Source organism: Bacillus sp. V3-13, from assembly GCF_002860165.1.
Taxonomy (GTDB): Bacteria; Bacillota; Bacilli; order Bacillales; family Cytobacillaceae; genus Bacillus_BJ.
In genome coordinates this window covers 1-115,343 of the sequence record NZ_PGUZ01000012.1, presented here as the reverse complement: position 1 = coordinate 115,343, position 115,343 = coordinate 1, and the positions used below count along the sequence as shown (strand labels likewise).

The window sequence follows — 115,343 nt, the reverse complement described above, 5'->3', positions numbered from 1 at the left end:
TAAAGGCAAATAACAAATCCCGTTTCATCGATATCCCTCCTTGGATTTTCTTGCTAATGTTAACTTCTCCTTTCTTGGAAAAAACATGCAGGAAATTGAGGGAACAATTAAAAACCCTTCATCTCTTTTTAAATGAAGGGTTCACAATTTAAGTTTATTCTTCAATTTTTTCCATTTTCCAAAGATGCTTTAGTTTTCCGCTTTCCGTTTCGTCAAAAATGAATGAGCCATTTGAATAACGATCGGTAAAGCGAAGTTCTGCTGGAACGATTTGCTCCAGTTGGCCTTTTTCCGTCTGCAGGAAGATAGTATCTCCACTTTGCACGGCTGCGAATCCAACAATACGGTGAGGATTTGCTTTTAGCTCACGAAGCATGACAAGCCCCCGTTTTGCCCGGGAAGACTTTTCAAATTCGCTGAGCTTCATTCGTTTAATCGCACCGCGCTGTGTCGCAACAACGATTGACTGGGAGATAGACTGGTCGATTATTTCACCGCCGATGACAAAGTCCTGATCTTTCAGGTTAATGCCCTTCACCCCTGCAGCGCGCGCCCCGACAACACTGACCTCTTCTTCATGGAACCAGAGAGCATAACCAAAGCTCGTTGTTAAGAACAATTCCTTTGTACCATCTGTCAGATGAACATCAACGACTGCATCATCTTCTTTAAGATTGATAGCGACGAGTGCTTTTGAATAGCGCTGGGCCTTGTAATGCTTCAACTCCGTTTTCTTGACCATGCCGTTTTTCGTCACGAATAACAAAAACGCTTCCTGATTGAAATCTTTGACTGGAATCGCTTCGATGATTTCTTCATCGCGGTCGATCGGGACGATATTGGCAACATGCTGGCCAAGATCCTTCCAGCGGATATCAGGAATTTCATGGACAGGCAAATACAAATAGTTCCCTTTGCTTGTAAAAAGAAGAACAACATCCTGAGTATTCATCTCAAGCTGGGACAGGAGCCTGTCCGTTTCTTTCATGCCAAAATCCTGGCCATTCGAAGCCGAAAAAGAGCGCAGGCTTGTTCGTTTCAGATAGCCGTCTTTCGTCAAGGTGACGATCACGTCTTCGCTGGCAACCAGTACCTCAAGATTGATTTTAATTTCAGAAATCTCGGCTTCAATACTCGTTCTGCGCTCATCTTCAAAGCGTTTCTTGACGTCTTTTAAATCCTTCTTGATAACTGACGCAAGCTTTTTCTCACTGCCCAATATTGCGGACAGCTCCTCGATTTTCTTCGCCAATTCTTCTGCTTCCCGCTGGAGCGCCGTTATATCTGTGTTCGTTAAACGGTAAAGCTGCAGGGACACGATGGCTTCAGCCTGAGCTTCGCTAAATTGGAATGATGCAATTAAATTGTCTTTTGCATCGCGCTTGTCCTTTGAAGCGCGGATCGTCGCGATTACTTCATCGAGGATCGATAAAGCTTTCATCAGGCCATCCACGATGTGCTGACGGTCCTTCGCTCTTTGCAGGTCGTACTTGGCCCTTCTGGTTACGACTTCCTTTTGGTGGCCAATATATGCATCAAGCAGTTCGCGCAACCCCATTAATTTTGGGTGCCGATTGTGAATGGCAACCATATTGAAGTTGTACGGGATTTGAAGATCGCTGTTTTTGTATAAATAGTTGAGTACGCCTTCAGCGTCTGCTTCTTTCTTTAACTCAATGACAATCCGCAAGCCGGTCCGGTCGGTTTCATCCCTGACCTCGGCAATCCCTTCAAGCTTGCGGTCAAACCGAAATTCATCAATCTTTTTAACGAGGTTGGCTTTATTGACTTCAAACGGGATTTCGGTGATGACAATTTGCTGCTTGCCGCCGCGCAGTTCTTCAATCTCCGTTTTTCCGCGGATAATGATTTTGCCTTTGCCTGTTTCATATGCTTTCTTAATTCCATCTACACCTTGAATGATCCCGCCTGTTGGAAAATCGGGGCCTTTAACGGCCTTCATTAAGTCTTCCACTGAACAATCGGGATTGTCCATTCTCATGATCACGCCATCGATAACCTCACCAAGATGATGGGGCGGAATATCTGTCGCATAGCCGGCAGAAATCCCCGTTGATCCGTTTACAAGCAAATTAGGGAACATTGCTGGTAAAACGGTCGGTTCATTTGATGTGTCATCAAAGTTCGGAACAAAATCGACGGTTCTCTTGTCGATGTCCCGTAAAAGTTCGGCCGCAATCGCCGAAAGCCTTGCTTCGGTATAACGCATCGCCGCAGGAGGATCGCCGTCGATACTGCCGTTGTTTCCGTGCATTTCAACAAGATACTTGCGAACCTTCCACTCCTGGCTCATCCGCACCATTGCATCATATACCGACGTGTCTCCATGTGGGTGATAATTACCGATTACATTCCCGACCGTCTTTGCTGACTTGCGAAATCCTTTTTCATGGGTGTTGCCCTCTACATGCATTGCGTATAGAATTCTGCGCTGGACCGGTTTTAAACCATCGCGTGCATCAGGCAGGGCCCGCTCTTGAATAATGTACTTGCTGTATCGTCCAAAACGGTCGCCCAGCACATCTTCAAGCGGCAAATCGCGAAATTTTTCAACTGAACTCATAATTCAACAGCCTCCCCTGCAACCGAGATATTTTCGTTTTCAAGGATATTGCTGTCTTCTTCAAGTCCGAAAGCAACGTTCGTCTCAATCCATTTCCGGCGCGGTTCCACTTTGTCGCCCATCAACGTTGTCACCCGGCGCTCTGCCCGTGCGGCATCATCGATGCGGACGCGGATCAGTGTTCTCGTTTCCGGATCCATCGTTGTTTCCCAAAGCTGGTCGGCATTCATTTCGCCAAGGCCTTTATAGCGCTGGATCATATAGCCTTTTCCAACCTTTTTAATCGTCGCTTGAAGCTCTTCATCGCTCCATGCATATTCGACTACTTCTTTTTTGCCCGACCCTTTGCTTACTTTGTACAAAGGCGGAAGCGCAATGAACACTTTTCCCGCTTCAAAAAGCGGCTTCATATATCGGTAAAAGAACGTCAACAGCAGTACTTGAATATGGGCGCCGTCCGTGTCGGCATCCGTCATAATCACGATTTTTTCATAATTGATATCGTCGAGGTTAAAATCGCTGCCAACCCCGCCACCGACTGCATGAATAATCGTATTGATTTCTTCATTTTTAAAAATGTCCTCAAGCTTGGCTTTTTCTGTGTTGATGACCTTTCCGCGCAGCGGCAGAACAGCCTGGAAACGGCGGTCGCGCCCCTGCTTTGCGGAGCCGCCCGCAGAATCGCCCTCAACAAGATACAGTTCATTTCTCTGCGGATTTCTCGATTGGGCCGGTGTCAGCTTGCCGGAGAGGACCGCTTCAGAGCGTTTTCTCTTTTTCCCGCTGCGGGCATCCTCACGCGCTTTTCTGGCCGCTTCCCTTGCCTGGAAAGCCTTGATCGCCTTCCTGATCAACAGCGAGCTGATATCCGGATTTTCAGCAAGAAAATAAGCAAGATTTGAAGACACAACTGCATCTACTGCTGAACGGGCTTCACTCGTACCGAGCTTTCCCTTTGTTTGCCCCTCAAACTGCAAAAGCTCCTCAGGAATCCGCACTGACACGATTGCAGAAAATCCCTCACGAATGTCGGCGCCATCCAGGTTTTTATCTTTTTCTTTGAGAAGTCCAGCTTTCCTGGCGTATTCATTAAAAGCTCTTGTTAACGCCGTTTTCGAACCGGCTTCATGTGTACCGCCGTCCTTCGTCCTTACGTTATTAACAAAAGATAGAACGTTTTCTGAATATCCATCATTGAACTGAAAAGCAAAATCTACTTCAATCCCATTTTGTTCTCCTTCAAAGCTGACAACAGGATGAAGGACATCTTTTTCTTCATTTAAATATTCAACAAATGCTTCAATCCCGTTTTCAAAATGAAACTCTTCCTGAACATTGTTGCGCTCATCGATAATGTCAATTTTCATCCCCTTTAACAAAAAGGCGGACTCGCGGAGGCGTTCACAAAGCGTTTCAAAATTATAAGTAGTTGTCGAAAAAATCCTGGCATCGGGCTTAAAATGAATCGTCGTTCCGGTTTGATTCGTTTTTCCGGTCTTCTCAAGTGTCGTAACCGGTTTGCCGCCGTCTTCAAAGCGCTGTGTATAAATAAAGCCGTCGCGTTTGATTGTAACAACGAGCCATTCTGACAAAGCATTGACGACAGAGGCACCAACACCGTGCAAGCCGCCGCTTGTTTTGTATCCGCCCTGGCCAAATTTTCCGCCGGCGTGAAGCACCGTCAAAATGACTTCAGGTGTAGGCTTGCCAAGCTTGTGCATGCCCGTCGGCATTCCGCGCCCTTTATCGATTACACTAATGGAGTTATCTTTATGGATTTTAACGATGATATGGTTTCCATACCCGGCCAATGCTTCATCCACCGAGTTGTCAACAATCTCGTAAACAAGATGATGCAGACCCCGTGCATCGGTGCTGCCAATATACATGCCCGGGCGCTTTCTTACCGCCTCAAGACCTTCCAGCACCTGTATGGCATCATCATTGTAATCAAATGCTTCCTGATTTCTTGCCACGAACATACCCCTTTCATTGCTTGCAAACAACATTAACGTATTCTCTGGATATTGTCGAACGTTTCTTTTTAAGTATCGTCCATTTCAATCTGATTCTTTAGAAGTTTACCATTTTAGGAAATTGGAACAAACGTTCTTATCATATTTTACCATAAGTTCATCAAGCGTCTATGCTTAATTGTATCTATTTATTTCATTTTGGCAAATCTATTTCAAAAAATTCACGGTAAAACCCAAGAAAAACCGGCATATCTTCTGTTTTTTTGCTCGATCAACACGTGATTAAAAAAAAGAAACATGAATCATTATGATATCATGTTTCCTTAAAACACTATTTTGTCAACGCATGCTCAACCTTGATACAGCGGTCCATGATGACAGTATAGCCTTTTTCTTTTAAATATTGAAAGACTTCTTGATCCTTTACCCCGAGCTGGGCCCAAAACACATCGGCATCAATTTCTTCAAATTCTTTAGCAAGCCCGGCTAAATACTCGGGACGCCGAAAAATATCGACAATATCGATATGGCCTTCAACATCCTTTAACGATGGAACGGCCTTCACCCCGAGCGCTTCATCAATATTTGGATTAACAGGAATGATTTCGTAGCCGGCATTTTGCATCGCTTGCGACACCATATAAGAGGTCCTCGATGGATTATCGCTTAGGCCAACAACAGCAATTCGTTTTGCCTTCTTTAAAATCTTGCCGATTTCTTCACGGTCCGGATTTTCAATTGCCATACTTTCCACTCCTTTTCACTAAAATTTCATTATTCAGTGATCAAGCCCTTTTTAACCAAGAAATCTTTGGCGACCTGTTCAGGATCTTCCTTATCAATGTCGACTTTTGCGTTCATCTCTGACATTTCTGCTTCAGAAATTTTTCCGGCCAGGCCATTCACAACCTTTTCAAGTTCAGGAAATTGCTCCAATACTTCCTGTCTGACGATCGGTGCTGCATAATAAGGCGGGAAGAACCCCTTATCATCCTTTAAAGAAACAAGATCATAGCGGGCAATCCGGCCATCGGTTGTGAACGCTGGAATCACATCGACTTCCCCTTCCTTGACTGCTTCGTACATAATATTCGGATCAAAACTTTTCTGGTCTTTAAACTCGAAATTGTAGGCTGCGACCATCGCGTCATAGCCATCCTCACGCTCATAAAATTGGTGTGGTGCCCCAAAGGAAAGATCCTTGGAATATGGCACTAGATCAGAAAAATTCTCAGCTTCAATGTTTTTGTCCTTCGTATAGGCAAGTGTATAGGTGTTTTCGAAGCCAAGCGGCTCTAACCAAACCATATCATATTTTTCTTGATAACCTTTCTTTACCCGCTCAAATATTTTATCAGCGGATTCGCCTGGCTCGGCCTTTTCTTTTAAAACCGCTTCAAGGCCTGTCCCGGTATATTCCACATACATATCAATATCACCTTTTTCCATCGCTGGTGTCAGGATCGACACCTCCCCGAGTCCATCCTTTACCTCGACGTCATAATCGGTATGTGCTTTAATATATTCGGATAAAATATGCGGCAGGATGTATTGCTCTGTCCACATCTTTCCCGAAATCACAATCTTGTCTTCTCCATCACTGCTGTTGTTGCAAGCAGTTAACACCCCGATCACTAGCATAAGAGAGACGCACATCAATAACCTTCTTTTCATCATTTTCCCCCCTGAATATTTTTTAACCCCTTTGGTGTTGCAGCCACTTCAATTCTTTTTAAAATAAAATCAAATAAAATTGCCAATAGTGCGGCAGGGATTGCGCCTGCCAGTACAAGCTGGTTATTCCATGTCGATAAGCCCCTGTATATGAGTTCACCGAGGCCGCCCGCACCGACGAATGTAGCGAGCGTCGCGACTCCAACCGTTAAAACAGTGGCGGTACGGACGCCCGCCATAATGAACGGAAGTGAGAGAGGCAGCTCAATTTTCGTTAAAATTTGTTGCCTGGTCATGCCCATTCCTTTACCTGCTTCAATCACCGCACTGTCAACTCCGACAATACCCGTATATGTATTGCGCAGGATTGGAAGTAGGGAATAGACTGTTAAGGCAGTAATCGCTGTCACATTGCCAGTCCCGAAAATGGGAATCAGGAAGCCGAAGAAAGCAAGGCTTGGAATCGTCTGAAATACAGCTGTAATCCCGATCACAAACTCGGCAAGCTTTTTTTTCCTTGAAACAATGATGCCAAGTGGCAGGGAGATGACGAGCGCGATCAAGATCGCCGTAAATGATAAAAACAAATGCTCGGTCAAACCTTGCCAAATATCATCAGATCTTGATGTAATGGTTTGTATAAACGCTGAAAATCCGTTTTCTGCCATCAGCGGACCTCCTCCATTCTCATCCCGGCCAGCACGCGTAATAAATGATCTTTCGTGATGATTCCGACCATTTTTTGCTGTTCATCGACGACGCCAAGCGAATTAAGGTTTTTATCAATAAGCAAACGGACTATGTCTTTAAGATCATCCTGATCCTGCACGATCAGATAATCTTCTTCCTCGGTTAAAGCTGACATTGCTTCAAGGACTTCTTTAGGTTGAACGGTAATTCCTTGTTCGCCCTGGGCAGCTTTAACCATCACATCCTTCGCTTTTAAAACTGCTTTTTCGGTTAACCGGTCTTCGCCTAAAAAGCCGCGGACAAAGTCATTTGCCGGGTTGGAAAGGAGTTCGTCAGGAGCAGCTATCTGAATGATTTTCCCATCTTTCATGACAGCAATTCGGTCGGCAATTTTAAGGGCCTCATCAATATCATGGGTAACGAACACGATTGTCTTGTGAATTCGCTGCTGGAGGGACTTAAGCTCGTCCTGCAGCTGTTCACGGCTGATTGGGTCAAGGGCGCTGAATGGTTCATCCATTAATACGATCGGCGGTTCAGCGGCAAGGGCCCTGATCACACCGACACGTTGCTGTTGCCCGCCGCTTAACTCCAATGGATATTTGGATTTGTATTGTCCGGGTTCAAGGCCAACCATCTCCAATAGCTCATCAACGCGCTTTTCGTAGTCTGCTTTTTTCCAACCCTTTAGCCTTGGGATCAGCGAAATATTGTCGGCTATCGTCATATGGGGCATCAGGCCGATTTGCTGGATCACATAGCCGATTCTTCTTCTCAGCTCCACTCCATCCACTTCAGCAATGTCTTCACCATCGACATAAATAGATCCTGAAGTCGGAGCGATCAATTTATTGATCATTTTCATCGTTGTCGTTTTACCACAGCCGCTCGGCCCAATTAAGACAACGAGTTCCCCTTTTTCAATATGTAGGTCAATCTCTTTTACCGCTTCTAACCCATCTGGGTATACTTTGCTCACCCGATTAAACCGGATCATCTGTAGACCACCTGCTTTTATTATCTTAGGTTATCTATATTCTCTGCTATATTCCCCATAAGCTGTTCATCTCTTGCAATGTCACTTGTGAAACTGCATCTTTCTGCCTATACCCTGAAAATTTTTCTGGAAAACCTTTGTTGTGTAGTCCTCTACGATTGAAAATTTAAGCTGCCTGATCATCTATCCGTCCGATTTCTGCCTTTATCGATGTTTCCCCCCTGAATTGTACTGTTATTAGTTAATTTTGTCATTTCTTTTCGCAAAAGTCATTTCTAAAGCTTTGGGTATAAAAAAATGGCCTGATCCTCTCAAGCCATTTTTCACAGTTAATTCTTCGTCATGTTGTTCTCTTTTTTCCATTGTAAAGCTGTCCAGGCCGAGTCATTGGCAAAATATCTTGACCAGCTTGCAACTCCCGCCAATTCATATTTGGCGGCCATCTCCGTCCGTTTTCTTAACGAAAGTTCATCTTCAAGCCAAATTTTATACATTGCTTGTTCTGCTTCGTTATAGTATTCCGCGTAATTTTGCCCGCTCTCTGGATCATAGGACGGTTGAATATTTTTTGCATCAAGCCATTCCTTTACTTTATTCATAGATAATGCCGTTGACGTCACCTCGACGTTCCCGCCGGCAAGCGCTTGTTCTTTCCAAAGCCTTGCGTACAAAGGAACGCCAAGAATTAATTGTTCTTTTGGTACTTCGTCCAACAGTTTAATTAAATTTTCTTCCACCCACGGAAAGCTGGCGACACTGCCTGCCACCCCGGAGCTTGCCCAATGCTCGTCATATGCCATCACGATCATATAATCGACGGTATCCGCCAATTTGTCTCTTTCATAAAAAGCAGACCAAGTTCCACCGGAGATGAATGTAATATCCATCGAAACGACTAAGCCCGCTTGATGAAAATAAGCTGTTGCTTCGCGAACGAATTGGGTTACGAGCGGTCCATCTGCTTCATTTACATTTTCGATATCAAGGTTGATTCCGTCCAATTGATACACTTGGCTGTAGTCAAGCAGCTGGCGAATAATCGTTTGCCTCGTTTCAAAATCTTTAAAGGCTGAATGGGTCAGTTCCGGGTTAAAGGCGTTGGAAAAGAGCCCCCAAACATGATAACCCCTGTTTTTCGCCCAGTTTACATAGTCCATGGAAGCAAGATTTTTTACAGCTCCATCAGCTGATGCAAGCTCGAACCATGTTGGCGACACGACATTTACTCCGGGCATGGCCGGAATTTGATTCGTGTCTGGATTTTTTGTATAAACAGCCTCCCAAGTCAGTTGCACAGGCCCATCTATTTGCGGAAGCACAGGATGATTCGCATCACGTTTAATGGTAACCACCTCTTCGGAAGTCTCCTTGACTAAGTCCTTCTGGATATAGCCGGCAACCCCGGTTTCATTTCGGACGAACAAATAACCATCGTTTTCCTTTTCAATATACACCGGTTCTTGATCAACTGTTTCTGCAATATAGGGCGACCGCAGGCTTGCTTCACTGCGAAGCCGCAACTTTTCAGCATGTGTATCTTTTGCCGTAATGATTCCTCTTGCGAGATGCTGCCCGTCCTGCTGGATCCAAACGGCATTTGACTCCTGCAAAACTTTATAATGAATCGGAAAATAGGCAAGCATCGAATCAAGCGCCACATGCAACTCACCATTCCTGGCAGTTACGGCTGGAAACTGGAGCTCAACCGGCTGTCCATTTTCATAAACAGTGTGCGATTCATCCGGCATTTGCACAACTTTATCGTTTGTTGCGATAATGATAGAATTAGATTTTTGATCATAGGCGATATTCTCACCAATGTTTTTCATAAAGGAGACGGGAACATACACCACTTCACCCTCGATGATCGCATTTCCTGCCTGTGCTCCTTTAAAAAGAATCGGGGTGTCACCGATAAAATAATTCTCTTTTTCCTTTGAGGCAAAAGGATACAAGAGTAAGAGAACACTCGTCATGATCATCAAACACGCCAAAAGAAGTCCCCCGGCAATCCATTTTGTTGATAGTTGTTTTTGTTTCTCTCGTTGAAGATTTGCTATTTTCATCTCCCCCTCATTCTTATCGTACATAAGCTTGCTGGAAATGAAAAGGATTGTTTACCCATAATCATATCTATGAAACCAATCTTTTTTTATCCCATAACTGTAAACGAAAAAAACTGGTAAATAGTTTCATCATGAATAGAAAAAGAACCGGTTATCCCGATTCTTTGAAGAAAAATAGATTAATAGGTCGTAAAGCCCAATGCTTTTTGAATCACTTGAACCTCTCACGACTAAAGTCGCGAGATTCCTGCGTACAGAGCTCCAATGAACCCTAATTGAGTAGGCTATCCCTGTCGTCCCGACAGTTCATATATTAAGCATTTTGTTTTTTTAATGAACCAGTTTTACCAGCATATGGGCAAGCATATGCTTTTCTTCTTCGCTCGCGACTTGCCACAGTTCCTGCAATAACTTTTCTTCACGATTGCGCGGCTCTTCCTTTTGGGCAAGATAATCGCCAACCTTCTGGGCAGCGTTTGCAAGCTGCTCTTCATCAAGCCCCAGCTTCTTTCCTTTTGAAACTTTATCTCCCAAATAGCTTTTAAATTCATCAAAATTGGCCAGGATCTCTTCTTTTTTTTCATTGCCGAGGTCATTTAGCTTTGCTTCAACTCTTCCATCCATACCAGAATTAGATTGATTCATCTGATGTTCCATGTTTAAATCTCTCCTTTTCTATTAATGGGTAATCCGTTTTCATTTACCCCGTAACCGGAAATTCAAACAGTTTAGAAGCAGCTGGTACTTGGATGATTGTTTACTTATTCCAGGTTGTTGCCTCGTACTGGTTAATTTATTGTCAGCAAACCTATCTAAATCCCTGATTGATCTGCTATAATATGTTCGGGGAGCGATTTATTTTGTCACCGGTGAAGGAGTGAATTCATGGCGGTCGACGCATTAATCATTTTATTAGCTTATTTACTGGGGTCAATTCCGTCAGGCCTGATTATCGGAAAAGTTTTCTACGGAACCGATATCCGCCAGCATGGAAGCGGCAACCTTGGAGGAACCAATACATTCCGGACTCTCGGAGTAAAAGCAGGGCTGATTGTTACAATTGCCGATATTTTGAAAGGAACACTTGCGGCGTCACTGCCTGTTTTGTTTGGATCAGATCTTCATCCATTACTGACAGGTGTTGTTTCAGTTATTGGCCATATGTACCCGTTGTTTGCGGGGTTCCGGGGCGGCAAGGCAGTCGCAACATCGGGCGGAGTACTGCTATTTTATGCGCCACCGATGTTTGTCATCATACTGCTAATCTTTTTCATCAGTCTATACATAACGAAGTATGTCTCTCTATCGTCGATGACGGCAGCAATCGGCGCGGTTGTTTACGCAATCTTCTTTGGTGATCTTCCGCTCATCATTGTCGTCTCGATTCTTGGTATTTTTGTATTCTACCGGCACCGGGCCAATATTAAGAGGATTATCAATAAAACGGAACCTAAAGTAAAATGGCTGTAGAGGATGAATACTTTCCTCTGCAGCCATTTTTCTGCACTTGTTTTACCATGCATCCCATAAATCCCGATCTTCCTTGCGGCTTTCAGATCCAAAGTCCATAAAAAATTCGCTTCATTTAGAACATTTCTACTTGCAGATGTTGTATGTTCTAAAAAAAGAAATATTTTGTGCGTTATTGCTAACACATGGGGTATTTTGGTATGATAATGGTATGAAAGTCTTATTTACCGTCAAACTCTTTTTTTAGACCACAAAATTTGACATAATCATTCTTTATTAACCATAGAGTATATTGACTGTGCGATTTAGGTAAGCGGATTTTTAATAATGATGATAAGGATGGTTCGGAAATGGACTCATATGAGAACGTTTTAGAAAAACTGCCTTTTCCCTATTTTTGTATTGATCATAATTTAATGGTATTGAAGGCGTCGAAATATGCGGAAATCGCTTTTCACGCCCCATATACCTTTTCAGAGCTGGTGATGGAGGGCGATCAAGAAAAACTCCGCTCTTTCTTATTTGATTCGCCAAATACGACCTTTTTCACTATTCCTATGAACCATGCGGATGACGGTTATATGACCTATACCATTTACAAAGCTGTTTCCGAACCAGGAATCCATCTTTTTTGCTTTCCCAACGAAGCCAATGCGGCAGATATTCAAAATTTAATCACGATTGTTGAGAGTAAGCTTACCTTTTTTCAGAGGCAGCTTGCCGAGAAAAAACAAGCTTTCGAAAAAGCCGCAAAAGAAATGCACGAAGCAGCGGTCGCATCCAGCCATATTGCTACGGTAGAACAGCTTGCCGCCGGGATTGCCCATGAAATACGAAACCCGCTTACTACTGTGAAAGGATTTATTCAGCTTATCCAACCCTATTTAGTTAAAATTGGGAAAGAAGAATATGCGAATGTAGCCCTCGAAGAGATTAACAGGGCCAACGATATCATTTATGAATTTTTGAATGCTGCGAAACCGAAGGAAAATAAAACAGAGTATGTATATTTAAATACGGTCATCCGGGAAATTTTTATGCTTTTTGAAAGTGAGGCACACTTGCGGAGCATCCGTTTTGCAGTAGAATATGACGAGCGGGATGCACTTTTACATATCGATAATAAACAATTGAAACAAGTGTTGGTCAACATGGTAAAAAATGCATTGGAGGCCGTCGATGAATTGGGCGGCAAAAGACAGGGATCGATTCAACTAAAGACAGAAGTATGTTCAGGCTGTGCGTATATTTTTATTGAAGACAACGGCTGCGGAATCGCCGAAAAAACGGCCGAGAAGCTGTTCAATCCTTTCTATACGACGAAAGAAACGGGAACCGGGATCGGTTTGTCAGTGTGCAAAAAAATTGTTGAAAGCTATGGAGGCAAAATATACGTTGATAGTACGGTTGATAAAGGGACAACGTTTAAAATTGCTCTTCCGATTGCGAGTAAATTAGTGACAATTTAATATTTAAATCGCTGGCTGCTTCTTTGTTAAAGAAGCCGGGCCTGGTACAATCATGCCTGCAATCTCATCAAGATAAATTCATTTTTTTGTCAATAAATCAAGAAGTTTGCTGCTGATTATCGTTTAAACTAGTTATAAGAACAGTAGCTGTTTAGGAAGGTGTTCAGCAATGAATGAATTGCACTTGAAAACAGGCGAGCTTATTTTCGCAACCTCGGTGCAGGAACATGAGGACGAAGAGTTCCATGTGGATTTTTTTCATTTTCAGCCTGATTACGATTGCGAAGGCATCCCGTTAAAAACAATCCACAACTTTGATGAATTGATCGATTTTTTAGAGATGATGGATCAGCGCTAAAAAAGTGCTGTGATAATCATTAAAAAGCGGCTGCCCCAAATCGACCGGGGAGCCGCTTTTTTTGCAAACGGGAGAAACGAGGTAACGCTCGGGCGTTATAGCCATGGGAGTCTCAAATCTTCAACAATTGGAAACGCCCTTTCCCAAAGACATCCTCTACAAAATCAAGCTTGACGTTGTTAAAATAAACAGCATCCCGCTCGTGAATAACCACTTTTATTTCTTCAAATTCAATAACTTCATCAGCTTCTAAAGGCCGCTCCTCCAGAGACAGCTTCAATTGGGGACCTCCTCAGCCAATTCCCATCGAAAGCCGAACGAAAAGCTCTTCGTCCAGAAACTTTTTCTCTTTCTCGACTGCTTTATGGATTGCATCATGAGCTTTTTCTGTCATTTTCAACATCGAATCACCCCTTGTATTTTGAGTTGCTTTACCCTTCTTTATTCATTTAAAACTAATCCAGGTTAAAACCTGAGAAATTCAAGCCCTGCGTGATAGTATCTTTCCAATAAAGTTAAACAAAATGTTGCTGATAATGGTAAAATATTCTTTGTTGGGAAATGAGGCATGATAATGGAAAAGAGCAATCATATGATAGGATTCATTCTAATCAGTTTATTTGTTTTCATGATTCTTTTGTTTGAGCTTCAATTATTTACTTTATTAGCTTTGTTTAGTTTAGGATTGTTTATTGCAATTGCATTTATCAAAGAAGAGAACCGTCTGTTCATCTGGGTTACCCTCGCTTTTCTCGCCGGTCAACTGCTGCAGCTGTACGGAGACCGGTTTTTGGATGCAATCGTAACCAACAGCTATGTTAACGCAGTGATGAACAGATTCTTGATTCTGGTACCGATTTTGCTGATTTCGTACGTTGCTTACATGTTTAAAAGGAAAGCCAATCTATATTGGAACCGGCCGGATTGGAATGAAAAAATTTATTTCCCGTTTATTTGGAGCGGTTTCCACTCTTTGAAAGCAAGCGGATTTCTCGCTGCCGCGCTCAGCGTAAATATTGCTGTCTTCTTGTTCTTTATATTCTTCAATGGAGGAGAGCTTTTCCTCCTCGAGGCACCGCTTTTTATCGCAGCATTTTCACTCGTAAACGGCCTGCTCGAAGAAATTCTTTGGAGAGGAGTATTATTAACAAGATTTGCGGCAATGGTTGGCGAAAAGTGGGCGGTACTCTTCAATGGTGCCGCATTCGGCTTTTCCCATCTTGCGTATGGCTATTCGTTTATTTCATGCCTTGGATTTGCAATTGGCGGCCTTTTTCTCGCCGGCTTAACGATCCGGTCTGCGAGCCTGCTTCCAGCTGCATTATGGCATATCTGTCTCAATCTGCTCATGATTTTGAGCGGTGTGATTACGATATCTTAATCCTTTTTTGGCTCTGTTTCCAGCTTTGAAAACTGGGCATTCGCCCAGATCGTATCACGAATTTTTGACCTGGTCACTCTGTGTTGTAACGTTGATCACTCGCTTCAAAGCCATTAATATTTTATAATAAGAATTATACAGCGGATGGAAGGAGCCGAACTGATGAATATCTTTGTGAGCGATGATGCAGCCGAATGGTATAAACAAGAAATGCTCTTGAAAGACGGTGACTTTGTGCGATTTTTTGCCAGGTATGGCGGATGCAGCACTGTCCAGCAAGGTTTTTCGCTTGGAATTTCAAATGAAAAGCCGCTTAATATCGGGGCGAAAACGAATAAGGACGGCATCACTTATTATATAGAAGAAAAAGATCTATGGTATTTTGATGACCATGATCTCCGCGTTGAATACAATTCAGAAGCGGAAGAACCTGAATATCACTACTCTAATTAAGCAGACGCTGACCGCGTCTGCTTTCCTGTTTAACCTGCATTAGAGTTATATATTTCACCAAATATGTTCAAACAAGCCCTCGGCTTTTAAAATCTCCACTTGCCTTGAACCAAGCAAGTCAAAATGCGGAAAGTCTTTCCGATGGTGAATCCACTCTGGTTTAAGATTATATTTGGCACCCCATTTTGCCAATTTTCCAATGTTGCTGCAGCCTACTTTTGTAACAGTATTGCAGCCTGGAAAACGTTCATCCAGCCAATAATGCGTTAAAAAGGCAATTTCCCCGGCCGCAATTTTCTTTTTCCACTCCTGCAACTCCTGTCTGTTAATTCCGAATGCCAACAAATTTCACCTCAGGTCACTTTACAGATTGTTCCGTTTTTTTGCTTTTTCATAAGCCTCATGCCAGTCAGGGTAACTTCTTTTTATAGCAATCGGCCTGAATGTTTCTTTTTTGACGCAAACATGTTTGGATAAGCCCGTAACCGCAATGTTGCCGGATTCATCCTCGATTTCGTAGGCATAGGCGACCCTGAATCCGTCATATTCTTCAATCCATGTTTTGACAAGCGCTTTTTCACCGTATCGGACCGGCTTTTTATACGATGCTTGAATATCAATGACAGGTGAAATAATTCCGTCCTCTTCTAATTTTGCATAATTAAACCCTAAATCTTCAATTAACTTTGTACGCCCGAGCTCCATCCAAATAAGATAATTGGCATGGTAGACAACGCCCATTTGATCTGTTTCAGCGTAGCGGACTTCAATTTCCTTCAACGCAACATGCATGTTTTATTCCCCTTCACTTACTTTTTTCATCGCTTCTGTAAAATCGGCTTTATTTAGTTGAGCCGTTTTGTCTAAAAGCATATCTCCAGAATAGCCCGACATGAACCGGAGTGCCTGGAATTGGATGGCTTCGTCGACAAGATTGGTTGCGTAACGGCCATTTCCATTCGTATTGGCATGTTCAAGAGAAGCACGTAAAAGCTGTTTACCCTCTTCAGTTATTTGATATTGATACGACGCGGCATACGTTTCCATGATTTCGAGTAATTCTTCTGTGGAATAATCGGGAAAATTAAAGAATTTCTTAAACCTCGAACGGAGGCCCGGATTGCTATCAAGCAGCCTCTCCATTTCGTTTGGGTAGCCGGCTAAAATGACCACAAGATTTTCATTATGCTTCGTCATTTCATCAACCAGCGTATCAATCGCTTCTCTCCCAAAGTCTCCAGGGCCATTCCCGAGCAATGAATAAGCTTCATCAATAAACAGTACTCCGCCGAGAGCTTCCCTGATTTTCTTCTTTGTTTTGATAGCCGTCTGCCCGACATATCCTGCAACTAAATCTGCCCTGCTGGCCACGATTAAGTGTCCCCGTTTCAATATTCCGCATTCTTTGAGCAACCGCGCATATATTTTCGCAACAGTCGTTTTCCCGGTCCCCGGATTTCCGGTAAAAACGGCATGAAGCTGGATTGGTACAACCGGCATGCCATGGTCTCTGCGGAGTTGCTGCATTTTAACAAATGAAATTAATGATTTGACGTCATTTTTCACAGTCGTTAACCCGGTCAGCTTCTCTAATCGCTTGAGCGGCCTTTCTTCCGGCTCCCTGGCTTGTTCACTGAAGTCCTCTTTGTCTAAAAGAGTATAAATCAAAAAATCATTGCGTTTTTCAGATGAAGACCCTTTTTTAAAAATCGCATCAAGGACGAGGTTGCGAACCGTCCGGGCATTTCCAAACGTGTCGTCGACGCGTTCCCGTTCAATTCGTTCGCCAAGTGCTCTCTTCGCTTCTTCTGTTAAGATAAAATCATTTTCAAAAGCAAGCTTTTCGCCTATTTCAACCAGTTCAGCTTCGCTGTAATCCTCAAGGTGAAGATGATTGGAGCTTGGAAAACGGCTTCGCAAACCAGGATTGGCATCGAGGAAATGTCTCATTTCTTCAGGATAGCCGGCCAGTATAACCGCAAATTTGCCTTCATACTCGCTGCCGGTCATCAATGAGACAAGTGTGTCGATCGCTGTTTGTCCGTAATCGCTCCCCGACTGTGAGTCCCGCTTTAAGCTATAGGCTTCATCAATAAATAAAACGCCACCAACAGCCCTTTCAACGACCGCTCTGACGTTTTCTTCAGTTTGGCCCACATAGGCACCAATCAGCTGCGATCGGTCTGCTTCAATGACTTCCTCTCCCGGTAGAACTCCAAGCTCATGAAAAATTTTGGCGAATAACCTTGCCAAAGTTGTTTTCCCCGTTCCCGGATTTCCCGTTAAGACAATATTGAGGTTCAGCGCATCTTTCGTTTGAAAGCCAAGAGCTTTGCGCTCCTTTTGATACTTTAAAAACCGGTAGAGATTGCTCACTCTTTCCTTCACCGATTCTAATCCAATCATTTCGTTCAGTTCTTCCAGAGCGCTCGTTTTTTTGCTGTTAGTTGATTCTTCTGTAAAAAGTCCAAGCCATTCCAGTTTGATTTTCTCAATCTCGGCAAGACTCGTTTTCAGATCCTCGACATGGGTTGATGTATAAAAAACGCCACTTATCGAAGCTTCATACTCTTCCGCCGCCTTTAACAAGCGTGATGTGTTGTCAATCGCTTCATGCAAAAGCTTAATCAAGTTCGCGTATACCGCTTCAACATCCGTCTGGTTGAGAACAACTAAAGCTTTTTGCCATTTCTCCAGCTGCTGGAGCTGCTCCTCCGCTTCCTCTAAAAAGACTCGGCAAATAGCGATATATTGGTCGGCAATTTTCTTTTTTGCGGTCCGGTTATCGGTTTCTCTAATCGAAGGAAAGACAAGGCTGCTCAAAAGGTCCCGGTTCTTTTTCCATTCAAACCGGGCAAGATATGAGGTTGCCCGCTCATTGGCAGGATTAAGCTGAGCGGCTTTTTCCATCCATGCCAAAACAAGCGAATCCTGATGGTTCTTTCGACTTCTCGACAGTGCTGCCAATGTATATAAAACCGACAATTCGGCCTGGTCATTATCTTCTTCTAAACGCGACATTGTTTTTAACAATTCGCCCTCATTCGAAATATAACCCGTTTCGTTTAGCTCTTGCTCCCACTTAGTGATTTGTTCTTGTTGATTTAGCTGTTTGTGTTGTTTCACAATACCATCTCATTCTGTTTGATCATTTTCTCTATCTTACCATAACTTCATGATCAGCTAAAAAGAACCGCCTTAGTTAATGGCACTGTAAATGGGAAAAACCTGTCCCGCCTGGAACAGGTCTCTCCTTTTAATATTCCTTATCTTTTCTACTGGTTTTGCTGTGCCCGTGCCTCATCCCTTACTTCTTGCCGCAAAGCATCCAAGCTTTCACGGCGGCGTTCATTCTTCGCTTCAACCTGCGCGCGCTCTTCCGGTCCGGCAAAATCAAGCGTCGCCTCAGCCTCTTCCATATTTCCAATCGTATTGACGATCATTGATTGCAGCTTCTCGACATTATCGCTGCGATCATCCGGTTTAGGTTTAATATCGGCCATCGCGTTTTCCTCCTTGGGATTAAGATGCTACACGAATAGTTTGTATCGAATCTGAGGGAAAAATTAAGGGAAAAAGAGGGGAATAGTTTGCATTGTGCTGTTTTTTTTTTTTTTTTTTTGCGATCCAGGCATCCGCGGAAAGTGAGTTTTATCCGCGATAAGACTAATATCCACGATAAATGATGATAGGTGCTAAACACAGGGTGCTGGAGGGATATAAAAAACCTCCACCCTGATCGGGACGGAGGTTTAGGCGGTCAGTATTAAAACCCAAGCCATTTGCGGGACAATCCTGATGATGGGTTTTATTTATTCCCCTTTTGTTTGGATAACTTGAGGGTGCTGACCAGAGCGGTCCTGCATCTGTTTTCCTTTATTTCCCCCAAATCCCCGCGGTTGAGTACCTAAATGGTTTGGGACGAATTGTTGCCGGTTTTTTCCGTGTATGTTCTTGCTCATGTTATCCACCTCCTTCTCTCATTATTACCATGATGAGAAGGAACCATGACTGGAAAATAGAGATCGACTACTCTGCCTTTTCGAGTCTTTTTTGTTCAAGGCGGGCTTCTATTTTCTCGATCGCATCACGGTCATTTAGGAGCTGGCGCTTATTTTCCGAAACAAGCTCGGAAAAAGAACGTTTACGAGGCTTTCTCATCACTTTTCACTCTCCTTTAATATTATAGTAACAGTAATTATGCCCAAAAACGCTTTCAATTATTACAACTTTTTGAAAATTGAATATCATCTTACATCTTGTTTGCCATAATAAAAGACACCCTCTGCTGGGTGCCACGGAACCGGGTTATTGATGAATAAAATGCGTCATTTGCTCTTCTGTCATTGCCCCGATGTGTTTATTTCGGACAATTCCGGCCTCGTCAATGTAGAAGGTAGTCGGGATGGAGATAATTTGATAAATTTTGCTAGCCTCTTCTTGATCATCAAGCAGAATTGTAAAAGTAACTCCTTGTTCTTCAGTAAATCCCTTCACATCATTTGTCGGGTCGATGTTAACCGCGAGAACAGCAACTTCATCCTTCATTTGTTGATAAAACTTTTCCATTGCCGGCATTTCTGCTTTACAAGGGGGACACCAGGTAGCCCAAAAATTGAGCATTACTTTCTTTCCTTTAAAATCAGAGAGCTTTACTGTTTCTCCCGTCAGCGAAGTTAATTCAAAATCGGGAGCTTTTACGCCCATTTTCAGTCCTGGCAAATTGTCTGGCTGTTCTTTCTTCTCCATAGCCTGAACAATCGCCACGGTGAGTAAGGTAGTCAATATTACCACAGCGATTACTTTTTTGACCATGCTGTCCCTCTTTTCCCATTTTGTCATCCCGTATTCATAAGTATTTTACCCTAGAAAATGAGAAAAAATAAGGTAGCCAGCGGGCGAAAAACAGCCTGAAATGTGACAATTCCGTAAACAATCGTGTCCAGAGCAAGACAAATTTCATCCACTTAATCTTTTATTGATTATGACTCAAATAACCTGGGAAGTTGCTCCTCAAAGTTTCCTCTTATAATGCCTTTTTCAGTAATGATCGCCGTAATTAAATGGTATGGTGTTACGTCAAAAGCCGGATTATATACCTTGACCCCTTCAGGCGCTGTTTGTTTGCCGAACCCAGCGGTAATTTCCGCCGCATCCCTTTCTTCAATCGGAATGTCAGCTCCTGTTTTAGTTGCAAGATCGATCGTTGAGATTGGAGCGGCAACATAAAAGGGAATATTATGGGCTTTTGCCAGCAGCGCCACACCATATGTTCCAATTTTATTTGCGGTATCCCCGTTGGCGGCTACGCGGTCACATCCGACGATGACTGCCTGGATCCAGCCTTTTTGCATGACCATGGCAGCCATGTTATCGGCGATTAAAGTAACATCGATTCCTGCTTGCATTAGCTCCCATGCAGTTAATCTCGCACCTTGCAGGAGCGGACGTGTTTCATCCGCAAAAACCTTCATGTCCCAACCGCGTTCTTTTGCAAGATAAAGCGGCGCCAGCGCTGTCCCATATTTGGCTGTCGCAATTCCACCGGCATTGCAATGAGTCAGCACCCCCATTCCATCTTCGAAAAGGGATAAGGCATGTTCCCCGATGCTACGGCAAACCTCTTCATCCTCCTCCCGAATTTTGTGGGCTTCATCCTCAAGCGCCGCTTTGATCAGAGCAATTGGTTTGCTGCTTTCGCGCTTCGTCCGTTCATCCATCCGTCTTAACGCCCAAAATAAATTTACGGCAGTCGGCCTTGAGCCAGCCAGATAATCTGATTTTTCTTTAAAAAAGGTGTAAAAGGAAGCAAAATTGTCTTCGGGAGCATCTCTCAGCCCGAGAAGCAAACCGTATGCAGCTGCGATGCCAATTGCCGGGGCACCGCGAACCTTCAATTGCTTGATGGCATCCCAGGCGTCCTCAATGGAGGTTATTTCTAAAAATTCGATGATAGTGGGAAGCTTTGTTTGGTCCAATATGTATAATCTTCCGTTTTCATATGTGACGGATTGGATTTGTGTTTTGTTCATCAGTAACTCCTTTCGCCTTGCTCAATCTTCTTCTGAAGAATATTTTAACACGTAATTTTTTAAATCGAGTTTTTTAAGAAATTTTCCAGGTTAAAATAACTGCTAAAAAGAATGAAAACACCATGCAACATAATGTCGCATGGTGCTGTCAATTTTTACTTAATTTTTCAATTTATCGCGCAATACCATTTGCAGGATGCCGCCGTGACGATAGTAATCAATTTCAACTTCAGAGTCGAAACGAACAAGCACTTCAAATGTCAGCTTATTGCCGTCTTCATCTGTAGCTGTTACCTTCACAAAATCGCGAGGTCTTACATTTTCATCGATTTGCACGTCGATTATTTCTTTACCAGTTAAACCAAGAACTTCGGCGTTCTCTCCTTGCTTGAATTGAAGTGGAAGCACACCCATCAATACAAGGTTTGAGCGGTGGATACGCTCATAGCTTTCTGCAATAACTGTCTTGATGCCCAGCAAGTTCGTTCCTTTGGCAGCCCAGTCACGGGAAGAACCCATTCCATAGTCTTTGCCGGCAAGAACAACAAGACCTGTTCCATCTTCTTTATACTTCATACAGGCATCGTAAATGGATGTGACTTCGCCGGTTGGCCAATATGTTGTGAATCCGCCTTCTGTCCCAGGTGCTATCTGGTTGCGAATCCGGATATTTGCGAATGTTCCGCGCATCATGACTTCATGGTTACCACGGCGTGAACCATACGAGTTGAAATCGCGTGGTTCTACTCCCTTTTCACGAAGATATTTTCCAGCTGGAGTATCTTTGCCGATTGCACCGGCTGGCGAAATATGGTCAGTTGTCACTGAATCACCGAACTTGCCAACGACGCGCAGTCCTGTTAAAGGCTCCACTTGGCCGGCATCAGGAGTTAAGCCTTCAAAGAATGGCGGGTTTTGAATGTAAGTTGAATTTTCATCAAAGCTATATAATGGTTCGTTGCTCGTTTGAATTTCGTTCCAGCGGGCATTATCGTCAAAAACATGCTCGTATTCTTTGCGGAACAATTCAGGCGTAACAGTGCGCTTTACAACTTCGTTCACTTCAGCTGTCGTCGGCCAAATGTCTTTGAAGAATACATCGTTCCCTTTTTGATCCTTACCGAGCGGATCAGTTTGGAGATCAATATCAACGGTTCCGGCTAAAGCATACGCCACTACAAGCGGAGGAGATGCCAGGTAATTAGCTTTCACAAGCGGGTGGATCCGTCCTTCAAAGTTACGGTTGCCGGAAAGGACCGAAGCAACAAGAAGATCGTTTTCAGCGATCGCTTTTTCGATTTCCTCCCGTAATGGGCCAGAGTTGCCGATACAAGTTGTACAGCCATACCCAACAAGGTTAAAGCCAAGCTGCTCCAGATAAGGAAGCAGTCCTGAATCGCGCAAATAACCTGTGACAACTTTCGAGCCAGGTGCCAGCGAAGTTTTGACGAATTTCGGAACTTCCATACCAAGCTCAACGGCTTTTTTCGCCACTAAACCAGCACCAACAAGCACGTATGGATTTGAAGTGTTCGTACAGCTTGTGATCGCTGCAATCGCAACAGCGCCGGTTTTCATTTTTGTGGAATCACCATTGTTAAAATCAACGGTAATTTCTTTATTGATCTCTGTCGCGTCAAGACCAAACCCCTGATTTCCCTGTGGTGCGGTCAATGCTTCGTTAAACGCTTGCTTCATCATTGACAGCGGAATTAAATCCTGAGGACGCTTCGGACCTGAAAGGTTTGCTTCGATTTCGGAAAGATTAATTTCAACAACATTTGTATATACTGGTTCTAGAGATGGGTCAAAGAACAGACCATTTTCCTTGCAGTACGTTTCGACTATTTTAATTTGTTCTTCAGAGCGTCCTGTTAAACGCATATAGTCGAGCGACTCGGAATCAACCGGGAAGAATCCGCAAGTTGCCCCGTATTCCGGCGCCATGTTTGCAATTGTCGCCCGGTCCGCTAAAGGAAGGGATGTAACACCAGGACCGAAGAATTCGACAAACTTGCCTACAACCCCCTGGCTGCGGAGAACCTGGGTTACTTTTAAGGCCAGGTCGGTAGCTGTTGAGCCATTAGGCATTTCGCCTACTAATTTCACACCAACCACTTCCGGTACCGGGAAGTAGGATGGCTGGCCAAGCATGCCTGCTTCTGCTTCTATGCCGCCCACGCCCCAGCCGAGAACGCCAATCCCGTTGATCATCGTTGTGTGCGAGTCTGTTCCAACGAGAGTGTCCGGGAATGCTTCAAAATCGCCGTCAGGCGTTTCTATTGCATGGATCACGCTTGCAAGAAATTCCAGGTTCACCTGGTGGACAATTCCGGTCGCAGGAGGAACAGCACGGTAGTTATCGAATGCTTTTTGCGCCCAGCTCAAAAATTGGTATCTTTCTGCATTTCGTTCAAATTCCAGTTCCATATTGACTTGGAGGGCATCCGGGGTTCCATACTTATCGACCTGTACAGAATGGTCAATAACGAGGTCAACCGGCTTTTCCGGGTTGATTTTATCCGGGTCTCCGCCCATATCCGCCATCGCTTTACGCAGTGAAGCGAGGTCAACCACTGCTGGCACCCCTGTAAAATCTTGCAGAATTACACGTGAAGGTTTAAAAGGAACATCGATTTCCTTTACTTCACTTGTTCCCCATTTAGCAAGGTTTTCAACATGTTCTTTTGTAATAACACGACCATCCAATTGGCGAAGTACTGATTCAAGCAGTACTTTAATCGAATATGGCAATTTGGAGACATTGCCTAATCCGGCTTTTTCAAGAGCAGCTAATTGATAATAATGATAGCGCTTCCCGTCTAAATCAAAAAATTTACGGGCGTTAAAAACGTCGTTTTTTGCCATATATAGTATCCCCCTCTTTCGTAACCATCATATAATAAATTATATTAATTGTCGAAAAGTTTGAATTTTCTCTCCCATCCGCCCTTTTCTCACAATTTTAATGTTAATACAACCTTCTGTATAAGTAAATAACAAGAATGTTATTGTTTATGATAAGTTTTTCTTATCATTTATCCCTTATTTAGTATGATATTGATGAAAATCCTGGACATAGCAACACCCATGAAATTTTTTTCTACTCATGTTATTTTGGATTATTATTGCGGGAAAACAAAAAAGCCCGATACAAAGACAGTATTGGGCTGATATATATGATTTAGGGCAGTCACATCCACTATTCGCCAACCTTTACCCCTTTGATCATTTCCTCTAAATCCTCCTGGTATTGTTTGAGCTGGATGCGCTGATGCTCTGATGCCACTTCCAAAGCATTTTCAATTTGTTGGAATGCCTCATTCACTTCATTTTTTAAATGCTTTAGTTGATGCCCGTAGCTCGCGCTGTCCCTGACAATATCCAAATATAGCTCCCGGGCATTTTCCATTCCTTGCTGGGCTGCTTGAAAAGCTTGTTGCTTATTTTTATGGTAACGCATGAATGTCACTCCTGTATTAAAAATATGTAACGTTAAATTGTGCAATCGCTATGAATTTATTCAGTATAAATCTGAGCGGATTTTTCCATCCTAACCGTAGGAGGGATTGTATGAACAAAAACACAAGCAAAGATATGCACAAAAACGCTCCTAAAGGAGATCAAAATACTCAGCCGGCCCCGCTTAGCGGATCACACAAAGTGAAAAACCAAAACCATTCACGGCAAAAGCATCATGCACATCACGATCTGTAACTGTAAAAGGCCAGACCCGGCCTGGGTCAGGAAAAACTGATCAATACTAAAAAGGCTGCTTTATCAACAGCCTTTTTTGCTAAGCGAATGTAAAGCTTCTATAATAAGATCTTCTTCGTGGGCAGCCACCGTTCTTAAGTCTATATAAATTTCATCCTTGTGAATTCTCGTCACGATAGCAGGTGTAAAATCCATTCTCATCATCCGGGCAGCCTGCTCAGCCGGAATATCTGTAAATTTAAGCACAATAGGAAATGAAGGCAATAAAACATCCGGCATCGTGCCTCCGCCTACCTGGCTCATTCCTTCAACTGCCTTCGCCGAAAAAGCAGCGGTTTTTCCAAGCCTGACAAGAAAGTTCCCGGCACGTTCCATTAATTCTTCCTTTGAAGTGAGCAAGTCCCTGATTGCAGGGATTTTTTTCATGCCTTGTTCCCCTTTTAAATAATCGACCAGGGTCGCTTCAAGGGCTGCCAGGGTCATTTTGTCTATTCTTAACACCCTGGCGAGCTGATGTTTTTTTAAACTGTCAATGATCGCTTTTTTTCCTGCGATGATTCCTGCCTGCGGACCGCCAAGCAGCTTGTCGCCGCTGAATGAGACAATATCAGCTCCCATCTCAAGTACTTCACTGACAACCGGCTCTTCACCGATCCCATGTTTGCGAAAATCGTACAATGCTCCGCTTCCTAAATCTTCGTAGAAAATAATTCCCGGATGCTTATTTGCAAGGGCCGCCAGCTCATTAGTATCGACCATTTCGGTAAAACCAACGACCTTAAAATTGCTTGTATGCACCTTTAAAAGCATGGCTGTATTTTCATTAATCGCTTTTTCATAATCGCTTAAACGCGTCTTATTCGTCGTGCCGACTTCAACCAGTTTTGCCCCGCTTTCTTCCATAATCGACGACACCCTGAACGAGCCGCCGATTTCGACAAGCTGACCGCGGGAAACAACGACCTCTTTGTCAGATGCCAGCGCCCGCAGGATCAAAAAAACGGCTGCAGCATTATTGTTGACGACCATCGCTGCCTCTGCGCCAGTAATTTGTTTGATGAGAGTTTCTGCATGGGCATGCCGGGAACCGCGCTCACCTTCTGCCAATTTGTACTCAAGATTGCAATAATGACGTGCAGTTTCAATTACATGCCGGACTGCATCCTCACTAAGCCTTGCCCTGCCTAGATTAGTATGTAAAATCGTGCCTGTCGCATTTATTACGCGCTTGATCGTATAACATGTCCGGATTTCAAGTTCTTTGGACAGAAGCCCGAAAAATTCATCTAAAAACGCTGATGTACCGGGATCTGCACCTTCCCAAGCTTCATGTAATATTTGCTTCCTGATCGAGTCAACGGTCTGTTTTACGTACGTTGACATGCTTGAAAAATCCAACCCATGCTCTTCCATCAACAGTTTAAACCGGCTGTCATTCTGGTATTCATGAACAGGGGGAATTAAACGCAATAGCTGGTTCATTTTAAAAACCCCTCCAAATCATTTTGCGCGTTAATTATACCATTTTGATTTGTCCAGCACATATAAGAATGTAAGCGAATATAATTAATTATAGTAGCAAGGAGGGTCATCATCATGAATGACGAAAGCAAAGAACAACCGCTTGATTTACGGTCACTTGAAAAATGGCTCGAACAGTACTTTCTGGATCCGCTTACCAATTATTTGGATGAGACGGCGTTCAGAATTGATATGTTTGAAACGGAGCAAGAAATCATTATTGAAGCACTTTTGGCTGAGTTTCCTTCCTCCCAGGTTACCGTCTTTCTTGAAGACAAATCGATTATCATCTCAGCGGTTGATACGAATTCTGCCACTCCCCAGCTACGCCGGCGTACGGTCACTTTTCCGTTTTCAGTTGTTCATAAGCATGTTCATGCCACATTTGCTCAAGGTATACTCGAAATTTTTTTATCAAAAACAAAGGCTGGACCGGGCCAGAACAGATTTGTGACCCTTCCATAATATAAGAGTTTTCCTTATCATCCTGCTCATCAAGAATGCCTCTTATCCGGGCGTAAGAGGCATTCTCTATTATGATATGTTAAATAGTTTACATAATAAAATTATTGTGTACCATCATTTTTGCATTGTGCATCGAAAAATTTAAAAACCCCGATCTGCTTTTAGTTGGAGGTAAAAGGCGCTTACGCCTCCATTTTTTCAATGATTTCATTCGCGTTTGGGAATACCCCAGTGTCGAGCTTGGAGTACACTTTCTCGCCATTAACCGTTACTTCAAATGCTCCGCCTGAACTTGGGATCAGTTCAAGCTTTTCAATGTTTCCACGGAAATGGGTAAATAGTTCTTCCGCGAGACCCGCGGCTTTAGGTGCATAGTTTCACTGCATGCAAAATTCAACAGTTAACTGATATTTATTCATGATAATCCTCCTCATGAAGTGTGATATTCGCGAATGAATTCGCGTTATTAGTGACATTTTAGTACAAACGTTATTTTTCCGCAAATGATGAGTTTTATGATATGCGGCAATCACAATAAACAGGTATACTGAATATTGGAGGTGGGACAGTTGAACGAGCATGAAAAAATTCGTCTTACATCATTATCAACAAAAGCTGGTTGAGGCTGTAAAATTGGTCCTGAGGACCTGGCGCAAGTTTTGCGTCTTTTACCGCTGCAAGAACCGGTTGCAGATTTGCTAGTCGGGCATGAAACCTCTGATGATGCAGGAGTTTACCGCCTGACCGATACAATTGCTTTAATTCAAACATTGGATTACTTTACGCCAATCGTCGATGATCCGTATATGTTTGGTACAATCGCTGCTGCTAATGCATTAAGTGACGTATATGCAATGGGCGGTGAACCGAAAACAGTCCTTAACATTGTCGGATATCCCGTTAAAAAGCTTGGGGCAGATATACTTGCAGAAATCCTTAGAGGTGCCGGAGATAAAGTGAAGGAAGCCGGCGCTGTTACGGTTGGCGGGCACTCCATTGATGACCAGGAGCCGAAATTTGGACTGTCTGTTACCGGAATTGTCCATCCTGAGCAGATATGGAAAAATGTCGGGGCGAAACCTGGCGATGTTCTCGTTTTAACAAAACCAATCGGTGCCGGAATTTTAACGACCGGCATTAAACGAGGAAAAGTTACTGCGGAACAAGAATGGAAAGTAACCGAAACAATGGCGATGCTGAACCGCACTGCCGCAACGCTATTAAAACCGTTCCAGCCGCATGCTGTTACCGATGTCACCGGATTTGGCTTGCTCGGGCACGGCAGTGAAATGGCCGGTGGCAGCGGAGTCAGCTTCGAAATTACTTTATCGAAAGTTCCTGTCCTTGACGGCACGTTTGAGCTCGCGGCACAGGGAGTCGTTCCCGGCGGTTCAAAGTCAAACCATAAATGGCTTGGTGACAATGTCGAATATGAGGATATTTCTTTGGAGGAACAGCTTGTCCTTTGCGATGCGATTACTTCTGGTGGCCTGCTTGTTTCGCTCGGAGCAGACGAAGCCAAAGCCTATGTTAAATCGCTGCAAGAAAATGGCCTCGCTGATGCTGTGATCATTGGCCGCGTAATTGAAAAACAAGACAAGATGATCTACGTAAAAAGGTGAAATCGATAATGATTTCACCTTTTTTCATATACAGTCAACTGTGCTTCAGTTTCCTGACTTTGTCCCAGCTGCTCAGGCCAGCATTAAAACAACCCATCGAAAATAGGATGGTTGCCCAAGCTACAACTGCTTTACGGCTAAATGCCTAAGCATATCGTCTGTCATTTTTATCAGGTCAAAATCAGCTTTAAAGCCCCACTCTTCCTTGGCTGCTGTTGCATCGATTGAATTTGGCCAGCTATCGGCGATCCTCTGGCGTTCGGGATCCACCTGGTAACGCAGCTCAAACTCAGGGATATGTTTGCGGATTTCTGCCGCAATCTGCTCCGGCTCAAAGCTCATCGCGGTCACATTAAAGGAATTGCGGTGTTTAAGACGGGCAGGATCTGCTTCCATCAAATCGATAATTGCATTAAGGGCGTCGGGCATATACATCATGTCCATGTAAGTACCTTTGGCAATATAAGAGGTGTAGGATTTTTGCTTGACCGCTTCGTAATAAATTTCGACCGCATAATCCGTTGTGCCCCCGCCCGGAGGCGTAACATACGAAATAAGGCCGGGAAAACGAAGCCCTCTAGTATCGACACCAAATTTATAAAAATAATAGTCAGCCAGCAATTCACCCGCTACTTTATTGACGCCATACATCGTCGTCGGACGCTGCAGCGTGTCTTGCGGCGTGTTGTCTTTAGGCGTTGTCGGCCCAAAAGCGCCAATTGAACTGGGTGTAAAGAATTGGCAATTTAAATTCCTTGCCGCTTCAAGGGCGTTCATTAAACCGCCCATATTCAAATTCCAGGCAAAGACCGGATTTGCTTCAGCGGTAGCCGACAACACCGCCGCCATATGGATGATCGTATCTGTGTTGTATTTCTTAGCTGTGTCAAATAATGAATTTCCGTCTGTCACATCCAATATTTCAAACGGGCCGCTTTCGGCAGCCTCGCAGTCTGTCTTGCGGATGTCTGTGGCGATAACACGATCCGCACCGTATATACTTCTAAGCTTTACCGTTAATTCAGAGCCGATTTGGCCTAAAGCTCCGGTAATTAAAATATTTTTCATTTCCTGTCCCCCAACTCTTTCTAGTCTCGTGTCGATTGCCGAGCCAGCCTTAAATAATCCCCATTTCTTTACCGACTTTTTCATAGACCGACAGAGCTTGATCGAGCATTTCTTTTGTATGGGCAGCTGATGGCATGTTGCGGACTCTGCCTGTTCCTTTTGGAACGGTTGGGAACACAATCGCTTTTGCGTATACCCCTTCATCATTCAACCGCTTGCTAAACTGCTGCGTTTTGACTTCGTCGCCGATGATGCATGGAGTAATCGGCGTTTCACTATCGCCGATATCAAAACCAAGTTTTTTCAAGCCATTTTTTAGATAGTTGGCATTATCCCATAGGCGTTTATTTAATTCAGTGCTTTCCATTAATATTTCAATCGACCTGATTGAAGCAGCCACATCAGCCGGTGTTAGCGAGGTTGAGAACAGGAATGGGCGGCTCCGGACCTTTAGCCAGTCGATTAACTCTTTTTTGCCGGCAACATAGCCGCCTACCACACCAATCGCTTTTGAGAGCGTGCCAATTTGAAAATCAATTTTATCGGAAAGGCCGAAATGCTTGACGGTTCCTGCCCCATCACCGAGCACTCCTGAGCCATGCGCATCGTCAACATAGGTAATCAGATCAAACTCTTCGGCGATTTCAACCATTTCCGGAAGCTTTGCGATATCCCCATCCATCGAAAAAACTCCGTCCGTAATTACCATCACTTTGTTATACTGGCCTGATTCGGTTGCTTCTTTCGCCTTTAAACGCAAGTCCTCCATATCGGAATGGCGATAGCGGATAATTTTTGCCCGAGATAAACGGCAGCCGTCAATAATCGAAGCATGGTTTAGCTCATCTGACAGAATCGCATCATGCTTGTCCATAACCGCTGATATCGCTGCCATATTGCAATTGAAGCCGGATTGATAGGCAATCGCTGCTTCTGTATGCTTGAATTCCGCGAGCTTTTTTTCAAGCTCAACATGCAATTTTAATGTTCCATTGATCGTCCTGACCGCACCGGCCCCCACGCCAAATTGCTCGACTGCTTCACATGCGGCAACCTTTAATCTTTCATCTGTGGCAAGGCCGAGATAATTGTTTGAAGAAAGGTTGACAAGCTCTTTACCGGCAATTTTAATTAACGGACCGTTCGGACTTTCAAGCGGATCGATGATATTATATAGCCCTTTTTCCTTTAGATTCTCAAGGTTTTCACTTAAAAACCGATTTAATGCACTGCTTGACATCTAAAATCCCCCCACTCGAGTTTTGTCGATTCAAAATAAACAATTGTCCTTTCCAGAAAAACATTTCATTTGATTAAAGAGTTGATATAAAAGGCTTATCCACTATTATTTTAACACATTCACTAATATTGTACATTGAATAAGGACAGTTAGAAAGGGTTATTTTATCTTTTTCCAGGCAGTACGAAACTTCCATTAACAGCCGAATATGAATGAAAATATGCGGTTTTATTCAGGAAGAAGCGTCAAAAATGACAGAAAAACTGTATAATTTTTCATTACGAAGCAAAGGTCTAGTTTTCTCACAAATTGTTTAGTATGATGAAAAAATGAACGATTTTTTAAAGTGAGGCTAGACGAAGAATGAGCTTATTAACTGTAGATAAATTGAGTCATACATTTGGAGACCGGACTTTGTTTAAGGATGTTTCCTTTCGATTACTGGCAGAGGATCATGCTGGTTTAGTGGGAGCGAACGGTGTTGGCAAATCCACTTTAATGAATATAATCACAGCGCAATTGATTCACGATTCAGGAAAGGTAGAATGGACTCCCGGCGTCCAATACGGATATTTGGACCAGCATACGATCCTGACTCCCGGCCGCACGATCCGTGATGTACTGCGTGATGCCTTTCTCCCGCTCTTTCAAAAAGAACAGGAGTTAAACGAAGTGACTGCAAAAATGGCAGATGCTTCCCCGGAAGAACTGGAAATACTGCTTGAAAAAATGGGTGAAATCCAGGATGAGCTTGATGCTGGCGGGTTTTATTCATTGGAAATAAAAATTGAAGAAGCGGCGCGCGGGCTTGGCCTCGATGCTATCGGAATCGACCGCGATGTTTCGGCACTGAGCGGCGGGCAGCGAACAAAGGTGTTGCTTGCAAAGCTATTGCTTGAGCAGCCGAAGGTCCTGTTGCTTGACGAGCCGACCAACTATTTGGATGTTGAGCATATCCGCTGGCTGACCGGTTATTTAAAGGAATATCCTTACGCTTTCTTGTTGATCTCCCATGATACCGAGTTTATGAATCAAGTTTCCAATGTGATTTTTCATCTCGAATTTTCGAAGCTGAGCCGCTATACGGCCACCTATGAAAAATTTCTCGAACTGGCTGAAATCAACAAAAACCAGCACATCAATGCTTATGAAAAGCAGAAGGAATTCATTAAAAAGCAAGAGGATTTTATCGCGAAAAACAAAGCGCGCTATTCGACGACAGGCCGGGCGAAAAGCCGCCAGAAGCAGCTTGACCGTCTCGAACGAATTGACCGCCCGGAAACGGCTGTTAAACCGGCATTTGATTTTAAAGAGGCGCGCGGCAGCAGCAGATATGTGTTTGAAGGGACCGATTTTGAAATTGGCTACAGCCATCCCCTCCTTCCAAAAATGTCGATCACAATCGAACGCGGTGACAAAATTGCGATCGTCGGCTGCAATGGGGTCGGCAAGTCGACGCTTTTAAAAACGATGCTCGGAAAAATCGAACCGTTGAGCGGCAAAGTTGAGCGTGGGGACTTCCTCTATCCTTCTTATTTTGAACAGGAAGTGAAAGCCGAAAACATGACACCGATCGATGATGTCTGGAATGAGTTTCCCGGTTTGGACCAGCATCAGGTCCGTGCCGCTCTCGCCCGCTGCGGGTTGAAAAACGAGCATATTTCCCGACCTTTAAATCAGCTGAGCGGTGGCGAACAGGCGAAAGTCAGATTATGCAAGCTGCTCATGCACGAAAGCAATTGGCTATTGTTTGACGAGCCGACCAACCACCTGGACATCATGGCCAAAGCAGAATTAAAACGAGCCTTAAAAGCATATAAGGGCACAGTTGTGTTAGTTTGCCATGAGCCCGATTTTTACGAGGATTGGGTTACAAAAGTTTGGGATGTCGAAGAATGGTCCCGGCAGGTCAGCAAAGCATAGAACCAATCATTCCCCTCCTTTTTTGCAAGGAGGGGTTTCAAATTTGTCCAATTACGCATTCAAATGTGAAAAAACTTACAGCACAATCGCGGACAAATAGTAAAATCTTATATAAAATATCATTTTTGAGGTGAGCTCCCATGAGAAAATGGCTTGTTTTATTATTATCGACTTTTTTACTGGCGGCTTGTTCAAGCGGCGGTTCAGAAAAAACGGCGGAGGAAGTATTCAAAATTGGGGCTATTCCTGACCAGAGTGCCGCGGATTTGAATCGAAGCATGGAAGAAATGGCGAAATATTTGCATGAAGAAACAGGATTGAAGGTGGAATACGTCCCTTCGGTTGACTACGCTGCCCTCGTGACGGCATTTGAACGCGGAGACATCCACCTTGCCTGGTTCGGCGGCCTTACTGGTGTGCAGGCCAGAAGCCTTGTTCCCGAATCTGAAGCAATTGCCCAGCGCCCGATCGACGAGCAGTTTCATTCTGTATTTATTGCCCAAAAAGGCTTGAATCTGAAAAGTCTCGAAGACTTAAAATATTTAAGTTTTACATTCGGCAGTGAGAGCTCCACGTCAGGACACTTAATGCCGCGCTATTATTTAATGGAAGCTGGAATCGATCCGAACACCGTTTTCGACGGAGAACCGAACTTTTCCGGTTCGCACGACAAAACATACAAGCTGGTCGAATCTGGATCCTTCCAGGCAGGAGCTTTAAATGAGGCCGTCTGGAAAAGTGCAGTCGAACAAAACAAGGTCGATACAAGCAAAGTAGATGTATTTTATACAACTCCCGCTTATTATGATTATAATTGGACAATTAACGATGTAGACGGCCAATTTGGTAAAGGCACGAAAGAAAAAATCACAAACGCCCTTCTGACAATGGATAAGGAGCAGAAAGAGATTCTTGATTTGTTCTTTACCGACCGGTTTATTAAGACAGAAAACGCCAATTACAAGGCAATTGAAGAAGTGGCCAAAGAATTGGAGATCATCAAGTAGGTGAAAGAAAAATGCAATCCGAGACACTCATCGAGACCGATCAACTCGCGAAAAACTATGATGGCAAAACGGTGTTATCTGCCGTGTCATTTTCTATTGCGCGCGGAGAGCTGGTCGCCGTCATCGGGCCGAGCGGTGCTGGAAAAACAACCTTGCTCAACATATTGGCCTTGATTGAAGAGCCTGATGGCGGAACCCTATTAATTGGCGGACAAGCCCCGGGTAAAATCAAAGGCCGTAAACAAAGAGCCAAAAGAATCGGCGTCATCCGCCAGCAGTTTGACCTTGTCAACGAGCTGGCGGTCATTCATAATACGCTCGCGGGCAAGTTGTCCGATTGGGGCTTCTTTAAATCGCTGTTTTCTCTCGTTTTTCCTCGAGAAAAACAGCTGGCCAAGCAAGCATTAACAAGAGTCGGGCTGGTTGATAAAATGTTTACCCGGACCTCCAAGCTTTCCGGCGGGGAGCAGCAGCGTGTCGCAATGGCGAGGCTGCTTCTGCAAAAACCGGAGATCTTTTTGGCGGATGAACCGGTTGCTTCCCTCGACCCGGCACGCGCTGAAGACGTCCTTTCGATGCTGACAAACCTGGTCCGGGAAGAACAACAAACACTGGTGAGCAGTCTTCACTCAGTGGACTATGCCCGAAAATACTTCACAAGGATTATCGGAATCCGTAACGGGAAGATTCTTTTTGACCGGCCGGCCTCTGATGTAACCGATGCTGATTTAAAGAACCTTTATGAAATAAAGGAGCTGTCCTGATGCGAAAAATGATTGACAGCTTGCAATTTCATAAAAAGCTGCTGCTCACGCTTCTCCTCAGCTTTATTTTTATTTGGAGCCTGACCGGAGTCAGCTGGAATGAAGAACTCGTTCATGACGGCGGGGGCGCAACATTGGCCCAGCTTTTGCAATCGCTGCTTCAGCCTGACCTGTCTCCCCGGATATTATTATTAGCCATTTCCTCAACGGGAATCACACTTGCATACGCAGTAGCGGGGATGACGCTTGCGATTCTTCTCGCTTTTTTGTTTGGTATTTTCGCATCAGGCGTTCTATCGAACGGAAAAAAGCCGGCTTTCGTTTCGAATGTCTTCTTCAGGGGCATTCTTGGTTTTATGAGGGCGATTCATGAACTGATTTGGGCGTGGTTGTTTGTTGCCGCCTTTGGCCTGACACCTTACAGTGCGATTTTTGCGCTGGCGATTCCGTATGGTGGGATACTCGGAAAAATTTTTGCTGATATGTTAAATGATGTGCCGCAAAAACCAATCGAAGCACTGAAAGCAGCCGGAGCTTCCAAGCTCCAATGCCTGCTTTATGGTTACTTCCCTGCCGTCCGCTCAAACATGATCAGCTATACGATGTACCGTTTCGAATGCGCGATCCGCTCTTCTGCGATTATGAGCTTTGTCGGCCTTGGCGGATTAGGTTACCAAATCCAATTATCTTTAGACGATTTAAACTACTCCGAAGTTTGGACTTTTATGTTTTTCCTAATCGCGATTGTTGTGCTGGTTGATCTTTGGAGCAACCAGCTCAGGAACAGTTTCTCGGACGATGCAGCAAGACATTATCAAGGGATGCTATCACTACTTTTTGCAGGTTTGCTCATCATCGGCTCATGGTTGTTTATAACAGTTGATGAAAAGGCTGATTTAATTGGGCTTTTCACTGAAAAGAATTTAAACCATGCGGCCCAGTTTTTAAGAGGGTTGATGGGAATCGGTGAACAACTTCCTGCCTTTGCAAGCTGGGAAAACTGGAGTGTTGCATTGGGATTGACCTTTGACACGTTCATGATGAGCATCATGGCGGTTGGCTTTGCGACGATCGCCATGTTTTTGAGCGTCATTCCAGCTGCAAGAAATATCGCGAATGGATCACTCACGATGTCCAAAGGCTGGTATGGCAGGGTACTTTTTGCCATTGTCCGCAGTATCTATATTTTTAGCAGAGCGGTGCCGGAACTTGTCTGGGCAATGATTATTATTTTTATTTTTAAACCCGGCATCCTTCCTGGAGCAATAGCGCTTGCTCTCCATAACTTCGGGATTCTCGGCAAATTGTGTGCCGAGGTGATTGAGGACATTGACACAAAGCCGATCCGCAATCTCAGCTTAAGCGGAGCAAGCCGAAGCCAGCTTTTCATCTACGGAATTATACCGGCTGTTATGCCGAAGTTTCTTACCTTTATCCTCTATCGCTGGGAAGTGATTATGCGGACGACGATCATCGTCGGCTTTGTCGGTGCAGGCGGTCTTGGCCAGCAGTTTAAAATGAGCATGAGTTATTTCCATTACTCCGATATTACTTTAATCATTTTTTGTTACTTAATATTGGTGTTTATTGCAGATTCCGTTTCAGAATTAATGCGGAAAGCAGCAAGATAAGCAGATAATATATCCGCAAAAAGAAAATCCCGGACCGGTCCGGGATTTTCTTTTTTAATAGTATTTATTCCTGAATCCATGAAAACATATAATTTTCGTCTTCAATTGCTTTTGCCTTTTTGACAACCTTTAACGGCTTAAACGTATCAATCATCACAGCAAGCTCAAGCGTTTCCTTTTTGCCGATGCTTGCTTCCACTTTTCCCGGATGCGGTCCGTGCGGTATTCCGCTTGGATGCAGGGTGATCGATCCTTCCTTGATCCCTTTCCTGCTCATGAAATTGCCGGCGACGTAATAAAGAAGCTCATCGCTGTTTACATTGCTGTGATAGTACGGAGCCGGTATCGCCTCGGGATGGTAATCGTAGAGGCGCGGAACAAAGGAGCAGACGACAAAATTATGCCCTTCAAATGTTTGGTGAACGGGCGGCGGCTGATGAATGCGGCCGGTTATCGGTTCAAAATCGCTGATGTTAAACGCCCACGGGTATAAATATCCGTCCCAGCCGACTACATCCAGCGGATGATGGTTAAGCAAATGGGAATGAAGATAGCCGCGCGATTTTGTCAGAACTTGATACTCGCCGCGGTCATCATGCGTTTCGAGCACTTCCGGACCGCGAATATCCCGCTCACAAAACGGACTGTGTTCAAGCAGCTGTCCATATTCATTGCGGTACCGCCGCGGCGTTGTAATTTCGCTGAATGACTCGACGAATAAAATTTTCGTTTCCCCGCCTGAGTCCGGGATCAGCCGGTATATCGTACCGATCGGAATCACGACATAATCTCCCGGGCGATAAGTAATCGTTCCAAACATCGTTTCCAATTTACCGGATCCGTAATGGATATAAAGCATTTCATCGCCATCACCATTCCGATAAAAGCTTTCCATCGGTTTGGATACGTTGACTGCGCCAATCAACAAATCATCGTTTCCCAGCAAATAGTTTCTGCCTGTTAACGCGTCACTGCTTTCTGTCAATTGATCTGTATAAAAGTGACGGTGGCTTAAAGGATGGTCCTCTTCGTATTCAGGCAAATACTTGCCGGCCAGCTCTGACTTTGCCACTTCCGTTGGCATATAGTGGTGATACAGAATCGATTGGGTTCCGGAAAAACCTTTTGTGCCCATCACCTGCTCCCTGAAAAGCGAACCATCTTCTTTTTTAAAAATGGTATGCCGCTTTCGCGGAATTTTACCCATTTTACGGTAATACATTCTTATCCATCTCTCCCTTTTGTTCTGATCGCTTAATTATCCGCGTGAACGCTTAATTATTGATCTGAACGCTTAATTATCCACGTGAACGCTTATTTATTGTTCTGAACGCTTAATTATCCGCAATTTTATTTCTTAAGACACCGAGCCCCGTTATTTCGAGCTCTACTTCATCTCCTGGTTCAAGCCAGCGGTGGATCTTCTGTCCGAGCTCAAGCAGGCAGCCGCTTCCAACAGTCCCGGAACCGATCACCTCTCCTGCATACAGTGCCACACTGTCAGATGCCCTTTGAATCATTTCCGGAAACGAATAATAGAGTTCCTTCATATTCCCTTTTGACAATTCCCTGCCGTTCACAGACGCTTTCATCTCAAGGTTATAGCTCTTTTCCAGTTTGTATGATTCCAGTTCATCCCTGGTCACAATATAAGGCCCAAGCGAGGTCGCAAAATCCTTTCCTTTCGCAGGGCCAAGTCCGACTTTCATTTCCTGGCGCTGCAGATCCCGGGCGCTCCAATCGTTCATGATGCAGTAGCCAAAAATAGATTCCTCTGCTTCCTCAGCCTTAATATTTTTTCCGCCTTTTCCAATCACACAGGCGATTTCAAGCTCATAATCGAGCCATTGACATTTCGCAGGCTTGATCACAGGTTCGCCCGGGCCGATAACGGCAAGATGGTTGGAAAAGTAAAACACCGGAATCTCGTACCACTCAGGGATCATTTCAAGACCGCGGTTTTGCCTTGCATTTTTAACATGGTCTTCAAAAGCATAGAAATCGCGCACGCTGCGTGGATTCGGCAAAGGCGCTTTTAGTTCGACTTCGCTTAGAGGGTATGTTCCCCGAACATTTTTTGTCAAGTTGGCAAGGGAACGAACATGGTCCATGAAAAAGGAATGGTCCTGAATGAAATCGAGCATATTTTTCGGAAGCACACCATTGGAAACCTCGTGCATATCAACAACCAGATCTTCTCCCTGCAGCCATCCTGCCCGGACCACTCCATCCTTCTTTTTAAAGGTCACAAATTTCATTCAGGCCACCCCCAATCCCAAAAGGGAGATTTCTCTCCCCGCTATTATTCTTATAAATTTCCCCGTTTTGCCTGCTCGCGTTCAATCGATTCAAACAATGCCTTAAAGTTGCCTTCACCAAAACCGCGTGCTCCTTTTCGCTGGATCACTTCGATAAATAACGTTGGTCTGTCGACGATCGGTTTTGTAAAGATTTGCAGCAAATAGCCTTCATCATCGCGATCAACGAGAATGTTATATTCCCTCAGCTTATCAATCTCTTCATCTATCTTTCCGACTCGTTCTGTCAACATGTCATAATAGGTGTCCGGGGTTGACAGGAATTCAACACCATGGTTGCGGAGGATGCGGACGGTCTCGACAATGTCCTCTGTTAAAATCGCCAGGTGCTGGACGCCTGGTCCATTATAAAACTCAAGGTACTCTTGAATTTGCGATTTTCTTTTTCCTTCTGCCGGCTCATTGATCGGAAACTTAATGCGGCCGCCGTTGTGCATCACTTTTGACATGAGTGCCGAGTATTCCGTACTGATGTCCTTATCCGTAAAATGTGTCATTTCCTTAAAGCCCATGACATTGGCATAGTAGCTAACCCACTCTTCCATTCGCTCGACGTTTCCAACGACATGATCAATCCCGATAAAACCGGCGTCTTCATACGGGGTGGTCGTCTCATATGGCTCATAGCCGGGCATAAAAGCACCATGATAGTCATTACGCTCAACAAGCGTATGGATCGTATCGCCATATGTACCGATGACGGCTTTTTTGACAACCCCGTGTTCATCTTTGATTTCAAATGGAGGTGTGATTTCGATCGCTCCACGCGCAACCGCTTCTCTGTAAGCCTTTTCAACATTGTCGACCGTTAGCGCAATATCCTTGACCCCATCGCCATGCTTCTTCACAAAAGAGGCAACCCGGGTGCTTTCTGTCAATGAACCTGTGATAACGAGCCTGATTTTTCGCTGCTGAAGAACATATGATACCGTTTCACGATTCCCAGTCTCAAGTCCCGAATACGCGACAGGCCTGAAGCCGAACGCTGTGCAGAAATAATGGCTGGCCTGCTTGGCATTCCCGGAATAGATCTCCAGATAGTCAACCTCTTTTACCGGAAAAAAGTCTTCAGTCACTACTTGCGATTTCAACGTATTTTCTTGCATCCCAAACCCTCCAATAAAATGATTAATATTCAGAATTAATAGTAAAATAATCTCTATCTTTTTCTCAAGAGCGTCATGTAAAGCTATAATGCTTTGGTGCAGTAAAAGATCAACTAGCTTTTCACCTTTTCTTTCCGCTTTGGAAATGCTAAATGAATCGCTCTGCCTTTTATCGCTTCAACGGCTTCCAGCAACGCTTCATTCACGCTCGGATGCGGATAGTGAGGAAATGTCAGATCTTCATCCCTTGCCGCCATTTCCATCGCGATCGTTCCTGCTGAAATCAGCTCAACTGCCCCAAAGCCAAATATATGAACCCCTAAAAGAATATCGTTTTTTTTATCTAAAACTACTTTTACGAACCCGTCGCGCTGATTGTGAATCGCCGCATAACCATTTGTTGCGAGCGGGAATTGACTAGCTTCAATCTCATATCCTTCACTTATTGCCTCCGCTTCAGTCAAACCGGCAGTGGCGATTGGTGGAATCGTATGAACAATCATCGGTAGAAGGTTCAGGTCAGCCTCTGCCGTTTGACCGGCAATTGTTTCTGCCGCCGTTTTTCCTTGCTTGATCGCTTTAACTGCGAGGGGCGGTCCTGATGTAACATCACCGATCGCAAAAACATTCTGTTTCGACGTTCGGCATTGTTCATCTATATTGATATAGCCTTCCTCTGTCAGCTCCACTCCTATTCTATCAAGTCCCAATTCTTCGAGATTAGGCTTGGGGGCTAAAGAAACGCACAAATGCGAGCCTTGCAAATTTAAAGCTTCCTTTTCTGTTTGCAAAAAGATTTCTACTTTTTCATTTTCAACCATGGCTTTTTGCAGGGTCGCATCTTTGACTACTTTTATGCCGTGCTTTTTCAAAATCCGCTCTAATTCACGGTTAATTGAAGCATCAAAGGAAAAATCACTTTTTCTCCCGTCGAGAATGATCGTGACGTCCGCGCCGAATTGTTTAAAACTCAACGCGGTTTCAAGTGCAATATAGTTGCTTCCGTAAACCAGCAGTTTTTCGGGGACGACTTGAATAGACGTAATGCTCCTCCCTGTAAAAATCTGTTCCCCATCACATATAATCCCTTCAGGAATGGCTGGTGAGCTGCCTGTCGCAATAATCGCGTTTTTATATTGAAAAACCTGATAATGGTCGCCGCTTTCCACTGCGATTCTATCTTCCTGCAAAAAATAGGCGGAGCCATATACAACCTCAATTCTGTTTTCTCTGCACAGGGCAGCAACCCCGGCATGCAGCTGCTCGATGACTTTATTTTTATGACCGGTAAGCCCGGCCAAATCGAACTCGACCTCGCCGGTAAGGATTCCAAACAGGGACGAATTTCTGATCGCATGCAGCTTTGCGGCTGCTGCCGCCAGCACCTTTGACGGGATACAGCCGCTGTGGAGACAGACACCGCCAAGCTTTTCCTTTTCAATGATCACAACAGACCTGCCGAGCTGCGCTGCCCGAATCGCCGCATGATATCCGCCCGGACCGCCGCCAATGACGACCACATCATACTCTTGAACAAGTTCACCAACGACCATTAGACCATCTCCAACACGAGCATTTTCGGATTTTCGATCAGCTCGGCTAATCGATTTGTAAAGCGTACGGCTGTCGCCCCATCTGCGACACGATGGTCAAATGACATCGAAATGTTCATGATCGAGCGGATCGCAATTTCATCATCGCCGATCACAACCGGCATTTTCTTCGTTTTATGAAAAGAAACCAGCGCTACTTCCGGGTGCTGAATGATCGGAGTCGCACCCAGGCTGCCGCCAAGAGGCCCAACATTGCTGACCGTAAAGGTCCCGCCTGTTATCTCGTTCATCTTCAATTCATTTCTAAGAGCTTTGTCTGTTAATTCTTTGATCTCGTCATGAATCATGCGAATCGTTTTGTTTTTTACATCGCGGATCACCGGGACAATCAGCCCGTCTTCTGCATCAATCGCGAGGCCTATATGATGATCCGTTTTTATGTCAATCATTTCCTGTTCTTCATTTAAAACGGCGTTAAAAATCGGAAAATCCTTCAATACATGCGATAAGGCTTTGATAAAAAAAGCCGTCGCCGAAATATTTTGCCTGGCGGCTTTTAATTCGTCGCGAAATTTCATTAGTTCAGTCACATCGATTTCTTCAAAATGAGTGCAATGCGGAATGGTATACACAGACTGGACCATTTTTTTGGCAATTTGTTTTCTTCTGCCGCGGAATGGAATCGATTTTGCAGGTATGGATTGCGGCCTTTCTGAGGTGTGGCGTTCAAATGTAAGATTCGCTTCTTCTTTCTTCGGACGATCTTTTATCTTTGCATAGCGGATCACATCCTCGTCGGTTATTCTGCCGCCCGGTCCCGAACCGGTAACTTCCTCAAGCGGTACTCCTTGTTCACGGGCTATTTTCCTCGTATACGGCGAGGCCAAAACCCGTTTCGAAAGCTTGGGGGCAGCAACTGGTTGCTGCCTTTCCTCTTCTGGAACTTCGGCCGTTTCCAAAATAAACAAGGTTGAGCCGACTTTGACCGTCTGGCCTTGTTGAACGAGCAATTCCTTGATAACCCCCGCGCGTGGAGCTGGAATTTCAGCGGTCATTTTATCGGTTTGCACTTCTGCCAGAGCCTCGTCTTCTTTGACCGTATCGCCAGGCTTCACGAACAGGAAGTTGATTTCTGCTTCTGTCATCCCTTCGCCGATATCATGCAGCTTTACCTCGACCATCATTTTCCCTCCTAAAACTTGATTACTTTTCCAATTGCCTGGATAATACGCTGCGGGGTCGGCAAATAATGGTCCTCAAAGCCAAAGTAAGGAACAGGAGTATCGAAACCGGTAACCCGCTCTGCCGGTGCTTTTTGATAAAGGAAAGACGTATCATTAATGATCGAGATGATATCATTCCCAACCCCGCTTGTTGCATGTGCTTCATGGACGATTACCGTCCGCCCTGTTTTTTGGACCGACTCGGCAATCATTTCTTTATCAAGCGGATAAAGGCTGCGCAGGTCGATAACATCACAGCCGACACCTTTTCCTGCCATTTCTTCCGCCGCCTTCATGGCAACCGGAACCATTGCGCCCCAGGCAATCACGGACACATCCTTGCCTTCCCTGAGCCTCTTCCCTCTCCCAATTTCAACACTGTACTTGCCGTCAGGGACTTCTTCACGGACAGAGCGGTAGCATCTCATCGGCTCTAAAAACAAGACAGGATCCGGATCCTCAATTGAAGCAATAAGCAGCCCCTTTGCATCGTACGGATTAGAAGGGCAAACAACTTTAATACCCGGCATATGCGTAAACAATGCCTCTGTGCTGTCACAATGAATTTCGGGTGCTCTAACTCCTGCACCGTATGGGGCCCTGATTACGATCGGCACAGTAAAATGCCCCATTGTCCGCATTCGCAGCCGGGTCGCATGGGTCATGATTTGCTCATAGGCCGGATAAATAAAACCGAGAAATTGAATTTCGATGACCGGCAGGAATCCATTCACCGCCATCCCGATCGCCGCCCCGACAAATCCAGCTTCACTAAGCGGTGTATCGATGACCCTCTCTTCCCCGTATTTTTCCTGGAGCCCATCAGTAGTACGAAAAACACCGCCGTTTTTGCCGATATCTTCACCAAGAAGAATGACTTCCTTTTTTTCCTCCAGCATGATATCGAGACCATCTGTGATCGCTTGAACCATCGTCAGCATTTTTGTGTTGATTGCCGTTGTCATGTAGGTACACCTCCAAGAAGCTTGAGATAGTCATCTTTTTGCTGTTGCAGCGACCATGTCGGCACAGCAAAAACGTGATCGAAAATATCGGCAGGATTTGCGGGAGGAAAAGCTTCCATTTCTTTCACTGCCTCGTCGACCTCCCTGGCTGCTTCCTCCTCTGCCTTTTTGACAAAGTCCGGATCATAAAATCCTTCTTTTTTTATCCAGCTTTCAAGACGAAGAATTGGATCGTCATAATTTCTCCTTTCCTGGCTCTCCTGCTGGTTTCGGTATTTGGAAGGATCGTCTGCGGTTGTGTGGGCCCCGTACCGCCATGTTACGGCTTCAATCAACGTTGGACCATCGCCATTTCTCGCCCTCTCCAGCGCTTTTAAAGTCTGAAAATACGCCGCAAACACATCGTTGCCATCAATCCTGATTCCCGGGATATCATACGCAAGCGCTTTTTGGGCAATTGTCTTCGTATTCATTTGCTTATCAAGCGGAACCGAGATCGCATACTGATTGTTTTCGTTAAAAAAGACAACCGGTGCTTTAAAAACGCTGGCAAAGTTAAGACCTTCGTGAAAATCACCTTCAGAAGTGGCTCCATCCCCAAAATAAACGATTGCGGCATTTTTTGTTCCCTTCCGCTTTTCCGCCAAAGCTGCTCCGGCAGCATGGGGAAGCTGGGTGGCGATCGGAATCGCGGGCGGGAAAATTTTCTTTCCCCCAGGAGGAATGCAGCCCTCATTCCGGCCATTCCAGAACAGCAGAATCTTTGTTAAAGTATGGCCAAATGTCATAGCGGCCCCATGGTCCCGATAGGTCGGGAAAAGCCAGTCGTCTTCCTTCAGCGCAAAGGCACTGCCAACCTGGGCTGCTTCCTGCCCTTCAAAGGGCGCATATGTGCCGATTCGTCCCTGCCGCTGTAAACTGACCGCTTTCCGGTCGAACGTCCGGATGCGAATCATGCTCTGCAAGAATTGGCAGGCAAGCTCCTTTGTCAGCAGATCCTTATATTCGGCTGAAACTAAATTTCCGTTTTGATCAATCACTTGAAAAATCGGGAATTGGTTTTCCATCCTTCACACCCTCGCAGTGATTATATTTATGAATACTACTTTAGTAATGTTGTTTTACAGCGAAAAAAATTACGTCCTGACTGCCCACTTAGGACGTTTCATATGGGAAAAAAAGCTATTTCGCCGCGTTCTCGCTTCAATCCGCTGTTCGCAGAAATGGTTGGCCGCTTCTACGGTCGTAATCCCTGTTTCCGCGGAATGCTTGTAAATATTTAAAAGAGAGTTATAGATTGCTTTTGTTTTACGGAGCACGCGCTCTTTATTCGGAGTATAGAGCTCATCCGCAACCTGGATAAGGCCGCCGGCATTGACGATATAGTCGGGAGCATATAAGATTCCTTTGTCTTGAAGCATTTGCCCGTGCCGGAGCTCAAGAAGCTGGTTATTCGCCGAGCCGACGACTGCTTTTACTTTCATTACTTCAATGGTTTGATCATTGAGAATCCCGCCCAAAGCACATGGAACAAAGACATCGGCAGCCGCCGCATAAATTTCATCACTTTTCATCACTTTTAAAGCAGTACCAAGGGATTTTGCCTTTAAGTTTAATTTTTCAACCGCATTTTCGTTAATATCAGCAACAAATAAATCGCACCCTTCTTCAAGGAGACGTTCCGCCACCTTTAGCCCCACCTTGCCAAGACCCTGGATTGCATAGCTTTTTCCAGATAAATCATCCGTTCCCCAAATCGCCTGATTGGTTGCCTGCAGCCCGTAAATGACTCCCTGCGCCGTCGGTACCGACGAGTCGCCGCTGCCGCCGTATACTTCATCGGCACCGACGATGCAGTTCGTTTCTTTTAAAGCGTGAATAAAATCCTCCGGGCTTGTTCCCATGTCGGTTCCTGTATAGAATCTCCCGTTCAGTGACTCAACAAACTGGCCAAACGCCCTGAATAGTTCCGGGCTTTTATCCTTTTGCGGATCACCAATGATCACTGCTTTGCCACCGCCAAAGTCAACATCAGCGGCCGCGCACTTATATGTCATTCCTTTTGACAGCCGCAATACATCCTCCAATGCATCATCGACAGCAGGATAAGGAAACATCCGGCAGCCGCCTAGCGCCGGCCCGAGTCTTGTGCTGTGTATCGCAATGATGGCACGCAATCCAGTCACTTCATCATTGCAAAATACGACCTGCTCGTGCTCGCGAATTTGTTCAAAAATATCCATCTGTTTTCCCCCTCAGCAAAATGATAACGCTTTCATTTGTCTGGAAAATAATAACCCTGCAGTTGTGGGGCTCAAGCCCCCTTAGCGGTTTTCGACCAACTCTCTTATTCTATCTTTTGATAAAATCACCTGGGTTACTGCTCCGATCCCGATCAGCTCTTTTTCGTTCCGGGCTGATACTTTTGTGACCACTTTATTATGTTTTAGGTCAAGAACCTGTGCAGTGATAGTAAGCTGTGACCCTTCCGGACTCGGGGCAAGATGCTTTACTTTGACCTCTGAACCCATGCCTTCTTCATGTTCTTCAAGAAAGGGCAGAATAATTTGTCTCGAAGCCCACTCCATATGATAAACCATCGTCACAGTCGAATAAGCGCGATGCACAATATCACCGGCAAAACAGGCAAACATATCCGGAGTAACAACAGCCCTTATCGTTGCCTCGTCTCCGATTCTTAAACCAGGCTTCATCCCATTCCCCCTCGCTTTTTCTCTAAATAAGCATAACTAATTAAAAATATGTATGACGTATATTTAACGATATAATAACATTGCGTATGGTAAATAGTCAATTAATTATAAATATTTATGAAAATCTGATTTTTTATTATATTTTCCAAAGCACAGCGAAAAGAAAAAGGATTAAATTAGGAAACCGCTAATCAATCCTTTTTCTTTTCTTTTAAGTGAGCAAAGCCCGGTCATTAGCCATTTTTGAACCTTTGATTCTTTGGAACTCGAGCAGCAGAGTTTCGATTGTGAGCTTTTTCTTGTCGCTTTCATCGACCTCAAGGATAATCCGGCCATTATCCATCATGATCAGCCGGTTCCCTAAATCGAGAGCCTGTTGCATGTTGTGGGTCACCATTAACGTCGTCAATCCGTATCTCTCAACAATTTCTTTCGTCAAATTCGTAATTAATTCCGCCCGGGACGGATCAAGGGCGGCTGTATGCTCATCCAATAGCAGGATCGCCGGCTCGGTAAAGGTTGCCATCAGCAATGATAAAGCCTGGCGTTCTCCACCGGAAAGCAGGCCCACTTTTGCATTTAAGCGGTTTTCGAGGCCGAGATGCAGGGATTCAAGCACTTCGCGAAAATACTCTTTCCTTTTTCTCGTCACGCCCCGCCTCAATGTTCTTGATTTGTTGCGTGCATAGGCCATTGCCAGATTCTCTTCGATCGTCATGCTTGGAGCTGTTCCAGCCATTGGATCCTGAAAGACCCTGCCGATTAATTTGGCACGCTGATATTCCGGAATTGGTGTTACATTCTTGCCGTCAATATGAACCTCGCCGAGATCGGGGAGAATAACGCCTGAAATAATGTTCATTAACGTCGACTTTCCTGCTCCATTGCTGCCGATGACCGTGACAAAATCGCCTTTGTTAAGATGCAGGTTCACATCGTTCAGAGCGATTTTTTCATCGGGGGTGCCCTCATTAAAAACTTGATTGATCTGATTTAAGTGCAGCATTGGCATCCCCCTTCCCATCAGCAGCCAAATTCAGCATCTTGACCCGTTCTGCATGTCTTCGTGCTTTTCGTTTCCGGTCACGGCAGCTTTCCATTACTTTAGGAGTGATTAACGCCAAAATGACAATCGCGGCTGTGATCAGCTTCATGTCGCCCGCCTCAAGAAACTCGACTCTTAATGCCAGGGTCACAACAATTCGGTAAATAATCGCCCCGCCAATGACGGCGAGCGTTGTTCTCGCAATCGTTTTCGTGCCAAATATCGCCTCACCGATAATGACAGAAGCAAGCCCGATAATAATGATCCCGATGCCCATGCCAACGTCGGCAAATCCACCCTGCTGGGCGATTAACGCTCCCGAGAACGCAACCATCGCATTCGAAAGGCCAAGGCCGATAATCACCATGGCATTTGTATTGGCAGATAAACTGCGGATCATCCTTTTATTATCGCCGGTCGCTCTCAGCGCCAGGCCAATTTCCGTTTTTAAAAACCAGTCAGTAAAAAGCTTGAAGGCGAGAGTAACGATCAACATGAACAGTAAAATTCCCCATGTTCGCGGCAAACTGCCTCCAAGGCCCACTGCTGTCAGGATTCCATTAAGAAACCCATCAAGCCCGATCCCGGCGGAGGCCTCACTGACATTGGTCAGCGCCGTTTCTGTATTTAAAAGCGGGATGTTCGATTTCCCCATAATCCTTAGATTGATTGAATATAAGGCGATCATCATTAAAATACCGGACAGAAGGGCATTAATCTTTCCGAACGTATGGAGAATTCCTGTCAGGCAGCCTGCCACAAAACCGGCAAGCAGAGCGGCCAATGTGGCCATAAACGGATTTCCGCCTGCAACAATCATCGTCGCAGCAACTGCTGCACCGGTCACAAAGCTGCCGTCGACCGTCAAATCAGGAAAGTCAAGAACGCGAAAGGATAAATATACACCTAAAGCCATAATCGCATAAATGATCCCTGATTCAAACGCTCCAAAAATCGCTGTAAACAATGAAAACCATCCTCTCCTTATTCACCATCATAAAACTCTGCGATCTCTTCCCATTCCGGCTTCAATTCAAGCCCCTGTGCCTCAGCAGCTTGCTTGTTAATCATGAGCTTCAAGCTATCCGGCAGTTCTACCGGGATTTCTGAAGGCTTTTTGTCACCTTTTAAAATCTGTGCGGCCATCAAACCTGTCTGGTAGCCGATATCAAAATAATCAAAACCGCTTGCTGCGATGGCTCCACGCTTCATCGAATCCAATTCACCAACGAAAAGAGGAATCTTTTCATTGTTTGCGACCGTTATAACGGACTCCAGGGCAGAAACGACTGTATTGTCGGTAGGAATATAAATCGCATCGACACGTCCAACCAATGACTCGGCAGCCTGCTTGACTTCAGCAGAATTTGAAACGGATGCTCCGACAACCTCCGCATCATTCTTACCTGCCAGCTCTTTCACTTGAGCGACCTGGACTTCCGAATTTTGTTCACCGGCATTATAGATAACACCTATTTTCTTGGCACCAACTTCTTTCGTGATAAAATCAATTGTTTGTTTCGTTGCATCAGGGTGATTATCAGTAGTGCCCGTAATATTTTCACCCGGTTTATCAAATGCTTTAACAAGGCCGGCGCCAACCGGATCTGTGACAGAAGTAAATAAAATCGGGATATCCTTTGTGGCGTTAAGCGCGCTGACAGCACTCGGGGTTGCGTTGGCAAAAATCAAATCAACACCATCGCCGACAAAATTGTTGGCAATCGTTTGCGGATTGTTCGGGTCACCCTGTGCATTCTGGAAATCAAATTCTACATTTTCTCCCTCTTTAAAGCCTTCATCTTCAAGAGCTTTCTTAAAACCTTCGGTCGCCGCATCCAGAGATGGATGTGGTGCATACTGGGTTAAGCCGATCTTAAATGTTTCTTTTTTTCGACCAGCAGCAGGCTCATTTGCTGTCTCATTGCCGCAGCCTGCAAGTAAAACAATCCCTGTTAAAAGTAATATGAAAATTTGTGCCGATTTTCGCATTGTAATCCCCCTTGTTATTAAAATTTTTTTATCCGGCTAACCATGCAACGCATGCAAGCCAGTACCAAAATATGTAACCGTTTTCATTTTGTATGATATTTACTATAGATACCGTGAATACAACGTTATATTATCATTATTTTTCTTTTCAAGTCAATAATATTCCGAAAATTAAATATAATTAAAAAATTTTTCTATTAAAAAAAGCCAGCACTAAAGCTTGGCTGACAATCGGTTTATATTAAACTAGTTGCCCTGCTCTGTTTAAAGCTGTCCGGGCCTCACTTACCATTCTTTCTAACAACTCGGAGACAGTCGGGATATCTTTAATTAGACCCGCTATTTGCCCGCCATTCATAAAACCGTCTGCTTCCTGTCCCTCAAGGGCCCCAATTTTATGAAATTCTTCAGATGTGAGCATATCGAATTGTTCAGAAGTAATACCCTTCTTTTCCTCATCCAAAAGTTTTCGGGCATATTCTGTGTCCATGACCCTTCTAATTTTCCCGACTGTCCGGCCGACAATGACCGTGTCATGATCCGAGGCTTGAAGAAGCTTTCGCTTATAGTTGCCATGAAATGGGGCTTCCTTTGTGGCAATCAATCTTGTTCCCATTTGTACCCCGCTTGCTCCGAGCGCAAGCATCGCCGCCAAACCCTTGCCGTCACCAATCCCACCCGCAGCAACTACAGGAATTTGCACATTGGCAACGATTTGCGGAATTAAAGCAAGCGTCGTCGTTTCAAGATTTGAGTTGATACCAGCGGCTTCATAGCCTTCCGCCACAAGTACATCCGCCCCTGCCGCTTCCGCTTTCCGGGCATGCTTGACAGACGCAACGACAGCCATTACTTTTATCCCATGCTCATGAAACTTTGGAATGTACGGAGCCGGATTTCCCGCTGATAAAGATACAGCATATACTCCGTGCTTGATCAAGAGCGCTCCGATTTCCTTTACATATGGGGAAACGGTAAGGGCGATATTGACCGCAAAAGGTCTTGTGGTTCTTTTCTTCGTGTCGATGATAATCGTTTCAAGCTCATCCGGCTCCATCGTTCCAGCCCCGATTGTGCCAAGTCCGCCAGCTTCGGAAACGGCTGCCGTCAACGGCGCATTGCTGATATTGCCCATGCCGCCCTGAATGATCGGATATTTAATGTTAAGGAGTGAAATTAATTGATTCACCTTTAAAAGCTCCTTTTTTGTCATTGTCCAGCCTTGCTGATTAATCAATAATAAAAGGATGATCAAGGACATTATAATCTTCCTGGCGGTTCTTTAGTTCGTTTCCTTCCTTAAAAACACTTTCAAAAAAACGTGACGCAGGCTCGGCCAGCTCCTTATAATAATCGCTGAATAATGCAGCAGCATGGCTGCCGAGCCACCTTTCCGGCAACAACTCTTCGGGCAGGCCCGGATCAATGAACAAAAATTTCCGGTATTCGTGGACGAGCTTCGTTCTTTCAACGAAGCATTCGGCATCAGACATTTGCCCTTTGGAAATTTTGTTTTTATCAATAATATACTTTTGGCTGTACTCGCTAATAAACTCCTGGTAGCGGTCATTAATTTCCTGCAGGTCCCAGCTTTTTTTTACTAATTTCACGTTTTCGTGTGGACCGTGATATTCCGCTACAAAAAAGTCGACATACGGTTCAATCCCGTACTTCTCAATCAAATCGTATACTTGTTTTTCAAGATTGTTGGCGGAAATCCAGCAGCTGCTTGAAATTGTCCCGAAGCCGCTCCAAACTAGTTCTTTTCTTAGTTCATCCCTGACGGCCCTAATTTCTTCGGGGATCGTGTACATCAGGATGCGCCATTTGCCGTCCCACTTTTCCGGCTTTAATTTAAAAATCCGCTTCGCCGCCTCTTCGATTCTTTTTTCACCGCGGGGAGTTAAAGAATAATAGCTTTTATTGCCGATTTTTTCGGCCTGAACCCAGCCTTGCTTGTTCATTCGGGAAATGGCTGCCCGGACAGATTGGTCATTATGGCCAAATTCATGCAGCAAACGGATCAAGCTTCCGGTCCAAATTTTACTTCCATAGTGGGATATGTAATCTCCATATAAGGTAAAAATCATTGATCTTGTATTCAATATCTGTTCATCCTCATTTCATCATACTTCTATTTCGACAAAATTCCGTCATATTGTCATTCTACAAGATTCGCAATTATTTTCATAATATTTTATTTATTTGGTTTGTAATCAAAACTAAATTCCTGTTATCTTCATTCGTTCCCTTCTAGATTTTCAACAATGGTGGCGATGCCCTGGCCAACGCCGACACACATCGTTGCCAGGCCATATTTAATGTTTCGTTTTTTCATTTCATAAAGGAGTGTTGTCATAATCCTCGCCCCGCTTGCACCAAGAGGGTGCCCGAGTGCAATCGCTCCACCGTTGACGTTAACTCTTTGCGGATCGAGTTCCAGCTCCCTGATACAGGCCAGCGACTGGGCAGCGAATGCTTCATTCAATTCGATCAGGCCGATATCATGGATAGATAATCCTGCCCTCTGCAATGCTTTTTTGACTGCGGCAACAGGCCCTACGCCCATAATCGACGGGTTGACTCCCGCCACGGCCGAAGCGATATATTTGGCAAGCGGCTTAATACCTTGTTCATTTGCCCGCCCGGCAGCCATTAATAATAAAGCAGAGGCTCCATCATTCACACCGGATGCATTTCCGGCTGTCACTGTTCCTCCGGGGAATAACGGTTTCAAATTTGCCAGAGCTTCGATGGTCACTCCAGGGCGAGGGTGCTCATCTTCTCTAACCGTTATCTCCCTCCCTTTTCGGTCAACATAAACAACCGGGGTAAGCTCATCGTTAAACCGGCCGGATTTAATAGCTGATTGTGTTTTTTGCTGGCTTTCCAACGCAAATTGATCCTGTTCCTGCCGGGAAATGCCGTATTGCTTTGCGACGTTTTCAGCTGTTTCCGGCATACTCTCAGAACCGTACATGCTTTCAAGCTGCTGATTAATAAAACGCCAGCCAATCGTCGTGTCAAACAACTCAATATTTCCGCGCGGAAAATCACTTTCCGGCTTTGCCGCGACATAAGGAGCCCTTGTCATGCTTTCTGTCCCGCCGGCTACATAGATGTCACCTTCCCCTGAAAAAATCGCCCTGGCAGCATAATTCACAGCATCCAAACCGGAACCGCACAGCCGGTTAATCGTTGTTCCCGCGACTTCAACCGGAAGGCCTGCCAATAACGCCGACATTCTGGCAATATTGCGGTTATCCTCGCCCGCCTGATTGGCATTCCCAAAGACAACTTCTTCAATGTCGCCCGGATTTATGTCCGGGTGCCTGGCGGTCAAAGCTTTTATCGCAATCGCCCCAAGATCATCCGGCCTGACGCTTTTTAAGGCTCCTTTATATTTTCCGACCGGCGTCCGTATCGCATCGACAATATATACTTCCCTCACAAAAAATCCCCTTTCCAAGTTTTATTACCGTCAATAAACATAACGTTTTATTATCGAACCGAAATAAAATGGTTATATATTATAATATCATATTAGCAGTTTAAAAATATAGAAAATTCAAATAGTTTTAATTGTTAATTTTAAATGGTGAGAATTACAAACTACAAAAATATGCGATATTCCTATCCACTCCGGGTCTTTCGCTGAAACAAAAAAAGCTTATGAGAACAACAAGCTCTCATAAGCTTTTCATTAAAATTTACACACCTTTAAAGGCTTGGCGGTATACTTCTGCGAGCTCAGTGACAAGCGGAAGTTTCGGATTGGCGGTAGTGCACTGGTCTTCAAAAGCCCGGTCCGCCAGTTCGTCGACTTTTTTCTCAAAGACTTCTTTGCTGACACCGTTCGCTTCGATGCTCATCGGAATTTCCAGCTCCTTGGCCAGCTTGATTATCGCTTGAACAAGGCTTTCGACACCTTCCTCCGTTGTCCGCGCCGGAAGTCCGAGCGTTTTGGCAATTTCAGCGTACCGCTTATCCGCGATAAAATGCTCATATTTCGGAAACGCTGTGAACTTCTTCGGTTTGGCAGCATTATAGCGAATAACATGCGGCATCAATATGGCGTTTGCCCGTCCGTGTGCAATCTCGAATTCCGCTCCAAGCTTATGGGCAAGGCTGTGATTGATGCCAAGGAATGCATTGGCGAAGGCCATTCCGGCAATTGTTGATGCATTATGCATTTTTTCCCTCGCCAGTTCATTGTTGCCGTTCCGGTAGGCTGTAGGCAAGTATTCAAACACAAGCTGGATCGCTTTCATCGCAAGTCCGTCCGTATAGTCATTCGCCATATTCGAAACATATGCTTCAATCGCATGTGTCAACACGTCCATCCCGGTATCTGCTGTAATATGTTTTGGCACGGTCATGACGAATTGCGGATCAATAATCGCTACATCCGGTGTAAGCTCATAATCAGCGAGCGGATATTTAATATTATTTTCTTTGTCGGTGATAACCGAGAACGATGTAACTTCAGAACCTGTACCAGATGTTGTCGGAATCGCAACAAACTGGGCTTTTCCGCCAAGATTCGGATATTTATAGATCCGCTTGCGTATATCCATAAACTTCTGTTTTAAGCCGGCAAAGTCAGTTTCCGGGTGCTCATAGAACAGCCACATCCCTTTGGCCGCATCCATCGCAGAACCGCCGCCCAGAGCAATAATGACATCAGGCTCGAAGCTCTTCATCATTTCTGCACCTTTCATAACGGTCTCTATTGAAGGGTCAGGCTCAACATCCGAGAATATTTCGCAATGGACATAATCAGGGCGCTTTCTTAAATAGTAGAGAACTTTATCAACATACCCGAGCTTAACCATTCCAGGATCTGTCACAATAAGCGCTCTTGAGATGTTCGGCATTTTCGCCAAATACTGGGTTGAATTCTTTTCAAAGTAAATTTTCGGCGGAATTTTAAACCACTGCATATTGACATTCCTTTTCGCCATTTTTTTAACATTAATCAAGTGGATGGAGCCTACGTTTGTCGATACGGAGTTTCCGCCAAAGGTTCCGCATCCGAGAGTTAATGACGGCATATAAGCGTTATAAATGTCACCAATCGCACCCTGCGATGACGGGGCATTAACAATGATCCGGCCCGCCTTCATTCGTTTACCGAACTCGTTGATGACAGCATCATCGCTTGAGTGAATGACGGCTGAATGGCCAAGCCCGCCAAATTCAAGCATTTCTTCAGAGCGGGTCAAGCCTTCCTCCGTGCTGTTCGCTTTATAACAAGCAAGAACGGGGCTTAATTTTTCTCTTGAAAGCGGGTATTGCGGTCCGACACCCTTTAACTCGGCAACAAGAATTTTCGTCTCAACCGGCACTTGGACCCCGGCCAATTTGGCGATTTCATGGGCAGATTTTCCGACAATATCAGGGTTGACTGCACAAGTATTTTCACTGATGACCAGCTTTTCAACTTTTTGTTTTTCTTCATTGTTTAAGAAATAGCAATCATGCTTCATCATTTCTGCTTTAACAGAATCATAGATTTGTTTGTCAATGATGACGGCTTGCTCTGAAGCGCAAATCATGCCATTATCAAATGTTTTTGAAAGAATCAGGTCATTGACGGCCCTTTTCACGTTGGCCGTTTTTTCAATATAGCATGGCACGTTGCCAGGCCCGACACCCAGGGCAGGTTTACCGGAACTGTAGGCTGATTTCACCATGCCCGATCCGCCAGTTGCAAGGATAAGCGAAACGCCCGGATGGTTCATTAATTGCCTTGTCGCTTCGACCGAAGGAGCTTCAATCCACTGTACGCAGTTTTCAGGAGCACCTGCTTTTACCGCTGCATCGCGGACGACCCTCGCTGCTTCACTGCTGCTTTTTTGTGCGGATGGGTGGAAGGCGAAGATAATCGGGTTCCGCGTTTTGATAGAAATGATCGCTTTAAACATCGTTGTCGATGTTGGATTGGTGACCGGAGTAACACCGGCAATTACGCCAACAGGTTCGGCAATTTCCACTACTCCTTCATGTTCATTTTCAGCAATGATTCCGACCGTTTTATTGTACTTAATATTATGGTAAACATATTCTGTCGCAAAAATATTTTTGATGATTTTATCTTCATATACGCCCCGCTTTGTTTCTTCCACGGCAAGCTTGGCGAGCGGCATATGCTGATCAAGCCCGGCAAGTGCCATTTCTTTAACAATCGAATCGATTTGTTCCTGGTCAAACGCTTTAAATTCCTTCAATGCAGCTTGCGCTTTCTTCACTAAACGGTCAACCATCAGAGCGGCGTCTTGCTTATCAGTTAAAACTTTTTCCTCTAATGCCATCATAATAACCTCCCTAATTTAATTTTGTGAAATATTTCACAAATACTTGTAAAAAAAATAATGATTCCTGCTATTACACTTTTATTATAATTGAATGGTTGGAAAATGTGTTTGTCTATTTTGTGAAATGTTGAGCATGATATTCATAAAATGGTTTATTCTTTATGAAAACGCTACCAAAATGTGTGTTTTAAACATTGATTTGTGAATATTATTGCATATTTATACGTTAATATACAAAAGTGAGAGTGGATGAATCCGCAATATTGCTTGCTTTATCCACTCTTCATTATTTCATTTCATCAATAAAAAAGCTTACTCGCAAACCGGGTTCCGCGGAATTTTATCAAAAGAGATATCATTGTACATCCTGCTGTTCCTGCGAATCAGCACTACATAATTGGCGGTCCAAATATAAGAAGGAATTTGATTTCCTTCCTCGATCATCATTGCCTCAAATTCATCCTGCACCATTTCTTCAAACAGCTCGCGCGTATAGGTTTCGGCGTCGGTACTGAAATCCTTCCATTCACAAATAATCATCGGCTCCACTCCCTCTCGCTAAGTTAACATAAATATAGCACGGTTCATCTAAAAAACTTTATGGATAATTGAACAATGTTTGAAACATGATCTTTAAAACGTTTCCAGAGGGAGTTGATGCTTTCCAGAACGATTCATTGCGTTTTGCAGTTTGCTGGCCTGGTATTTTCATACTTATTTTTCATTTTCCATCCGGTAGTCGTAAACGCCCCTTCCCGTCTTGCGCCCCAATCGCCCTGCTTTTACATATTGCTCCAGCAAGGGTGCCGGCCGGTATTTTTCTCCTAACTTTTCATAGAGATATTTCAAGTTGTTCAAGCGGGTATCAAGACCGACAAGATCGCCGAGTTCAAACGGGCCCATCGGATAATTGAGCCCCAGCTTGATCGCTTTATCAATTTCCTCCGCTGTTCCGACACCCTCCTGAAGCATATAGAACGCTTCGTTGCCGACAAGCGCGCTGATACGGCTTGTCACAAAACCGGGAAATTCATTGACGACGACTGTTTCCTTGCCCATTTTTTCGGCGGCACTGCGGATTGCTTCTACTGTTTCATCACTTGTTTCAAGGCCGCGGACAATTTCAACGAGGGCCATTTTATGGACCGGGTTGAAAAAATGCATCGCGATCACTTGTTCAGGCCTTTTCGTAAACGAGCCAATCTCTGTGGGACTCATCGTAGAAGTGTTTGTGGCGAACAGGCAATGCCCGGGAGCATGCTGGTCAATTACTTCAAAAATCGTCTTTTTAGTATCAAGTACTTCCGGAACCGCTTCGATGATTAAATCAGCATCTTTAACATGCTGAACGAGACAAATTGAAAAGGTTAAGCGGTGCTTCGCTTCGTCAACTTCCTGCGCGGATAGCTTTCCCCGTTCGAGCGATTTGTTGAAAATTCCTTTGATTTCGAGCTCGGCATTTTTCAACTGCTCTTCTTTAATATCAACCAGTGTAGTCAGGAAACCGCTGACAGCACAAACATAAGCAATCCCTCTTCCCATGACCCCTGAGCCAATCACGACCACATTCTTCAATTCTATTGCCCCCCTTCTTAAATAAGTCTTTAACATGGAACGGACTGTCACTCGCTGTGTCCATTCTTTCTTCTCCTTTTAATAACCTTTAAAAATTGGTTTCCGTTTTTCACTGAAAGCGCGCACACCTTCTTTATGATCGTCTGTTAATCCGGCAACCCGCTGTGCCTGCGCATCCTTCTCCAAAAATTCCTCAATGCCGCACTGCCAGCTTGCTTTCAAATTTCGCTTTATCAGACCGATCGCTTTTGTAGGCAGTGCGGCAAGCCGGCCGGCAAACATGGCGACCTGCTCTTCCCACTCACTGGAGGGGATTACTTTTGTGACGAGTCCGATATGCATAGCATCTTCAGCGGATATCCTTTCACCGAGCACGGCCAGCTCCAAAGCTTTGGCATGGCCAACGAGCTTTGGCAGGTAATAAAGATTTCCGGCATCGGGAACGAGACCGACATGAATGAATGCTTGAATGAAGCTTGCTTTATCGGAGGCAAGCCGGAAATCACAGGCAAGGGCAAGACTCAGTCCTGCTCCTGCGGCAACGCCATTAACGGCCGCTATTACAGGCTTCTCAACTTTTTCAAGCTCCATGACCATCGGATTGTAGCGGGTCCGCAAAATTTCGCCATGGTCTGTGCCTTCAGTGACACCACCCAAATCTTCGCCCGAACAAAAAGCGCGACCTGCACCGGTTATGACAATCGCCCGTACTTCGGGATCTCCCCCGGCCTGCTTTAAGGCGCTTTTTAGCTCGCGGTTTAACTCCTCGGTAAAAGCGTTTAATTTTTCCGGGCGATTCAGCGTCAACCATGCTGTTTGGCCGCGAAGCTCATAGTTTACGTTATTGTACATCGTATGTACCACCCCTTATCTCCCTTTAAAATCAGGCTTTCGTTTTTCCAGGAAAGCTTTCATGCCTTCCTTTTGGTCCTCTGAAGAAAATAACAAATAGAAATTTTTCCGTTCAAATTGCATTCCTTCATATAGAGGGTAATCGACCGCTTTTAAAACGGATTCCTTGATCAGCCTGATCGACAGCGGAGGCTGCATCGCGATTTGCCGCGCAAGCTTGATCGTTTCTTCAATCAGGAGCTCCGGGGCAACAATTCGATTGATCAATCCATACTGGAGTGCTTCGCGGCTCGAGATTCGTTTCCCGGTAAACAACCATTCCATCGCTTTTGTTTTGCCGACGAGCTTCGTTAGGCGCTGTGTTCCCCCTGCACCAGGCATGATTCCGAGATTGACTTCGGGAAATCCAAACTCGGCACCTTCGGCGGCCAGCAAAAGATCACAGCAAAGAGCCAATTCGAAAGCACCGCCAAGCGCAAAGCCATGAACAGCCCCAATGATCGGCTTTTTAATCCAGGCGAGCCGGTCCCAGTCCGCAAACTGGTTTAACATTTCTAAATCAATTGAACTGGCATTTGCCATTTCGTCAATATCTGCTCCGGCAGCAAAAGCGCGCCCGTTTCCATTTAGCACGATGACGCGAACATCGTCATCCCGGTCATAAGACTCCATTGCCGATAAAATTTCCGATATCATCGTTCGATTCAGGGCGTTTAACACATGCGGCCGATTTAACGTAATCATACCGATCTGATCGCTTATCCCGGTTTCAATAAATTGATAGCCTTTACTCATTTACTTCTTCACCGATCATCATCGTGACTAAATCACCGGCAAAAGACATAACATCTTTTGCGGAAGCTTTAGCCTCATCTGTTTTCATGGCCGCTTTGAATGCTTCAAGGCTGTCATAAAACATTTCGCACATTAAATAATACTTGCCTTCCCCTCCCATCGGATTGCCGATTATTTTCGTTACTTTCATTTCGCGAAGACCGGGAATCCTGGCGGTCAGCGGCGCATGCGTATTAAAATAATGTTCATCAAAAGCTTCCTTATTTTCCGGGTGCTTGTATAAAGCGATTAATTTAACCAATCATTCCATCTCCTTTAATTAAATATTTTTATAGTCAATCTCTACATCAGCGTGGATACCGGCTTCATTGCCTCAAAAGGATTTTTGCAAGATTTGCAGTATAGGATGCTCCGGCAGGCAGTCGGGCCAAAGAGATTGTCCATCGATGTGTATTCTGAATCACAGTACGGACAATTGACACTCCAGCTGCCATCCGCACCGAACACTTTTGGTGGAGGAGCAATCCCGAATTCCTTTAGCTTCTGCCTTCCAGCTTCTGAAACCCTTGCCGATGTCCACGGAGGATGATAGATAAATTGAACATCCACTTCGATTTGATCCGATAGTTCAGCAATCGCTTTTTCAATATTGTTCTTAATAATATCAAGGGCCGGACAGCCCATAAATGTCGGCAGCAGCCGGATTTTGACTTTGTTGTCCCGCACCTCCAATTGTTCAAGCATGCCAAGCTCAATGATGGAAAGCGTATTTATTTCTGGATCTTTCACAAAATAAAGCGCTTTTAAAACTCTTTGCTCAAGGGTATCGACATTGACGATTTCTTGCTCACTTTCTTTCACAGTTATCCTTCCTTTACCAGCTTGCGGCCGGATCAAAATGGTATACTTCCCCAAGAGTAGAAATGGCCCTGGCGAGATCATCGGTGTGATCGCCGTTTCGTCCATCTCCATGTTTCATTGCAAAATGGATTGGTATCGATAGATTAACAAAGTCAAAAGCGGGCTTCATTGCCTCATTCCACCGCTTTTGTAAAATTTCCTTCGAATCTATCAAACCATGACGTGTGATTTCAGCACCTTTTGCACCAAGACTGAGCACTCCGCCGAAATCGTCCATGACGATGACAATCGCCTGCTCCATTCTCGATCTCGCTTCACCACCCGCAAGCATCAACTGTTCAAACCATGTTTTCCAGTGGAGCTGATGATAGTAAAGTTCCATGCTGATCTTCACGGCTGTTTCGCACAAAGGTTGATAGCTTGAGTTTTTCAAAGAATTGATTTTAATTTTTTTGGCTGCCGTATAGAAATAATGGCGGACCACCGCAAATGCCCAATCATAATCAGGTTCACTTAAATAATCTCCAGGTCCATTCGCCATTTCCAATAAAACAGCATTGCGGCGCTGAGCGGCTGTGCGGCCGTGGGCCAATGCGTCGACGCTGCCCTCACCGAGGTCCTCAAGCAGCTGATAATACATGGCTGCATGGCCCATCGTATCCTGATTAATCGAAGAAAACGCGACATCTTCCTCAATATGGGGAGCAAGCCCAAGCCATTCTGAGCCTCTGTATGCGAGAATAAAATCATCATCTGCCAGCTGGTACAGCAATTCAGCCAAAGACTCTTTATAGGCTGGATTCTCAAGCGCCTCAGCCGGGCTAAGCTTTTTCACGATCCTGCTCCCCTCCCCATGAAAAGATTTCTTTTTCATCGAGCATCCCCTGCTCGTATTGACGCCATTTCTTTTTTAAATAGCCGTATCCTTTTGTATTTCGATAGTCTTTGTTGTCAATGCGCAGCAACGATTGCCGTTCTTCAAAGCTCATCATTCTAATATATGAACGTTTGACGACCCAAATATCTGAAACAGGCTCCCGCCTCATGAAATTTTCCTGGGCCATGATCAAAGCGAGCTCTTCATTCGGCGCCAATAAAGAAAATTGGTACTGTAACGGCGCCGTGTCATTTCTTTTGCTAAAAACTTCGTACTCCTGGTAAAAGCCTTCACTTCCCAAAAAAAACCCTCCTTCCAGCGCCTTAACCCGCACCGCTCAACGCTTCACGGACCCACGAATTCATTTCGTATGACCTGCGGCGCAGCTTTAGCCGCTCCTGCGATTTTGGCCCGTTATTTTTAATAATCTGCTTAAAGCGAGTCCAGTCAGGCTGCTGATAAATCCACTTGTTTGTTTCTTTATCGAAATACATCGTCTCATCCGGCACTGTTAAGCCTAATGACAGCACCCGCGGGATATATTTTGTGAAAAAATCCTGGCGAAGCTGTTCGTTTGTTTTTGTGCGAATTTTATATTTGATCGTGATATCCTGTTTCGAGGTGCCTGTCGTTGAGGCGTCCCCCGGCCCAAAAAACATCAGCAAAGCTTCCCACCAGCGGTTGATTGACGCTTGAACCATTTCCCGCTGCTCTTTCGTGCCCTCGGCGAGCGCCATAATGATCGCCTCCCCATGCTGGGCGTGAAAAACCTCTTCTGCACAGATGCGTTTTAAAGCCCGGGCATACGGAGCGTAAGAGGCATTTAGCATATTCGTTTGCGTGATAATCGCTGCACCGTCCACGAGCCAGCCGATCAGGCCTGCATCCGCCCAGGTCGGTGCTTCCATATGGAAGACATTATGGAATTTTAGATCACCGCTAAACAAATCATTCATAATATCCTCCCGTGTTTTTCCGAGCGGCTTCATTAAATCTTCAGTGACGCGAAGGAGCAGCTGGCCATGGCCCATTTCATCCTGCACCTTTGCCATAATGCCAAGCTTGCGCTTCAAGGTCGGCGCTTTCGGCACCCATTCTTTTTCAGGAAGCGCTCCCATGATTTCGCTGATTCCATGCATCGAAATCAGCTTAATTAAGGTCATCCGATACTCATCGGGCATCCAATCGTCCGCTTCGATTTTTTCGCCTGCTTCGATCCGTTCCATAAAAAGCTCGTATTTTGCCTGTTCAGATAAACGCTCAAACGAAACTGTTTCTTGCAAGTCCTCCACCTCCAGTTAATCTATTCCCGCATCAGCTAAAGTGCAAAATTACCCTGCTCATTCCTTCGATCAATAATTCTGACCGCCTTTCCCTCTGAGCGGGGGATCGACTTTGGTTCCCGGATGACCGTATCCATCGCAATCAGGCAGCTGCTTTTTAACGCGGCCTTAAGGTTTTGCTCCAACTGGCGTATTCTGTCATGGGTCAGGTCAAAGCCAATAGCTTTATAGCAATCTTCCGTTATCTCGACATGAAGCTCGAGTACTTTAAAGGAACGTTTTTGCAGCATATGAATTTGATAATGAGGTGCCATTTCTTTCATCTTTAATATGCAGTGCTCAATTTCTGAAGGAAATACATTCACCCCATTCACATTGAGCATATCATCGATCCGCCCCTTTATTCTTGACATCCGGGCCGTTGTCCGGCCGCATCGGCACTTTTCTTTATTTAATGAAGCAATATCACCAGTCCGGTAGCGGATAACAGGAAAAGCCTCCTTTGTTAAGCTCGTCAATACAAGCTCCCCGTCTTCACCGTCAGCAACGGGCTCTAGTGTTTCAGGGTCAATCACTTCAGCATAAAAGTGATCCTCGGCAATATGGAGGCCATTTTGCTCTTCATGACATTCGATCGCCACTCCCGGCCCGATCACTTCACTTAACCCATAAATATCACAAGCTTTAATCGCCAGTTTTTCTTCGATTGTACGGCGCATTTCCTCGGACCACGGCTCGGCCCCGAGGATCCCGTAGCGGAGCGACGTTGCAGCTGGATTCTTACCCATCTCTTCCATTGTCTCAGCAATATTTAATACATAGGATGGTGTCCCGCAAATTACGGCCGGCTGGAAATCTTCAATCAGCATGATTTGCCTTTGCGTGTTCCCCCCTGAAATCGGCACAGTCACCATTCCCAATCTTTCGCTGCCATAATGGAGGCCGAGCCCGCCTGTAAATAAACCATATCCATACGCATTGTGGAGAATTTCTCCCGGTTTTCCCCCGGCAGTGGCAATCGAGCGGGCGACAATTTCGCTCCACATTTCTATATCATGTTTCGTATAGCCGACAACGGTCGGTTTCCCGCTTGTGCCGGAGGAAGCATGAAGTCGGACCAGCTCGCTTTTTGGAACGGCAAGCAAGCCAAACGGATACGCTTTTCGCAAATCTGATTTTTTTGTAAAAGGCAGGTCTGCCAGATCATCCAGGCTCAGATTTTTTTCAGGGTTGATACCGCTTTCAAAAAATTTTTTTCTATAGAACGGAACACGCTGATAAACTCTTTCTGCGGTTTTTTTCAGCCTGTTTTGCTGAAGAGATCTTATTTCTCTCCGATTGGCCGTTTCAATCGAATCAATAATCAAATTCTTCCCTCCTTATGAGCAGCCGGTAAGTTAAGGCAGACCACCAAATCATAAGTTCTTTTCGTATGACGTTAATTAACCGTAATGTGATATTTGTGTTATATACTATTTAAAACAAAGATAACTTGAAAACATTTAAAAGTCAACTAATTTTTCTGAAAATTATCTATATTTAATAAATGCAATCGTTCTTTTTCTTTTGTTTATGGTGAGGCAGCAACAATCATGAAAAACAGCAGCGTTCCTCATCCGTAAGGCAAGCTGCTGTTTGTCGGTTAATTCCATTTCTTCAGCCGGTCCAAAACCTTTTCTTTCAGAATCGTGATAAAGGTTGTTTCGCCTTTGGCCGTTTTTTGTTTATGCCATTCATTGTAGCTTGCCGCCGCAATCAAGATTGAGCCGGCGATAAGCAAGTAGGCCCACCACGGGAGATTTCCCCAATATGGCCTCGTTTGCAGGATCACATTCAAGACAAGGACGCCAGCTCCAACAAAGAAATACGATTTTACCTTAAAAACCATTCCTGCCAGCATTGATAAAAGCGATAACGTCCCGAGAACCAGCGCATCGTAAATCGTTGAGCTTGCCAATCCATCCTCGACAAGCGATAAGGAAACAAAAATGAGCACAGCCCATTGAAGATAATCTGCAAGCCTTTTATGCTTTTTTTCAACGCAATGCTGTAAGTAAATAGCAAGCGCGACAAACGGCAGCACAAGTGCTTCCCGTCTGAAAAGTTCAGGAACTTCGATTCTTGCCATTACCGAATAGTACGGTTCAAGCAAAACGGCACCTGCTGCAAAGGAAACAACCCATGCTGCACTGGCCGGGATTCTTTTTCGTTGTAGCCATAACGCCAATGAGATCGCCACCCCAGGAAACAATTCAGCTAATAAAGGCTCTGCATGAAACAGGTATGAAAAGGCGAAAAACAACAATCCGCTCAACGTATAACTGTCGAGCTGTTTCTCTGTTTGATTCATTTCAAACAGTTTCGGGTAAAGCTTTAGCCCTATCGCCGTCAGCAGAGCTCCGGCCCCTCCCGCTAATCCCATGATGTGACCGTCGCTGATGTTAATTTCTAACACCAACCTGACAGTAGCAAAAAAGACGATCAAAAGCGGAATCGATGCGGCAATATCCCATTTTATCAAATGAAGCAGCAGCAAAATTCCTGCCGCATATAAAATGGTTGTTGAATAAAGAAACCAGCCAAAAGGATACGCATTCAGAAAAGATAGTAAACCAACTACAGAGAATGGCACTAAAAACAAGGCTGTTCTGTTTTTAAATGCATGATTAGCTTTTAAATAGAAGATCGTTAAGATCATACTTGTTATGAAAAAAGCAAAATGCGCTTCATTGTTTCGATCATAAAAATGGATGATGTTTAATACTGCAAAAAAGACCGCTATAAAAGCGCCATATAGCATCAGCTTCTTTTTCGATTCACTCCTCACTAAATACACACTGACCGAATAAATGACCATTGCCATCAGAAAATTCACAATCGACTTTTCACCGTAAAATAAAAACGATACGAGCAGTGTAAATGGCAGGAACAGATGCGCAACCCAGCTGAAACCATTGAACAAGCTGCTGTCTCTTATCCGCAAAGCAAAGGCGATAATAGCAAGGGCCAATGAACCTCCTGTTAAAAGTGCGATATCGACTGTTTCCGGAAAATCAATGAACAGAGAGAGCGAACGAATACAGGAAAAGTAAGTCGCCAATGAAACAACAGCCAATAGATAGCTGATCCATTTCCTGGCGGCAACCTGATATAAACGAAAGTACATCGCTACTCCGCCGGCAAAAACGAGCGGCCGGCCCCACGGCTCATTGACAGTCGAGCCCAGGGCAATCAAAAGCGAAATGGTGTAAAAGGCTTCGGCAACATAAAAGAACGTCCGGTATAGAAGATGTCGTTTTAGAAACATACTTATCAAAAGCAAGATCAATCCTGCTGCCGCAAAATGAAAGACAAGACCAAGTTCCGTTTGCAGAAACAGCGAAACTTGCCGCCATTCTTCCGCCAATGCTGTAATTGCCAATCCCCATGAAACAGGTGCCGCCCATGGCAGCGCAGCTGTGTAGAAAGTTCTTTTTTCTGCCTTTAGTAATAGAAGCAGTGCCAAGCCTAACATGAAAAGCCCAATTGCCAGCTCCAGCCAATAAAATAATCCAGCGGCAGACAGCGTTGCAAGAAACATGAGGATCAGGCCGACATCCCTTGAGCTTGATGCAATCATTTTGATAACGTTCAGGCGTAATGCATAACCAAAAACAACCGTTAAAATGAAGCCGATCATGAAAATTGGCAGTACAAAAGATTCAAAGTGAAAGACTTCATCAAGCTTTAACTCAGCCTGATATAATGCCGCGGCCATAAAAACCGGGTTTAAATAGGTAAAAAACAATTTTTTCTCCACAGCTGCCAAGTACAAAAAATTCGCAAAAATAAGCAAATAAGCAACTAATAAAACAAAAGAAGCATTACCGGCCGACAATAAAAATCCCTCAGCGCTCATATACAGGAAGGCGAGTACGGAAGTAACCGCACTTGTCATCCGAAAAATCTTTTCCCAGCCCTGGTTTTTCCGAAGCAGTCTCGGCACGAATAGAAAAAGAATCCCAAGAAAGGCATAAAATATTGCATCTGCGTGATCCAGGAATGAATTTTCGATTAACTGATAAGCGCCGTAAACGGCCATTAAGGAAAAAACGAAATAATATTCCTTTCTGCCTGATACATATACCATCGACAAATAAAGCAGTGCGGCCACTATCGTATTCAATCCGTAAAAGACAGGCTCTTCAAAGAAGCAGAGCATCAGCAGTGTTGAAATAACAAGGTTTACTTGCGAGTATGCGATCAATTCATTTTTAAATAACGGGTATTTCGCAGTTTTTTTGAGCCAGTGATATCCGGCAATCAATAAACCATTGTAGAAAATCATGCCCAAATAAAAGGCATCGATACTTAAAGGAAGTGCGGCAAGCAGAAAACCTGTTCCAACGGTAAAACCAATATAAGAAAACCAGACAAACAATCTGGAAGACAGCAATTTTGCAAGGACAATATAAACCGGTGCTACAAGCAAACTGCCAAGCAGCCCCAGGATGTAACGGCCTTCCCCATAAAATGATAAATACCTTCCCAATAACTCAAACCAGCCGAGCGATAATATGAAAATCGGCAAAAATAAACTCCCCAGCACCATAAACGCAAATCCGGTCTGGTTAATTCGCAGGATTCGAATCGAAATATAAGCGATCACATAAAACAGCAAAGAAACAAGCGCAATCGAGCCGCTCTTCATCCAGGGAGCCATTGTTTCCCAGTTGCTGGTTGCGACAAACAAGCCGCCGATCAATAACAGAATTACGCCAAGATTTAAAGACCAGGTAATATTCCGCTCCCTAATTTCTTCAGCATTCCGCTTTTTCGTCACCTGTTTTTTGACTTGAACTGCTTTTACAGGATCGGCCGTTTCAATCGTTGCTTCTGTTTGTATTGTATCGGTTTCCGCTTCTACTTGCTCCGTTTGTTTTTCGATTGCTAAATCAGCATAGTATTGAATATGGGCATTGGATATACGCGTATACTCATCAGGTGCTATATACTCCTTATTTTTCAGCAGCCACAACTCTTTTTGAAAGATTTTTTTCCGCTCCGCCTCTGTGAAAGCCTCCATCGTACCCCTCTTTTCATATAACATTAGCTAAATGATCCTTTTAGTGTAATTTTACACAAATTATTGTTTTTTTCAATGGTTTTTTCACTAATTGTATATGCATTTTCTGATTCAATTTCGTTTCAAATTAGCTAGAAAATATGAAAAAAAGCCATTCCCGGAACAATTTCCAAAAATGGCTTAACATTTATTTATTTTGTTTGCTAATGATCACTCTGGTCAACCACCTGATCGACCATCCGATAACGCTGAAAACGATGAGTGAGGTAACATGGCTCCACCCGATATTCAGCCTTAACAGATCATAATGCATAAAGATGGGCTCAATAATAAAGGAAAAGAAAAATGCCAGGGCGAGATTAGCGAAAAAAAACGCCCGGTTATTTGTAAAAAATTGATATATAATCATATAAGAAACAGGAATAACACTGATGTCGGCCGATATTAGTGTGTGTAAAATTGGAATGAGTGTTTTAGGATATTCCCAGAATCCGAACGCTGCCCCAAACTCATCGAGCAAAGAAGCGATACACGACCATAACAAGCCATACAACAAAATCTCAAGCAGCCGTCCCCTGTCTACTATTTTCCACCAGACAAACCACGGGATGATAGTGGCGGCAAGCAAGAACCACCAATGAGGCTCAAATAAGCTATAATCAACAAAATAGGCCTTTCCCAGCTTATCCATGATATCCCGGTATTCCTGGATTTTTTCATATTTCACATTATGCGCCATTTACACCACCTTAATCCTTTACTTGAAATGATCGGAACAGTCTGCCGTTTATCTTAACTCGATTGGTGTTCCAGAAGGAACGTCAAAGAAGAAAATCAAAAAGACTATAAACGGGATACTTAATGCAATAGCTAAAAGCGGTTTACGAAAATGAATATAAATGATCGAATACATGACCATATAAAACATCAAGGAATAATATACATTCCAACCGTGAAAATAATGGATCATCTCGAAATGATAATAAACTGATTCGACAATAAAACTACCTGCAACCCATTTAAAAATATAAAAAACCTTTTGTTTTGGTTCTTTGCCCGTGATATTCGATAAATATAAAATGGTAGCGCCCGGCAAGACGAGAAAAGAATAGGCAAGATCGGTGATGATATAGCTGAATTCGGGTATTGGCTCGTACTTCCACAACCAGTAGTTTGCGGCTAGAAGATTATAAAGAATACTGGCCAAGGCTACAAAAAGCATTGTGGGATAGTAATAATACCAGTTTTTCCAATCACCCCAAATAAAAGCAGCTGTTATCACAAAAACAATCAAAAAGAGATGCATACGTTAATCACCTTTGCATGTTCGAATATGTTCAGTATTTGCTAATAAAAGTAAACCTATGAATGCAAAAAATCTCGATTTTCCTCACAAAAAAACCATGCCGTTTATTTTTTGACGACATGGTTTTTATCTTTATCAAGTTGAAATTTTATCGTTCTCCAAGTACATTTTTCGCGCCCGCAAAAAACGGATCGTATTTAAAACAATCGTTTTTGTGACCGCATAGAATGGGATGGCTAAAATCATTCCCAATACACCTGCAAGATTGCCGGCTACAAGCAGTAAAATAATAATCGTCGCGGGATGGGTATCAAGCCGTTTCCCAAGAATAAGCGGGGATAATACGTTCCCTTCAATTTGCTGCGCGATTGCGATTACGACAACAACAAGAATCGCTTTCGTTGGCGAATCAAATAAAGCAATCACAACAGCGGGAGCGCCGCCCAAAATAGGCCCAACATACGGAATGATGTTTGTGACTGCGACAATTAACGCGAATACAAGCGCATAAGGCAAATCAATGATTAAATACCCGATGAAGGCAATCGTACCAACAAATAAGGCAACCGTCACCTGTCCTTGAATATAAGCAGCAAGTGTTTCATTCGTGTCTTTTAAAGTATTTAACGCTTCCTGACGATACGAAGCAGGCAAAAATTTCACAAGTGCCTGGGGGAAGTTCTTGCCATCTTTAAACATATAGAACAATAGGAAAGGAACAGTAACAATCGTGATCGTGATATTTGCAAGTACCCCGAACACATTTGAGATCCCATTTGTAAGTTTATCCGGCAATGTATTTGCAAAATTAATAATCGCGTTTTCGATATTTTCAATAGGCACATAATCCTGCGTCATAAACCATTGAAATTGCCTTGAATCAGCCAATTGATCAATCAGGTTTCTCGTTTGCTCAACGTACATTGGCAAATCATTGAATAACGCGGTAACCTGCCTGGATATGACAGGCGCAAGCAGGCCGATAACAAGCGCTATTAAACCAATAAATAGAATGTAAAGTATCGCAATCGCCAGCGTTCTTGGGATTTTAGCTTTTTCGAGCAAATTGAGTGCAGGATTTAATAGAAAATACAAAAAACCTGTAATGATAATGGGAAAAAACAAAGTCGAAGCAAAAACGGCAATTGGTTCAAATACAAAGGAAATTTTCGTTGAAACATAAACAATAATTAATAGAAGCAAAATTTCTAAAGTCCAAAAATGGAGTTTTGACTTAAACAACGAGTTCATCCTTTCACATATGGCAGGCGTATCCTTCCACACAAAGATTATTTACACCCAAGCTGGTTCTGCAAATTAAACGTTTCTCAATATTAACTCTAATCTGCGGTTGCGTTCTTGCTTTTCCTGCTCATCAGCAAGATCGTATTTTTTTAGTAAATGGAAGACGTCATTCAGGATATCTTGCGTATGCTCTTCAGCTAAAAATTTTGAAAACAACTCCCTGATTTCTGTCGGCAAATATTCAGACTGGGATTTAAATTTATTTTTGACATCGTCATGAGAATGATCCACATTGCACCCGCCCATATGATAACCTCCTCTTTTTTTCCCTGTGATTCACAAAAGGATTTTTCTTTGGTGAGTAAGTATATTCATCAGCTTTAGGTCATTTAACCATGCTGATTGCTTTGATCGACGGCTCTACCCCTTCTGTCCTTAATCAGAAGCCAAGCGCTTCAATAAAACATCCTCTTCGAAAAAATGTATCAAAAAAGAAAGAATTACACAAGAGAAATACTGGTACAATTGATTTCTTCAAAACAAGTAACGATCTGACCGAGAATAATTTTTGTGTATTCCGACTATCCGCAATCAATTGAAAACCCTTACAAAAATAGGCTGAAAAAATGGGACATTAGTAAAGACTGTTTCATATACTATTGTACAGTGAAGCCTGGAAACTCCCATATTTCTCTAACCCTTTTATAATACGGACATACCATTAGTTTTCCTGAGGCCAGTTTCACTTCTGACAAGCTGTTGTCGCTATTCCAAATGAATTGCCGACAATCACTATTAAGAAAGGGGTGAGATCATGAACAATACAGTATTATTGTTTTTAGCCGGCATTCTGGCTGGATTTGCACTTTTAAAAGTTCCGGCAGTATCTTTTCTAACGGGATTACTACCTTTATTCAATATTATCGGAGCACTTGCAATCATCGTTTTCTCTCTTGCATTGCTGTATCTTGGCTTAAGAACCCTGCTGAGTCGAAATTGGGGTTAATCTGGGCCCTGTTAAATATTAATGCTGAATTTCCAAAAAGAAAAAGCAAAAGGACCAATTTTTTGGTCCTTTTGTATGCCTATTTTTTGCTAACAATCCTGTTATCGAATATGGAAAAAGCTGCTGATGTGGGCAATTTCTATCTTGCTTTATATTGACAATCTCTTTAGTTTAAATCTTATTAAGCTCACTTTTATTGATCAAGTTATTTGGAATTGAATTATGCAGACCTTGAAGCAAATTGGTTACTGCAAGATCCGCCATTTTCATTCTGGTTACAATGCTTGCACTTCCGATGTGAGGCAGAGTGACAACATTAGGTAAAGTTAAAAGGGGATGGTTTAAAGGTACCGGTTCTTGTTCAAAAACATCGATGCCGGCTCCCCAAATCTCCTTGTTTTTTAACGCTTGAAATAATGCTTCCTCATTCACGATGCCTCCTCGTGCAGTATTAATCAGGACAGCATTTTTTTTCATCATAGACAATTGTTGATCCCCTATTAAATGGTGTGTTTCTGGAGTGTATGGCGTCATTATACAAACAAAATCAGATAGTGCCAGCAAGCGTTCAAGTGAAGCAAACTCGATGTCCAGCTGCTCTTCTTTTTCGTACTTCCGGCTTCTATTAAAGTAGAGTATCTTCATATCAAAGCCTTTCGCCCTTTTCACAAGTGCTTCCCCAATCCTGCCTAAACCAATGATTCCTAAAGTAGCGCCGTATATATCCTGGCCGGTCAACTGCATTGGGGACCAGGTTTTCCATTCCCCATCTTTCAAATATTTCGATGCCTCTACTAAACGGCGAGCGGTGGCCATTAAAAGGGCGAATGTTAGATCTGCTGTTGTTTCTGTTAATACCCCGGGTGTATTCGTGACCATAATCCCCCGCTTTGTTGCGCTGCTTATATCAATATTATTGAAACCGACTGCCATGTTCGCGATAATTTTTAGTTTTTTTGCTTTATCTATTAAGTCATCATTAATATTCTCTGTTAATAAACAGAGCAATCCATCAACACGTTGAATTTCTTTTTCTAAAACTTCATACGGAACAGGAATGTCTTCTTCTTCCCACATTTGAATGTCACAAGTTTCAATAAGTGGCTTTAAAACTTCCTCAGGTAACTTCCTGGTTATATATACTTTTGGTTTCATTTACTTACACCACTCTCGATTACCTTAGACGTTGCAAAAAATTCACACCCTTTTTCCTGCAATATGTTATCAACCCATTTTCGATCCACTGCGCCCAGTTCGATAGCTTCAAAAATTTCTTTCTCTTTTTCAGCCATTTTCATTGCTTTAGTCAAAACTTCCTCCGCTTCCTCTATTGGAATAACAACGAGACCATCTTCATCCCCAACAATAAGATCTCCTGGATTAATAACCATTCCACCAAGAGCGATAGGTACATTAATTTCACCCGGTCCATCTTTATATGGTCCTCGATGAGTAACTCCTTTAGCATAAATTGGGAATGTGTCACTTTTGAATGCTAGTGAATCACGAATAGCGCCATTTATAACAAATCCAGCAATACCATTTTTCTTTGCGATTCTTTGCATTATCTCACCGACAATCGCGTTTGTTGTATCTCCTCCTGCATCAACCACAATAACTTCTCCGGGTTGTGCCAGGTCTATTGCTTTATGCACCATTAAATTATCACCTGGCCGCGTTTTAACAGTAACTGCTGTTCCAACCAATTTTCCTTCTTTATGGTATGGTCGTAATTCAGCTCCTGCGGAATGCATACGGCTCATATTATCACTTATGTGAGGCGTTACAATATCTCTAAATTGTTCTACAATTGCCTGGTCGACACGCTTTTCAACTGGAAACACCCTAAAACCCAAATTCATTTTTCTACCCTCCCATTTTGAAAATTAGCTTTTTACCTTATTTATGTTGATATGAAGGCGTTCTTTTCTCAAAAAAAGCATTGATTGATTCTTTGATATCCTCTGTGCTATGAAGTGAAGCAAATTCATACATTCCTTTTTGAAAAAATTGATCACTTTCTCTGCAGGCAATAATAGCTTTTTTTATTGTTTGAATCGCAGGGTATGAATAAGTGCCCAGCAGATGAGCTATTTTCTTTCCTTCTGATTCTAATTGTCTTCTTTCTACTACCTTATTGGCCATTCCAATTCTTAATAACTCGTTGGCCGTCATTCGTTCACCAGTTAAAAATAAATAGGCTGCATTCGCTTCTCCCAAGAGTTGAATAAACCGCTCCATTCCGCCGTTACCTGGGAAAACACCCCGGCTTACTTCCGGATATCCAAATGAAACATCATCTGCAAACAATCTGATATCAAAGGCACTGGCCAATTCAGCACCTCCACCCAAGGCATTGCCTTTTACACACACGATGGAGGGCTGTGGGACATTCATAACAGTCTGTAGCATTTCATGCCCATCGATCCATGCATCCTTCGCTGTATTTTTTTTGATACGATCAGGAAACTCTTTTAAATCTGCTCCACAACAGAAATGGTCTCCAATGGTATCGAATAAAACAACTCTAACATTTTCATTTCTGGCAAGGGATTGAAAAGCTCGCTTAATCTCAAGCTTGACCTTATTCGATAGAAGGTTTAAAGGAGGGTTTTCCAATATGACATGCGCTATTCCCTCATCAATCGAAATATTTACACTCATAGCTTTAGTTCGCTTTTTTCGTTTTTTCGTTTTTTTGGCCAATGACGTGTCCGTACTTCCATTTCACCGTTTTCTTGAATCGCATAAATACTTTTTATCCACTCTGAATCATTCTTTTCCGGATAATCCTCACGGTAGTGGCAGCTTCTGCTCTCTGTACGTGTAAGTGCCGATAATACAATGGATTTAGCCGTTATAAGCATATGTCGAAAGTCAATAGCCATAAATAAATTATCCCTATTAATATAAAATTCTCCCACTTCTAGAGATCTTTGCAGTTCATTGATTTTCTGTAGTGCATTGTCCAAGCGCTCTTCACTACGAATAATTAGACAGTTTTTATACATCGTTTCTTTAAGGGAGGCAATGGCTTTATGAACTTGTTTTTCTCCGTTACTGCTATTAATCCAGTTATTAAGCTCTGTTAATACAGCCTGAGTTTCTTTTTCAATTTTCATCTCCGCCACTTTCTTTTTGGCATGTGAAGCCGCCGCCTTGCCAGTCCGATGACCGAAAACCTGACCTTCAGCTAACGAATTTCCTCCAGGGCGATCCGGACCACGTAAGCCCCCAGCTGTTTCTCCTGCAATAAATAAACCGGAGACTTTAGTTGTGCCATCCGGACTTTCAATTAACGCTCCGCCATTCATACACTGGGCAACAAGAGCTACCTCAAATGGGGCCTTATATATATCGATTCCTTTCGATTTTAAGACTCCATATGTTTTCGGCATTTTTTCTTCTACTATACTTTCAGATCCTGGAGGCATAATGCCCCATACACCGCCATTCGGAGTAGGGTTTCGCTCGATTTCCTTCTGAATCGAGGTATCTAGGTAATAGGCAGGAGTTGAAATTGTAAACGGAAAAACCTTCTTGTTATAAACTTCATCAATGGATATGTGAGGGGGTACATATTTTTCAAGAATATTTTCACCTTTTCCATTTGTCAAAATCGGCTTGGTTTTCCATACGGGTCCTGAAAGAAGAGTCATAGAAGGTTTTATTGCCGCAGGCCCAATTTGGATAAACTCCATATTGACCAGAGGAATTCCCAATTCATAAGCCATTGCATATCCATTACCTGTCATATCTGGCGTTCCAACTGCGTACTTGTAAATGTGGTGTGCTCCGCCACACGCAAGAATCACAGAGGGTGTTTTATACAGTGTAATTTCTTTCGTATTTCTGTTAATACTTAGTGCACCTGTTATGCTTTGATTATGATCTGTCAATAATTTAAATACCATCATATTTTCATCTATTGGAACATCCTTCTTTTTTATTTGTTTTGCCAGGGCAACTAAAATATGGCGGGCTGTTACACCGTTAACTCTGCATGTTCTTGGATATGTTGCAAAGTCACTCATGCCCTGTACCAACTTTCCATTTTCTTGTCTATCAAAGTTCAATCCAATATCGATAAGATCTTGAATGCGATCCGGCACTTCAGAAGCAAATGTCCAGACAAGTTCCGGATCAATAAACCCTCTTCCAGCATCAAGAGTATCTTCATAATGAATTTCCGGGTGATCTCGTTCATCTGCATGACCGATAGCAGCAGCAATCGCTAACAACTCAGAAAATGCCGTTGCGGTGGACCCTCCACTTAACCAATTTGCTTTTACCGCTATTCGAACATTAGCCCCTGCCTCTGCTGCAGAAAGAGCTGCTCTTGCTGCAGCTCCCCCGCCTCCAACAACGAGTACCTCTGTCTCGTAAATGTAATCTACTTTCACTTAGTCCACCCTTTCAAACCTTCTCCATAACCATATCAGTTTTAGTTTCATTGAAAAGCTCTGAGTCCATCAGCTTTAAATCGTCAGCTATCCTTACGTTGCACTCAATATTTGAAATAATATCTTTTTGAACATCGATTCCCGGAGCATACTCGATGAGAACCAGGCCATCTTCTTCCAACCGAAAGACGCAGCGTTCTGTTATATATAAAACTTCCTGGCCTTTTTTCAAAGCCTGTTTTGCATTAAAGGTCATATGTTCAATGGCATTAATAAATTTCTTATGGCGGCCTTCGCTTCCAATTTTCACTTTCCCATTTCCCACGGAAATCTTTAAACCGCCGCTAGTTAATGTTCCACAAAAAAGAATTTTCGGCGTTTGATGCGTAATATCAATAAAGCCACCCGAACCTCGGAATATCCCGTTAAACTTACTAACATTCACATTCCCGGTACCATCAATTTGAGCAAATCCAAGTAAAGTGCAAGAAAGCCCGCCTGCTTGATAAAAGTCAAATATTTGAGGAGAAGTAACAAACGCATCAGGGTTTATATGAGCACCAAATACTTCTACACCCATCGGGATACCTCCGATGGCGCCATGCTCTAAAGAAAACGTAACTTTATCGAAAAAGCCTTCTTCCAACGCAAGTTGTGGAAGATCTACAGGAATACCTACACCCAGATTGATAATAGATCCTGTAGAAATTTCTTTCGCAGCCCGACGTAAAATTATTTTTTTAGCATCTAATGGCAATGTTTTTTTCATTTGATTAATCGGTTTTTTAATTTCTCCAGTCCAGCTTGGGTCATAATCGGGTAATACACTTTGTTTCTGTTCTTCATCTATCACAACCGCATCAACTAAAATCCCCGGAATTTCAACTGAACGTGGATGAAGAGTATTATTTTTAGTTACCCGCTTTACCTGCGCAATGACATATCCGCCACTTGCCCTGGCAGCCATCGCCATTTCTAATCCGCTTAATGTTGCAGGTTCTTCCTCTAATGTGATATTTCCACTTTCATCAGCCGTAGTACCTCTAATAATGGCAACGTCGATTGGAAAAGATGGATAAAATAAATATTCCTTCCCATCTATTTCAAGTAAATGGACAATATCTTCCTTGGTGTGTTCATTTAATCGTCCGCCATCGTGCCGGGGATCGACATATGTATGGAGCCCTGCTGTTGTCAAAAGGCCCGGATGCCCGCCGGCAATCGATCTAATTAACTGAAATAAGGTTCCCATTGAAAAGTTGTAAGCTTCAACTTCATTGTTTTTTATCATATTGGTTAACTTGGGGCTTTCTTTTACATTAAAACTTCCGCTTATCAACCTTTTAAGCATTCCTTTTTGCGCCAAATGCTCGAGTCCCGTACTTTTGTCAGGATCCCATCCTACTCTTACTGGTGTAATAACGGACAAATTTCCAGGTTCACCAGTTTTTGAAAATCGATTTCCTAATGCAGCTAACACCTTTTCCGGGCAGAGGATGGAAATTAGACCTCCAATTGTAATCATGGCACCACTCGGAATATTACTCACTGCTTCTTCTGCCGAAACGATCTTCGAGTGCCTTTTCTGGATAAGAGATGCTCTTGTCATCCCATCTCCCCCTTTTTTTACCTAGTTTAAGAAACTAATATATTGTTATCTACGTTGGTCGAATTTTCTCCCCAGCACACTTGAAGCAAGCATCGTTTTATGAACTTGCAATGTACCGCCTGCAATCGAAGCTGATCGCACACAACGGTAATACCATTCAAGTGGATACTGTTTAGAAAATCCATAGCCGCCGTGAAGTTGAATACATGTATCGGTAATTTTTTGCGCAGCTTCAGCTACAAAAATTTTTGCGACACTTACAGCATTTTTATTCGGTTTATTATCCGAAGCGGCTTCAGCCGCTCGATACAGTAATGTACGGGCAGCTTCTAGCTGCACATACATATCAGATATCATCCATTGCAGTCCCTGAAACTCACAAATTTCTTTACCAAACTGTTTTCGTTGGGTAACATGCTGAATCGTGCGGTCAAATGCGGCTTGTGTAATGCCCATCGTTTGTGCCAGATAACCTAAACGTACACCATTATAAACACCCATTAATTTTTTAAAAGCGTTTTGCGTGACAAGAACATTTTCTTTCGGCACCATGGCATCTTCAAAATAGAGGGCACATTGGATTTCTCCGCTCATGTTCTCTTCATCAGGTCCGACCGTAAAGCCAGGAGTTCCGCGTTCTACCAGGATAGCTCCAATATCTGACGTGCGGCCCGAGTTGCCAAAGCGTGCATACACAACGAACACATCAGCAAGATGTGCATCACTGATAAATACTTTTGAACCATTTAAACGGAAGAAATCTCCATCCTCAACCGCGGTCGTCATAATATCGGTTGCCGCACTTCCTGCTTCCGGTTCACTCATACCAAGAGCAACGAAAAGCTTGCCTGATGTAATCAGAGGCAAATATTTTTCCTTTTGTTGCTGATTGCCTAAATGATTGATGAATGATGCGATACCCATACTTGCATGATACGCATGGCGACCACTTGTTGGACAGACACGGCACAATTCTTCAATCATAAGAAGGGCATCAAATAAATTTAAACCCATCCCCCCATATTCCTCAGGAAGAGTTAAACCTAGAAATCCATGATCAGCTAACTTTTTTGCATTTGCCCAAAAGGCGTCTCCTTCGAGCCATTCTGTCGCAGGTTGTAATTTACGTTTAGCAAAATCCCGAGCGATTTCTTTCCAATTTTGTTGCGCTTCTGTTATTTGCATATGAATCCCCTTTCACCACGACTATCGAACTGGTATTTTAACTCGCATCGTAAATGACTTTTAATTCTGTAAAGAAGTCCTTTGATGTACTTCCGATCGAATACGGACCAATAGCAGATTGTTTCAGCCCTCCGAATGGCACATGTGATTCACTGATCGTTCCATTATTTAAATGAATCATTCCTGCTTGTATTTCATTGATGAATTTAGTTTGGTACGACTTATTTTGAGTAAAACAAGATGCCGCCAGCCCGTATTTATTATCATTGCAAATCTCAAGTGCCTCCTCAAAATTTCTTGCCGCTAACACAACTAGCACCGGTCCAAAAATCTCTTCTTTTGCAATTCTATAATTTGGTTTTACGTCAGCAAAAACCGTGGGCTCGTAATAGTAACCTTGTTTGTCAAGAGTAACAGCTTTCCCTCCTGTTACTAATGAAGCTCCTTCCTCCAGGCCAATTTGGACATAAGACTCAACAATATCCAACTGATCTTTCGAGACTAACGGTCCCATAGTTGTATGGTCTTCTATACCTTCTCCAATACTATATTGGTCGATTTTTCGTTTTAAGGAAGCTAAAGCCTGCTCAATTTCCGTCTCGCTTACGATGATCCGGCTAATTGATGTACATCTTTGTCCGGCGTTTGCAAATGCTGCGGGTACAATTTGATTAATGGCCGCTTCGATATCTGGATAATCATAAATAATCGCAGCATTCTTGCCACCCATTTCAAGCTGGACTTGAATTAATCGCTTTGATGCCTGTTCATAAATACTTGATCCTACATCGGTTGAACCAGTGAACGTAATACCTCGCACTTTAGGATGATTCACAATTTGATTCCCAACACTTCGTCCGGAACCAATTACTAAATTTAAGACACCAGCCGGCAAACCAGTTTTTTCAAACAACTCTACAATTTTTGCTCCCATCGCTGCTGTTAAACTTGCAGGTTTAAAGACAACTGTATTTCCCGCTGCCAATGCAGGAGCTATTTTTCGGAGTGGTGTAACAAGCGGAAAATTGCAAGGTGAAATAGCAGCAATAACCCCTTTAGGTACTCTTATTGTACGAATGTCAACATTTTCACGTTCACTCGGTAACGTCTCGCCGACTATCCTTGCAGCCTCTCCAGCTGTAAAACGTACTTCGCTGATCGTTTTATTGATTTCACCTATTGATTCGCCAAGTGGCTTTCCTTGTTCTAGTGTTAATAATTCTGCTACTTCCATTTTGTTGGCTTCCAATTCCTCTGCAAATCGGTATAGGTAGTTACCACGCGTAATTGCAGAAAGCTTAGACCAGGACTGAAATGCTTTATAAGCTGCTTCAACCGCTTTGTTGGCGTCTTCTTGCGTTGAATTTGGAACAAGTGCAATAATTTCATTGATATTTGCCGGGTTTTCTCTTTTATTTGTCTTATTATTTGAAGCTGGAGCCCATTTACCATCTATATAATTATTTACTTTAATTAAAGAATTCTTTATAGCGACCATTTTTCCACCTCTTATTTAATTGTTTTAATAATAGAAACCAAATCCTGTACCGTCACATTTTTGGGATTTGCATTTGCGATACCGCTATCGAATGCTTCTTGGGCGACTACTTGAACTTCTTCATCTGATAATTCAATATTAATGGCTGTTAATGTTTTGGGAATATCTAAATCTGTTACCAAAGCCTGTACGGCCGCCACCGATTTTTCAGCCGCGCTTCTATCGCTTAAACCACTTGTATTTTCGCCAAGTTGATCAGCGATTCGTTTGAATTTCCGGAAATTAGAGCTCAAATTATATTTCATTACAACCGGTAGAAGTATCGCGTTAGCCAGACCGTGCGCTATTTTATAACGACCACCCAGCGGGTGCGAAAGAGCATGAACAGCTGCTACTCTTCCCCAAATAAATGCGGCACCCGCGATCGTACTTGCCATCATCATATGAGAAGCTGCTTCAATATTGGTGCGATCGGCAACAAATGGTCTTAACCATTTACCAATCAGTTCGATGGCATGTAAACCTAATGCTTCAGTGATAGGCTGTGCTTGATTTGATGTATACGATTCAACGGCATGACTTAAGGCGTCCATTCCTGTAACAGCTGCAAGTCCTCTAGGCAACGTTGTTAATAACTCGGGATCCAAAATAGCAGCTTTCGGATGTAAGTGTTCGCTAAGAATACCCATTTTGTATTTTCTCTCTTCATCTTTTAAGACTGTTGCATGGGTTACTTCAGATCCTGTACCTGCTGTGGTTGGAATCGCAATAATATCCGGGCCTTTATTTGGAATCTGGTTTTTCCCTTCAAACCGGCTTAAATCGCCTGGATTTGCTACAGCTATTGATACTCCTTTTGCCGTATCGATAGAGCTTCCACCACCAAAGCCGATAATTGCGTCGCATTCTGAATCTTTAAAGATTTTCTCTACTTTTTTTACGACTCGGAAGGTAGGGTCCGGTTCTACTTCATCAAAAACGTGATATTGAATATCACCATTATTCAAAATACTTTCTAACCGTTCTAGAGCTCCTGAGGAAGCAATTCCTTTATCCGTACAGATTAGAAGCTTTCCATAATTAAATTTATTAATAATTTCCGGTAACTCTTGAAGACGGCCAATACCAAAATGAATCTGTGTATGTAAGCCAAATTCAAAAGAGTCTTTTAATAGGTTCATATTATCCTCCTAATCAATATAAGTAATTTTGCCAGACATAAAGAAGAGTGTTTCCTGCTTTGAGCTTTTCAAAGCATTTAATAGTCCTTAGAGTAATCGCTTTCAATAACATTTCTATTTTTTATACTTTTCCAATTCTGCTAAGAACTCTTCCAGATATTCTTTGCCAATTTCCGAACTGAAAGTTTCGTATATACTTTGAGTTGCGTTTGAAAATTCGTCAATTGCTTCTGGAGATAATTCTGTGATTTGCATTCCATTATCAATGAGCGTTTGTTTATAGCTTTCGTTTTCCTGTTGATTTAATTCGCGCTGATATTTAGCAGCTTCTACTGCTGCATTTTTAATAATTTTTTTGTCTTCTTCACTTAGTCCATCAAAGAACTTTTTAGAGATAACAAGGCCCATTGGGTTATACACGTGGTTTGTTTCTGTCAAATACTTTTGAACTTCGTAAAATTTATCCATTGCCATATTTCCGTAAGGATTTTCTTGGCCATCGATAACTCCCTGCTGCATAGCTGTAAACAGTTCAGTATAAGCCATTGGCGTAGGTGATGCACCTAATTTCTTCCAGGTTTCAAGATGTACAGGCGTTTGCATCGTGCGAATTTTCAATCCCTTTAAGTCTTTAACCGATTTTATTTCTTTCTCATTATTTGTTAACTGCCGAAAACCATTTTCCATATAAGCAAGAAGAACGAGATTCTCTTTTTCAAGAAGTTTTCCGACCTTTTCACCAAAAGGACCATCAAGTACTTGATATGCTGTTTCATTGTCGGGGAATGCAAATGGTAAATCATACGCAAGCATCGGAGGGGCCCAGTTTGCTAGCATGGATGTGGACACACCAACAGCCTCAAGTGTACCGAATTGAAGACCTTCGATCATAGTGCGGTCATCGCCTAATTGACCATTTGCATAGATTTCCACCTTAATCTTTCCGCCTGTTTCTTTTTCAATGATCTCTTTAAATTTTTGATATCCCTTGTATAACGTGTGCTTATCATTATTTACAGAACCAATTTTTATTACCACTTGATCATCAGGAGACGAACTTTTTTCATTGGCAGATATAGTGGAACTTGTAGTATTACCGCTTGAACAGGCTGCCAACATTACTAGCAACAGGGCTAAAACAGATACAATTAAACCATTCTTCTTTTTCATGAATAATCCCCCTAAATTGTAGCTTCGACTTTTAAACCACTTGGAATGCGCTTTCAAACACCTCCAAACTAAGATAAAAGACATTATCGATAATCTATAATAAAAACATATCAGCTTTTTTTATAATTGTCAAAATAATTTTAAGATTAAATTTTTTTGATATTTTCACTTTACTTTTGAATTATCGATAAAATATAATACTAGTTAAGATTTTAAATTTTCTGGGAAGAGAGTGAGTGAATAAATGAAAAGACTATTAAAAAAGATCGATAATAACTTCGAAGAGTATGTCTGCATGGCGTTATTTACTATGATGACGTTTCTTGTAAGTATCCAAGTTTTTTCCAGATTCATTTTTAGTCTTCCATTAGAATGGTCTGAGGAGTTGGCTGTGTTTGTTTTTATTTGGTTAGTTTACATTTCTATTTCATTAGCAGCTAAGCATAACAGTCATCTTAAAATGGAAATAGGACAAAAAATGCTTTCTAAAATATTAGGGAATAAAGTGTATTATTTTTCTGACCTGTGCTGGTTAGCCTTTAATATATACATGATTTTTTATGGGTCAAAAATGGTGCAAGAGTTAATGAGCTCGATTCAAGTATCAGCTGTTACTAGAATAAATATGGGATTAATTTATTTAATTGTTCCTATCGGTTTTGCTCTTATGTCTATTCGAATCACTCAAAATATGCGTAAGCGTGCAGCTGGGTATAACATTGATGAAGAAAATATAGAAAGCGTTATCATAGTGGAACAACCGGAGATTAACATAAAAAACGATCAATATATTAGAAGTTTACCACTTGGGGAGGGATCTCAAAAATGACAGCCAGTATTGCATTAGGTTCAGTGTTATTGGCGTCTCTTTTCATAGGGATTCCAATCGCGATAGCCATAGGTATTGCTGTAGCAATTGCGTTGGTTATTTCTGACATTCCAGCTGCGTTTCTTACACAAAGTGCATTTACAGCTCTTGCCTCTTTTCCTCTTATGGCCATTCCGTTTTTCATTTTAGCTGGTTCTTTAATGGAAACAGGAGGTTTATCCAGCCGACTAATTAATTTTGCAAACTCTTTTATGAAACCGTTTACAGGCGGTTTAGCTCTTGTAACGATGCTGTCCTGCCTTTTCTTTGCTGCCCTATCAGGCTCTTCACCAGCTACAGTAGCTGCTATCGGAACGATTATGTTCCCAGCAATGGTTAAAAAAGGGTATGAACCAGGATTTTCTGCTGCTGTTTCTGCATCGGGAGGGGGGCTTGGTATCTTGATCCCCCCTTCTATTCCTCTAATTATTTATGGCATTTTAGCAGGTGTTTCAATCAGCGATATGTTCCTGGCGGGCTTTGGACCTGGATTTGTTGCTGTTATTTGTTTAATAGGTGCGGTTTTTATCATTTCAAAAAGAAAAGGCTATAAAGGCAGCGGTGAAAAAATTAACTGGAAAGAAGTAATAAGCACTTTTTGGGAAGCAAAATGGGCTCTGCTTACCCCTGTCATTATTCTCGGTGGTGTTTATGGGGGTATCTTTACTCCTACTGAATCTGCGGTTGTTGCTGTTTTATACGCTCTTCTGATAGGAGTCTTTGTCTATAAAGAGTTAAATTTGAAGAGAATAAAACAATCTTTAATCTCATCATCTATGATGACAGGTTCGATTTTGATTATTTTGAGTACGGCTGCTGCGTTTTCAAAACTAATTTCGATTTACCAAATTCCCACAATGATCGGAAACCAAATTTTAAATATTTCAAACAACCCATTGATCATCTTATTCTTAATCACACTTCTTGTTTTATTTGTCGGAACTTTCATGGAAACTCTTTCCATACTTATCATTTTAACGCCACTTTTTCTACCTGTGGTTACTCAATTGGGCGTTGACCCAATTCATTTTGGCATTATTTTAGTTTTAGCTGCTGAGATTGGTTTATTAACCCCGCCAGTTGGCTTAAATCTTTTTGTCGCGTCCGGGATATCTAAACTCTCGATTGAACGAATATCTATATCGGTTATCCCTTTCATTATAGCCATGCTTTTAGCTTTAACTGCCGTGGTTCTAACTCCGCAAATATCAACTTTTCTTCCAGCATTATTTGAATAATATGTTTCCAGTAACTTTCTTCAAGTTCAAATAAAAATAAGTATGTTTAATATGTATAACCCACATTCGGCAGGTCAATGATGGAAAAATTGTATTTTTTACAGGGAATTCCCACCTCGCTGGCGAACTAATTCTTCATTAAGAATAAGCGAGGTTTTTTTTATGGAACAAACCAATCAGATCCTGAATCTTGATCCAGGCCCTTCCCAATTAATCTCGGCCATTTGTGATGAAATTGGTCTGGAGGAACTCCTGAATGAACAGCTGGAATGGGACGAGCAGCGATGCAACTTGTCCCCCGGTACCCGTTTGAAGGCGCTGATCATCAATATCCTGTGTGACCGGCAGCCTCTTTGCCATATCTCTGAGTTCTTTCAAACACTCGACGTCAAAATGCTGTTCGACCCTGATGTTGCCGCGAAAGACCTGAATGAATACTGCATTGGACGGGCGCTGGATGCTCTGTATGAAGGTGTACTCAACCCTTGCCATCTCTGCCTGCCGGAAGCTCGGCCTGCCATTCTGGATGCTCCATAACGATACTACTTCCTATTCCCTTTATGGAAATTATGGCAGTGACCAGGGAACCTCTCCTTCATCAAAAAGCTCAGGGAAATCCTCTCCGAGGATGACTGGGACCAGATTGTCTATCAGGCTAATTCCGCCCTCGTGACGAAGGAAAACCTCCGTGCCATCCGGGGAAGCCTGCACTTCATCTCCAGGCTTCCCGATACGTTCAAGCTCAGTGATTCATTGAAGGAGGAAGCCTGGAGGGGCCTCCCATATTTTTTTAAAAAGCATCCCGAAAAAAGACCCAAACCTAACTATCACGTGCCGAATGTGGGGTATAACAAAAAGCACCTCTCTTTATTAAAAAAGAGGTGCTTTTGTTATATATTTACTATAGCAATGGTGTGCGCCCGTCTTTCTGTTTTTAGTCATAAAGATAGCATTTTAAAGAGTTGTAACAACCATAGGCAGAAGACCTATTTAAATTATTTCAGCATGGTTCGTTCCTACAAGTCCGAATATTCCTGGTTTCAAATCAATTATTTTTTTACGCAACTCAAATTTTACCGATTATACATTTACAAATTCTTGTTTTAACTCTTTTATCAATAATGGGGCTACTTCAAATAAATCTCCTACAATACCATAGTCGCACACACTGAAAATAGGTGCTTCTGGATCTTTGTTAATCGCAACAATTACTTTGGAGTTCGACATACCTGCTAAATGCTGAATCGCTCCAGAAATTCCACATGCGATATAAAGATCCGGCGTAACTACTTTACCAGTTTGACCGATTTGAAGTGAGTAGTCGCAAAAGTTTGCGTCACATGCACCACGCGAAGCACCTACAGCACCGCCAAAAATCCCGGCAAGTTCTTCAAGCAATTTAAAGCCTTCCGCATTTTTTATTCCTCGACCACCTGCAATAATGACTTTTGCTTCTGTTAGATCTACACCTTTAGACGTTTGACGGACTACCTCTTTACTAACAGCACGTAAATCTTTAATGTCTACACTGACAGACTGCACTTCGCCTGACCGTGTTTTATCTTTTTTAAGTGCTGAAATGTTATTTGGACGAATGGTCACAAAGATGAGTCCATCTTTAATGACCCTCTTTTCAAATGCTTTACCGGAATAAATCGGCCGGGTAAACACAATATTTCCACCCACAATATCGATAGCAACGGCATCTGAAATCAGGCCTGAATCAAGCTTAGTAGCAAGCCGCGGCGAAACATCTTTGGCATTTGCTGTATGACCCATTACGATTCCCTCAGGCTTTTCTCGTTCAATCACAGCCATCAAAGCCTGTGTATAACCATCCGATGTATAATTTTTTAATAACTCATTTTCAACTATTAAAACCCGATCTGCCCCATACGCTATCATCTCATCAGCTAAATCACTGACACCGCTGCCACAGAGAACAGCTACAACCTCTCCCCCCTCAGCCATTATCTTACCAGCTCCGATTGCTTCAAAAGATACTTTACGTAATACACCGTCACGAACTTCACCTACTACTAATATTTTACGTCCCATTAAAAATTCCCCCCTCAAATAACTTTTGCTTCGTTTTGAAGCAAGTTCACTAATTGTTTTACTTGATCTTCCAATTCACCATCTAAAACCTTGCCGGCTTCTTTTTTAGGTGGCAAGTAAATATCGATCACTTTTGTTTTTGACTCGACAACATCTTCTTGAAGACCTAAGTCATCCAGATCCAGCTCTTCAAGTGGCTTTTTCTTGGCTTTCATAATACCCGGCAAAGAGGGATAACGGGGTTCATTTAAGCCTTGCTGGGCCGTCACAAGTACTGGAAGAGATAACTCGATGATTTCATTGTCTCCTTCAACATCACGTTCCACCGTTACGGTTTTATCAATAAAATCAAGACGTGTAATAGTCGTAACGTACGGTATCTTTAACATTTCAGCCAGCCGGGGACATACCTGTCCAGAGCCACCGTCAATCGCTACATTACCACCGAGGATAATATCGAAATTCTTCGTTTTGAAGAATTGAGCTAATATTTTAGCTGTGGTATATTCGTCACCATCCTCTAAGTCATCTTCTATGTTAATCAATACCGCTTTATCTGCACCCATTGCCAAGGCCGTACGCAACTCTTTTTCAGCATCTTCTCCACCGACTGTAACAACGGTTACTTCACCACCATATTTATCTTTCAATTGGATTGCTTCTTCGATTGCATATTCATCATAGGGGTTAATAATGAATGCAGCACTAGATTCTTCGATTCTTCCCTTATTAATTGTCAGCTTTTCTTCCGTATCAAAAGTTCTCTTTACAACAACGAAAATATCCACTATACTCCCTCCAATTACTAAAATATATTATCGATAATATATAATATTATGCTATATCATTATTTGAATTGTCAAAATATATTTGCTAATTTACTGATTTTAGACTAATATTATATATATTATCGATAAAGTATAAATAAGAGGTGCATTCATGACAAAGTCAGTTAAAACGTATTCGCTGTCTGATCAAGTGTGGAATCTTTTAAAAGACTCCATCATTAAGGGAGAATTAAAACCTGGTGACCGAATTTTAGAATTAGAAGTAGCCAAGACTTATAACGTAAGCCAAGCTCCAGTACGAGAAGCGCTGTCAAGATTAAAAAAAGAAGGGTTTGTGATCCATTATCCCCACAAAGGAACCTTCGTTTCCAACTTTTCACAAAAAGATATTAATGAAATTTATAGCTTTCGTGAAGTTGTAGAGCCTTTAGCGATAAAGAGAGCTATACAATATATTCAAGATCACGATTTAGTTAAACTTAATGGTCTTTATCAACAAATGCTTAAAGCTGGAGAAAGCAATAATTTGGAGGAGTTAAACCAAATAGATATTGCTTTTCATACTTATATTTATAAGCTTGCAGATCATGAATTTATGTATAAGGTCTGGGAAGACTTGAGTTCTGCTTCAAATAGAATATGGTACTTAACCAACCAAATATACTTCGATAAATTAGATGAAGTAGCTAAACTTCATGAGCCAATTCTTCAAGCATTATATGAACGTAATGTAGAGAAGTGTGTTGATGCTTTTAAAGCCCATATGCAATATGTATGGGAGAAGATTAAAAAAGAGGAAAAGTTTCTCTGATGTCAATATTAGTTAAACAATTAGGCATTGAAGTTTGTATTGAGTATAATACAGTATGTTTTTCTTGTTTGAATGAGTATCTTTTAGTAAAAGTGTTACTTAATGGATATCAGCAGCTAAAGGGGAATGCTTGTGCTACATGAAAAATCATATAGGTCGCAACAAGTTGAATGAGCAGGCTTCAATTTTCCTGCTCTTTTAAATTCTTTCCTGATAAATAACTGCCATCCTATAACCCAATTTTTTATATACTCCATCAATAGTTTCTTTAACTCATTGTATCTTTTTGTCCAATCTTCCATAGTTTACGCTCTTAAGATAGACAATAGATTCTCTTAAATTATTCTAGTTCCTTCTTCAACAAGACCGCTCATTAATCCCCATCAGCATAAAACCCATGCTGCACCACAGAAAATAATGTTGTTTGTGAAAATTATATATATGAATACGCTCAGATCCATATTTCTGAGCGTTATTGTTTGCTATTTATGATATTCTAAAATGTTGCTAAAATGAATGCTGTTTAGGTTGTTATTTATATTAGGGTTTTGAAGTTCTACCGAGCTCTATATTGAGGTCTAATTGTTTGAGTAAAGATGAAATTATAAAAAATAGTTAATCTAAAAATATAATTTTGCCAGTAGCATATTGGTATTGTCTATTAACAGGATGTGTCCATCACTAACGATTCACACATCTGATCAGAGTCAGAGCGAAATGCTTGTTCATATGGGGGAGTAAGATCGGCATTTCGGAATTCACGATAAGGGACATCAACCGGTCCTTGAGTACTACGGTCTTTTTTCAATTCATTTACAACAATTTTCCCAATTTGTCTGCCAAGACGTAATCCCTGTTCGTTATCAGCAGGGAAGTGAATCCCAGCGTAAAGTCTGGACATTGCATCTTCTTCAGCTAACTCGTGAATGCGTTTGCTCTCTGCTGGAAAGAAGTAGCTTAAAATAACTTCAGCAGCGCCTGCGACTGCACCATGGCCAGATGTGTATGATGGATGTCTTGGTGTACATATTACAGTGGCAAGTTCTGCATCAAATTGGTTTGGACGGGCTACAAGCCATTTGTATTTCACATACCATGTAGCAACTAATGCATCATTTAATCCAGCATAAAAGGCTGCAAGAATCCTGGCTGCTCTCGGTGCTTCAACACCATACGTGCTGATTAATCCTTCCACAATAGGGATCCATTGCATTGATGGAGGTCCAGCCCCCCAATACTTTGCGATAATAATTTGCCTCTCTGTTAAATTATCTAAAACACGGTGAACAATTCTTAGTTGTTCACACCAGTCAATTGTATTTGGATTTTGAACCGCAAGCTTTATAGGACAGCCATCTAATGTTTTAAACCCGTTATCCTTATCCTTACGAATATAGTACGTTCTCCACTGGCCTGCAAAAGGTTCAACCGGATCAGTTGGCGGCCGGCATTCACCTGCATAAGGAAGCTCTGTCCAAAGTGGATAGTTTCTTTTCTTATTCTTCATTGTTATCACCACGCTTTCATTTTTATATAAATATGCTTTGTCCGCTTCTATTGTATAAGCAAATACCTAAATGCTTGTACAAATAAGTAGGTAATCATTAGCTCTTTTCTTTTTCAAAGTGTATTTCATAAAATGGAAATCCATCATCTTCTTCTTCCGGGATTGATTTGATACCTAATCTATCATAAAAACCTGCTGATGCAGGATTCGCATTCCACTGCAGCCATGAAGCTCCATTTGCCTCAGACCATTGCTTTTATAATTTGAAAAAGTAAGGCTCCAATCCCCTTATTTCTATACTCATCTAATACGAATAAATCATGGAACCGGTGTATCTTTCTTCCCGTCCGTAAATGTGGACCATAATCCTGGATCCATCCGTACCCTACTGCTTTATGATTAACTATCGCAACAGGTATAAAGTAATTTAAACAACTAATATAGGATGCAAACCATGACGGTTGAAGATGAGAATGCCATCAACCTTCTCTTAAATGTCCAATAATATCGTTTTTGTTCGTAATTTTTTATTGTCTAGTTCATATATTTCATTCAGTTACTGACCAAGAAATTCGAACACTACCTATTACCTTTTTTGTAGAATTAATATACGATGAAAATGAACTTATGCACCCGATTAGTAAACAAGAAATTGCTTATTTCTCCGCTTCATCACACAGTTCTTCTGCAATCTCCTCTATACGCTCTAGCTTTATACCCTCTCTTTGTTCCAATGCTAAGGGATGTTCAGTCGGTTCCAGCTGGATGTAAGGACGTACCCCCACCGGACGGGTATGAACCATTGTTTTTAAATTTATTGTTTCTGGATAACAAGGGATTGACGTAGATAACCAACCAAACATCGGTTCCAGTTCCTCCTCTCTCCCTTCTACTTCCCAGTAATCAATTATTTTGTTAAAATTCTCTTCACTTACCGAAACCCAAACATCCCAAATGAAGGGTCCTTCCCCATCACATACAGGTATTTCTATACAGCCCCGGATAAAAAAATATTCGTCATCAATAATACAAACATCTTCATTCATCTCAATCCGACTTTCCTGCTCTTCGATTGGTATGTCATAATAATATTCAGGGACAAGGCTTCCATAACTCATCGGAAGTTCATCGTGATACTTCCCGCAACATCTGCATACATAGCCTTTTTTGTGATTGCTCATCATATTTCCCCCATAAGATTAAATAGCATTTAATAGATATTACCCAGATCATATTAATAATCAAATATATAATTTTTTCGTCAGCACTTTAGTCTCGTTTCTGAGAGCATCATTGTAATTAAAGCGGTAGAATAGTTGTATATAAGAAAGAGGTTTGTAAAATGATTTATAGTATGACTCCCGAAAAATCTCCTCTTAATACTTCTTTCTCATGTTGATTCCAACATATAAATGAGGCGGTGATAAGGGTTCTTTCGCCTTGCTTTTCAAATTGCTCAATTTTCACTTCACAAAGAATTGTATCCATGGTAAATACCGGTCTTAAAAACTCAAAAGTCATTTTACGAGCGAGAACATTGTAATCACCGCCTACTTTTGTTGGCAATGTTGCCGTCAGCAGTCCCTGAATGACCAGTCTTCCCTGTTCATCGGGATTGACATGATGAGAACCTTGATCACCTGAAACCTTTGTAAACATTTCAACATCCTCTACAGTGAAAGTCCGTTCAAATTTAATGATATCTCCAACGGTTAATGGCATATGTATCTCCCCCTGTTCTTAAAAATACATTGAGAATGTGATTTTTAAATATGATTCATATTCTTTAACTCCATCCATATGCTCAATAAAAACCGCTACCTGCAGTTTTCACCCGGACAAAATCTGCGTTTTTAAGTCAAGACTATATAAAAAGAAGTACTCACATAAAAAACATGATTAGGATAACCGTTGTTCTATTTATCCTGCAATAGTTTGTTTAATTTTACTGTTGCCTCTTTGTCCAATCTTCCATACGTTCCGTTTTTATTCAGGTCAATGAACTCTGCAGAGTTGCTTTCACCCAGCCAAACCAGATATTCCTCCAATTTTTCAGGCATATTTTCATCGAACTGATAGAAAAATGTTAACTTCATATCTTCTTTTCTTGCCATCTCTACCTTTGAGTTTTCTTCCCAGCGGACATCTTTGAGGATGTTTTCCATAGCAATTAATTTATCCGTGTCTGTGAGAATAATGTCGTTTTCTGATGTTTGTATGTCGATCCTCGTTAATATTGCCGAGTCACCTTCACAGCCTACCAAGATTAACAAGAGAAAAGAAAAAAGTGCTAAACATATACCCCATTTTTTCATTGGACCGCCTCTTATCTTTTAATTCTACGTGGATGGTAAGTTTTATTGCGATAATCTATTAAGTTCTAGTTGACCTGCACGTTTTCCTTCTTGAGATGTCCGGTAGCAGATACTATTCTCATTAACACTACTGGATAGTTCTCCATGTGGGGACTTTTGAAGGTCTTGATGTTCAATACTGGTTTTATTCTCATTTGTGCAAGCCGACAGATAAAAAGAAAATATTAAAAACAGATATAGTGACTTTTTGATATTCATCATATATCCCCCATAACCTATAGACGTATATAATTGACAAAGGTTTCCTTTTCCATATTGATGATTTGTTAAACAATAAAAAAGGGAGCCTTAACTGATATCAGTAAAGTTCCCATCATTATTACCGAGGATGATTAGATTTCTTAAAGCTTAAAGACATTTATAATATAATACAGTTGTATGTAGCTCTCCGGTTGCTGACTTTGCGTAATTGGGGACCCGCCCAGCTTCCTGAAAACCTAATGATTGATAAAGGCGATTTGAAGGGGCACCCTCTCTTGTATCAAGAACTAACAGCGACCTGCTTTCTTGAATCGCTCTTTTTTGAACAGTATCCATTAGTAAACGACCAATGCCATTATTTCTATAATCGGGATGTGTCATTAATTTCGCCACTTCCGCTCTATGCGTCCCATTCTGCTTTGTGGACAGAATGAGTTGAACGCTGCCGACAATCTGATTGTTAATCTTTGCTGCTAATAAAATCACTTCTGGTGATAAAACGGCTTCCCAGTATTTAGTTGCCTCTGAAAGCGTCATAGGTGGCAGAAAACCTATTGACGCCCCCCCTTCTACCACTTTTACTAAAAGCTCCGAAAGCTGATTAATATGTTCATCAATCGTAGTTAGCTCTTCAATTTGAATATCATTTAACAATAGAATCACCTCAGGTTTCTTCAATTTCACTTTCTATGAATTAGTAAAAAATGTGGATGTGCTTCTTATAAATCTAATGATAAACGTATCATTTCCCGACATTCGATTCTGTTCTCAAAAATTGCTTCTGTGTAATGTCTCTTAAAAAATCCCGCTCGACTCCAGTTATCCTAAAACTACATTTTTGATAAAGAGCAAGTTGCCCTATACTTGAATTCCCAGTACCGACTTCAATTGTTTGGTATCTTTTAGTCTGGGAGTTTGAATTGCGTGGCTCACTAGCTTTTTTCCAATTCCTGTTCCGTGATATTGCTCCTCCACTGCAATATTCACTAGCTCAACCGTTCCGAGTCTTGTTGCAAGCAATACATAAACGCCGATTATCTTTTCATCAAGTTTAGCAACATAACATTCTCCTCTTTTCACATACTTTTCGACAAGCTCCCTCGAAGGGTCGGCTAAAGCAAATGAATCGGAGGCTTCTCATCTGAACGTAATTTTAGAATCTTCATATGTTCTCCTTTAAAAATAATCGGCTCCACACTTATTATTATTTTCGAATCGTTTCTTAGCTGTGCCTATAGTGTTTGCTTATATTATAAGCAACCGGACCAGAAACTTCATTGAACACTACCCAACCCATTAAGTAGAAGCAATTCCCCGTTTTTTGTAGCTATCGACTGAGCATGGAATTACTTCACGACATTATTTTTCACTGCATACAAGGCCGCCTGGGTACGATCGGCGAGATCCAGCTTTGCCAATAAATTTGAAACATGGGTTTTCACTGTCTTTTCAGTAATAAACAATGAAGCGGCAATTTCCTTATTGCTTTTTCCTTTTGCAATTTCCTGCAAAACCTCAAGCTCCCTTTTGGTCAAATCATCGATCAAATGTCTATCCTTGTTGCTTTTGTTTGAAAGATTGGCAATCAAATGGGAAGTAACCTTTGGGTGAAGCTGGTTAGCACCGTGCATCATATTTCTGATCGAGTTCACCAGCTCATCAGGCTCAATATCTTTGAGTTGATATCCGCTAGCCCCTGCTTCAAGGGCGGGAATAACATGGTCCTGGTCGGAGAAGCTTGTCAGCATCATAATCTTTATATCAGGAAACTGGCTTTGGATTAACCGAGTTGCTTCAATCCCGTCCATCTCCGGCATAACAAGGTCCATCAAGACGATATCGGGTTGCAGCGATACAGCCAATTCAACTGCTTCTTTCCCATTACCTGCTTCCCCGATAATTTCAATATCCTGCTGGGTGCGGAGAAAGAGAACCAACCCTCTCCTTACAACAGGATGGTCGTCGACAATCAAAACACGAATCCCCATTGAAATCCTCCTAAATAGGTATTTGAATGTATATCTCGGTTCCACTCCCTGGAGTACTTGTTAATTGAAAATGGCCATTCAAGGCTTCAGTACGTGCTTTCATACTCCTCAAACCAAGCGACGGTAATTCACGGTCTTCTTCATAGTAGAATCCGCACCCGTTGTCAGAAATGGTCATTTCGACTAAATCTGCCCTTATCCCGAACACCAGGGTGACCTCACTTTTCTGCGAGTGCTTTTTACAATTGGCAAGGGCCTCCTGGCCGATCCTCCACAAAGCTTCCTCCAACTTGCATGGAAGGCTGGCAATGCCAGTTACTTTTGTATGAACAGTAAGTCCGAGAACTTCTCCATAACTTCTTAATGCACTCACGATTCCATTCTCCAGTCCTTCGGGCCGAAGCTGCCAAATTAATGCGCGCATTTCCCCAAGCGCTTGCTGGGCCAGGTCTTGAATATAACTGAATGTCTGTTTAACTTCGTCGGCTGCTGCCATTTCCATACCTGCTCGTGCAGTCAAGCTAAGTGAAAATAACAGCTGATTAACGGAATCATGGAGATCTCTTGCCAGCCGGTTTCGTTCCGTGGCAACCGCAGTCTCCTGCTCCCTTTGCGTCAATTTAATTCGTTTTAACGCCGTTCCAATTTGAAAGGCGATTGACTCCAATAAAGCCAGCTCATCCTGTCCAAAATGGGTCTTATGCGGTGACCCCACATTTAATAACCCGAACCTTTCATCTCCCGCCCTCAGTGGTACGGTTGCATGATGTGTCAGTCCGCAATGATCCCCTGATTGATCTGCTATTGCTTCTTCGATTCGCTGGCACTCGATAATATTAGTCGCTTTTTTTAATTTCCTATTATTATATGAGTTCACGCACCAGCATTGGCCATAGCACATCCGCCGTTGTTGCTCATGCGCCAAGGCAGGTGGAAGAGATTCGCTTGCGGCAAGCTGGTAGTCTCCATTTTCGTCTATTAAAAATATCCACCCGGTCTCAAGGCCGGTAACGTTAAGCAGTTTTTTTAAAACTTCTGACAGGACTTCATTTGTTTCCGTCCTTTCATTTAACAGCTCGGCAATTTCTTTCAAGATACCGATTTCTTTCTGTCTTGACCCCTGTGCCATTAAGACTCCTCCCTGTTTGCGTCTTCATTTATTATATCGTTTTTTCGTTTTGCTGCCTTCCCAAAAAAGACTGAAGGGTTTCTCCGACTATAGCTGTAGACGATTTAAAAAAATAACCCTTTTGAGGTCATTCAATAGTTGCAGGAAAAATCAACCGATTGCTGAATGGATTCTTATTCCTTGAACCCGTATATTGACATTAAAAGAACGGGGAGGCGATCTTCATGTATACGAATGATTATGTGTTAAAAAAATTAATAGAAATGAAGCGAGAGGAACTGAATAGGCAAATGAAATTTGCAGAGACATATAAATTATATTCAGATAAACCTAGAAAAAAGTTCTGTGTCAATCTAAAATATATTAAGTTTTGCATTTAAACATACAACCCTGCCTAATCAAAATCTGCAAGAGTCAAGTTAACTGGGAAATTTATCTGAACATTTGAGGGATATAAATATTGTTTATTTTTTTGGGGTGAATCTTTTATATGAACGTAGTGGGATATAAAGGGAGCTATATGACAATTTCGGAGCAAAGTCTTTGCCTTTCACTTTTGAAAAGGAGCGACCTTGTGGTTGCTATATGGGTTTGCAGCCACCCCATGAAATCCACCAAGTCCTGTAATGTAATCCCCCTATAGTTCTTCTCATCTCCCATACTGCTTTAAAGAGTTAGAATCAATCCTTTTTCCTTTCCATCTTTCTATAATGCTTTGAGGAGCTAAGATTGGATGATTGGACAGTGAAAGGTTTAGAAAATTTTGCTGATGTATTCTTTGAGAATTCCTGCTGAATGCTTAAACTTTTTCAATTCTTCATCGTCTAGCTTCAACTCCAACACTTCCCTTATTCCATCAGCATTAATGACAGCCGGTACGCCAATGTAGACATCTTCCTCACCATATTCCCCATTCAGTAAAGCTGAAACAGCCAAAACAGAATCTTCGTTTTTGGTGATAGCTTTCGTAATTCTTGCTAGTCCCATGGCAATTCCATAATAGGTAGCCCCTTTTTTCTTAACGGCCATCTTGATAGCGGTGATTATCACTCTCATCACAACGAAAAGCATGGGGCTTAATCAGGGATTTAAAACGCTGGGGGAAACTGTCAGGGAGTTTATCATTCCAATTATTACGATTTGCTTTATCTTAGGTTTTGCTTATATTGCCAATTACTCCGGCGTATCTTCTACCATTGGATTGGCTTTAGCCAAGACCGGAAATTTATTTCCTTTGTTTTCCCCTGTCTTGGGTTGGATCGGTGTATTTTTAACAGGATCGGTTGTATCGAACAATGCTTTATTTGGTAACCTCCAGGCTGTTACAGGGGAGCAAATTGGTGTAAGCTCCAAGCTGTTGATTGCAGCCAACACAAGCGGAGGAGTAATGGCAAAATTGATTTCCCCACAATCCATTGCGATAGCAGCCGCAACGGTTAAAAAAAGTGGAGAGGAGTCTACCTTGTTTAGCATGACCCTTAAATACAGCATCATTCTGCTTCTGATTGTCAGCATTATGACCTATATCGTTTCCAGTTACTAAGTGTTATAGAGAAATCCCCCAAAGCCATCATCTGCTTCGGGGGTACTGTTCAATGATTTTCCTTGAAAGATTTGTCTCCATTGAATGTCATGCACAGGAAAGTTCCTGCTGATCGTGTTAAAGGAACTGAAAACATTCTTTTAAACGACTCTAAAAATACTTACTAGAGTCCTGCATTTTTTAAAATAAGCCCTAAAAAGACCATACTAAACTAAGGGTAAGGTTATGCGATTTTTAAGCCGACAATTTTGCCATTTTGTAATTTGATAGATAATGATTTGTTGCTCTCACATATACGATACACTAAATTGTATGGTACTTCATCAGAGGCGAAAGAACTTCCTTGTTCTATATCCGCATCATTAGGTACAAGTTTTGTAAACACACTATTTCCTCCCCTACCTATTTTTTTAATATTAAGAAGGTCAAATATGTTTTCTTCAACTCCCGCACCGGTAGTATAATAATAAGGCTTTACTCCTTCCTTAAGTAAGCACCCTTGAAAGAACCGTTCGGATGTTGATCCGTTATAAATCAATAGATAAACGTATCATATCCCGATTTAATTATTCCTATGGTGCCGCAATGTTTGAACGTTGCAGACTTAATAAGGATTGTCCACCAATGCTAGTTTTTATTGGAGAAAATCTTGATTTTAAAGAATTTGAAACACCCTGTTAAAATTACAAAATAACAATGGAGAGAAAGCTTGTGGCTGGCTGTCCTAATGAGAAGATTATAGACATAAACTACTAATCCTACAGTTAGCACTTGGCTTAAAAGAAAAAGGAGTATGTCCAAAATTCTTTCTCCTTTTTCTTAATTTTTCTACTTCTGATCCAATACTATTTTCAATTTTTCTTATTATGGTATCAAGATTACTCTGTTACTTTAGTCAATACTGGATATATATATGGATCAGCAGGTTCATCAATTACTTCCACGTTTTCTGCTTTGATAATTGGTATTTCTACCCCATTGTAGGTGGTTACATCTAGGGTTCCTTCAATTTCTACCCATGTGTCTTGTTCATATTCACTTGCATGTTCAAATTCAGTTAAAAAACCTATAATACCTGCATCTGCTATGCAATGTGTGATGATAAACCTTGAAATAACGAGTTGGTTAGAACTAAACCCCTCTTCTTTGTATACAAATCCACTTAATTTTATCCTTTTTCTACTAAAAGCTTTTGGACCACTACTTATTGATTGATAATAAGAAGCAAATATATCCTCTTTCATTTGGATAACATCTAATTCATCTAATTTTTTCATTTTTTCATCATATTCCTTTTTGGACAAATAATTATTATTAGATATAGGTATATCGTCATTGTTTTCCGTATCAGGTAGAGTTTCGTTACTCCCTTCAGGTAACAACGTTCCTTTTTTAGCTGCGATTGAAGAATCTAAGACGGATAGTGAGAGTGCATATCCAGTGATTAATGGAAAGATAATAATCGAGTAACTGATTAGTTTTTTTGATAATGAATCAGAATATCCATGGTCGTGACTACACCCAGGTGGACAGTGTGCATGTTTATCGGAATCATGTTCCCATGCTCTAAAGAGCTGAATAAAAAAGAAAAAGATAAATACCCCTGCAGCAATTTGGCTCATCAATTCATACTTCGGATTAATATACTTTGTTATTTCACCTGTATAATGTAATTTTATAAAAAAAATAGCGAAGGCTGCTAAAATAACAGCCCTTAAAAAATATTGAAAATGGAAACGCATCACGGTTCACCAACCTACAAAAAATTAGTTAGATTAATACATATAAACACGATTGTAGTTATTAGAAAGAGTAAAATTAGTACAAATCTTGTTTTAAACACACTCAATAACATGATCGTGTTTTTCAAGTCAATCATTGGACCGTATACTAAAAATGCCAATATTGAGGTAGATGGGAATAAATTTCTAAATGAAGCACCTATGAAAGCATCAGCCTCTGAACATAAGGATAAGAAATATGCTAGTCCCATCATCACAATAGTAGAGCCTGTGACACCTTCACCAAAAAGGAAAAGTGATTTTACAGATACATAAGTTTGTACAAATGCTGCTACAAAAGCACCAATGATCAGGTATTTGCCCATATCAAAAAACTCATCAATTGAGTGTTTTAACATTCCCTCTACTCTATGAAAAAAAGACTCATTACTCATTGTTACATCCGCTGAATGAATAAGATCTGTTACAGAATGTTTAAGTTGGTTTGACTTGAATAGATAGCTTATCATAAGTGCTATTAACAATGCTGCTACAAACCCAACACCCATTCGTAATCCTGCCATTTTACTGTCATTCCCAAACGCCATGTAGGTAGATAAGATAACAATTGGGTTAATTAATGGACCTGTCAAAAGAAAGCCAATTCCAGCATGGATAGGTACACCTTTTGCTACTAATCTTCGTACAATTGGTACAATCCCGCACTCACAAGCAGGAAAGAGAGCACCAACTACACAACTCATGGTTACTGCCAGAAAACGGTTCTTGGGAATCCAGCGACGAATATGTTCTTCTGTTATGAATATTTGAATAAAACCTGCAATGAGGACACCAATTAAAACAAATGGAATCGCCTCTATTAAAATACTTAAAAAAATTGTATTTAATTGTTGAAAAGAATTCGGTATATGAATGGACAAATCTCTTCCAACTAATTGACTGATAGAAATAAAATAAATGACAATACCGATTGCTATTAGACCTGTAAAATCAATTAGATATGAATGGAGCCAACGAATCATACTGGATCATTCCCCCGATATACTCTACCTTCGTTATTATATAATCTTATAACATGAAGAATAATTCTTTGTTCAATTAATATGTTTTTATTTATGATAATATGTACAAGACCTTTAACTTCGAGAAGGCATGAACGTTGTAACTTTGGACTGAAAGCTAGAAAAAGGGATTAGTTATCGATTTTTTCTCTTATTATAAATACCTTTTACGAATTGCTCCTTGTAATTTGTATATCATCTATCCCACTACTTTTTTTCTGAACATAACTGTTTGCACGACAAAAAGGAGATGCCGAGTGACTCTCTATTTTAAAAACAGAAAGGATATATTTGATAAAGCCTTAAAAAGTATAAGGATATATTTCAAACTACTCAAGAATATATTCAATCTTACAATTACGAACGTTTTTCAAGAAAAATTTAACGGCCTCTCCCCGATTGAATTTCGAGAAAAGGCCGAAGCTTAGTTGCTCTTTTTTTTAGTTGACAGGGGTATGTGTATCCTAATCTCTTTTTCATCATAAAGATACATCAATCAATTAACTTCATATTTTTCTTTACTTATAAAATCTCTAATTTTGGATACTGCATTCCCACTTATATGATATTCGATATTTGCTACTTCTTGAGGGATTTGATCCTTATCGAGTTCGATTAGATGAAAAAACTCCTCCAATATTTGATGGTTGTATGCTAATGTTTCCCCTTTTAACAGTCCTTTTTCTGTCATTCTAATTTTTTCATATCTTTTGTAATAAAGATATCCCTCTTTGCTCAGCTTTTGAACCATTTTTGTTACGGAGGAAACGGATACATTCAAAGAAATGGCCATTTCGGTAACGCTTGTATAACCATTTTTAAGAACGGCGTAATAAATTTCCTCCAGATACTTTTCTTCACTTGGTGATGCCATTTAAACATCCCCTTACATTTAATATCAACATTAAATTTGTGTAATGATTTTATTTCGTCTCCACTTTTTGACAAGTACTCCGTGTGTTGGCGAGAAAAACAATGCAATTAAAAATAATACTCCGGCAACAGAAACCATAGTTCCTCCAATCGATGCATCAAGAAGAAAAGCAAAGTAGTAGCCTAGTATTGAGCTAACAATGCTTATGACTATACTGATAACGATCATCATACTCAGTCGATCAGTCAATAAATAGGCTGTCGCAGCTGGAACAATGATCATACCTACCACCAAAATCGCGCCTACACTTTCAAACGAAGCTACTGTGGAAATCGAAACTAATCCCATCAACAAATAATGGAAAAATATAACTGGAATTCCTAAAAACGCTGCCATTGCAGGGTCAAAAGCGCTAATCTTAAACTGTTTATAAAATACACTAATGACTAAAACATTAATGAGGAAACTTGCCCCAATCCCCCAAACTGCTTTTGGTCCGACGCTATATCCTCCAATTTGAAGAGTGTCCCATGGTGCATAAGCAATTTCTCCGTATAAAACACAGTCTAAATCCAAATCTACCTGCCTAGTATAAAGACTAATTAAAACAACTCCAATGGCAAATAAAGCTGTAAATACAACTCCAATAGATGCATCTGACTGTACCCCACTGTTCTGAAACATCTGGATGAGAAATACAGTGACTAAGCCTATAGCAGCAGCTCCAAACATCATAATAAACGATTCTCTTGAGCCACTAATTAAAAAGGCAACAACAATTCCTGGTAATACCGAATGGCTGATGGCATCCCCAATCATGGACATTTTTCTTAACACCAGAAAACATCCTAAGATGCTACAGGATCCCCCTACTAGAGCACCAATCAATATTATCCAAAAGTGATTCATAAGGATTTCTCCTTTACTCTCTGGTTAGTGAAACAATTTTTATATTCATTCTTTGCTGAAAGCCGTAATCTGCTTTTTGCTAACACTCCTCGATACGGAGCGAACACGATGGAACCAACAAATAATACAGTTGCTGACAATACAATAAGAGGACCGGTAGGAAGATTGTTAGCCATCGTACTAATAACTGTACCTGCAAAGCCACTGAGAGCTCCAAATAATCCTGCGACTATTACCATAACATGCAGTTTTTCTGTCCAATACCTTGCTGCTACAGCCGGTGTTATTAATAATGCTGCCATCAAAACCACACCTACAGCTTGAATTCCAATGACTACAGCCGTAACAATTAGCATCATAATAAATTGATCTAACAATAAAGTCGGAAGCCCTATTCCCTTTGCAAAATCAGGATCAAAAGAGAGTAGTTTAAATTCTTTAAAGAATAAGAAAGAAATGGCAACAAGAAAAACACTAATACCTGCAATTGTGTAAACATCTGTTTGGATCAAGGATGCTGCATGGCCAAAAAGAAATTTATCTAAGCCACTTTGATTTCCGCTATTACTATGTTGAATTTGCGTTAAAAGGACAATTCCAACTCCAAAAAAAACGGTTAGAATAATCCCTAAAGCCGAGTCTTGTTTAATGCGAGAATTCCTCGTAATATAACTGATAAAAACTGTCGCTAAAATCCCCGCGATGATGGCACCTATTAAAAAGAAAAATATTGACTTTGTTCCAGTTACCATAAATGCAATACATATACCAGGAAGAGCCGCATGTGACAATGCATCACCCATTAAAGATTGTTTTCGTAAATAGGCAAAGCTTCCGATTACACCACTGCTCAACCCTAGAAGCATTGATCCCATTAAAATCCATTGTGTATTGGGATCTGAAAATATTGAAAACCAATTCATACTATCACCTCAACTAACAATGATTGGGGATGAGTTTGATTCAAGCACTGTTAAGCTTCCACCATATGTCTTGTGTAGATAATCCTTAGTAAACAATTCTTCCGTAGGGCCAATTCCAATTAATTTCACATTTAAAAGCATAATCCAATCAAAGTATTCTTTTACGGTATTTAAGTCGTGATGAACGACAAGAACAGTTTTTCCTTGCTTTTTTAAATTCATCAAGAGTGCGATAATTGCTTTTTCTGTAGCTGCATCAACTCCAACAAACGGCTCATCCATAAAATATAAATCAGCATCTTGTACCAAAGCTCTCGCTAAAAATACACGTTGCTGCTGTCCCCCTGAAAGCTGGCTGATTTGCCGGTTTACATACTGACTCATTCCGACTTTATCTAAGCATTCCAATGCCATCTCTTTATCTTTAATACCTGGACGTTTAAACCACCCTAAATGCCCATATCTCCCCATTGTCACGACATCAAGAGCATCCGTTGGAAAATCCCAATCTACAGATTCCCGTTGAGGAACATAACCTACTCTTTTTCTATTTTGTTTATAAGAACCACCAAAAATTTCTACTTCCCCAGTAATTGGGGGAATCAATTCTAATATGGATTTAATAAGTGTCGATTTCCCTGCCCCGTTCGGTCCGATAATACCGATGAGCTTTCCTTCTGGAATGCTAAAAGAAATATCCTCTAAAACTGGTTTTTTCTGATAAGCAGCCGCTAAGTTCCTTACAGTAAGTGGTGAAGTCATAAAATAGCCATCTCCTTTATTTCAATGCACTAACGATGGTGTCTACATTGTGTCTAACCATACCTAAATAAGTACCTTCCTCAGTTCCTTCCTCTCCCATTGCATCAGAAAAGAGTTCTCCACCAATGTTGACATCATGCCCTTTTTCTTTCGCTCCTTCAATAACAGCTTCTATCGCTTTTTTAGGGACACTTGATTCAACAAAGACAGCTTTAATTTTATTTTCAACAAGGTAATCTCTTAATTCACTAACGTCTTTTGAACCATACTCTGAGGCAGTACTAATGCCTTGAAGCCCCATAACTTTAATATCATATGCCTCTCCAAAATAACTGAAGGCATCATGTGCAGTAACTAATACACGAGATTGTTCAGGGATAGATGCTATTTGTTCTTTTGCATACTTATCAAGCTCTGTTAATTTTTCAATATATTTCTCGGCATTTTGTTTATAGTCTTCGGCATGATCCGGGTCAAACTTTGACAGTTCTTTCTCTACCGTTTCTGTTGCTGAAATCCAATGTTTAACATTAAACCATACATGAGGGTCGTGCCCTTCGGATCCATCGTCTGGAGACAGAAATTTTTCTTCAGGAATGTTTTTCGTAACTGCAATTGTTGGCTTTTCCTTTGCCATTTTTTCAAAAATATCAACCATTTTTCCTTCTAAATGCAATCCATTATAAAAAATCATATCTGCGCTATCTAATTTCCTGATATCTCCTTGAGAGGCTTTATATAGATGTGGATCAACTCCGGATTTCATTAATCCTATTGCTTCTACGTGCTCACCTCCAACATTTTTAACGATGTCATTAATCATTCCAATTGTAGTTGTCACACGGATTTTCCCTTGGTCTTTTTCTTCATTTGAAACTTCAGAAGTTGCACATCCGACTATTGAAAACACTGCTAGACAAACAATCGCAAATTTTCTCATGGTTTGAACCATTATTGATCCCTCCTATTTAGCGCAATTACAATTTTTTTATCTATCACTATGTTTTTTATATATAGTAAAATGTTTTGCTTTAGCGCAACTTTATGTTACCCTATACCAGCGAAGTAGGTCAATAAAAAATAAAAACAATTTTTCGACAATAACCACAATAAAAAAGGGATTAAACTCAATGAATGAGTATTAATCCCATACTGTGTAATAAATGTACTATTGTTCAACACTAACTTTTCGTAATCGATCAGGGTTACTTGGACCAGTCAGTAATAAAAATCATGGTTAATAATCCAATCACAAAAGAAAATGTTGCTGATCGTTCGTTTCCATCTCCATGGCTTTCAGGAATTAACTCTTTATATACAACGAAAAGCATTGCACCGGCTGCAAACGCTAATCCATATGGAACATCATTAAGATATTGATCAGTTAACTGCAGGCCGATAAAAGATGAAACAAGTTCAATTGCTCCCGTAAAAGCTGTATACAAAAAAGCAGCAAGCTTTGGAATTTGATTTGCAACTAAAAATAGGCAAACCAGAAATCCTTCCGGTATGTTTTGTAGGCCTATAGAAAACGAAACAAGCGATCCTAAACCGTCGTATTGACTAGCATAGCTAACTCCTACCGAAATCCCTTCTGGAATGTTATGTATAGCCATAGCAGCTATTAATAGAAGTGGTCTTGCTTGTTGAGAAGAATGAGGCGTGTGATCAACTTCTATATGTGGTAAACTCATTTCTAAAAAAGTAAGAGCTACTATCCCCAGTAAAATTCCAAAGGTCAATACAAACATATTTGAGAGCTTTAAAGTAGATGGAATTAATTCATCCCTTTTTCGATTTCTTTCACCATTTCGGAAACTGAGATTAAACCGCCTACATTTTCATACTTAGCATCTTTATATTTTGAGAGGTAAGAAGGAAGGTTATCCTGCGGCACTCCTGTTACGTTAACACCATTCCCCTTACCCTGAACGTAGCACCTTAAATCTTTTTAGCTATTACTTTATAGTTTGTTTTCACTTTATCATAATAAAAAGGGCTTTCAAACAAAAAGGGGCCAGCCCAAAAGGTTACGTAAGGTGACTTTTTGGCTTCAGCCCCTTTTCCCTGCTAGTACGGCAAGAATATCGACACCGCCGTGCCAATCCCCTCATCGCTGTCTATTTCGATCCGGCCTTGATGATTTTCAATAATGCGAAAAGAAGTCATCAAACCAAGCCCGGTTCCTTTTTCCTTTGTAGAATAAAAGGGCTCTCCAATGTTGGCTAATCTTTCTTTCGGCATGCCCGTGCCGTTATCGACAATTTTAAAACAAAGCTCATGATCCACCGTATGCGCAGAAACATGAACTGTACCCATTTCCGGGAGTGCTTCAAGAGCATTTTGGATAATATTGATAAACACCTGCTTAAGCGAATTGGCGTCACCATGAATGGCTGGAAGGTCATCCGTAATAGTGAGAAAGATTTCCTTGTTTTGCAGAATCGCTTCCGGCTGAAGAAGCTGAACAACTTGTTTGACCAATTCAGCGGCATCCAGGGTAACCATTTTTTCACGATGCGGCTTTGCCATGGATAAAAATTCGGAAATAATGTTATCGATGCGGTTTAATTCATTCAAAATAATCGTAATAAACGCCGGATTAAATCCGTCTTTATCTGCTGATAATAGCTGGATAAACCCTTTAATAGGTGTCAGGGGATTCCGAATCTCATGGGCAACAGCTGCGGCCATCTGCCCGACTACAGCCAATTTTTCCGATTTTCTTAACAGTTCATTCGTTTCAATCCGCTGTTGAATATCCCTGGATATGGATATTAGTTCGCGCAGCTCCCCGGTTTCTTCATCATAAACTGCTTTAATCGTTGATTCTACCCATAGATAAGTGCCATTTTTGTGTTTGTAGCGGTAAGTGGCCAGGCCGGAATCTTTCCCGTTCAGTACCCCGCTGTGCACTTCCCACACATGGGGTTTGTCTTCTTCATGGATAAACTCATATGGATTTGTTCCATAAACATCATGCGGTTTGTAACCGAGAATCGTTTCCATAGATGGAGACACGTAGAGATATGAACTGTCCACTCTGTGAACAACGATCATATCGGAGGAATGTTCCGCGATAAGCCGATATTTTTCTTCACTTTTCCTCCGGGCCGTTTCGACTAAAACCTGTTCCGTTGCATCAAAGATTTGCCATAATATATACCGTTGCCCCGATGCTTCTTCGGTTATAAGCGATGCGTGGACATTTCCGTGTACAATCTGTCCAGTTTTCGTAATATATCTTTTGTTAACTTTATATTCGATCCTTTTTCCTGCTATAAGATCATCTATTAAATTCAAATCATTGCCAGAGTCATCTGGATGCTGAATATCTTGGCGGGACTTCTCCAACAAGTCTTCGTTTGTGTAGCCAACATAATCGAAAAACGCCTGATTGAATATTCGAACCTGCGACTCAATCGCATACAGTTCCTGCGGAATCCGTGACTGGTAAAAAACTTCTCTAAATAGGGTAGACTTTAGCATGTTTCCTCCGATAGTTCTCGAGCATATATGTATACTTATCATATCATCTTATCACAATGAATTGTTGCTGCACTATGCAGAATCTTTAAATCTTTCATTGTTTAAAGTGTATCTTTTGCAAGGATTTTTCCCGAAAGTAAAAAACCTCCAAAAAAGGAGGTTTCAGATTCATAGTACAGGGTATATTCTATTAAAATGCTGTTTTTGCACCTAAATAACGAGGTTTCCAGTATGAATTATTCAAATCACTTATTTCTACGCCTCTGGATGAACCGGCGTGAATAAACTTGTTATTTCCAAGATAGATCCCTGCATGTGACGGACCGGATTTGTATGTTTCAAAAAAGACGATATCTCCAGCACGAGGAGAGGATATGCTCGCTGTAGCGTTCCAGATTGAAGCTACAGTTCTTGGAATAGAAACACCAACCTTGTTAAACACAAAATTTAAGTATCCGCTGCAATCAAATCCGGATGGTGCACTTCCGCCCCATTTGTATGGAGATCCGATGTATTTTTTTGCTTCAGAAATCAATCTGTCTACACTATTGTTTGTGACCGAAGCCACTTGTTGCACCGGCTGAACCGCTACCGGAGCTGATGCTGTTCCCTGGTTGCTTACCTTTAAAACCTGGCCTACGCGAACTAAATCGGAGCTTAAATTATTGATCGCTTTTAATTGTGACAGCGATATCTGATGGCGAACTGCAATTTTCGACAATGTATCTCCAGCTTGAACACGGTAAGTTCCGTTTGAAGAAACATTGGTTACTGGCACGCTGGAAGCAACATGAGTTCCTGTTACCTGAAGTGTTTGCCCTGGCTGAATCATATCCTTCTGCAAGTTATTCATGTTTTTTAATTCACTCACAGAAATTCCATGGGCATTTGCAATTCCCCATAATGTATCGCCGGATTTCACAATATAGGTGTTTCCTGAAGCTGTTACTGTTGAGGGTTGTGTATTGTTGCTTGGAGTGGCAATCGTAAGTTTTTGTCCTGCGTAGATAAGAGAGCCTGATAGATTATTCCATACTCTTAAATCGTTGACCGAAACATTATGACTTTTAGAGATTTTCCAAAGCGTATCACCGGACTTAACATTGTAAGAAATTTCACTGGCACTTGCTGCTCCGTTCAAAGACATAAAGAAGATCCCGGCAATGGCAGCAACTCTCAATAACTTTTTTTTCACTTCCTAAACACCCCTTAAATTTCGTTGACTTCCTTAGATTAGTAGGAAACGCGGAACGAAGAAAGTCGCAAAAACTGGAGTAGCTTCCAACTTTAATCATTAATTCCTTTTCTTTTCTTTTTTATCCTCGTTTTACCTTTTCGTTCTTCCTTTCTGTAATCAAAAAGTTTACTTTTCCATATCAAATCTAGTTTATTCGATTCATTTTTCGTTAATGTTATATTTCAGTAGTATGACAATTGGGTAAAAAGACTTACATCTGATAACTCTACTAGTTTCTTTTTACTGTTTTTCTAAAAGTATTGGAATTATTTTCTAATATAGTAAAAATAAACCGGTCATTCATTTAAAATTTTCAAATAAACCTGGATTAAAATCCTCGTACGATTCCAAGTAATAATCTGCGCCTGGTGTGTTGTTTTGGAAAAGGCATGTTTTTATTCCGAGTATTTTAGCAGGGACTATATCTATCTCCCTGTCGCCGATCGCCAAATCAATCTGATGCTTTTCGTGAAGATAGCGGTAGGAAGACGGATCGGGTTTGCGCGGAAACCCATCATCCCCGGCAACCATATCAGCAAAAAAATGATCAAGATGATAATATTTTAAGATGTCCCACACATCATCCCTCTCTTTATGGGTCATCATCACATTCTTGTTTGCATACTTAAGCACCTTCTCAACTCCCGGAAAGGGCATCACCTGGTTTGCTGGCAAATTCCTCGCTGCACTGCGGACTTGTACGATCTGCTTGTCCGTTAGCTGAAAATACTCAAAAGCATGCGAAAACGAAACCTTTAATTGCTGAAATGCCTCCGCTTCGGAAATTCGATTACCAAGAGTCTCTCTTAAAATTTTCGTATAAGCTGGGTATGTATTGATTAACGTTCCGTCAAAATCCCAAAGAATATTCATGTTTCACCTCTATATGCCAATGTGCAGTTTTTAAAATTCGACCTTTCTCCCCATTATACTCCTCTACTTCCCGAAAGAATATTTGCACCGCCGTTTCCGCAAAAAAAATGCCTTCCGATCTGGAATGGCATTTCTAAATTTATTCCCAGTTTTCATAAATAATTTTCCCGCCGCTCACGTCGATTTTATTCCTTTCACCCTGATAATACATTTTTTCTCCATGTTTTATAATTAAATTTTCGAACGTCTTCAATTCTTTTCCATTTGGCAGCTGAATCACAACTTTGCGTCCAAGGTCCTCTGCCGGGGCTTCAATCTTAATCTGTGACTTCGCATAGTGATTAAAAGCGGCAAACAAGCCTGTACAAAGAATGATGGCAATAAATAAACCTTTTAAAAAGAAACTTTTCGGCTTAAGATGGTATCTTTCTGTCCTGGTCATTCTGAACCCCTCCCTTAAGCACCTGATTTTGCATATTTTTTACATACCCGGACTGTTCGAATTCCTAACCTCGTCTGTCAAAAAATTTCACCTCTACATCATATGTAGCCAGGTAAAAAAATTTGACAGTGAAATCGTACATTTTCCGAATCGTTACATGAATTAGGTAAAAACAAGTATAATAAGAGAAACAAATCGAGAGGAGAATTACAATTGGTCTACCCGCAAATTGACGACACGGTACAGTTATTAAAGGAGTTAGTTTCAATTCCAAGCCCTTCCGGAAATACATATGAGGTTATCAGTTTTGTAGAAAATTTCTTAAACGAGCTTGGCATAGAATCAAGGCGCAACCGAAAAGGCGGGCTGCTTGCGACGATTCCGGGAAAAAACCCGGAAAGCCATAGAATGCTGACAGCCCATGTCGATACTTTAGGAGCAATCATCAAGGAAATCAAGCCAAGTGGACGGTTAAAACTCGATTTAATCGGCGGATTCACTTATAACTCGATCGAGGGCGAATACTGCCAGATTGAAACGAGTTCTGGGAAAAAGTACACAGGGACGATTCTCATGCACCAAACTTCAGTCCATGTATATAAGGATGCAGGAAAAGCGGAACGAAACCAGGAGAATATCGAAGTGCGCATCGATGAAAAAGTCGACAACGCCGAAGATGTGCGGGCACTCGGCATTGAGGTCGGCGATTTTGTTTCTTTCGGTCCGCGCGTCGAGGTCACATCAAGCGGTTTTATCAAATCACGTCATTTGGATGATAAAGCGAGCGTTGCTTTGCTTCTGCAATTAATGAAGGAAATAAAGACGGGGCAAATAGAGCTTCCATATACCACGCATTTTCTGATTTCCAACAACGAAGAAATCGGCTATGGCGGGAATGCGAACGTAACCCCGGAAACCGTTGAATATTTGGCTGTTGATATGGGCGCGATGGGTGATGGGCAGCAGACTGATGAATATACGGTTTCAATTTGCGTAAAAGACGCGAGCGGCCCATACCATTATCAACTAAGAAAAAACCTTGTCAAGTTGGCGGAAGAAAACAACATTGGGTATAAGCTCGATATATATCCATACTACGGTTCGGATGCATCCGCTGCGATTCGCTCGGGCCACGATATTGTGCATGGCCTGATCGGACCTGGTATTGACTCTTCCCATGCATATGAGCGGACTCATCGAGATTCGCTTGAAAATACCGCAAAATTGCTTTATCACTATGTTTTATCGGAAATGATTTTTGAATAATATGGAGTAAGCAAATAATGGCCAGGGATTGATGCCCTGGCCGTTTTTTTAATATGATTATACTTCGGAATTTTCAAGCCATTGTTCATCCGCATCCGGCCTCATTCCGCGCTGCAGATCATGGATCGTCAGGCCCAAAGACATCTGTAAATGAGGATAATCTTTGAAGTGCTGCCAATCGCCTCCCCATTCAAAGCCCAGCTTTTTTGCAGCTTTCACCACTTCCATCCAGTCAGCTTTCGCATTTCCGTTACCGTCATATTCCATATCCCAGATTACGCCGCCATCAGGAGTTTTGAGCGCAAAATCGACAGCCAATCCAAAGTTATGGAAGGATTCTCCACCTTTTGCATGGGTGACAATGTCCCCTTCAGCGGTCCTGCCTTTTTCATAAAGGGCATCCTGTTCTTCAATGCTCCTAAACCCTTCTGTAATCACAACGGTAATCCCGACATCAGCCATTACTGCAACGAGCTCGTTTGTTTTATCTTCTACAAGAGGATGTAATTTTACAGGCATCGGCGCATCTTTTTGAGGGAAGAGGTTGGTTAGGCTATTTGTCTGTTCTACTTGTGTACTATAAAAGTTATAAAAAAGCAAAATCCCAACTGCTATCAGTAAAAACAGCAGCAAGTTTGCCATGCGTTTTAACATTACATGTATCCTTCCAGTAGTTTAATATAGTTATATTATTATATTAACATTTTGAAGATGGATTGTTGTCAATTTAAATTTGAAGCGAAGCGGGCCTGGCAAAAAATCGGAGCTCGCAGCGAAACGCCCTGCACATTAAAAAATTTATATATTTTTGGCTTTAATTTTAAAAAAATACTCAAAAAAAATCCAGAATTCGAGTAAATAGCAGATTTTAGTTACAATAAATTACAATATTTTCTATAAAACTACCAAATGAAGCACCCAGGAAAAACAATTAAGCGAAAAATAGCGGGAATTAAGCCAAAACTTGGATTAATTAAGCGAAAAATTCAAGAATTAAGCGAAACTGAGCATGAATTAAGCGAAACGAAAATATGAACGATCCCGGCCCTACTCCAGGTAATTTTTTGCACCAAAAAATCATTCCACATCTACTTAAAGAGCGGAATGATTTTTTCACTTGCATCAAAGCCAGATTCGCCTATTTTCGTCTCTTTTCGTTAATCTTGCGGCATCAAGCCGTTCCAGAAACGGGATCATATATTTACGGGATAGATCAAGAATTTCTTTGGCATCCCCGACTTCAAAAGATGCTCCAGTATTTTGCTTTAATTTTTCAACAGCGTGATGAAAATGGTCCCCATGCCAATAATATTGGTCATCAAGCGGAACGATCAGTCCTTCGTTTTCGAGGAGGCGCTTTAAATCGCCAAATAAATGTTCAGGAATACCCGCATTGGATACGTACTCGTGGAAATAACGGACTTTCAATCCATCTTTTTTTAATTCTTCCAACAGATTCTCAGTCCGCTTTTGCCAATTTTTCGGCACATGCGGGTAAAACCCGGCAAGACACACAAATTGCTCGCGTCTGCCAAACACTCCGCTGGCAATTCCTTGCTCAATCACATACTCGGCAAGTTGCTTGGGAGTGGATTTTTCAATTGTCTGCAGCAACTCAGCCTTATTCAATCCAGCTTTCATCGGCTGCGCCTGATGAAAATCGTTTAAGCGGTCGTATACTTCCTCTTCCAGTTGGTTAACTATCGTCTGTAATGTATAGTCCTTGCCATTGAACAATAAAAATTCTTCATCACTTAATTGAGCATCGAGAGTTCCTTCATCGAGCGCTGTTCTTTTGATAAGCTCGAAAACCGGCAAGGCTTTCGACTCGGCCAGAGCAGCAATGATTCGGTCTTTAGGGCTCCCCGCTTTCTTTTTCTCTAGTTCCTCAATCGTGTGATTTCCAAACCGGTACTTCTCACCGCGCGGGTCAATCACCCAGCCACCGCCGATTGTTTCCTGAGGGCTTGGCCTTCTTATAATAAACCGGTCGTTCCGTTTTGTTACGATTTCCTCATCAAGGCGGAGCTGGCAAAGAATTTCACCGTTTTCTTCCTTTATCTCGTTTCGGTCGAAAAAGACGATCCGGCCCATCACCTCGGCAGTGCCGATATGGCATTTGATTGGCATCCGCTGTTTAACAATGTATTCGAGATCCTCAACCACACGGATTGCGACATCAATCGTCCGGGTGACAATAAAATGTTCGGAAGAGACAAGGACATCGCCTCTCTCAATATCCTCCTTTGCAACACCTGATAGATTGATGGCGGCGCGCTGGCCGGCAAACGCTTTTTTAGCAGGCTGGTGGTGAACCTGGAGCTGCCGTGCACGAACATCAACACTTTTCGGTAAAATTTTAAGGGGCTGTCCTTCCTCAACCGTTCCCTCATACACAGTCCCACGAACAACGGTCCCCTGGCCTTTAACTATAAACACCTGGTCGATTGGCAGGCGGAACGCTCCGCGAATATCTCGCATTTCCTGTTTTTTTAAAGTATCTATAATTAAATTCTTTAGATCTTCAATCCCTTTGCCTGACAAGCTATCGACCAGTACGTAGGGAGCATCTTCAAAGACCGTGCCAGCCAACTCTTCAAAAATATCTTCTTTGACCAGCTCGATAAATTCTTGTTCAACCCGGTCGATTTTTGTGATGGCGACAATTCCGCTCTGGATGCCAAGAAAACCAAGAATATCAAGATGTTCCTCTGTTTGCGGCATCACACCTTCATCGGCCGCGACAACGAGAACGACGAGATCAATTCCAGCGACTCCGGCAATCATCTGGCGAATAAAGCGCTCATGGCCGGGAACGTCAATCACTGAAATTTGAATTTCCTCATCCTCGTATAAAGGTGCAAACCCAAGCTCAATCGATATTTGCCGTTCCTTTTCTTCCTTGAGGCGGTCCGTATCGATATTCGTTAATGCTTTCGTTAACGACGTTTTTCCGTGGTCAATATGACCGGCCATTCCGATCGTAAAATATCTTTTATCCAATATGCCACCTACTTTTAACAACATTTCCTAATGATTTAACACTCGGATGCTCACCAAAAAGTCTATAAAGAGAGCAGAGCGCCGATTGCTCCGCAATATTCTCCATGATCCAAAAATATATGCTCAAGCCCGACCATTTTCTTATAGGATGCCAGACACTGTTTTAAAGGTTCATTTCCGGCCAATGTGCTGCCAATATAAACAATTTTTGTTGCTTGGTTGGCAACCGCCGCCTGCATGCTCAGTAGAATAACCGTTTCACCAATCATGTTGATGACAGATGCGATTCGATCTTCACTTGAACTGTGGGGATTTATGCTTCCCTTGGCAAAATTGCTTGCCGTCAGGTTCCCATCAATTGGAGGTTCCTGCGGGAAATAAATATCCTTAACAAGCATGTCGACATTGCCTTTATCGCCTGATTCGGCGAGCTTGATAAGCCGGGAGTAGTCTGTTTCACCGGTAAGCAAAGCGCCCAGTCCCATTAAGGTGCCGCCGCCGATCCCGCTGCCGAGAATTCGGGAATAGTTGCTGCCCTCGACAACAAACCATGAAGTGCCTGTTCCGATATTGACAATAATGAATTTTTCATCCAAATTGATTTGCTCGTCTTTTAGGAAATAGACAGCGCCAGTACAAGCAGCATCAAATTCCGAAAAAATAACCCCGCGTTGAAAATATTGATCTTTTAGCAGCGCCGATTTTCCGCCTGTCAAGGCAACAGCGGCGTCGGGTGCAAGCATTCTCAGCCAGCCTAACGCTGAATCGAGATCAGTGATCGGATATTTTCTATAATGGAAAGAACCGGATTGCTCGTAAGCGATTTTGATCAAAGAACCGCCTGCGTCAATCCCTATCTTCTGGACACTCATCAGTACTCCCCCAAATTATGTAATCCCTTACATTATATTAATTTTATGGACTATTGGCTAATGAACAGTTTTTGAGAAGAAAGAAACGCTTCCTCACCTCTGTTGTCAACAACTTCTGCTCCCCATTATAACGATGTTCCATGAAATTGGCGATTGCTTTGAATTTTTCATCTATTTTCTGATCATTTTGACAGTAATGATATAATAGATTTTGCATATTGCGTTAAATTTCTTTTATGAGGTGGATTATGGACAACTTAAGGATAGGGATTATCGGGCTTGGAGCAGTTGGTAAAAGATTATTGGAGCAGTTTGCAATCCATGAGAATGTCTCAGTGGAAATGCTTTGCGATACAAATCCAGTGCTGGCGCGGGAAACGTCTGAACAATACAGCAACATCTCCTGGACAACCGATTATCATGATATATTAAAAAATGGAGAAATTGATTGGGTTTACATAGCAGTACCACCTAAGTACCATTACGAGATCGTAATCGATGCGATCGAAAGCGGAAAGCATATTTTATGCGAAAAACCGCTTGCGAATTCGTATGAAGAAGCGAAGGAAATGTACGGAAAAGCACAGGCAGCGGGAATCATTCATGCGATGAATTTCCCGACTCCATACAGCGCTGCCTTTCAGGTCATCAAGGAAAAAATCAAGAAGAAAACTGCTGGTGAAATTAAGCGAATTGAAGTGAAAGGTTATTTTCACGAATGGCCGCGCCCATGGCAGCAAAATAATTGGATCGCTTCAAAGGAACAAGGTGGCTTTACGAGAGAAGTGTTTCCTCACTATCTCCAGATCATTTTGCAATTGTTTGGAAAAGTGACTGTGGAGCACGCAAATATCTCGTTCCCTGCTGATAATGGCCGTTCTGAACAAAGCATGCTGGCCTTTCTGAAGCTTGAGGATGGTACCCCTGTCCTTTTAGATGGTGTCAGCGATATTGCCATGGAAGAAAAAATATCATTTACGATTTATGGAACAAAGGAAACGATTTCTTTGCTTGACTGGAGAATCTTAAAAGTGGGAGGCAGCGGTGAAAAGCCAGAGGATATCCCTTTGGAAAGCAAAAATTCGCTGGCCCGCTTAATCGATGAGCTTGTCAAAGCCCATAACGGTAAGCAAGCTGAATTGGTTAGCTTTGAACAAGGATTTGCAGTGCAGGAAGTTTTAGAAAAACTTTTAAAAAATTGACTTTAGAGGGGGCTCTTCGATACCCCCTCTTATTCTATTTCTAACTGAGGCGTTTTAAAAAAATTAAAATGAATGCCAAAAATTTAATCAACAAATCGAAAATGATTAAATTCCAGCCGCTTCGTCGTTTCAAGCTGGACGATTTCACCTGCTTTAAGTTCGATTCTTTTCTTAAATAGAGGGCCATCATACACAAATGTATGATACTCCCCTGCCTCTCCCATTGGGCAGACATTTTCTTTCGCAATATCGTTGACAAACTCGTTGTTCAGTTCTCTTCCCAGCCAATCCTCTGAAAGAAGTTCGTCCCGGACCCGAATAACGACGGCCTGGTAACCAGAGTTCACAAACTTTTCAAGTGCGTGCAATGACTGTTCCTTCTTCATCCAGAGCGGATAGAGCGGGGTAAGTCCAGCTTTTGCGGCAGTGTCCTCTCCCCATTGCCGATGTTCATCCAAATACAGGTCCCCATATGCGACATCAGTCAATGCATACTGTTCCTTTAATTCTATTAAGCTGTTTATAAATTTATTTGTGTATTCTTCGAACGCGCACTCAATAAAATGGAGCGGAATCGCTAGCGCTTCCGCCTGCATTCGAATCAGCTCAAGCCTCTCTCCATGCCCGAAAGTTCTTCCCAGTTCCGCAGGCACCGTTGTAACCAAACAGGCGACCTTATGACCTTCGCGAATAAGCCTGTCAAGCGCCATGCAGCCGTCCTTTCCCCCACTCCATGATAAAGCAATCCGTTTTTCCACGTAGCCAACTCCCTTTACACTTTAATCTAAATCCTGAAAAACCTATAACACTAAAATATCACAATTTTCCTTATTGAATAGAAGCATTTTACAGTTACTTTCTTCTTCCACGTAAATTGCAATATTAAATGCAACACTTAGTGAAACCGCACCCCATTAAGGGATAGGTGGC

The 115,343-nt window shown here is 42.2% G+C and carries 110 protein-coding genes and 3 pseudogenes (1 of these 113 running past the window's edge); 20 read left to right on the top strand and 93 right to left on the bottom strand.

Annotated elements, in window-relative coordinates:
- From CU633_RS05040 to CU633_RS05000, 9 genes are all read right to left on the bottom strand, one after another.
- Window positions 1-28 carry the 5' end (the start) of a hypothetical protein gene (locus tag CU633_RS05040; protein ID WP_101658633.1) on the bottom strand. It extends 743 nt beyond the left edge of the window, so only the first 28 of its 771 coding nucleotides appear in the window; the start codon lies at window positions 26-28; its stop codon lies off the left edge, out of view.
- 126 nt (window positions 29-154) lie between these two features.
- Window positions 155-2,584, bottom strand: coding sequence for a DNA topoisomerase IV subunit A (parC, locus tag CU633_RS05035; RefSeq protein WP_101658632.1), 2,430 nt, complete (start codon window positions 2,582-2,584; stop codon window positions 155-157).
- Window positions 2,581-4,560: a DNA topoisomerase IV subunit B gene (parE, locus tag CU633_RS05030; RefSeq protein ID WP_101658631.1), complete on the bottom strand. Its 1,980-nt coding sequence runs from the start codon at window positions 4,558-4,560 to the stop codon at window positions 2,581-2,583. Before parE ends, parC begins: the two co-directional genes overlap by 4 nt.
- Window positions 4,561-4,891: 331 nt before the next feature.
- Window positions 4,892-5,305 carry a CoA-binding protein gene (locus tag CU633_RS05025; protein WP_101658630.1) on the bottom strand — a complete coding sequence of 138 codons (414 nt, stop codon included), beginning with the start codon at window positions 5,303-5,305 and terminating at the stop codon, window positions 4,892-4,894.
- A gap of 29 nt (window positions 5,306-5,334) precedes the next feature.
- Window positions 5,335-6,234, bottom strand: a complete 900-nt coding sequence (locus tag CU633_RS05020; protein WP_101658629.1) for an ABC transporter substrate-binding protein — start codon at window positions 6,232-6,234, stop codon at window positions 5,335-5,337.
- Window positions 6,234-6,902, bottom strand: coding sequence for an ABC transporter permease (locus CU633_RS05015; protein ID WP_101658628.1), 669 nt, complete (start codon window positions 6,900-6,902; stop codon window positions 6,234-6,236). Before CU633_RS05015 ends, CU633_RS05020 begins: the two co-directional genes overlap by 1 nt.
- On the bottom strand, window positions 6,902-7,921 hold the full coding sequence (locus CU633_RS05010) for an ABC transporter ATP-binding protein (RefSeq protein WP_101658627.1): 1,020 nt from the start codon (window positions 7,919-7,921) through the stop codon (window positions 6,902-6,904). Before CU633_RS05010 ends, CU633_RS05015 begins: the two co-directional genes overlap by 1 nt.
- Window positions 7,922-8,250: 329 nt before the next feature.
- On the bottom strand, window positions 8,251-9,987 hold the full coding sequence (locus CU633_RS05005; RefSeq protein ID WP_257958501.1) for a glycosyl hydrolase family 18 protein: 1,737 nt from the start codon (window positions 9,985-9,987) through the stop codon (window positions 8,251-8,253).
- Window positions 9,988-10,317: 330 nt separating this feature from the next.
- The gene (locus tag CU633_RS05000; protein ID WP_101658626.1) at window positions 10,318-10,644 is read right to left on the bottom strand and encodes a DUF3243 domain-containing protein; all 327 of its coding nucleotides are present in this window, start codon (window positions 10,642-10,644) and stop codon (window positions 10,318-10,320) included.
- Between the two features lie 228 nt (window positions 10,645-10,872).
- On the opposite strand from CU633_RS05000, the gene plsY reads away from it, so the two are divergent.
- From plsY to CU633_RS04985, 3 genes are all read left to right on the top strand, one after another.
- The gene (gene plsY / locus CU633_RS04995) at window positions 10,873-11,457 is read left to right on the top strand and encodes a glycerol-3-phosphate 1-O-acyltransferase PlsY (protein WP_101658625.1); all 585 of its coding nucleotides are present in this window, start codon (window positions 10,873-10,875) and stop codon (window positions 11,455-11,457) included.
- Window positions 11,458-11,807: 350 nt separating this feature from the next.
- Window positions 11,808-12,926 carry an ATP-binding protein gene (locus tag CU633_RS04990; protein WP_101658624.1) on the top strand — a complete coding sequence of 373 codons (1,119 nt, stop codon included), beginning with the start codon at window positions 11,808-11,810 and terminating at the stop codon, window positions 12,924-12,926.
- A 169-nt stretch (window positions 12,927-13,095) separates the two neighbouring features.
- On the top strand, window positions 13,096-13,284 hold the full coding sequence (locus CU633_RS04985; RefSeq protein WP_101658623.1) for a hypothetical protein: 189 nt from the start codon (window positions 13,096-13,098) through the stop codon (window positions 13,282-13,284).
- 112 nt (window positions 13,285-13,396) lie between these two features.
- On the opposite strand, the gene CU633_RS22735 is transcribed toward CU633_RS04985, so the two are convergent.
- Window positions 13,397-13,564, bottom strand: coding sequence for a hypothetical protein (locus CU633_RS22735; RefSeq protein ID WP_180954871.1), 168 nt, complete (start codon window positions 13,562-13,564; stop codon window positions 13,397-13,399).
- Between the two features lie 294 nt (window positions 13,565-13,858).
- On the opposite strand from CU633_RS22735, the gene CU633_RS04980 reads away from it, so the two are divergent.
- Together CU633_RS04980 and CU633_RS04975 are read left to right on the top strand one after the other, a co-directional pair.
- Entirely contained in the window at window positions 13,859-14,665 is an 807-nt protein-coding gene (locus CU633_RS04980; RefSeq protein WP_180954866.1) for a CPBP family intramembrane glutamic endopeptidase, read from the top strand.
- Between the two features lie 162 nt (window positions 14,666-14,827).
- Entirely contained in the window at window positions 14,828-15,118 is a 291-nt protein-coding gene (locus CU633_RS04975) for a HesB/YadR/YfhF family protein (protein WP_101658621.1), read from the top strand.
- 54 nt (window positions 15,119-15,172) lie between these two features.
- Here the strand turns inward: CU633_RS04975 and CU633_RS04970 are convergent, their stop codons facing one another.
- From CU633_RS04970 to CU633_RS04925, 10 genes are all read right to left on the bottom strand, one after another.
- Window positions 15,173-15,460, bottom strand: a complete 288-nt coding sequence (locus tag CU633_RS04970; protein WP_101658620.1) for a hypothetical protein — start codon at window positions 15,458-15,460, stop codon at window positions 15,173-15,175.
- A 21-nt stretch (window positions 15,461-15,481) separates the two neighbouring features.
- Window positions 15,482-15,910 carry an acyl-CoA thioesterase gene (locus CU633_RS04965; protein ID WP_101658619.1) on the bottom strand — a complete coding sequence of 143 codons (429 nt, stop codon included), beginning with the start codon at window positions 15,908-15,910 and terminating at the stop codon, window positions 15,482-15,484.
- A 3-nt stretch (window positions 15,911-15,913) separates the two neighbouring features.
- Window positions 15,914-18,247, bottom strand: coding sequence for an AAA family ATPase (locus CU633_RS04960; protein ID WP_441296850.1), 2,334 nt, complete (start codon window positions 18,245-18,247; stop codon window positions 15,914-15,916).
- 146 nt (window positions 18,248-18,393) lie between these two features.
- Entirely contained in the window at window positions 18,394-18,621 is a 228-nt protein-coding gene (tlp, locus tag CU633_RS04955; protein ID WP_101658618.1) for a small acid-soluble spore protein Tlp, read from the bottom strand.
- A gap of 309 nt (window positions 18,622-18,930) precedes the next feature.
- Window positions 18,931-19,080: an acid-soluble spore protein N gene (locus CU633_RS04950; RefSeq protein WP_101577547.1), complete on the bottom strand. Its 150-nt coding sequence runs from the start codon at window positions 19,078-19,080 to the stop codon at window positions 18,931-18,933.
- A 67-nt stretch (window positions 19,081-19,147) separates the two neighbouring features.
- Complete coding sequence (locus tag CU633_RS04945; protein WP_101658617.1) at window positions 19,148-19,279, bottom strand: FbpB family small basic protein; 132 nt, start codon at window positions 19,277-19,279, stop codon at window positions 19,148-19,150.
- Between the two features lie 147 nt (window positions 19,280-19,426).
- Window positions 19,427-19,933 (bottom strand): peroxiredoxin family protein, encoded by a 507-nt coding sequence (locus tag CU633_RS04940; RefSeq protein ID WP_101658616.1) that lies wholly within the window; start codon window positions 19,931-19,933, stop codon window positions 19,427-19,429.
- 167 nt (window positions 19,934-20,100) lie between these two features.
- Window positions 20,101-21,150 (bottom strand): S-methyl-5-thioribose-1-phosphate isomerase, encoded by a 1,050-nt coding sequence (gene mtnA, locus CU633_RS04935; RefSeq protein WP_101658615.1) that lies wholly within the window; start codon window positions 21,148-21,150, stop codon window positions 20,101-20,103.
- Between the two features lie 159 nt (window positions 21,151-21,309).
- The gene (gene acnA, locus CU633_RS04930; RefSeq protein WP_101658614.1) at window positions 21,310-24,018 is read right to left on the bottom strand and encodes an aconitate hydratase AcnA; all 2,709 of its coding nucleotides are present in this window, start codon (window positions 24,016-24,018) and stop codon (window positions 21,310-21,312) included.
- Between the two features lie 334 nt (window positions 24,019-24,352).
- Window positions 24,353-24,613, bottom strand: coding sequence for a hypothetical protein (locus tag CU633_RS04925; RefSeq protein ID WP_101658613.1), 261 nt, complete (start codon window positions 24,611-24,613; stop codon window positions 24,353-24,355).
- Window positions 24,614-24,723: 110 nt separating this feature from the next.
- Here CU633_RS04925 and CU633_RS04920 point away from each other — a divergent pair, with 110 nt between their 5' ends.
- Window positions 24,724-24,867: a small acid-soluble spore protein P gene (locus tag CU633_RS04920; RefSeq protein ID WP_101658612.1), complete on the top strand. Its 144-nt coding sequence runs from the start codon at window positions 24,724-24,726 to the stop codon at window positions 24,865-24,867.
- Between the two features lie 63 nt (window positions 24,868-24,930).
- On the opposite strand, the gene selA is transcribed toward CU633_RS04920, so the two are convergent.
- Window positions 24,931-26,349, bottom strand: a complete 1,419-nt coding sequence (gene selA / locus CU633_RS04915; RefSeq protein ID WP_101658611.1) for an L-seryl-tRNA(Sec) selenium transferase — start codon at window positions 26,347-26,349, stop codon at window positions 24,931-24,933.
- Between the two features lie 114 nt (window positions 26,350-26,463).
- Between selA and CU633_RS04910 the strand changes: the two genes are divergently transcribed.
- On the top strand, window positions 26,464-26,853 hold the full coding sequence (locus tag CU633_RS04910; RefSeq protein WP_101658610.1) for an Hsp20/alpha crystallin family protein: 390 nt from the start codon (window positions 26,464-26,466) through the stop codon (window positions 26,851-26,853).
- Between the two features lie 182 nt (window positions 26,854-27,035).
- Here the strand turns inward: CU633_RS04910 and CU633_RS23590 are convergent, their stop codons facing one another.
- Complete coding sequence (locus CU633_RS23590) at window positions 27,036-27,272, bottom strand: Rdx family protein (RefSeq protein ID WP_374703345.1); 237 nt, start codon at window positions 27,270-27,272, stop codon at window positions 27,036-27,038.
- A gap of 150 nt (window positions 27,273-27,422) precedes the next feature.
- Between CU633_RS23590 and selD the strand changes: the two genes are divergently transcribed.
- On the top strand, window positions 27,423-28,475 hold the full coding sequence (gene selD, locus CU633_RS04900) for a selenide, water dikinase SelD (RefSeq protein ID WP_101658609.1): 1,053 nt from the start codon (window positions 27,423-27,425) through the stop codon (window positions 28,473-28,475).
- 120 nt (window positions 28,476-28,595) lie between these two features.
- Here the strand turns inward: selD and CU633_RS04895 are convergent, their stop codons facing one another.
- On the bottom strand, window positions 28,596-29,543 hold the full coding sequence (locus CU633_RS04895; RefSeq protein ID WP_101658608.1) for an L-threonine 3-dehydrogenase: 948 nt from the start codon (window positions 29,541-29,543) through the stop codon (window positions 28,596-28,598).
- 49 nt (window positions 29,544-29,592) lie between these two features.
- Window positions 29,593-30,783, bottom strand: coding sequence for a glycine C-acetyltransferase (locus tag CU633_RS04890; RefSeq protein WP_101658607.1), 1,191 nt, complete (start codon window positions 30,781-30,783; stop codon window positions 29,593-29,595).
- 363 nt (window positions 30,784-31,146) lie between these two features.
- On the opposite strand from CU633_RS04890, the gene CU633_RS04885 reads away from it, so the two are divergent.
- From CU633_RS04885 to CU633_RS04870, 4 genes are all read left to right on the top strand, one after another.
- Window positions 31,147-32,706 carry an ABC-F family ATP-binding cassette domain-containing protein gene (locus CU633_RS04885; protein ID WP_101658606.1) on the top strand — a complete coding sequence of 520 codons (1,560 nt, stop codon included), beginning with the start codon at window positions 31,147-31,149 and terminating at the stop codon, window positions 32,704-32,706.
- 140 nt (window positions 32,707-32,846) lie between these two features.
- Window positions 32,847-33,713: a putative selenate ABC transporter substrate-binding protein gene (locus CU633_RS04880; protein WP_101658605.1), complete on the top strand. Its 867-nt coding sequence runs from the start codon at window positions 32,847-32,849 to the stop codon at window positions 33,711-33,713.
- A gap of 11 nt (window positions 33,714-33,724) precedes the next feature.
- On the top strand, window positions 33,725-34,477 hold the full coding sequence (locus tag CU633_RS04875) for a phosphonate ABC transporter ATP-binding protein (RefSeq protein WP_101658604.1): 753 nt from the start codon (window positions 33,725-33,727) through the stop codon (window positions 34,475-34,477).
- Entirely contained in the window at window positions 34,477-36,108 is a 1,632-nt protein-coding gene (locus CU633_RS04870; RefSeq protein WP_101658603.1) for a PhnE/PtxC family ABC transporter permease, read from the top strand. The genes CU633_RS04875 and CU633_RS04870 overlap by 1 nt, the downstream gene beginning before the upstream one ends.
- Window positions 36,109-36,172: 64 nt before the next feature.
- On the opposite strand, the gene CU633_RS04865 is transcribed toward CU633_RS04870, so the two are convergent.
- The 31 genes from CU633_RS04865 to CU633_RS04715 form a co-directional block, all read right to left on the bottom strand.
- Window positions 36,173-37,336, bottom strand: coding sequence for a homogentisate 1,2-dioxygenase (locus CU633_RS04865; RefSeq protein ID WP_180954870.1), 1,164 nt, complete (start codon window positions 37,334-37,336; stop codon window positions 36,173-36,175).
- A gap of 106 nt (window positions 37,337-37,442) precedes the next feature.
- The gene (locus tag CU633_RS04860) at window positions 37,443-38,366 is read right to left on the bottom strand and encodes a fumarylacetoacetate hydrolase family protein (RefSeq protein WP_101658601.1); all 924 of its coding nucleotides are present in this window, start codon (window positions 38,364-38,366) and stop codon (window positions 37,443-37,445) included.
- A gap of 50 nt (window positions 38,367-38,416) precedes the next feature.
- Window positions 38,417-39,532 carry a 4-hydroxyphenylpyruvate dioxygenase gene (gene hppD, locus CU633_RS04855; protein WP_101658600.1) on the bottom strand — a complete coding sequence of 372 codons (1,116 nt, stop codon included), beginning with the start codon at window positions 39,530-39,532 and terminating at the stop codon, window positions 38,417-38,419.
- Window positions 39,533-39,645: 113 nt separating this feature from the next.
- Window positions 39,646-41,085, bottom strand: coding sequence for a dihydrolipoyl dehydrogenase (gene lpdA, locus CU633_RS04850; RefSeq protein ID WP_101658599.1), 1,440 nt, complete (start codon window positions 41,083-41,085; stop codon window positions 39,646-39,648).
- Window positions 41,085-42,266, bottom strand: coding sequence for a dihydrolipoamide acetyltransferase family protein (locus tag CU633_RS04845; RefSeq protein WP_101658598.1), 1,182 nt, complete (start codon window positions 42,264-42,266; stop codon window positions 41,085-41,087). Before CU633_RS04845 ends, lpdA begins: the two co-directional genes overlap by 1 nt.
- A gap of 11 nt (window positions 42,267-42,277) precedes the next feature.
- Window positions 42,278-43,273: an alpha-ketoacid dehydrogenase subunit beta gene (locus tag CU633_RS04840; protein ID WP_101658597.1), complete on the bottom strand. Its 996-nt coding sequence runs from the start codon at window positions 43,271-43,273 to the stop codon at window positions 42,278-42,280.
- On the bottom strand, window positions 43,270-44,340 hold the full coding sequence (gene pdhA, locus CU633_RS04835; RefSeq protein ID WP_101658596.1) for a pyruvate dehydrogenase (acetyl-transferring) E1 component subunit alpha: 1,071 nt from the start codon (window positions 44,338-44,340) through the stop codon (window positions 43,270-43,272). Before pdhA ends, CU633_RS04840 begins: the two co-directional genes overlap by 4 nt.
- A 69-nt stretch (window positions 44,341-44,409) precedes the next feature.
- A complete protein-coding gene (locus CU633_RS04830) occupies window positions 44,410-45,516 on the bottom strand; it encodes a Leu/Phe/Val dehydrogenase (protein ID WP_101658595.1) in 1,107 nt (368 codons plus the stop codon).
- A gap of 81 nt (window positions 45,517-45,597) precedes the next feature.
- Complete coding sequence (locus CU633_RS04825; RefSeq protein ID WP_101658594.1) at window positions 45,598-45,987, bottom strand: thioesterase family protein; 390 nt, start codon at window positions 45,985-45,987, stop codon at window positions 45,598-45,600.
- Between the two features lie 211 nt (window positions 45,988-46,198).
- Window positions 46,199-46,993 carry an ABC transporter ATP-binding protein gene (locus CU633_RS04820; protein ID WP_101658593.1) on the bottom strand — a complete coding sequence of 265 codons (795 nt, stop codon included), beginning with the start codon at window positions 46,991-46,993 and terminating at the stop codon, window positions 46,199-46,201.
- Entirely contained in the window at window positions 46,959-47,999 is a 1,041-nt protein-coding gene (locus tag CU633_RS04815) for an ABC transporter permease (protein ID WP_101658592.1), read from the bottom strand. Before CU633_RS04815 ends, CU633_RS04820 begins: the two co-directional genes overlap by 35 nt.
- A 17-nt stretch (window positions 48,000-48,016) precedes the next feature.
- Entirely contained in the window at window positions 48,017-49,024 is a 1,008-nt protein-coding gene (locus tag CU633_RS04810) for an ABC transporter substrate-binding protein (protein WP_101658591.1), read from the bottom strand.
- A gap of 241 nt (window positions 49,025-49,265) precedes the next feature.
- Window positions 49,266-50,213: an NAD(P)H-dependent flavin oxidoreductase gene (locus CU633_RS04805; protein WP_101658658.1), complete on the bottom strand. Its 948-nt coding sequence runs from the start codon at window positions 50,211-50,213 to the stop codon at window positions 49,266-49,268.
- Between the two features lie 40 nt (window positions 50,214-50,253).
- Window positions 50,254-51,129, bottom strand: coding sequence for a phenylacetic acid degradation operon negative regulatory protein PaaX (gene paaX / locus CU633_RS04800; RefSeq protein WP_101658590.1), 876 nt, complete (start codon window positions 51,127-51,129; stop codon window positions 50,254-50,256).
- A gap of 134 nt (window positions 51,130-51,263) precedes the next feature.
- Entirely contained in the window at window positions 51,264-52,475 is a 1,212-nt protein-coding gene (locus CU633_RS04795; RefSeq protein ID WP_101658589.1) for an acetyl-CoA C-acyltransferase, read from the bottom strand.
- A gap of 259 nt (window positions 52,476-52,734) precedes the next feature.
- Window positions 52,735-55,338 carry a bifunctional acetaldehyde-CoA/alcohol dehydrogenase gene (gene adhE / locus CU633_RS04790; protein WP_101658588.1) on the bottom strand — a complete coding sequence of 868 codons (2,604 nt, stop codon included), beginning with the start codon at window positions 55,336-55,338 and terminating at the stop codon, window positions 52,735-52,737.
- A 315-nt stretch (window positions 55,339-55,653) separates the two neighbouring features.
- Window positions 55,654-55,881, bottom strand: coding sequence for a hypothetical protein (locus CU633_RS04785; protein ID WP_101658587.1), 228 nt, complete (start codon window positions 55,879-55,881; stop codon window positions 55,654-55,656).
- A gap of 174 nt (window positions 55,882-56,055) precedes the next feature.
- Window positions 56,056-56,952: a 3-hydroxyacyl-CoA dehydrogenase gene (locus CU633_RS04780; RefSeq protein ID WP_101658657.1), complete on the bottom strand. Its 897-nt coding sequence runs from the start codon at window positions 56,950-56,952 to the stop codon at window positions 56,056-56,058.
- A 42-nt stretch (window positions 56,953-56,994) separates the two neighbouring features.
- Window positions 56,995-57,768 (bottom strand): enoyl-CoA hydratase-related protein, encoded by a 774-nt coding sequence (locus CU633_RS04775; protein WP_101658586.1) that lies wholly within the window; start codon window positions 57,766-57,768, stop codon window positions 56,995-56,997.
- Between the two features lie 15 nt (window positions 57,769-57,783).
- Window positions 57,784-58,563, bottom strand: a complete 780-nt coding sequence (locus CU633_RS04770) for an enoyl-CoA hydratase-related protein (RefSeq protein ID WP_101658585.1) — start codon at window positions 58,561-58,563, stop codon at window positions 57,784-57,786.
- Window positions 58,556-58,864, bottom strand: coding sequence for an EthD family reductase (locus CU633_RS04765; RefSeq protein WP_101658584.1), 309 nt, complete (start codon window positions 58,862-58,864; stop codon window positions 58,556-58,558). The genes CU633_RS04770 and CU633_RS04765 overlap by 8 nt, the downstream gene beginning before the upstream one ends.
- A gap of 41 nt (window positions 58,865-58,905) precedes the next feature.
- A complete protein-coding gene (paaD, locus tag CU633_RS04760; protein ID WP_257958490.1) occupies window positions 58,906-59,424 on the bottom strand; it encodes a 1,2-phenylacetyl-CoA epoxidase subunit PaaD in 519 nt (172 codons plus the stop codon).
- Window positions 59,425-59,437: 13 nt separating this feature from the next.
- Complete coding sequence (gene paaC, locus CU633_RS04755; RefSeq protein WP_257958489.1) at window positions 59,438-60,259, bottom strand: 1,2-phenylacetyl-CoA epoxidase subunit PaaC; 822 nt, start codon at window positions 60,257-60,259, stop codon at window positions 59,438-59,440.
- Window positions 60,246-60,602, bottom strand: coding sequence for a 1,2-phenylacetyl-CoA epoxidase subunit PaaB (paaB, locus tag CU633_RS04750; protein WP_101658581.1), 357 nt, complete (start codon window positions 60,600-60,602; stop codon window positions 60,246-60,248). Before paaB ends, paaC begins: the two co-directional genes overlap by 14 nt.
- Before the next feature lie 22 nt (window positions 60,603-60,624).
- The gene (paaA, locus tag CU633_RS04745; RefSeq protein WP_374703346.1) at window positions 60,625-61,527 is read right to left on the bottom strand and encodes a 1,2-phenylacetyl-CoA epoxidase subunit PaaA; all 903 of its coding nucleotides are present in this window, start codon (window positions 61,525-61,527) and stop codon (window positions 60,625-60,627) included.
- Window positions 61,528-61,619: 92 nt separating this feature from the next.
- The gene (locus tag CU633_RS04740; protein ID WP_101658579.1) at window positions 61,620-62,951 is read right to left on the bottom strand and encodes a phenylacetate--CoA ligase family protein; all 1,332 of its coding nucleotides are present in this window, start codon (window positions 62,949-62,951) and stop codon (window positions 61,620-61,622) included.
- A gap of 275 nt (window positions 62,952-63,226) precedes the next feature.
- Window positions 63,227-66,649 (bottom strand): hypothetical protein, encoded by a 3,423-nt coding sequence (locus CU633_RS04735; protein ID WP_101658578.1) that lies wholly within the window; start codon window positions 66,647-66,649, stop codon window positions 63,227-63,229.
- A 187-nt stretch (window positions 66,650-66,836) separates the two neighbouring features.
- Window positions 66,837-67,388 carry a CBO0543 family protein gene (locus CU633_RS04730; RefSeq protein ID WP_101658577.1) on the bottom strand — a complete coding sequence of 184 codons (552 nt, stop codon included), beginning with the start codon at window positions 67,386-67,388 and terminating at the stop codon, window positions 66,837-66,839.
- A 48-nt stretch (window positions 67,389-67,436) separates the two neighbouring features.
- Window positions 67,437-67,955 (bottom strand): CBO0543 family protein, encoded by a 519-nt coding sequence (locus CU633_RS04725; RefSeq protein ID WP_101658576.1) that lies wholly within the window; start codon window positions 67,953-67,955, stop codon window positions 67,437-67,439.
- 135 nt (window positions 67,956-68,090) lie between these two features.
- A complete protein-coding gene (locus CU633_RS04720) occupies window positions 68,091-69,197 on the bottom strand; it encodes an AI-2E family transporter (protein ID WP_101658575.1) in 1,107 nt (368 codons plus the stop codon).
- 75 nt (window positions 69,198-69,272) lie between these two features.
- On the bottom strand, window positions 69,273-69,506 hold the full coding sequence (locus tag CU633_RS04715; RefSeq protein ID WP_101658574.1) for a group-specific protein: 234 nt from the start codon (window positions 69,504-69,506) through the stop codon (window positions 69,273-69,275).
- Between the two features lie 508 nt (window positions 69,507-70,014).
- On the opposite strand from CU633_RS04715, the gene CU633_RS04710 reads away from it, so the two are divergent.
- Window positions 70,015-70,206 carry a hypothetical protein gene (locus CU633_RS04710; RefSeq protein ID WP_101658573.1) on the top strand — a complete coding sequence of 64 codons (192 nt, stop codon included), beginning with the start codon at window positions 70,015-70,017 and terminating at the stop codon, window positions 70,204-70,206.
- Between the two features lie 171 nt (window positions 70,207-70,377).
- Here the strand turns inward: CU633_RS04710 and CU633_RS04705 are convergent, their stop codons facing one another.
- From CU633_RS04705 to CU633_RS04665, 9 genes are all read right to left on the bottom strand, one after another.
- Entirely contained in the window at window positions 70,378-71,361 is a 984-nt protein-coding gene (locus tag CU633_RS04705) for a 2-hydroxyacid dehydrogenase (RefSeq protein ID WP_101658572.1), read from the bottom strand.
- On the bottom strand, window positions 71,358-72,068 hold the full coding sequence (locus CU633_RS04700; protein WP_101658571.1) for an RraA family protein: 711 nt from the start codon (window positions 72,066-72,068) through the stop codon (window positions 71,358-71,360). The genes CU633_RS04705 and CU633_RS04700 overlap by 4 nt, the downstream gene beginning before the upstream one ends.
- 37 nt (window positions 72,069-72,105) lie before the next feature.
- Entirely contained in the window at window positions 72,106-72,870 is a 765-nt protein-coding gene (locus CU633_RS04695) for an enoyl-CoA hydratase/isomerase family protein (protein ID WP_101658570.1), read from the bottom strand.
- Entirely contained in the window at window positions 72,867-74,609 is a 1,743-nt protein-coding gene (locus CU633_RS04690) for an FAD-binding protein (RefSeq protein ID WP_101658569.1), read from the bottom strand. The genes CU633_RS04695 and CU633_RS04690 overlap by 4 nt, the downstream gene beginning before the upstream one ends.
- A 13-nt stretch (window positions 74,610-74,622) precedes the next feature.
- On the bottom strand, window positions 74,623-76,218 hold the full coding sequence (locus tag CU633_RS04685; protein ID WP_101658568.1) for an acyl CoA:acetate/3-ketoacid CoA transferase: 1,596 nt from the start codon (window positions 76,216-76,218) through the stop codon (window positions 74,623-74,625).
- 45 nt (window positions 76,219-76,263) lie between these two features.
- The gene (locus CU633_RS04680) at window positions 76,264-77,403 is read right to left on the bottom strand and encodes an acyl-CoA dehydrogenase family protein (RefSeq protein WP_101658567.1); all 1,140 of its coding nucleotides are present in this window, start codon (window positions 77,401-77,403) and stop codon (window positions 76,264-76,266) included.
- A 37-nt stretch (window positions 77,404-77,440) separates the two neighbouring features.
- A complete protein-coding gene (locus CU633_RS04675; RefSeq protein WP_101658566.1) occupies window positions 77,441-78,901 on the bottom strand; it encodes an aldehyde dehydrogenase family protein in 1,461 nt (486 codons plus the stop codon).
- An 11-nt stretch (window positions 78,902-78,912) separates the two neighbouring features.
- Window positions 78,913-80,082, bottom strand: coding sequence for an iron-containing alcohol dehydrogenase (locus CU633_RS04670; protein WP_101658565.1), 1,170 nt, complete (start codon window positions 80,080-80,082; stop codon window positions 78,913-78,915).
- 114 nt (window positions 80,083-80,196) lie between these two features.
- Window positions 80,197-81,252 (bottom strand): TRAP transporter substrate-binding protein, encoded by a 1,056-nt coding sequence (locus CU633_RS04665; protein ID WP_101658564.1) that lies wholly within the window; start codon window positions 81,250-81,252, stop codon window positions 80,197-80,199.
- 295 nt (window positions 81,253-81,547) lie between these two features.
- Between CU633_RS04665 and CU633_RS04660 the strand changes: the two genes are divergently transcribed.
- The 3 genes from CU633_RS04660 to CU633_RS04650 all read left to right on the top strand — a co-directional run bounded on the left by CU633_RS04660 (window position 81,548) and on the right by CU633_RS04650 (window position 83,895).
- Window positions 81,548-82,081, top strand: coding sequence for a TRAP transporter small permease (locus CU633_RS04660; protein WP_180954864.1), 534 nt, complete (start codon window positions 81,548-81,550; stop codon window positions 82,079-82,081).
- A complete protein-coding gene (locus CU633_RS04655; RefSeq protein ID WP_101658562.1) occupies window positions 82,078-83,358 on the top strand; it encodes a TRAP transporter large permease in 1,281 nt (426 codons plus the stop codon). The genes CU633_RS04660 and CU633_RS04655 overlap by 4 nt, the downstream gene beginning before the upstream one ends.
- Before the next feature lie 162 nt (window positions 83,359-83,520).
- Entirely contained in the window at window positions 83,521-83,895 is a 375-nt protein-coding gene (locus CU633_RS04650; RefSeq protein WP_101658561.1) for a DUF4277 domain-containing protein, read from the top strand.
- A gap of 543 nt (window positions 83,896-84,438) precedes the next feature.
- On the opposite strand, the gene CU633_RS04645 is transcribed toward CU633_RS04650, so the two are convergent.
- Both CU633_RS04645 and CU633_RS04640 read right to left on the bottom strand, forming a co-directional pair.
- Window positions 84,439-85,416, bottom strand: coding sequence for an electron transfer flavoprotein subunit alpha/FixB family protein (locus tag CU633_RS04645; RefSeq protein ID WP_101658560.1), 978 nt, complete (start codon window positions 85,414-85,416; stop codon window positions 84,439-84,441).
- Window positions 85,417-85,430: 14 nt separating this feature from the next.
- Entirely contained in the window at window positions 85,431-86,204 is a 774-nt protein-coding gene (locus CU633_RS04640) for an electron transfer flavoprotein subunit beta/FixA family protein (protein ID WP_101658559.1), read from the bottom strand.
- A 151-nt stretch (window positions 86,205-86,355) separates the two neighbouring features.
- Between CU633_RS04640 and CU633_RS04635 the strand changes: the two genes are divergently transcribed.
- A complete protein-coding gene (locus CU633_RS04635; RefSeq protein WP_101658558.1) occupies window positions 86,356-87,015 on the top strand; it encodes a GntR family transcriptional regulator in 660 nt (219 codons plus the stop codon).
- A 661-nt stretch (window positions 87,016-87,676) separates the two neighbouring features.
- Here CU633_RS04635 and CU633_RS04625 read toward each other — a convergent pair.
- The 10 genes and pseudogenes from CU633_RS04625 to CU633_RS04580 all read right to left on the bottom strand — a co-directional run.
- Entirely contained in the window at window positions 87,677-88,522 is an 846-nt protein-coding gene (locus CU633_RS04625; protein WP_101658556.1) for a vanadium-dependent haloperoxidase, read from the bottom strand.
- A 242-nt stretch (window positions 88,523-88,764) separates the two neighbouring features.
- Window positions 88,765-88,962, bottom strand: a complete 198-nt coding sequence (locus CU633_RS23585) for a GNAT family N-acetyltransferase (protein ID WP_142383394.1) — start codon at window positions 88,960-88,962, stop codon at window positions 88,765-88,767.
- A 216-nt stretch (window positions 88,963-89,178) separates the two neighbouring features.
- Window positions 89,179-89,703 (bottom strand): DUF2199 domain-containing protein, encoded by a 525-nt coding sequence (locus CU633_RS04620; RefSeq protein WP_101658555.1) that lies wholly within the window; start codon window positions 89,701-89,703, stop codon window positions 89,179-89,181.
- Window positions 89,704-89,869: 166 nt separating this feature from the next.
- Window positions 89,870-90,244: an enoyl-CoA hydratase gene (locus CU633_RS04615; RefSeq protein ID WP_101658554.1), complete on the bottom strand. Its 375-nt coding sequence runs from the start codon at window positions 90,242-90,244 to the stop codon at window positions 89,870-89,872.
- A gap of 194 nt (window positions 90,245-90,438) precedes the next feature.
- Window positions 90,439-90,837: a hypothetical protein gene (locus tag CU633_RS04610; RefSeq protein ID WP_101658553.1), complete on the bottom strand. Its 399-nt coding sequence runs from the start codon at window positions 90,835-90,837 to the stop codon at window positions 90,439-90,441.
- Window positions 90,838-91,245: 408 nt separating this feature from the next.
- The gene (locus CU633_RS04600; protein ID WP_101658551.1) at window positions 91,246-91,752 is read right to left on the bottom strand and encodes a GNAT family N-acetyltransferase; all 507 of its coding nucleotides are present in this window, start codon (window positions 91,750-91,752) and stop codon (window positions 91,246-91,248) included.
- Window positions 91,753-91,817: 65 nt separating this feature from the next.
- A pseudogene (locus CU633_RS04595) lies at window positions 91,818-92,264 on the bottom strand (GNAT family N-acetyltransferase).
- Window positions 92,265-92,444: 180 nt separating this feature from the next.
- Window positions 92,445-93,086: a response regulator gene (locus CU633_RS04590; protein ID WP_101658550.1), complete on the bottom strand. Its 642-nt coding sequence runs from the start codon at window positions 93,084-93,086 to the stop codon at window positions 92,445-92,447.
- Window positions 93,087-93,096: 10 nt separating this feature from the next.
- Window positions 93,097-94,215 carry a GAF domain-containing sensor histidine kinase gene (locus tag CU633_RS04585; RefSeq protein WP_101658549.1) on the bottom strand — a complete coding sequence of 373 codons (1,119 nt, stop codon included), beginning with the start codon at window positions 94,213-94,215 and terminating at the stop codon, window positions 93,097-93,099.
- A 753-nt stretch (window positions 94,216-94,968) separates the two neighbouring features.
- A pseudogene (locus tag CU633_RS04580) lies at window positions 94,969-95,238 on the bottom strand (L-lactate dehydrogenase); the annotation flags it as partial.
- Between CU633_RS04580 and CU633_RS04575 the strand changes: the two are divergent.
- A pseudogene (locus CU633_RS04575) lies at window positions 95,237-95,758 on the top strand (L-lactate permease); the annotation flags it as partial. The pseudogenes CU633_RS04580 and CU633_RS04575 overlap by 2 nt on opposite strands.
- 223 nt (window positions 95,759-95,981) lie before the next feature.
- Here CU633_RS04575 and CU633_RS22730 read toward each other — a convergent pair.
- The 13 genes from CU633_RS22730 to CU633_RS04515 form a co-directional block, all read right to left on the bottom strand.
- Entirely contained in the window at window positions 95,982-96,143 is a 162-nt protein-coding gene (locus CU633_RS22730; RefSeq protein WP_180954863.1) for a hypothetical protein, read from the bottom strand.
- A gap of 493 nt (window positions 96,144-96,636) precedes the next feature.
- Entirely contained in the window at window positions 96,637-97,500 is an 864-nt protein-coding gene (locus CU633_RS04570) for a TIGR03943 family putative permease subunit (RefSeq protein WP_101658546.1), read from the bottom strand.
- Window positions 97,501-97,514: 14 nt separating this feature from the next.
- Window positions 97,515-98,522 (bottom strand): permease, encoded by a 1,008-nt coding sequence (locus CU633_RS04565; RefSeq protein WP_101658545.1) that lies wholly within the window; start codon window positions 98,520-98,522, stop codon window positions 97,515-97,517.
- 535 nt (window positions 98,523-99,057) lie between these two features.
- A complete protein-coding gene (locus CU633_RS04560; protein WP_101658544.1) occupies window positions 99,058-99,435 on the bottom strand; it encodes an iron dependent repressor, metal binding and dimerization domain protein in 378 nt (125 codons plus the stop codon).
- Window positions 99,436-99,465: 30 nt separating this feature from the next.
- Window positions 99,466-100,344 (bottom strand): metal ABC transporter permease, encoded by an 879-nt coding sequence (locus tag CU633_RS04555; protein WP_101658543.1) that lies wholly within the window; start codon window positions 100,342-100,344, stop codon window positions 99,466-99,468.
- Window positions 100,341-101,267, bottom strand: a complete 927-nt coding sequence (locus tag CU633_RS04550) for a metal ABC transporter permease (RefSeq protein WP_101658542.1) — start codon at window positions 101,265-101,267, stop codon at window positions 100,341-100,343. The genes CU633_RS04555 and CU633_RS04550 overlap by 4 nt, the downstream gene beginning before the upstream one ends.
- A 9-nt stretch (window positions 101,268-101,276) precedes the next feature.
- Complete coding sequence (locus tag CU633_RS04545) at window positions 101,277-102,029, bottom strand: metal ABC transporter ATP-binding protein (RefSeq protein ID WP_101658541.1); 753 nt, start codon at window positions 102,027-102,029, stop codon at window positions 101,277-101,279.
- A 16-nt stretch (window positions 102,030-102,045) separates the two neighbouring features.
- A complete protein-coding gene (locus CU633_RS04540) occupies window positions 102,046-102,981 on the bottom strand; it encodes a metal ABC transporter solute-binding protein, Zn/Mn family (RefSeq protein WP_101658540.1) in 936 nt (311 codons plus the stop codon).
- Window positions 102,982-103,234: 253 nt separating this feature from the next.
- Window positions 103,235-103,780: a ZIP family metal transporter gene (locus CU633_RS04535; protein ID WP_101658539.1), complete on the bottom strand. Its 546-nt coding sequence runs from the start codon at window positions 103,778-103,780 to the stop codon at window positions 103,235-103,237.
- Between the two features lie 319 nt (window positions 103,781-104,099).
- Window positions 104,100-105,518 carry a PAS domain S-box protein gene (locus CU633_RS04530; RefSeq protein ID WP_180954862.1) on the bottom strand — a complete coding sequence of 473 codons (1,419 nt, stop codon included), beginning with the start codon at window positions 105,516-105,518 and terminating at the stop codon, window positions 104,100-104,102.
- Between the two features lie 190 nt (window positions 105,519-105,708).
- Window positions 105,709-106,713 carry a C40 family peptidase gene (locus tag CU633_RS04525; protein WP_101658537.1) on the bottom strand — a complete coding sequence of 335 codons (1,005 nt, stop codon included), beginning with the start codon at window positions 106,711-106,713 and terminating at the stop codon, window positions 105,709-105,711.
- Window positions 106,714-107,055: 342 nt separating this feature from the next.
- Window positions 107,056-107,628, bottom strand: a complete 573-nt coding sequence (locus tag CU633_RS04520) for an HAD hydrolase-like protein (RefSeq protein ID WP_101658536.1) — start codon at window positions 107,626-107,628, stop codon at window positions 107,056-107,058.
- A 139-nt stretch (window positions 107,629-107,767) separates the two neighbouring features.
- The gene (locus CU633_RS04515; protein WP_101658535.1) at window positions 107,768-108,070 is read right to left on the bottom strand and encodes a hypothetical protein; all 303 of its coding nucleotides are present in this window, start codon (window positions 108,068-108,070) and stop codon (window positions 107,768-107,770) included.
- Window positions 108,071-108,298: 228 nt separating this feature from the next.
- On the opposite strand from CU633_RS04515, the gene CU633_RS04510 reads away from it, so the two are divergent.
- Window positions 108,299-109,336 carry a M42 family metallopeptidase gene (locus tag CU633_RS04510; RefSeq protein WP_101658656.1) on the top strand — a complete coding sequence of 346 codons (1,038 nt, stop codon included), beginning with the start codon at window positions 108,299-108,301 and terminating at the stop codon, window positions 109,334-109,336.
- 57 nt (window positions 109,337-109,393) lie between these two features.
- On the opposite strand, the gene CU633_RS04505 is transcribed toward CU633_RS04510, so the two are convergent.
- The 3 genes from CU633_RS04505 to coaW all read right to left on the bottom strand — a co-directional run bounded on the left by CU633_RS04505 (window position 109,394) and on the right by coaW (window position 113,211).
- Entirely contained in the window at window positions 109,394-109,990 is a 597-nt protein-coding gene (locus CU633_RS04505; protein WP_101658534.1) for a M15 family metallopeptidase, read from the bottom strand.
- Window positions 109,991-110,458: 468 nt separating this feature from the next.
- On the bottom strand, window positions 110,459-112,363 hold the full coding sequence (selB, locus tag CU633_RS04500; protein WP_101658533.1) for a selenocysteine-specific translation elongation factor: 1,905 nt from the start codon (window positions 112,361-112,363) through the stop codon (window positions 110,459-110,461).
- A 38-nt stretch (window positions 112,364-112,401) separates the two neighbouring features.
- Window positions 112,402-113,211, bottom strand: a complete 810-nt coding sequence (gene coaW, locus CU633_RS04495; RefSeq protein WP_101658532.1) for a type II pantothenate kinase — start codon at window positions 113,209-113,211, stop codon at window positions 112,402-112,404.
- Window positions 113,212-113,459: 248 nt separating this feature from the next.
- Between coaW and CU633_RS04490 the strand changes: the two genes are divergently transcribed.
- Window positions 113,460-114,413: a Gfo/Idh/MocA family protein gene (locus CU633_RS04490; RefSeq protein ID WP_180954861.1), complete on the top strand. Its 954-nt coding sequence runs from the start codon at window positions 113,460-113,462 to the stop codon at window positions 114,411-114,413.
- Window positions 114,414-114,496: 83 nt separating this feature from the next.
- Here the strand turns inward: CU633_RS04490 and CU633_RS04485 are convergent, their stop codons facing one another.
- Window positions 114,497-115,171 carry a diphthine--ammonia ligase gene (locus tag CU633_RS04485; RefSeq protein WP_101658530.1) on the bottom strand — a complete coding sequence of 225 codons (675 nt, stop codon included), beginning with the start codon at window positions 115,169-115,171 and terminating at the stop codon, window positions 114,497-114,499.
- Window positions 115,172-115,343 lie beyond the last annotated feature (172 nt).

What these genes read in the sequence shown, in the direction of transcription:
- CU633_RS04830 (WP_101658595.1), bottom strand. Translation starts at nt 45,516, where the DNA reads ATGGATATTTTTGAACAAATTCGCGAGCACGAGCAGGTCGTATTTTGC.
- CU633_RS04975 (WP_101658621.1), top strand. Translation starts at nt 14,828, where the DNA reads ATGAATATCTTTGTGAGCGATGATGCAGCCGAATGGTATAAACAAGAA.
- CU633_RS04735 (WP_101658578.1), bottom strand. Translation starts at nt 66,649, where the DNA reads ATGGAGGCTTTCACAGAGGCGGAGCGGAAAAAAATCTTTCAAAAAGAG.
- CU633_RS04670 (WP_101658565.1), bottom strand. Translation starts at nt 80,082, where the DNA reads ATGAACCTATTAAAAGACTCTTTTGAATTTGGCTTACATACACAGATT.
- selB (WP_101658533.1), bottom strand. Translation starts at nt 112,363, where the DNA reads ATGTTGTTAAAAGTAGGTGGCATATTGGATAAAAGATATTTTACGATC.
- CU633_RS04705 (WP_101658572.1), bottom strand. Translation starts at nt 71,361, where the DNA reads ATGAAACCAAAAGTATATATAACCAGGAAGTTACCTGAGGAAGTTTTA.
- selA (WP_101658611.1), bottom strand. Translation starts at nt 26,349, where the DNA reads ATGAACCAGCTATTGCGTTTAATTCCCCCTGTTCATGAATACCAGAAT.
- CU633_RS04490 (WP_180954861.1), top strand. Translation starts at nt 113,460, where the DNA reads ATGGACAACTTAAGGATAGGGATTATCGGGCTTGGAGCAGTTGGTAAA.
- CU633_RS05015 (WP_101658628.1), bottom strand. Translation starts at nt 6,902, where the DNA reads ATGGCAGAAAACGGATTTTCAGCGTTTATACAAACCATTACATCAAGA.
- CU633_RS04585 (WP_101658549.1), bottom strand. Translation starts at nt 94,215, where the DNA reads ATGGCACAGGGGTCAAGACAGAAAGAAATCGGTATCTTGAAAGAAATT.
- CU633_RS04590 (WP_101658550.1), bottom strand. Translation starts at nt 93,086, where the DNA reads ATGGGGATTCGTGTTTTGATTGTCGACGACCATCCTGTTGTAAGGAGA.
- parC (WP_101658632.1), bottom strand. Translation starts at nt 2,584, where the DNA reads ATGAGTTCAGTTGAAAAATTTCGCGATTTGCCGCTTGAAGATGTGCTG.
- CU633_RS04505 (WP_101658534.1), bottom strand. Translation starts at nt 109,990, where the DNA reads ATGTTAAAACGCATGGCAAACTTGCTGCTGTTTTTACTGATAGCAGTT.
- adhE (WP_101658588.1), bottom strand. Translation starts at nt 55,338, where the DNA reads ATGGCATTAGAGGAAAAAGTTTTAACTGATAAGCAAGACGCCGCTCTG.
- CU633_RS04985 (WP_101658623.1), top strand. Translation starts at nt 13,096, where the DNA reads ATGAATGAATTGCACTTGAAAACAGGCGAGCTTATTTTCGCAACCTCG.
- CU633_RS04890 (WP_101658607.1), bottom strand. Translation starts at nt 30,783, where the DNA reads ATGTCAAGCAGTGCATTAAATCGGTTTTTAAGTGAAAACCTTGAGAAT.
- CU633_RS04685 (WP_101658568.1), bottom strand. Translation starts at nt 76,218, where the DNA reads ATGACAAGAGCATCTCTTATCCAGAAAAGGCACTCGAAGATCGTTTCG.
- CU633_RS04625 (WP_101658556.1), bottom strand. Translation starts at nt 88,522, where the DNA reads ATGAAGAATAAGAAAAGAAACTATCCACTTTGGACAGAGCTTCCTTAT.
- CU633_RS04635 (WP_101658558.1), top strand. Translation starts at nt 86,356, where the DNA reads ATGACAAAGTCAGTTAAAACGTATTCGCTGTCTGATCAAGTGTGGAAT.
- CU633_RS04680 (WP_101658567.1), bottom strand. Translation starts at nt 77,403, where the DNA reads ATGCAAATAACAGAAGCGCAACAAAATTGGAAAGAAATCGCTCGGGAT.
- CU633_RS04550 (WP_101658542.1), bottom strand. Translation starts at nt 101,267, where the DNA reads ATGAATTGGTTTTCAATATTTTCAGATCCCAATACACAATGGATTTTA.
- CU633_RS04695 (WP_101658570.1), bottom strand. Translation starts at nt 72,870, where the DNA reads ATGAGTGTAAATATTTCGATTGATGAGGGAATAGCGCATGTCATATTG.
- CU633_RS04615 (WP_101658554.1), bottom strand. Translation starts at nt 90,244, where the DNA reads ATGCCATTAACCGTTGGAGATATCATTAAATTTGAACGGACTTTCACT.
- CU633_RS04610 (WP_101658553.1), bottom strand. Translation starts at nt 90,837, where the DNA reads ATGAAAAAATGGGGTATATGTTTAGCACTTTTTTCTTTTCTCTTGTTA.
- coaW (WP_101658532.1), bottom strand. Translation starts at nt 113,211, where the DNA reads ATGAGTGTCCAGAAGATAGGGATTGACGCAGGCGGTTCTTTGATCAAA.
- CU633_RS04880 (WP_101658605.1), top strand. Translation starts at nt 32,847, where the DNA reads ATGAGAAAATGGCTTGTTTTATTATTATCGACTTTTTTACTGGCGGCT.
- paaA (WP_374703346.1), bottom strand. Translation starts at nt 61,527, where the DNA reads ATGGAACGGATCGAAGCAGGCGAAAAAATCGAAGCGGACGATTGGATG.
- CU633_RS04560 (WP_101658544.1), bottom strand. Translation starts at nt 99,435, where the DNA reads ATGGCATCACCAAGTGAAGAAAAGTATCTGGAGGAAATTTATTACGCC.
- CU633_RS04910 (WP_101658610.1), top strand. Translation starts at nt 26,464, where the DNA reads ATGAATGACGAAAGCAAAGAACAACCGCTTGATTTACGGTCACTTGAA.
- CU633_RS04895 (WP_101658608.1), bottom strand. Translation starts at nt 29,543, where the DNA reads ATGAAAAATATTTTAATTACCGGAGCTTTAGGCCAAATCGGCTCTGAA.
- acnA (WP_101658614.1), bottom strand. Translation starts at nt 24,018, where the DNA reads ATGGCAAAAAACGACGTTTTTAACGCCCGTAAATTTTTTGATTTAGAC.
- CU633_RS04725 (WP_101658576.1), bottom strand. Translation starts at nt 67,955, where the DNA reads ATGCATCTCTTTTTGATTGTTTTTGTGATAACAGCTGCTTTTATTTGG.
- CU633_RS04530 (WP_180954862.1), bottom strand. Translation starts at nt 105,518, where the DNA reads ATGCTAAAGTCTACCCTATTTAGAGAAGTTTTTTACCAGTCACGGATT.
- CU633_RS04870 (WP_101658603.1), top strand. Translation starts at nt 34,477, where the DNA reads ATGCGAAAAATGATTGACAGCTTGCAATTTCATAAAAAGCTGCTGCTC.
- CU633_RS04990 (WP_101658624.1), top strand. Translation starts at nt 11,808, where the DNA reads ATGGACTCATATGAGAACGTTTTAGAAAAACTGCCTTTTCCCTATTTT.
- CU633_RS04515 (WP_101658535.1), bottom strand. Translation starts at nt 108,070, where the DNA reads ATGACCAGGACAGAAAGATACCATCTTAAGCCGAAAAGTTTCTTTTTA.
- CU633_RS04965 (WP_101658619.1), bottom strand. Translation starts at nt 15,910, where the DNA reads ATGCATGTTGCGTTGAAGGAAATTGAAGTCCGCTACGCTGAAACAGAT.
- CU633_RS04860 (WP_101658601.1), bottom strand. Translation starts at nt 38,366, where the DNA reads ATGAAATTTGTGACCTTTAAAAAGAAGGATGGAGTGGTCCGGGCAGGA.
- plsY (WP_101658625.1), top strand. Translation starts at nt 10,873, where the DNA reads ATGGCGGTCGACGCATTAATCATTTTATTAGCTTATTTACTGGGGTCA.
- CU633_RS04675 (WP_101658566.1), bottom strand. Translation starts at nt 78,901, where the DNA reads ATGGTCGCTATAAAGAATTCTTTAATTAAAGTAAATAATTATATAGAT.
- CU633_RS04810 (WP_101658591.1), bottom strand. Translation starts at nt 49,024, where the DNA reads ATGCGAAAATCGGCACAAATTTTCATATTACTTTTAACAGGGATTGTT.
- CU633_RS04940 (WP_101658616.1), bottom strand. Translation starts at nt 19,933, where the DNA reads ATGGTCAAAAAAGTAATCGCTGTGGTAATATTGACTACCTTACTCACC.
- CU633_RS04520 (WP_101658536.1), bottom strand. Translation starts at nt 107,628, where the DNA reads ATGAATATTCTTTGGGATTTTGACGGAACGTTAATCAATACATACCCA.
- mtnA (WP_101658615.1), bottom strand. Translation starts at nt 21,150, where the DNA reads ATGAACAAAACACAAATCCAATCCGTCACATATGAAAACGGAAGATTA.
- CU633_RS04875 (WP_101658604.1), top strand. Translation starts at nt 33,725, where the DNA reads ATGCAATCCGAGACACTCATCGAGACCGATCAACTCGCGAAAAACTAT.
- CU633_RS04715 (WP_101658574.1), bottom strand. Translation starts at nt 69,506, where the DNA reads ATGGGCGGGTGCAATGTGGATCATTCTCATGACGATGTCAAAAATAAA.
- CU633_RS04845 (WP_101658598.1), bottom strand. Translation starts at nt 42,266, where the DNA reads ATGGTCGAGGTAAAGCTGCATGATATCGGCGAAGGGATGACAGAAGCA.
- CU633_RS04730 (WP_101658577.1), bottom strand. Translation starts at nt 67,388, where the DNA reads ATGGCGCATAATGTGAAATATGAAAAAATCCAGGAATACCGGGATATC.
- CU633_RS04545 (WP_101658541.1), bottom strand. Translation starts at nt 102,029, where the DNA reads ATGACTTCACCACTTACTGTAAGGAACTTAGCGGCTGCTTATCAGAAA.
- CU633_RS04820 (WP_101658593.1), bottom strand. Translation starts at nt 46,993, where the DNA reads ATGCTGCACTTAAATCAGATCAATCAAGTTTTTAATGAGGGCACCCCC.
- CU633_RS05025 (WP_101658630.1), bottom strand. Translation starts at nt 5,305, where the DNA reads ATGGCAATTGAAAATCCGGACCGTGAAGAAATCGGCAAGATTTTAAAG.
- CU633_RS05020 (WP_101658629.1), bottom strand. Translation starts at nt 6,234, where the DNA reads ATGAAAAGAAGGTTATTGATGTGCGTCTCTCTTATGCTAGTGATCGGG.
- CU633_RS04785 (WP_101658587.1), bottom strand. Translation starts at nt 55,881, where the DNA reads ATGATTATTTGTGAATGGAAGGATTTCAGTACCGACGCCGAAACCTAT.
- CU633_RS05005 (WP_257958501.1), bottom strand. Translation starts at nt 9,987, where the DNA reads ATGAAAATAGCAAATCTTCAACGAGAGAAACAAAAACAACTATCAACA.
- CU633_RS04645 (WP_101658560.1), bottom strand. Translation starts at nt 85,416, where the DNA reads ATGGGACGTAAAATATTAGTAGTAGGTGAAGTTCGTGACGGTGTATTA.
- CU633_RS04650 (WP_101658561.1), top strand. Translation starts at nt 83,521, where the DNA reads ATGGAACAAACCAATCAGATCCTGAATCTTGATCCAGGCCCTTCCCAA.
- CU633_RS04565 (WP_101658545.1), bottom strand. Translation starts at nt 98,522, where the DNA reads ATGATTCGTTGGCTCCATTCATATCTAATTGATTTTACAGGTCTAATA.
- CU633_RS04570 (WP_101658546.1), bottom strand. Translation starts at nt 97,500, where the DNA reads ATGCGTTTCCATTTTCAATATTTTTTAAGGGCTGTTATTTTAGCAGCC.
- CU633_RS04775 (WP_101658586.1), bottom strand. Translation starts at nt 57,768, where the DNA reads ATGTACAATAACGTAAACTATGAGCTTCGCGGCCAAACAGCATGGTTG.
- tlp (WP_101658618.1), bottom strand. Translation starts at nt 18,621, where the DNA reads ATGGCCGATATTAAACCTAAACCGGATGATCGCAGCGATAATGTCGAG.
- CU633_RS04770 (WP_101658585.1), bottom strand. Translation starts at nt 58,563, where the DNA reads ATGAGTAAAGGCTATCAATTTATTGAAACCGGGATAAGCGATCAGATC.
- CU633_RS05000 (WP_101658626.1), bottom strand. Translation starts at nt 10,644, where the DNA reads ATGGAACATCAGATGAATCAATCTAATTCTGGTATGGATGGAAGAGTT.
- CU633_RS04555 (WP_101658543.1), bottom strand. Translation starts at nt 100,344, where the DNA reads ATGAATCACTTTTGGATAATATTGATTGGTGCTCTAGTAGGGGGATCC.
- CU633_RS04925 (WP_101658613.1), bottom strand. Translation starts at nt 24,613, where the DNA reads ATGCGTTACCATAAAAATAAGCAACAAGCTTTTCAAGCAGCCCAGCAA.
- CU633_RS04655 (WP_101658562.1), top strand. Translation starts at nt 82,078, where the DNA reads ATGACAGCCAGTATTGCATTAGGTTCAGTGTTATTGGCGTCTCTTTTC.
- CU633_RS04780 (WP_101658657.1), bottom strand. Translation starts at nt 56,952, where the DNA reads ATGTTAAAGACTTATTTAAGAAGGGGGGCAATAGAATTGAAGAATGTG.
- CU633_RS04950 (WP_101577547.1), bottom strand. Translation starts at nt 19,080, where the DNA reads ATGAGCAAGAACATACACGGAAAAAACCGGCAACAATTCGTCCCAAAC.
- CU633_RS04620 (WP_101658555.1), bottom strand. Translation starts at nt 89,703, where the DNA reads ATGAGCAATCACAAAAAAGGCTATGTATGCAGATGTTGCGGGAAGTAT.
- CU633_RS05010 (WP_101658627.1), bottom strand. Translation starts at nt 7,921, where the DNA reads ATGATCCGGTTTAATCGGGTGAGCAAAGTATACCCAGATGGGTTAGAA.
- CU633_RS04665 (WP_101658564.1), bottom strand. Translation starts at nt 81,252, where the DNA reads ATGAAAAAGAAGAATGGTTTAATTGTATCTGTTTTAGCCCTGTTGCTA.
- CU633_RS04700 (WP_101658571.1), bottom strand. Translation starts at nt 72,068, where the DNA reads ATGAATTTGGGTTTTAGGGTGTTTCCAGTTGAAAAGCGTGTCGACCAG.
- CU633_RS04980 (WP_180954866.1), top strand. Translation starts at nt 13,859, where the DNA reads ATGGAAAAGAGCAATCATATGATAGGATTCATTCTAATCAGTTTATTT.
- pdhA (WP_101658596.1), bottom strand. Translation starts at nt 44,340, where the DNA reads ATGGAAAACCAATTCCCGATTTTTCAAGTGATTGATCAAAACGGAAAT.
- hppD (WP_101658600.1), bottom strand. Translation starts at nt 39,532, where the DNA reads ATGCAAGAAAATACGTTGAAATCGCAAGTAGTGACTGAAGACTTTTTT.
- CU633_RS04885 (WP_101658606.1), top strand. Translation starts at nt 31,147, where the DNA reads ATGAGCTTATTAACTGTAGATAAATTGAGTCATACATTTGGAGACCGG.
- CU633_RS04710 (WP_101658573.1), top strand. Translation starts at nt 70,015, where the DNA reads ATGAACAATACAGTATTATTGTTTTTAGCCGGCATTCTGGCTGGATTT.
- lpdA (WP_101658599.1), bottom strand. Translation starts at nt 41,085, where the DNA reads ATGGTCGTTGGTGAACTTGTTCAAGAGTATGATGTGGTCGTCATTGGC.
- CU633_RS04540 (WP_101658540.1), bottom strand. Translation starts at nt 102,981, where the DNA reads ATGGTTCAAACCATGAGAAAATTTGCGATTGTTTGTCTAGCAGTGTTT.
- CU633_RS04660 (WP_180954864.1), top strand. Translation starts at nt 81,548, where the DNA reads ATGGCGTTATTTACTATGATGACGTTTCTTGTAAGTATCCAAGTTTTT.
- CU633_RS04920 (WP_101658612.1), top strand. Translation starts at nt 24,724, where the DNA reads ATGAACAAAAACACAAGCAAAGATATGCACAAAAACGCTCCTAAAGGA.
- CU633_RS04825 (WP_101658594.1), bottom strand. Translation starts at nt 45,987, where the DNA reads ATGAAGCCTGGTTTAAGAATCGGAGACGAGGCAACGATAAGGGCTGTT.
- CU633_RS04840 (WP_101658597.1), bottom strand. Translation starts at nt 43,273, where the DNA reads ATGACAACGGCAATCAACACAAAAATGCTGACGATGGTTCAAGCGATC.
- CU633_RS04535 (WP_101658539.1), bottom strand. Translation starts at nt 103,780, where the DNA reads ATGTTTGTATTGACCTTTGGAATTTTACTGGGGATAGTAGCTCTTACT.
- CU633_RS04945 (WP_101658617.1), bottom strand. Translation starts at nt 19,279, where the DNA reads ATGAGAAAGCCTCGTAAACGTTCTTTTTCCGAGCTTGTTTCGGAAAAT.